The sequence below is a fragment of the Acidimicrobiia bacterium genome (assembly GCA_040289475.1).
Lineage (GTDB): Bacteria > Actinomycetota > Acidimicrobiia > ATN3 > PSLF01 > PSLF01.
On the sequence record PSLF01000001.1, the window covers coordinates 186,942 to 302,284 of the forward strand.

Sequence of the window (115,343 nt, forward strand, 5' to 3'; positions counted from 1 at the left end):
GAGGACTTCTTCAGTTCTAATCGGGCTTTTCGAATGTCGTTTTCTTGCAACAGAGTTGCTGCCCGCTGGGAAGCATCTCTTGCAGAAGTGAGGTGAATGCCAGCTTGTCCGAGTCGTATGAACACCACGATGCCGTAAACCGTGGCGGCAGCCAAAAGAATCCCGGCGGCTAGCGTGAGCTTTGTTAGAACCCGCTGTTTCTTGCGCCTCTTGCGCCTCTTGCGGCTGAGGCTGGCAAGGGCCGCGCCATGTGTCGAGACACTCTCCCCTGGAATAGTTGTGCTCGCATCCGTGTCGCTCGTGATTTTCATTGTCTCCCGAATCCTGTTTGACTGTGTAGTTGCAAATTACCTCGTTGCCCACGAAACCTCGGAGGTGGCGCCATGCGGGTTGCAGTCATAGGACAAGAATTTCCCGAATCCTTCTCCACATTTATATCCGCTGCCCTGAATAGGATGGGCTACGAGAGCAGAGTTTTTCGATCTCCGGCTAGTCTAATAGTGTTCAACAGATACATCGAGCTTGCTGCTCGAGCAGCTCTAAGCGTCTCGCCTAGGGCCGCTCGCTCCGCGGAGAGACTCTTGGCTCGCCGTATCCTGGCTTGGGAGCCCGACCTCGTAATCTCGAACGACATCAACTTGTGGCCGGATACGGTAGTGGAGCTCAAAAAGGGCGGGTGTGTAGTTGTAGTATGGTGTCCGGATGCCCTGGTCAACTTTGGCCGGCAATTCTTCTACATGGCCCCCTACGATGTGATTTTCCTCAAAGACCCTTACGTTGTGCGTCATGCCCGGGAGTTCGCAGCATTACCGGTTGAGTACTTGCCCGAAGCGTGCGAACCGAGCGTGCACCGGCCCGTCGACGGCGACGATTCCACCAGAAATCGCTTCGCTTGCGACATCATCCACTATGGAAACGCTTACCCCAGCAAGGTGCGCTTTCTCGAAAGGCTCTTCGCAAAGGGATATGACCTCAAGTTGTACGGTCGCTCGTTCCCATCCTGGCTACGATCCCCGTTGGAATCCGTGTGGTCGAAAGAGTACCTAGAAGGCAGCACCAAAGCAGTCGCAGTCAGGTCTGCCAAGATCTGCCTCAACATGCTCCATTACGGAGAAATCGAGGCTGCCAACGCCCGACTCTTCGAGGCTGCTGGGTGCGGTGCTTTCCAACTCGTCGAGTGGAGACGCTCGATGGACGACCTGTTCGAGCATGGCAAAGAGGTCGTCTATTACCAAAGCTTTTCCGAGCTCGAGAAGATGATCGAGTACTGGCTTCCAAGGGAAGAGGAGCGACGGCGAATAGGAGACGCGGCTTCCCGCAGAGCCCATGCTGAGCATACGTACGAACATCGACTCCGTTCGCTCATGGAACGTGCACTGTGAAAGCCTCACTAAGTACGGGATCCTAGATCGTCAAAATTCACTATGAGTCAAATTCTCGGAGGAGTGATGCGAGCTAATGTGTGCGTGACGGTGAGATTGCGTCCGGAGATCCCCGACCCTCAAGGAAAAACCATCGAGGAAAGTCTTCCTGCGCTTGGCTTCCATGGTGTCACGGGGGTCCGGGTAGGAAAGTCGATCACGTTCACGATCGAGGGACAGGACAAAGAGTACGTCGAAAATGCCGTGAAGAAGATGTGCGAGGAGTTTCTCGCCAATCCCGTTATCGAGGATTTCTCGTACGAGATTTCGAATATGGCAGAAAAACAGAGTTCGGGTAGCCACAGCGCGCCGTAACGGGACGGAAGGGATTGAGCGAAAAAGAAATTTCCGGAAACAAGTTGTCCGGGTTAACCGAGCCCGTCAGAGCAGCTGTTCTCGTCTTTCCAGGGACCAATTGCGAGCTAGACGTGGTTTGGGCTTTGGGCATAGTAGGAGTAGAAGCGGAGCCTGTCTTTCACTCTGACTCTCCCCCCGAAGTCTTCGATCTGTACGTAATCCCAGGGGGGTTCTCCTATGGAGATTACCTTCGTCCCGGTGCCATCGCCCGATTCTCGCCGGTAATGTCGGTGGTGAGATCGGCAGCTCGCTGTGGCAAGCCGGTTGTGGGTATCTGCAACGGATTCCAGATCCTTTGCGAGGCCGGGATGCTGCCCGGTGCCCTGCAGAAAAACCGCGGATCCAGTTTTCTCTGTCAGTCAGTGGATTTACTAGTCACCAACGAGACCTCGCCTTTGACCTGTGCTCTCCAGGTGGGCACGGTTCTGAGAAACATTCCAATAAATCACTTTGAGGGAAACTTCACCATACCGCCGAGGAAGCTGGCCCTGCTCGAGAGCTCGGGTCAGATCGCCCTTCGTTACTGCGGACCTTCCGGAGAGGTGCAGGAGCAGTTCAATCCCAATGGAAGTATGGCTTCGATAGCTGGAATCACGGATCAGCGCGGAAACGTCGCTGGGATCATGCCGCATCCCGAAAGAGCTGCAGAAGAGCTCATTGGCTCTTCGGACGGACTGGGAATCTTGCGCTCGATGGCTCTGTATGCGAAGCGTGTCAAGGCGTCCTCTAATACTAGGAATACCGAGGTCCAAACCTCTCATTTTTCTAAATGAGCACCGAGCACCTTTCCCAAGTACATCGCAGCCTCGGCCTTAGTGATAGAGAATTCGAGGAGATTCGAAAAATCCTCGGTCGGGAGCCAACCACCACAGAGTTGGCCATGTATTCGGTAATGTGGAGCGAACACTGTTCGTACAAGTCGTCAAGAGTTCACCTCGCTAAGCTTCCTAGCGACGCCCCATGGGTTGTCATAGGGCCGGGCGAGAACGCAGGCGTCGTTGAAGTAGGAGATGGGATAGTCGCGGCGCTCAGGATCGAGTCGCATAACCATCCCTCCGCTGTCGAACCTTTCCAGGGAGCGTCCACTGGTGTGGGAGGAATCATACGCGACGTCCTGTCAATGGGAGCCCGTCCTGTCTTGCTCGGAGACCCGCTAAGGTTCGGCCCCCTAAAAGCAGGTTCGACACCGGTCGGACCAGTAAAGCCCAGCGAGGCCAAGAAAAACCTGTTTCTCATGAAGCAGGTGGTAGCTGGCATTTCCCATTACGGAAACGCAGTTGGGGTACCGACGATAGGGGGGGAAATCAAATTCGCGCCTTGCTACTCCGGCAACCCCTTGGTGAACGTTTTCTGCCTTGGAATAGCCCACGAATCTCGCATTCAGCGGGCGAGAGCGACAAATCCGGGGGACTCGGTCATTCTTCTCGGGGCATCGACAGGTCGAGACGGAATAGGGGGGGTCAGCATACTCGCCTCTGCCGGATTCGACGAGGATTCGAAAGCGAAGCGACCCTCGGTCCAAGTTGGCGATCCTTTCGAAGAAAAGAAGCTCATCGAGGCTTGCCTTGAGATCTTTCGTCTCGGTCTCGCATCCGCTATTCAAGATCTCGGAGGCGCTGGGATTAGCTGCGCGGCTTCCGAGACAGCCGCTCGGGGAGGCACCGGCATAGAGATCGATGTCGCTGCGGTACACCGCCGGGAGCCAGGGATGACGCCAGAGGAGGTCGTTACCTCGGAGTCGCAGGAGAGAATGTTCGTAACGGCCCCGCTGCATAACGTCGAAAAAATCTTAGAGATAGCGGGCAAGTGGGGGCTGCAAGCCACCGTTATCGGAAAGGTGATCGACGGTTCTGACCTGGTAGTGCGAGATGGCGACGCTGTCGTAGCTCGCGTTCCGGCCTCTTCCCTGGCCGACGGTCCCAAGCTACGCAGGCCATCTAGAAAACCCGAGAGTATGGAGGCGCTTACTAAGAACGATGTCTCCAGACATGCTCCCGGCCCTTCGGAACTCGATGCACTCATGGCGATCTTGGGGGATCCCTCCTTGGCTGACCGGTCATGGATCTGGCGCCAGTACGACCATCAACTCTTCGTCAACACGGTACTAGGACCGGGCGAAGGAGAGGCAGCCGTGGTGAGGGTTCGCATACCCGACGATGCCCTCGAAGCCACTCTCGGCGCAGAAAAGGCGCGCGGCGAGAAATCGCCGACTTATCCGTCTACACCGTTCAAAGGTCTTGCTGTGGCTTTCGAAGGAGGTGGGCGATTTTGCCACCTCGACCCTAGAGAAGGCGCCAAGTTGGTCGTGGCAGAGGCGACTCGCAAAGTTGCCTGTGTCGGAGCAAAACCCGTTGCCGTCGTTGACTGCCTGAATTTTGGAAACCCAGAACACCCCGAGGTCATGTGGGAATTCGAGGAAACTATCGAGGGGATGGCCGAGGCCTGTTCTGTCCTTAAAGTTCCGGTCGTCGGAGGAAATGTTAGCTTTTACAACGAGACCGCTGCGCAAGATATCTGGCCAACACCTGTAGTGGCAGCAGTGGGCCGCATCGACGCGCTTGAGAGACGTCCTCCCGGCATTGTCTTTTTTACGGACGATCTTGTCATTTGTGTCATAGGAAGAGAAACCGAGTCCGACCTGAACGGTTCGGCTTACGCTTGGTCGGCTCTGGGTCACCACGGGGGTGCTCCGCCGAGAGTCGATCTCGGAAAAGAAGCCGCCTTACATGCCGCGCTCATCGAGATCATTGAACGGCTGAACTCCGAGTCACAGGGTAGAGGACAGCGTCCAAGTGAGCCTGTTGCAGTGGTTCACGACCTATCTACAGGGGGACTTGCTGCTGCGATTGCCGAATCGTGCCTCCTAGGTGAGATTGGGGCCCAGATCGATTTGGCACCCATAGCAGACGAGATACCTAAAGGTCCGTTTTCTTCGGCAACCGTGGCCCTATTCTCGGAGACGCCCTCCAGAGTTTTGATCGCGGTAGAAAAACATAATCTCGACGAAGTAAGGCTCATAGCAGCTAGACACGGGCTAGGCTTTTGGACCTTGGGAATGACCGGAGGAACCACTCTTTGCGTGAACTGCACCTCCCTTAGTAAGGATCCGGTCTTCGAAATCTCTCTCGAGCATGCTAGGGAGGTATGGCAGCGGTTTGTTCCTTGAGGATAAGCTCTCTCGTTGCGAGGAGCTTGGCCCACTGAAAAGTACAGATGGCCTTCCACCCTAAATGCACCGACACCGCTTTTTCGTAATACGATGGTGGACGGAGATATTTTGGGCCTTGCTCGCTTTGGCAGGGAACGACCGCTCTCAGAAGATTGTTTCTGTACTAGCGTGGTGCGAGCCTAGAGAGGATGTGTGTTGAAACCGCGTGAAGCGTGCGGAATATTCGGCGTCTATGCTCCGGGTAGTGCTGTCTCTCAGCTCGCCTACCTCGGCCTGTATGCGCTTCAACATAGGGGCCAGGAGTCGGCAGGAATCGCCGTCTCGGACGGGACGCGAATGCAAGTCATCAAGGACATGGGGCTTGTCACTCAAGTTTTCGACCAGCCCCGACTGGCAGGGCTCGAAGGTCATATAGCCATCGGTCACGTTCGATACTCCACTGCTGGCTCAAGCACATGGGAGAATGCTCAGCCTATATACCGGGATGTCGGCGACACTGGGATTGCTCTAGGTCACAACGGAAACCTCACCAATACCTCCGCTCTTCTCGAAGAACTAGGAACCATCGACAGCCCCATAGAGAGCGACTCCGAACTTATTGCTGCCTGCATTGAGAAGGCTTACCCAGACCAAGAGCGCTCGGACGGCAGATCCTTCGAGACTGCGCTTCTCCGGGTCCTTCCCAAGCTGGAGGGGGCCTTTAGCCTCGTGGCAATGGACGAGGCGCATCTCGTAGGCATAAGAGATCCCCTTGGATTCAGGCCCTTAGTCTTGGGAAGGCTGGGTCAGGGGTGGGTAATAGCCTCCGAGACGTGCGCACTGGACATAGTCGGCGCTCACTTCGTGAGGGAGATTGAACCGGGGGAGATGGTTGTTGTCGATGCCAGTGGTCTGAGGTCCCATATATTCGCGGCCGACAGGCGAGCTGCGCTCTGTCTCTTCGAGTTCGTATATTTTGCCCGACCCGACTCGGTTTTATTCGGTAAGAACGTCCACGCGGTGAGGCAGCGAATGGGAGAACTCCTCGCCAAGCAGGCTCCTGCCCATGCAGATCTTGTGATGCCTGTTCCGGAGTCCGGGATACCAGCTGCACAGGGCTTCAGTAGGGCTAGCGGGATTCCGTACGGCGACGGGCTCGTCAAGAATAGATACGTGGGTCGCACTTTCATTCAGCCCAACCAGATAATGCGAGACCTTGGTGTGAGGATCAAACTAAATCCTCTAACGGAGAATATCTCCGGTAAACGCCTGGTCGTGTGCGATGACTCTATCGTTAGAGGCTCCACGACCCGCCAGATAGTTTCTTTGCTGCGTCAGGCGGGCGCCGTGGAGATCCACCTGAGAATCAGTTCTCCTCCGTACCGATGGCCCTGCTATTTCGGCATGGATACCTACAACCGCTCCGAGCTGATAGCGGCGAGCTTGTCGAAGTTGGACATAGCCGAGTACTTAGGGGCCGACTCACTCGAGTATCTCGAGCTAGACAATCTAATCGCTGCGACCGGAGTTCCCCCCGACTCGTTTTGCATGGCCTGTTTCACTGGAAATTACCCCATTCCCGTAGATCCCGAGCTGAAAAAGCAAACCCTCCGAGAGGCGTCCGTGAATCGCGTTGCGGATGCCGCTAAGGCCGGGGTCGGGCACGCCACAGGACAGCGGACCGGCATTACCGAGTGATCTGGAAAAGGCGGAGCAGCCCACCCGGCTCCCAGCCGAGTGGCTCCAGAAGGCTTACATACCGAGATGCTGGAGTCAGTATCGAGGCTTCCGAGAAGGCCTTAGAGCTGATAAAAGACAAAATCCGCAACACATTCCGACGCGAGGTCGTCGGTGACATTGGTGGGTTCGCTGGCCTTTTCGAGATAGACGTCTCCCGATTCGAAAAGCCGGTCCTCGTTGCCTCGGCAGATGGCGTTGGGACTAAAGTACTCGTTGCTCAGGCGATGGGCCGTCACGACACCATAGGGAGAGACCTAGTTGCCATGTGCGTCGATGACGTGGTGTGTACGGGCGCCGAGCCCCTTTTCTTTCTCGACTACATATCCTGCTCACCTCTGGATCCCCAGCTCATCGAAGAGATCATCGAAGGAGTCGCTGCGGCGTGCCGAGAGGCGCATTGTGCATTGATTGGTGGCGAGATGGCCGAGCACCCCGGAGCGGCCGAAAAAGGGCGCTACGATTTGGCAGGCTTTGCAGTTGGCGTGGTCGAACGAGCCGAGATAATCGACGGGGCGAAGATCCGGGAAGGAAACGTAATCATAGGTTTGGAAAGCGGTGGACTGATGAGCAACGGCTACTCCCTCGCTCGCAAGGTCCTGTTGGAAATCGCTGGCTATGACTTGCAATCCAGAGTAGAAGGAATTCCCCATAGGCTGGGCGACGAGCTTTTGAAACCCACCCCCATATACGCTCCGGCCATCCTCGATCTCATCCGACACACCAGAGCGGTAAAAGGTATTGCTCACATCACAGGGGGTGGAATCCCGGCTAACCTTGTGCGAATCCTTCCACCAAGGACCGAGGCTATTGTCGACACCACAGCTTGGGACCCCGACCCCATCTTCAAAGTAATTGCGAGGGAAGGGGGAGTCGATGAAGAAGAGATGTACAGCGTTTTCAACATGGGTATTGGAATGGTCATAGTCATTGACGAATCGTGCACAGACACTGCTGTCGACTTGCTCCGTAGCCACGGCCACCACGCCCATAAAATAGGGAGAGTCACCAAAACTCGCTCCAAGCCTAAGGTGGTTTTGGAGGCGCTCACATAGAGAGGACAGCTTCACACCGTCTATCCATAAACGTGCAGCGGTTATCTGGGATTTTGATTCTTACAGCTCAAACAAATACCGGGGCCTACTGCTCCAAAGCGGGAACCACTAGCTCCCCCAGTGCCTCTATGGTCTCGAAATCCTCGTGTAGTAAATGTTGGAGCATTACCCGTTCGACCCCTGCCTCCTCCAGCTGAACGAGACTGTCAACTATCTGGTCCGGTGTTCCGATCAGCCAGGAATCTTTCACCGCTTCGCCAAATTCTTCCTCGTCGTCATACCCCTGTAGCTTGGCGACCTCTCGGCTCCTTCGTGCAACGTCCTGGGGTGACTCACCAAAGACTAAACCAGTCATTAGCGACATCGAAAGGGTGGCGGGGTCTCTGCCAATCCGTTCGCACACCCCGTTAAGTCGGGCCCTGCGGGCCCTACACTCTTTTGGACCGGCAAAGACGGTGTTGTACTCGTCTGCCCACTTAGCGGCCGCCTCCATCGTGCGCTCCCCACCTTTCCCTCCCACGATCAGGCGGGGGTGAGGGCTGGAGACGGGTTTAGGGTATGAGATGCATTCCGTGAGCGTGTAGAACTCTCCTTCGAAGGAGAAATTTTCGCTCGACCATATTCTCTTTACAATCTCGAGCTGCTCAGCGAGTAGCCGCAACCTCGTCGAGGCCGGCGGAAAAGGCAAACCAAAGCGCTCGTGCTCTAGTCGGTACCACCCAGCACCCATCCCGACTTCTACCCGGCCGCCGCTTATGTGATCGCAAGTCAGTACTGTTTTGGCAAGGAGTGCGGGGTGTCGAAAAGTCACCGGGGAAACCAAGACTCCGAGTTTCAACTTGTTCGTAGCTGCAGCGAGACCAGCAACAGTGGTCCATGCGTCCAGTACTGGTTCGAATGCGTCTCTTCTGATTGGAGCGTAGTGGTCCGACGAAAAAAGAGTCTCTATACCTGAAGCCTCGCATGTGACAGCGATTTCGAGCCAGCGCTCCCACTCGAGCCCTTCCTGACCTTCGATCATGAGAGAAACCCTCATGACTCGCAATCCCCGTCACTCGAGTGTGCTCGGTACCAGTCACCACCTCCACTCGGTGGGCAATGCTGGAAAAAAATCGCTGTCATCCTCTTAGTGTTCGACCGACAACTTGGACCTCGTTGCCTTGTAGTCCTCGTAGTAACGATAGACCAAAGCACCGAGTCGACTCGCTATTGCTAGCATCGAGTGGTACCGATCTCCACTCGGAATATCTGTGGTCCCGCACTAGCAAACTAGTTCAAGAAATGTCATCCCCGAGTCGATTTCGTCAATGCAGCTAGATCGCGCATTGAGTGAGCATGTAAACCGTGAGGAGGGCCTCTGCCTGGCACCAGTGAAATCCGACAAGCCATCGCCACACAGGCCCGCGTAGCGGGGATTTCCGACTTAGAGCTGCCATCGCTGGAGGCAGTGGACCGACGGCGAAGCCAGTTGTGGACGATTGCGATGATTACGGTTGTCGTCTTTGCCCTAGCCTTCGCGGGCTACTCGTACGTCGTCCACATGCTCGGAGACGGGAAGTCAAGCGAGGTGCTCTTCCCGTGGATGAGGTTGGCGCTCGTACTCTCGGCAGTACTGTTCTGTCTGTATTTGCTCGAGAAGGAGATTGCCCTTAGGAGGTTGACAAAGCTTCTGATCGACGAGCGAGTGATAACCACAGCCCTCTCAAATCGCCTTAGGGAGTTGACCGCTCTCACCGATGCTGCCAAGGCCATTAACTCGACCCTCGACTTGGACGATGTTCTTGGGATTATTCTTTCGTCTGCTTTGGGGCTTTTGGGCGGTACAGAAGGCTCGATCATGCTATTGGACGAGAACGAAGAATTTCTCGAAACGTACTGCTACAGGGGATCTGCGGATCGCTACGAGCCCGAGCCTCTGCTCAGAGTCGGCCAGGGCGTAGCAGGATATGTCGCCGCCAAGCGCCAGGCTGTGGTCGTAACCGGCAAACCTGATCCCGAGGTGTTTCGCGATGTGCCAGAAAAGCAGGTAAACATTCACTCCGCAATGTGCGTACCCTTGATTTCAAGGGGACGGTTGCTGGGCGTGCTGAGCATTAACGACACCGAGGGAGGCCGTGACTTTTCCGACTACGACTTGAGAACGCTCAAGTTGTTTGCCGACCACGCCGCCGTTGCGATCGCCAACGCAACCCTCTACGAGAAAGAACGGGAGAACGTCGCCAAGCTAATGGAGGTAGACCGACTCAAATCGGAGTTCGTCGCGACAGTGAGCCATGAACTCAAGACCCCCCTGACGTCGATCATAGGCGCTGCTCAGACCTTGAGACGGGCCTCAGAGCGCCTTGATCAAGAGTCCAAAGCCGAGTTTCTCACGATGATGGAGCGCCAAGGGCAGCGCCTCCTGCGCCTCATAGAGGACATTCTCTTTGCGTCTCGCATTGAAGCGGGCGAAAGTCCTCTCAAGCTAGAGCGAGTCGACGTCTTATGGATAGTGTCCGAAGCTGTCGCGACCCTCGCAACACGCCCCGGAGCTGACCGTATAGTTTTGGACTTCCCCGACACAGGACTCGAAGCTTTGGCAGATCCAGGGGCGCTTCAGCAGGTCATCATCAATCTGTTAGACAATGCTTTGAAGTACGGAGGGGTAGATGGGCCTGTAGTGGTCACGGGAAACATTCTCGACGACAGATTTGTCCAGGTATCCGTGATCGACAGAGGACCAGGCATTGCCCCTGAAGACCAAGAACTGATTTTTGACAGGTTCCGTCAGATCGACGGTTCGAGAAAGCGCCGCTCGGTGGGAGTTGGATTGGGACTGTACATCGTAAGAAACTTAGTCGAAGGGCACGGGGGCAAAATCTGGGTTGAAAGCGAAGTAGGTCAGGGAAGTCGTTTTTACTTCACCCTACCCAGGCCGGAGCCGGAAGGCCATTAGAAATGCCGAAAATTAGAACGCTAGGCGAGGATCGATGCCCAAGGGAAAGCACAGGGTACTAATCGTCGACGACGAGCCAGACATTTTGTTGATGCTGAGAGTCAACTTTGAGACCGAGGGATACGACACCCTCCTCGCGTCAGATGGTGCAACTGCTCTCCGTCGTATCCAGGAAGACAATCCCGACGTAGTGCTTCTCGACATCATGATGCCGATTCTCGACGGGTGGGCGGTGCTCCAAGAGTGCGCGAAGCTGGCTGACGCACCTCGAATCATTGTCCTCTCAGCAAAAGCCGGAAGCGACGACATCGCCAGAGCCCAAAAATTAGGTGCGGCGGAGTATGTTACCAAGCCTTTCGACCCCGACCAGCTGATACGTATAGTGAATGATGTTTTAGAAAGGGAGTAGGCCGCGGAGAGAGTTCGCCGAAGACAGCCAGCGTGATTTTGCGCTGTTTTTTGCCGATCCAACTCGGCTGATTGCCGATTCCATGCTGTAATCTTTGGTCGGACAATCCTTTCAAGCATGGAAGGTTCCGGGGAGACGGGCACATCGAGTAAGGCTATAGCGTCTCAAGCTGTGATCGCCCCCCGCCTTCGCAAGGTGGGTTACATAGGCGTTCCGGCTTATCTTGTCGCGGTGGGAGCGGGCGGTGCCATTATGCGACGGCTCGGTATTCCCGCTGCAGCTCCGCTGCTCCTTGGAGCAGCCGGACCGCTGATGTGTGCAGCTTGGTTTTTTTCTCGGCTAGTTTCGGAGAGCCTCCATGGGCCCATCAGCAGATTCTGGGCTCACATGGGCCGGGGAAATTTCGCATTGGGCGGCGGATTCGTGGCGTGGGCATTGACGCTGCTCTCCGGTTACAGGCCATTAGGTATAGCATCGGTGCTACTCGCATTGTCAAGCGCACTTTGGTACTTTTCTGCCGTTTCCAGCCGTATCAGAGCGATAGAAGGCTCTGGTCTCGCTCCTCTCAATATCGCCAATTTGGCTGCTGTTGTCGGTGTTGTCGCCAGTTACTACTTCTACGGGCCGTTTTTGCTTCTTGTCCACAAGCGAGGATTGTCGCCTGCCGTCTTCGTAGCTATCGTGATCTTCTCTACCAGCGGCCTTTTATACCTTCTTCAAGTTCTATTCGGGCGTTATAGAGATCATGCTCGCCCACCAGACCAGATTTTTGCAACGGGTGGCGTGTCAGCAATGCTGCTTGCGATTGCTGACACTGCTTACCTACTTACCGAACGGCCAATGGAAAACGTAGCACTGGCCTTTGCCGCTCTCGTGGTTGTCTCACCTCTGGCGATCGCGCCACTGTTTGAAACCGGCAGGTCGCTTCGGACTAAAACACATCCTGCGGTCCAGCCCCCAACCTGGTTTCCAATAGGCTTGTCTGGGGCACTTTTGATTCCGCTGGCACTACACCTTCTTACAACTGCGTCTTATACCCAGCCGGCACGGGTAGCTAGCGTTCTCCTTGGAGCCGCCGTCGTCACCGCAGCCTCTATCGCAGCTCAAAGAGTGTTGATGCGGCAAACCGAGGCGCTTGCCGCTCGCCAGAGAGCTATCGAGAGTCTTTACGAGAAAGAGGCTGCAAAAGAGGCTGCGCTGCTCGACATACTGCAGCGAGTATCAGAAGGCTGGAGTATTGCGGATGTCGTCGAGGGCTCGCTTCGTGCGGTCGTACAAACGACCTCCGCCACGCGGGCACTGTTTGTAGTTCTCGACTTGGCTCGTAACAGGTCTAGGCTGCTAGGAGTAGTGGGCCTTAACGAAGAGGAGATCGAGGAACTCAAAGAAAAACTCGGGGACCCGTATTCATTGCAGCGAGCGTTGCGGGGAGGACGAACTCTCACAATGACGAAGGCGCTCATCCCTGGACTTAGCGACACTTCCGCGCGGTTCGGAGCAATCTCATTAGCGTCCACCGCTATATCGGGGTGGGAAGAGGGGGGCACCGCCATTCTCTGCGCCGACTGTACGGTACCTGGATCCCGGTTCACCGACGACGATATACGAATGATAGAGGGGATTTCCGACTACGTAAGCCTAGCGCTATCGCGAATGCGCCTCTTTAGAGAGCTCGCCGCTTCCGAGGAGCGATACAGAGTTCTAGTAGAAGAGTCGACCGACGGTGTGGTCGAACTCGACAAAGAAGGAAGGGTCCTCTTTTCCAACAAGGCGTTCGCGAAAATGATCGGCAAAGAGCCTGTACAGCTATTAGGGGAGAGTTTTTTCGAGCTTTTGGGAGTAACACGCTCTAAACCTCCAACAAAGGGCGAGGTCACTCGTACGACCGCTGCCGTCAAGTTCAACGCCGAAGAGGTCATCCTAGAGATCTACCAATCGACGAGACGTGACGGGAAGATCCAGGCACTCGTCCGGAACGTAACGGAACGCCACAACTATGCGCAGCGGCTTCGAAAGCTATATGAGGAACTAGCTGAAAAGGAGAGACTCAGAACTCAAGCCCTATCAAAGTTGATCCGAGCCGAAGAAGAGACACGGTCGAGAATCGCGGCTGACCTTCACGACGGACCTGTCCAGGAATTTTCAAGGCTTGCCATTTCTCTCGATATCGCCAAGCGTCACCTAGAAAAGGGAAACCTTCAAGAAGGGTTCCAGGTGCTAGCCGATGTCAGAAAGAGTCTCAGCGCAGAACTTCTGAGGCTCCGCTCCCTGATGACAGAGCTCAGGCCCCCGGTACTCGCAGAGCGTAACCTTGCAGAAGCTATCGCCGCGTACTGTCGAGCCTTCGAAAACGACACGGGAATCTTGGTAAAACTGGCAACCGAGGACGTGGATATCGAAAAGAGCCAAGAGATCGTTTTGTATCGAATTTTCCAGGAAGCCATGACCAACGTGAAAAAACACTCCTTCGCGAGGCATCTGCAGATTAGGCTAGAGCAATCCCCAGAAGGCGGTGTCGCGTTGTCGATCTCCGATGACGGGGTCGGCTTTGACCCGTCGATACTAGAAAGTGTTGTGGAAGACGGCCACATAGGCGTAGTCTCTATGGCGGAGCGAGCCGAACTGGCTGGAGGGAGCTGTCTGATTGAGAGCCGGCCGGGACAGGGGACGACGGTCCGCGTGACCATTGGCGGCGAGGTGAGGGAAAATGCCGGCTAAAGTCCTCGTGGTCGACGACAACGACGGCATACGCCATGCCCTAGTCGAACTGTTATCAACCCATCCAGATCTTGAAGTAGTAGGGGAGGCCGCTGACGGCGCGTCCGCCGTAAAGCTCGCCCAAGAGCTTTCTCCCGATGTCGTACTTATGGACGTCAAGATGCCCGGGATGGATGGCATTGAGGCAACACGTCGCATCCGGCAGATAGACCCCAATGTTCAAGTGGTAGCGCACACAGCCTACGAGGACGCAACGCTCGTCTCCGACATGGTCAAGGCCGGGGCCAAGAGCTACTTGCTAAAAGGTGCCGAGGCCGAAGCAATCACCAATGCGCTTACTTCCGTCCTGGATGGAAGAAGTGTGCTTGACGAGGCAACCACTCGTCCGGTTCTTGATGAAATTGAAGTCCTTTATCAAAAAGAGCAAGAGCGAACAAGAGAGCTCGAGGCCTTGGTGCGTCAGCTCCAGGAGTTGACGGTCACCGACTACCTAACCGGTCTCTACTCGCATCGTTTCTTTCACGACAGACTCGAAGAGGAACTAGCCCGAGCCCAGAGATACCGCAGACCTGTTTCGCTCATGATCATTGACCTCGACGATTTCAAGCTCGTCAACGAAAGATACGGATACTCGGTTGGTGACCAAGTGTTGAAGGAGCTTTCCTCCAGGATCCGATCAGAGTGTCGCTCTATCGATATTCCATGTCGCATTGGGGGAGAAGAAATAGCGATAATCCTTCCCGAGACGTATTCGACAGCTGCTGGCCACCTCGCCGAAAGGCTGCGCCTCAGGGTTTCCACGGAGTCCTTCGACGAAGCGGGCAATTTAACATGCTCTATCGGGGTGGCCGGATATCCCACAGATGCGGCGACCCGAGATGACCTTCTTACTCGTGCCAACATCGCTCTTGCACGAGCAAAGTCGCTCGGCAAGGACATGGTCGTCGTGTACAAACCTGCGTGGACAGACGATTTGCGCGACGACTCCGAGCGGGTCCGTCGTGAGTTTTTGTTGCGCTCGGTATTCGCGTTGGCTGCCGCGGTGGACGCCAGGGATCGATACACCGCTCAGCACTCGCAACGCTTGGCGGAGTACAGCCACCTCATCGCAGCGGAAATCGGGTTTTCCAAGGCGGAATTAGAGTCACTACGCATTTCCGCCCTTCTCCACGATGTAGGCAAGATCGGGATACGAGATGCCGTACTCTTGAAACCAGGGAGGCTGACAGACGACGAATTTGCCGAGATGAAGCTTCACCCAGAAATCGGCCACCGCATTCTGCAGGGAGCAGTCGACCGGCAGATCCTCGCCGTGGTCCGCCACCATCACGAACACTTCGACGGTACCGGCTATCCCGACGGACTAAAGGGAGATGAGATTCCGCTGGGAGCCCGCTGTCTACTGGTCGCTGACGCGTTCGATGCGATGACCAGTCATCGGGTGTACAGAAAAGCGCTCCCGATGGAGAGAGTGATCGACGAGTTGAAGCGACACTCGGGCACCCAGTTCGATCCCGAAATAGTAAGGGTCTTTTTAGAAATCCTGGAGGCCGGTAAGCTAGCTCCCTTTTACAAAGGCAACACGGAACTCAGTATCGAGGAGATCGCTTGAAGCATCCCCTCCCAAGAGAGGTCTTGCGCGGTTTCGTTGGAAAGTTTTTCCTCATTTGAAGAATGACACTGATAACCATGTCATCTTCGAACACGACGGGCAGCGCATGAAGTGATCGTAACTCCTGAAGGGAACCCAAAAAGATACCGGCAATCTTGCAAGCACCAGCTCTAGCCAGGAAATCCTGGAGGATCGGCCGCAGGAGCTGCACTCAACAAGAACCGTCCCAATTCGACGCCGGTCGAGACAAAAGAGGGCTCCCCGGCCTGCTTCGATAGCATCGGCCACTGCTGCACCAGAGATTCTTCGGGCCGCACCCGCGTCGGCGACAGAGAAGAGAGCCTCCTTTCCAGACGGATTGAAAGGTCGCCTCTTTGACCTCCTAGCTCTCCACTCGGGAATTCTTGGGAAGGATCCTGTATCGGCGGTGGGGCTCGTTTCGGCAGCGACCTCCCGACCGGATCTTTTCGATTTATCCGCCTCCACCATGCCTCCCTGTCGCCCTGAGTTCTTTTGCAATCTCTATGTAGGCCTCTGCACCGGGAACCGAAGGCGCATACTCGAAAATAGAACTACCCATTGCGGGAGCTTCCGCAAATCGGATGCTTTTTCTCACAGGCTCCCCTATCAAGGGAAGGTTGTACTTAGTAGTGATCTCTTCTATGACGACCCTTCCCAGGTTGGGGCGGGGATCATACATCGTAGCGAGGAAACCCCTCACTCTGAGACTAGAGTTTGTGTACCGGCGGACGTCGTCAATGGTTTCGAGTAACTGCCCTACGCCTCTCATACCTAGGGTTTCGCACTGCACCGGAATTACCACTTCGTCCGAGGCCGTGAGGCCACAGATAGTGAGAATTCCTAGCGAAGGAGGGCAGTCGATGAGGATCCAATCGTACTCATCCAGAAGACCCGAAATGGCCCTCGACAGCGCGAACTCGCGTCCCGTCTTTCCAGTTAGAACGACCTCTGCACCGGCTAGGTCGATGTTGGAAGGTATTAGATCCAGAACGGTGCCACTTCGTCCCAGGTGCTGAAGGGCATCCTTGGCAACGGCGTTCTGCAAAATCACATCGTGCAATGACGGCTCGAGGGCGTCGGGTTCGAGACCGCAGCTGAACGTTAGGCACCCCTGCGGATCCAGATCCACAAGAAGGACTCGATCGCCGAAGCTCGCCAGTGCGGATCCGATAGCCTGAGCAGAAGTGGTCTTGCCGACCCCACCTTTTTGGTTTGCAAACGCAATCGTGGTAGCCATATCCACGATCTTACAGGCTCAAGCATGTCATGGTGGCTGGGGGCGGAATCGAACCGCCGACCCTCGGTTTTTCAGACCGATGCTCTTCCAACTGAGCTACCCAGCCGACCAGCGGGGACGACGGGATTTGAACCCGCGGCCTCCGGCTTGACAGGCCGGCGTGCACTCCAAGCTGCACCACGCCCCCGGGTGCCCCCAGGGGAATTCGAATCCCCGTTACCGCCTTGAAAGGGCGGCGTCCTAGGCCGCTAGACGATGGGGGCAGGAGAGATGGACAAGCGAGCATAGCACGGGCTTTGTCTTCGCTGTTCTGGCGTTATCGACGGTACACCTTGGTCGTTGCAACTGTATCGGTGAGATGCCCGGTTCTAACTCAAAACTCGGAAAGGACAGCGGTTCTCAACACGGGCACCTTATAACAGATCCTACGACCGAGCTCGTCTTCGTCGACAACCCTATTCTTCAGCTTGCACTCTCCTCCGGCGATACGGACCTTCTACCCAGAAGGTAAAACAGGATCATAAGCACGATCCAGATGGGCACTAGAATCAACCACCATGCTACGTAAGCTACAGGCTTGGCCCACACAGGGGGTGTCGCAGGGCATGGGCAAGTAGGTGACGGAGCGGGCGTCGTCGGCAGTCGGGGGGAAGTTGTCGGTGAGGGACCAGCTACCGTAGGGGAAGGTGACGGGGTAGGAGACTCCGACGGGGAAGGGCTCGGAGATGGGGTTTCCTGTGCCACAGCCGGGCCAGGAGTGGGCAGAGCGAAACTTGGAGCAGGCTTTGGGGGAGGCGGGGTTGGTGTGTAGGGGGCCTGTGCCGTGGCCATACTGCTACCGAGTGTCGATAAAACTGCCCCAAAAAAGAACGCTCCGAGCCAAGCACGCGCAAGCTTCTTGGCGAATGCCTGCTCGGAAGTTGCTTTTTTCACCTTTCCTCCCGATGCACATTCCGGATGGCGAAATCGAAAACCTATCAACACAGGGGATACGCAATTATATGTGCTTCAGTGTCGATCGGCGTTGGGTTGTGATGACAAAAGTGAAAAATTTACGAGCCCTCAAAATTCGAGTTTTCCACGTTCACGTAGGCCGGCCCTCGGAGCCGCTACCCCCGAGCTGAGCAGAGTCTCTTGATTGTCTGTCTTTTAGAAGTTGAGCCATCTTTTCAAAGTCAACCGAAATAAACAGGCCCTCTGCCTCAGCCGTCACCTCGTCTTTGGCCTTGCAATGTCCAACAGTGAAAATTTTTCTTCCCTCGATCTTTTCCACCCATCCCTCGAAAACCAGATCGGTGTTGAGCGGCGTCGGTCGTCGGTATCTGATCTGGAGCGTGCCGGTCATTCCAGGTTTTCCAGATAAGGACTGAGCAAAACCCAAAACCTCGTCGAAAGCGGCAGCCAGAATCCCGCCGTGTACGCATCCTGGGGGGCCCTCGTAGGCGTATCCATAGCGAACCCTGCCTACCACTTTGCTACGCAGGCCACCTGTTGCGAAATCAAACGGCCCAATTCCGTCTCCGCCTTCGCCTTCCCCATCCTTTCCAGAAAACTCTTCATCTCGATTCACTAGCTCAATGGCGATCGGGGGAGCAAGGGGGTTGGCTAACCCAATGATAGGGCTGTGATCAAAGAATGCGGATGGAGACCCCGCGTTGGCCGCCTCTGCGAACCCTTCGTACCAGCGTCGCTGACGCATGCCCTCCAATCGATCTGCGAACGCTGCTGCTGCATCCGCTGCTCTTTCTAGCTCATCTGCTGGAGCATCTACAATCACGAGCTTTTCAATAACTCTTCTCATCTCGGATGCGAGGCGGCGCGCTGCGTCGCGCCTCCGCTGAAACGAGTCAGCACCCACTTCCTCGCGCACAGCTCCCTCCTCAGCCGGTCAAGGTCCATCCTCTCCAGACTCCGGTTTCCACCGGCCTATACTTCGCGGACCCGATGCTTTTTGTAAGAGGACATCGATGAAATCTGTCCTAGGGTCAATAAAAGTCATCTGACATTCTGTACAATTCTTTCGTGCCGGGGAACTGCACCGACGATTTGTCAGTAAGCGTACAGATTTTCACCCGATCAATTCGATCGGGTGTGCGTCCGAAGGGTCGACAACTATAAGCAGGTCGAAAAGAAAGAATGAAGCTCGTTCCAACTCGTCGTACCGACTATGGCATACGGGCACTGCTTTACCTCGCTCATCGGTATCCCGAGTTAGGCAAGGCCGCTGAGATTGGTGCTGAGATGGATATCCCCGTAGGTTTCCTTCATCAAGTGCTCCAAGAACTGCAACGCTCTAGACTGGTGAGCTCTAGACCGGGAAGAGGCGGTGGCTACGCACTTTCCAAGCCCCCCGAAGCCATTACCATTAGAAGCATAATCGAAGCGCTAGAAGGCCCACTCGAGACACAGGAATGCGCTCTGAGAGGAGGTCCGTGCCATTGGATCAATGTCTGCGCTCTCCACTGGGTGTGGTCCGGCGCCCAGCACGCTTTCATCAAGGCACTGGACTCAGCCACCCTCGCACAGGTAGCAGACGATGACCGAGCATTACTGAACAGGAAAAAAACGGCGCCTCCGGACAGCCATCGGAAAGCCCAATCCCAGAAGAGACCCCATTCCAACAATCGTACACAAGCTGAGACGCCGCGGCGGGATCCTCGCTGACGCTATCCTCGGTCCACTTGTAAAGACTGCTACCGCTTTTCTCAGCTTGTCTCAGCTAGTGAAAGGGTGGTATGGCTCGAGTAGCTCTACCTCGACTGGTGACGCCTCTTCTTTGAACCTACGGCCGTCCTCGGCCTTACCTACGCCCTCCACAAACCCATAATGCATCGGCACCGCAATCTGGGGTTTTATAACTTTCACAAGCCCCGAAGCTTCGCTCACATCCATGCAGTAAGTTCCGCCGATCGGCACAAAAGCCACATGACACGAGAGCTTTTCGAGCTCCGGTAAGTGGTCTGTGTCACCAGCGTGGTAGTAAGTGTACCCGTCGAGCTCGAGGAGATATCCCACCCAGTTGTTGGCTTTCGGATGGTAGTCCAAACGTCCCTCCACAACGTTGTAAGCAGGGACCGCCTCGTAGGTTATTCCTGCAGCCTCCCCTTTATCCCCGGGAGCTATCGGAATTACCCTCCCCGACAACTCCCGGGCAACGTCCCGTGGGGCGACGATAACCGTACTCGACCGCTGCACCTTCTCGATGTCTTTTCTGGAAAAGTGGTCGAAGTGTGCATGCGTGATGAATATCGCGTCCGCTTCGGCATCGCCCTCCGGTATATCCCATGGATCGATATAGATGGTCTTTCCGGCGCCTTGCCACTTGTAGGAGGATTGTTTGTACCACCTGAACTTTTCGAGCATTCCCTCACCTCCTACTCTCGGTAATTTCTCCCATCTCGCCGATCGGGTCGTTTGGCCTTTGAACTTTGCGCGTTCCTCACTCGCCTGCAACTCTTCCGCCGGGCTAAGCGGCGTCAGTGTACCCAGCAACTGGATGTCGCGCACCCATCAGCACAGGCTAGGCGAATACGTCAATATCCTACAGAACCACAAAAGCACAAACATGACCCTGCGCATAGTCGACAGTTATGAGGTGGACTGGCTTATTTAGCCATACAAAGAGCATCCCCGCCGTTTGCCGATACCGAAACAAACTGGAAAGAGAGCACTAAGGAGAGAGCGATGGCGAACCTAGGCACCTTTGACGAAGGCAGCGTGCTCTACGAGCACAGGGGTCCGATCACGGTCATCACTATTTCTAGACCCGAGGTGCGAAACGCTGTCGATGAACCTACTGCTGCAGCGCTTTTCCGAGCCTTCGAGCTGTTTGAGGATGACGATGACGCTCGAGTGGCAGTACTCACAGGTGCCGGGGAGACGTTTTGTGCCGGTGCCGATCTTCGTGCACTGAGTCAGGGAAGGGAGAACCGAGTTCGAGACGATGGCCCTGGTCCAATGGGGCCTACCAGAATGGTCCTGGCCAAGCCAGTAATAGCGGCAGTCGAAGGCTACGCTGTTGCCGGAGGAATGGAGCTCGCTCTGTGGTGCGATCTACGAGTCGCGGCCCGCAACGCAGTGTTTGGGGTCTTCAATCGGCGTTGGGGCGTGCCCCTTGTCGATGGTGGGACTTTTAGGCTCCCTCGGATCGTAGGGATGGGAAGAGCTATGGAGCTGATATTGACCGGACGCCCGATGAGCGCCGAAGAGGCCTACCAAGCCGGGCTAGTGAACGCTGTCACTGAACCGGGACAGGCGCTCGACGCAGCAGTGCAATTGGCAACCCGGATCGCCCGCTTCCCTCAGACTACTCTCAACTGCGATCGCCTGGCAGCTTACGAAGCCAGCATGCTCCCAACTGAAGATGCCATAAGAGTCGAGTCCCGATGGGGAATGAAGGCGCTTGCCTCTGGTGAGGCCCTAGAGGGGGCCCGCCGATTCGCCCGAGGAGCCGGACGCCACGGCAATTTTGAAGATATCTAAGTTGTGACAAGTTGTGAGTCTTAGAGTATCCCCCCTCCCCCGATATCCAGACTCGCCTCCGAAGCTGAAAACGTCAACGCTTACTATGTATGGCCCGTCCTTGACTGATTTCTCCGGAATCTGTGGGCCGCGAAGGATTCGAACCTTCGACCACCGGATTAAAAGTCCGTTGCTCTACCAGGCTGAGCTAGCGGCCCTCGTCAACACGATACTCAAACCGATAGGCTCATCCAATCTCACTAATCTAAAGATCACTTTAGGTTTGTGCCCTGGCTAAAGGGCGCCGCGTAATAGTAGCGGGGGTATCTTTGTAATGAGCGTGACGGACAAAGAGCAAGCCATCTCCCCGGAGGAAGTGCGTCGGGTAGCCAGACTAGCGCGCCTTCGGCTAACCGACGAAGAGGTGGTCGCGTTCTCCGCCCAGCTTTCTCAAATCCTCAAGCACGCTTCGAAAATCAAAGAACTGGATACCTCCGGAATTCCCCCTACTTCACACCCCATCCGCCTGGCCAACGTGTGGAGGGAAGACGTCCCCCATACTTGTCTTTCGCCCGAGGTAGCCCTATCACAGGCACCCCACGTAGAAAACGGTATGTTCTCTGTGCCCCGAATCCTAGAGGCCGAGGAGTAAGTGAGATGGCCCCACCTCTCGAGATAAGCTCCCTCGGCGCACAAGGACTGGCGCGAGCAGTCTCTTCGGGTGAGATCTCGGCTGTGGAAATCGCTGAGGCGTATCTCGGCTGGATCGCGGAGAGTGATCATCGGATATCGGCTTTCTTGAAAGTTACCCCTGATTGGGCCTTAGAGAGGGCAAGACAAGTCGATGCTTCGAGGATTTCGGGCCAGAACCCGGGCACGCTCGCAGGAGTTCCGGTTTCAATCAAAGATGTTCTTTGCACCGAGGGAGTCGAGACCACCTGCGCATCAAAGATCCTAAAGGGCTGGATTCCTCCTTACACGGCAACCGCCGTCCAAAGGGTCATAGACAGCGGTGCGGTTCCGGTGGGAAAGACAAACATGGACGAGTTCGCGATGGGATCGTCCACAGAAAACTCTGCCTTTGGCCCAACCAAAAATCCCTGGGACACTTCCCGAGTTCCAGGGGGATCGTCGGGGGGTTCCGCGGCATCAGTGGCAGCATTGCAAGCCGCTGTTTCTTTGGGGTCGGACACCGGGGGCTCCATACGGCAGCCTGCTGCATTCTGTGGAATCGTAGGACTCAAGCCCACGTATGGGCGGGTCAGCCGGTATGGACTAGTTGCCTTTGCTAGCTCCCTAGACCAAGTAGGACCATTTGGAAGAAGCGTTCGCGACGCAGCCCTCGTCTACGACTGCATCGCTGGATACGATCCAAAGGACTCTACCTCTATTCCACCCGAAGCAGTAGGACCTGACGACGAGCCCGCGATCGCTGCAATTGAGAAGATGCGCTCTGCTGGGTCGAGGCCTTTGAGCGGATTGTCAATCGGATTGGTCAAGGAGCTGATGAATTCGGCAGTTGCAGCCGATGTCGAGGATGCGGCGCGTAGAGCGTGCGATCTTCTCTCCGAGCTTGGCGCGCACGTAGAAGAGGTGTCCCTTCCCTCATTCCAGTATGCCCTTTCGGCGTACTATCTGATCGCTCCCGCTGAAGCGTCCTCCAATCTCGCGCGCTACGACGGGGTACGCTACGGTCTCCGAGTGGACGCCGACGACGCGACATCCATGATGGCCCTCACTAGGAGTATGGGGTTCGGTCCGGAGGTGAAGCGACGGATCATGTTAGGCACGTATGCCTTGTCGGCGGGGTACTACGAAGCCTTTTACGGTACCGCGCTCAAGGTTCGGACCCTCGTGTCGCGAGATTTTCGCCATGCCTTCGACCGCTTTAATTTTCTGGCCTCTCCCACCTCTCCGACGACAGCCTTCCGCATGGGCGAGCGCCTCGAAGATCCCCTTTCTATGTACCTTTCGGATTTATGTACCATTCCGGCTAATTTAGCGGGAATTCCGGCGATTTCGCTTCCAGTAGGCCTAGACTCGACCAACCTTCCCATAGGTTTCCAGTTGATGGCTCCTATCCTTCATGAGTCTCGTCTTCTCGCTGTTGCTGATGCCCTGGAGGCCGCCTGCGATTTCGACCCAACCCCTCCCCTTGCAGCCCAGTCCGGCTCGCAGTAACTGGGTCACTGAGAAGGTGTCTGTGCGATGGGCAAGAGCGGACAGTATGGAGCGAAGGACTCACCGCCTATGAATCCTGAAAGTTTGCAAGGCGATGCGCAGTCTGGATCAGGCTCTGCAAAACTCGAAGAGCTGCTGGACTCTCATGGACTAGAGCTGACTATCGGCGTCGAGGTGCATGTCGAGCTGTCTACTGCCACCAAGATGTTCTGCGCTTGTCCCAATGTCTTTGGTGGCGAGCCAAACACCAGAATTTGCCCGGTCTGTCTCGGTTTGCCTGGGTCGCTACCCGTTCTCAACAGAAAAGCTGTAGAACTCGCCATACGAGTCGGGATCGCTCTTCATAGCGAGATTGCCGAGGTATGCCTGTTCCACCGAAAAAACTACTTCTATCCGGATATGCCCAAAAACTATCAGATCTCACAGTATGACGAACCCCTGTGTCGCGGAGGTTACCTCGATGTTCCCCTTCCGGATGGAACGTCAAAGAGAGTAGGTATCGTCCGAGCTCACCTCGAAGAAGACACTGGCAAATCGGTACATCTCGGGGAAACTGGTCGAATTCACGAAGCTGCGCGCTCTTTGGAGGATTACAACCGGGCTGGTGTACCTCTTCTCGAGATCGTGTCGGCGCCGGATATAGCAAGTCCTTTGCAGGCCCGCGCCTACGTTGCCGAGCTGAGACAGATCCTTCTGGCCACAGGGGTATCGGACGTCAAAATGGAGGAGGGATCGCTTCGATGTGACGCCAACATTTCGGTGACACGCAAGGGCTCCGGTCAGTTGGGAACCAAAATCGAGATCAAAAACATGAACTCCTTGCGGTCACTGCAGAAAGCCTTGGAATTCGAGGGAGTGCGTCAGGCCATAGCTGTCGCTTCTGGAGAATCTCTAGTCCAGGAGACACGGCACTGGAACGAGAGAGACGGTAAAACTCACCCAATGCGCTCCAAAGAGGAGGCAGAAGACTACCGGTATTTCCCCGAACCCGACCTGGTACCTTTATCTCCTGAAAAGCAATGGGTCGCCGACATCGAAGCCTCGATGCCAGAGTTACCCGAGCCCAAGCGCAAACGGCTAGTGGAGAGCTATGCAATAGAGCGCCGTCTGGCGGAGATCTTGGTGGCGAACCGAGGACTCGACGATCTATTCGAGGCAGCAGTTCATCACGGAGCTCCCCCAAAACAGGTGGCAAACTGGATCACCGGAGAAGTGCTCGCTCGTATAAACGAGTCGGGAGGAGACTCCAATCAACCTCCAGTGACAGGTCGCCAACTTGCAGGCCTCCTACGCCTTATTGAAGAGGGGAGGCTATCTACTCAACTCGCACGCCAGGCTTTGGACGCCGTAATCGACACCGGAAAGGACCCCGAAGACATCGTAGAGGATCTCGGTCTAGCCCAGGTTTCCGACGAAACGCACTTAGCGCAAATCGTCGCCAAGGTAATCGCTGCCAACCCAGAGCCAGTCGCTCGGTACAAAGCCGGCGAGGAAAAGCTTCTCGGCTACTTCGTGGGCCGGGTCATGCAAGAGACCAGGGGGAAAGCAAATCCTAGACTGGTCAACGAGCTTTTGAAAAAAGCGCTGTCTCAGCAGTCTTGAACCGCGTCTCCCTCACCCTCTGCGCCGTATCTGTTGCAATATCCCAAATAACATCGGGATGCATCCGCTCTAGCGAGCCTTTGGCCGCGAGGAACAGCCTCCCGGGCAGGATCGAGGTTCATGCGCTTCAAGTCGATGATCCGTATAACCCCAAAAATCCCTTCAATACTCCAGCAGCGGGCAGTCGCTTTGTCGCCGCGCACATAGTGGTGAGAAATGTCTCCGAACAGACGGTGACCATAGAGCCAACCGAGAGCTTTGAATTAGTGGGTCGCCTGGGGATCTCCTACCAGGTGGCAGTCTTGGTCGAAGAACCATCAGATCTCTCGTTCGGCGGTTCCAGCCTGGGTGTGATTCCCCCAGGAGCCTCGATAGAGGGATTCCTCCCGTTCCAAATGCCGCTGAGTGACGAGCCCGCACGCTTGCGCCTGATAAGTAGAGATTCTTATCGCGACATCGAACTTCCACCGCCAGCAGCGACCTCCACTCCCGCAGCCAGAGACAGGAGTCCTGCTCCGAATAACTAGGGGTAAGATAGGGTTCCGATTCCAGGCTGTAGATCCCGCCCTTTGGAGGGTACAGCGCGAATAGATCTGCTAATTGGACAATCCGTAAGCGGAGGATGCCAGAAGATGCCTGCACAGCAAAGAAAGAAGCACCCCAGTTTGGAGGTGACCCAAGGGCCTCACCGTGCTCCCCACCGCGCTATGCTCCGGGCGGTCGGGCTCAAAGACGACGACTTCGACAAGGTGATGATCGGGGTGGCCTCATCCTGGAACGAAGTCACCCCGTGCAACCTTGAACTAGACAAGCTGGAGCTAGCAGCAAAAGAGGGGGTGGCCGAGGCCGGTGGCATCGCTCTTCGCTTCAACACTATTGCGGTTAGCGATGCTATAGCGATGGGCCACTCGGGAATGCACGCCTCGCTCGTTTCCCGGGAGATAATCGCCGACTCGGTCGAGGTTGTATCTGTTGCTGAGAAGTTTGATGGTCTTGTAACGCTGGCTGGATGCGACAAAAGCCTTCCGGGAATGCTTATGGCGGCTGCCCGCTTGGACATTCCCTCGGTGTTCGTGTATGGCGGCACTATCATGCCAGGCAAGTACAAAGGCCAAACCGTCACTATCCAAGACGTGTTCGAGGCCGTGGGAAAACACTCGGCCGGAGAACTCTCCGACGAGGACCTTTACAAGCTAGAGTGCAGCGCTTGCCCTGGGGGTGGATCGTGCGGCGGCATGTTTACAGCTAACACCATGGCTGCGGCCTCGGAGGCGCTAGGAATGGCCCCACCAGGAAGCGCATCGCCGCCCGCGGTAGACCATCGGCGACTCGACTTTGGCCGACTAGCGGGAGAGCTGGCTGTGCGAGCGGTCGAATCCGAGTTATACCCCTCTAAAATCCTGACAAAGAGAGCTTTCGAGAACGCTATAGCCACAGTGCTGGCCTTGGGTGGGTCCACCAATGCAGTGCTGCATCTTTTGGCCATCGCCCGAGAGGCCAGAGTAGACCTTCGCATCGACGACTTCGATCGAATCGGGCGAAGGACCCCGGTAATTGCCGACCTCAAGCCCGCCGGTAGATATGTCATGTACGACTTGGACCTTGCAGGCGGGATTCCTGCGATCATGAGGCAATTGCTCGAGGCAGGCCTGCTACACGGGGATGCACTCACTATCACTGGAAAGACGCTCGAAGAGAACCTGGAGAAGATCACCGTAGATCGCAGCAGCGACGTCATCCGCGCGGTCTCGGATCCTATACAGAAGACAGGAGGAATGGCGATTCTACGAGGCAATCTCGCTCCGGAGGGATGCGTTGCCAAGGTTGTGGGACACGAGAACTTTATGTTCAAAGGCCCAGCACGGGTCTTCGACGGAGAAGAACTCGCATTCGACGCCGTGACCAAGGGAATCATTCGGCCAGGAGATGCCATTGTGATACGAAACGAGGGCCCAAGAGGCGGACCCGGCATGCGTGAGATGCTTGCGGTTACCGCTGCCATCCAGGGTGCGGGCCTGGGGGATCGCGTCGCACTGCTTACAGACGGAAGGTTCTCCGGCGCAACCCACGGGATGATGATCGCTCATATCGCGCCCGAGTCATCCGTGGGGGGACCGATAGCAGGTGTTAGAGACGGCGACACGATCGTGATCGATGTACCTCAGCGTCGCCTAGATATCGAGCTAGACGAAGAGACATTGGCCAAGCGGATAGCCGAGTACGAGCCTCCACCACCAAAGTTTCCAACTGGAGCAATGGCAAAATACGCATCAATGGTCTCGTCGGCCTCGGACGGAGCTGTGTGCCTGCCTAAGCTGACTTGAGGCGAGTACTCCCGGTTTCCTTCTCGATAGACCCATCCCCGCGGCGGGATTGGGTCACGTTAGCGACAATGGTACTTGCTATGAGCGCCTTAGTTCTCGCATACCCAGCCTGCAGCTCCAACCCCACCGCTGAAAACAAAACAGAGACGCCGCGCCCTACGACCACAGCGGTACTCACTACGGACGTGCTGCGCTTGGCAGAAAGCCCCCGACTCGGTACTGGTCCGGAGGTCACGATGACCGTTGACTCCGATATGGCGCTGGCCCTGGAGGAACCGCAGCCCACCCAGTCGAGATGGGTGCTGCTTTATACCCCGCCGTTTCTTTCCTCGGTTTCCGCCAACTTTCTTCCCCAAGGCGACGAATTCGACCCTCGCCCTCGCTCGGTATTTGTGTTCTCCCCGATCAAAAGTGGACGAGGTGAGGTGGAGTTCGCACGGCTTCCTCTGGAGTCAAACAAGGACCCTCTTCCAACGGTTAGGGTGACAATTTCCGCAAGCTGAGGGTTGGATATTACCAGTGCGTATTGCAGGTGTACTTTCCCTTGGGGCTAGGTCTGTCCTCAAAGGTAGAGCTTCGCCCTAGACCGGCACGAAGGGGGCCAAGGTATGACTACGAAGGAGCTGTATATTCCGACGAACGGGATCCGCTTGTACGCTGTCGAAGCGGGAGAGGGACCTCTAGTCTTGCTGCTTCACGGTTTCCCAGAATTCTGGTGGAGCTGGCACCACCAACTCGAGAAGATAGCCGAAGCGGGCTTTAAAGCAGTCGCAATAGACTTGCCAGGCTATGGTCGATCAGACAAGCCGGATACCAGGTACGACATTGTATTTCTCTCGGAGTGCATAGCTGGTATCCCTCGCCATTTCAGACGACGACAAATGGCCATAGCGGGCCACGATTGGGGTGGAATCATTGTGTGGACGTTCGCCAGATTTCATCCTGAGTCGGTGGCAGCGGTAATAGGCGTAAACACGCCGGACTTTCCCCGGCCTTCGGCCCCTCCCGTCCAGATCCTCCGAAGAATCAATCCTCATCAGCCTTCCTATATCGTCCAATTTCAGACACCTGGCGCCGCAGAGTACTTCATCGAGCAGGATATAGAGGCGTTCTTCCGCCTAATGTTCCTGGGTCCTGTGACCTGGCGTCGCGAGGTGTTTACGGACGAGGTGATAGAGATCTACTGTGAACAGTTCCGCCCCTACGGTTCTCTGTCCCCTCCGCTCGACTACTACCGCAATCTCGACCGAAACTGGGAGTTGACGCAAGCGCTAGCGGGGAGGAAAATTACCGCTCCCGCTCTAATGATCATGGCCCAGAACGATCCCGTACTCACTCCGGCTATGGCTGAGGGAATGGAAGAGCGCGTCCCCAATTTGAAAAAGGTCCTCATCGAAGAGTGCGGACACTGGACACAGCTGGAACAACCCGTAAAAACTGGACAGGCGATGGTCGAGTTTCTCCGCTCCATTCCTGGATGGGACTAGGACTACCTAGCTAAATCGGACCTACAAAACGCAGGTTGTACGGGCTTGGAACTCGCTTACTATATCGAGATCGTCGCTGTAGATAGCGTCTACGCCAAGATGGCAGACCCTTTCCAAATCTTTCCTATCGTTCACATCCCACGCGAAAACTTGTAGTCCGAGACCGTGAGCTTTGTCGACTAGGCGCTGTGTCCATGCAGAGTGGTGAGCGTTGAACGCATCGAGTCCTGCCGACGCCGCTTTGGTAATTCGTTTCTCCAGTAACCAGCCTGGCCTGTGAAACGGTGTCGAGTCAACCAGCTTGACAGCAGGATTTTTCTTACGCCATGCCATCAGATACGAGTAGACAAAAGAACACAGCCACAATCGAGAGACAGCCGTTTCCCCACTCGATGAAGCCGCGTCGATAGCGAGTTCCCCAGCCCTACGTGTAAGCGAATCTAGCGAAACCTCCACGCTGTCACCGATACGCTCGTAAAAATCGTCGATAGTAGGAATGTAGTCGGGAAGTTTCGAGTATCGGGTTGAACGTATCGGACGCGGAACGAAGCGACCTTTTATAGACATGTCATGGTGTATTACACACACGCCGTCTCTTGTCACCCGGATGTCGGCTTCGATTCCACGAGCTCCGCGATTGACGGCTCGCTCGAATGCATCTAGGGTGTTTTCGATCACCGTTCTGCCGTCGTTAGTCCAGTGAATCCCGCCCCTATGCGCAAAGGCCAAGCCTCGTTTCTCGGTCAGGCTGCTTTCGTCAGGAACCCCAGAGGCTGCGTCGTTCAAGCGGAAATGTTTCCCTGAATGTCGCCGTTATGCGTCTTAGGCTCGGTAAGCATTCTTCACACTGCATAACATGATAGGACTTCAACATGAGATGTCACGACACCCACAACGCTGAGGCGTCCGATTTGAACCCCAGCGCTGCTCACCGGGTTGTAGCAACAGTTAGCACTCCTGTTTCTAAACCATCCTCAGCGGCGACTGCTTACACCTGCCCCATGCACCCAGAGGTCATACGGGACGGGCCCGGAGATTGCCCGACCTGCGGCATGGCACTCGAGCCCCAAACTGTCACGACGTCCGAGCCTCAGTCCAATCCAGAGCTTCTCGATATGTCGAGGCGCTTCTTCGTGTCAGCGGCAATCAGCATTCCCCTGGTAGTCCTTACTATGGGTCGGCTCTTGGCCAAAGGACTGTTTTCCGATCTCCTCTCGCACAGGGCTCAGGCCTACCTCGAGCTTGTGCTGGCTACACCCGTATGCACTTGGGCTGCTTGGCCGTTTTATGTGCGAGCCATGGCTTCTATCAGAAACCGCAACCTCAATATGTTCACGCTCATAGGGCTGGGGGTTAGCGTTGCATTCGCCTACAGCGTTGTCGCCACCCTCATACCGGGCGTATTTCCGGCATCTTTCCGAATAAACGGAGAGGTGGCAACGTATTTCGAGGCTGCTGCGGTTATCACCACTCTTGTTCTGCTGGGCCAGGTCCTCGAACTCAGGGCTCGCCAAAGAACGGGACAGGCGATCAGGGAACTCCTCGGAATGCAAGCCAAGACCGCACGAAGAATTGAAGCGGAAGGGGCCGAAATCGACGTCCCAATAGAAGTTGTGCAAGCCGGGGACATACTGAGGGTCAGGCCCGGCGAGAAGATTCCCGTCGATGGAGTAGTCGTCGAGGGCGCCAGCTCTGTGGACGAGTCCATGGTCACAGGAGAGCCGATACCCGTAGAGAAGAACCCTGGAGACAGGGTAATCGGCTCTACGGTCAATGGAACCGGTACATTGCTGATCCGCGCAGAGAAGGTGGGATCGGAAACACTCCTGGCGAGGATAGTCGCCATGGTAGCGGACGCCCAGCGGAGCAAAGCCCCGATACAAAAGATGGCAGACGCTGTAAGCGGATACTTCGTGCCCACGGTAGTCGCAATTGCCGCGGTGACGTTCGTGGTGTGGGCACTCGTTGGACCGCAGCCTCGGATGGCCTATGCGCTCGTCAACGCGGTAGCGGTTCTCATCATCGCTTGCCCTTGTGCCCTGGGGTTGGCAACCCCTATGTCGATCATGGTGGCTATGGGGATTGGTGCAAGGATGGGAATCCTGTTCCGAAATGCCGAGGCAATCGAGGTTATGCGCCGAGTCGACACCGTTGTAGTGGACAAGACTGGAACCTTGACAGAGGGCAAACCCCGCCTGGTCGACGCGATTCCCCGCAGGGATGTAGATGATTCGCATCTCGTGGCAGTCGCTGCGTCCTTGGAGAAGGGGAGCGAGCACTCATTGGCAGAAGCGATCGTACTTTGGGCAAAGATGAAGGGCATTGACTTGCCCAAGGCAGAAAGGTTCGAGTCTAGACCTGGCAAAGGAGTGGTGGGAATCGTCGATGGAGAACGAGTCGCTCTCGGTAATCGGGCGCTAATGGACGAGCTCGGCGTAGACGTGCGAGATCTCGCAGAGCCAGCCGAGGCTTTGAGCAAAGAGGGGCACACGGTGGTTTTCGTAGCATCGGGTGCTGAAGCTATCGGGTTGCTCGGCGTCGAAGACCCCATCAAAACGTCTACGCCCGAGGCTTTGAGGGCGCTGCACAACAACGGAATTCGGGTCGTAATGCTTACAGGAGACAACCGCACCACTGCAGAAGCCGTGGCAGCAAAACTCGGCATAGACGAGGTTTTCGCCGAGGTCCTTCCAGATCAAAAAGCGGAAATCATCAGAAAACTACAAGCCGAGGGGAGAGTTGTCGCTATGGCAGGAGACGGCGTAAACGACGCACCTGCGCTCGCTCAGGCAGATGTCGGAATTGCTATGGGCACCGGCACCGACGTTGCAATGGAAACCGGAAGTGTTACCTTGGTCAAGGGTGACCTAAGAGGGATAGTGCGTGCTCGCCTCTTGAGCAAGCACACAATGCGAAACATAAAGCAGAATCTTTTCTGGGCCTTTCTCTACAACGTGCTTGGGGTTCCCGTAGCTGCCGGAGTCCTCTACCCCTTCACCGGAGTCTTACTGAGTCCCGTAATTGCCGCCGCGGCAATGAGTTTCAGCTCAGTGTCTGTAATCGCAAATTCGCTGAGGCTGCGGCGGGTGGCAATCTAGGGTTTGTAAATTCGCCACGCCGCGTCAGAAAAAATCTCAGTACTCTTATAGAGGCCTATAGAGGCCGCGGGCGTCTCAGTTGGAAGGCGCCTCATGACAGAGAGATGTCCGATGCTTCCTCAGGAGCCTAAATGAAGATCACCGGGGCCGAGGCACTCATCAAATCGCTCGAGCAAGTTGGTGTGGAAGTCATATTTGGACTGCCTGGCGGCGCGATCCTTCCCGTATACGACCCCCTGATCGAGTCGAGTATACGACACATACTGGTGCGTCACGAGCAGGGCGCTGGGCATGCAGCCGAAGGATATGCTTGGGCCACCGGAAAACCCGGTGTCGCAATGGTCACGAGCGGCCCCGGCGCTACGAACATCGTTACGCCTCTCGCCGACGCTTACATGGATTCGGTCCCAATAGTTGTTATCACCGGACAGGTGCCATCCAGAGTTATCGGATCCGATGCTTTCCAGGAGTGCGACACTACTGGCATCACGATGCCGATTACCAAACACAACTACTTGATTACACGCCCCGATGAAATTCCCGATGTCGTCGCAGAGGCGTTCTACATTGCAACTACAGGGAGGCCTGGCCCGGTCCTCATCGATGTCCCCAAAGACATCTCTCAGGCTGAAACCACTTGGCACTGGCCCAGTCAAATTGACTTGCCCGGCTACAAGCCCACAACCCGAGGTCATCCCCGCCAGATCAGAGAGGCGGCAAGGCTGATTTTGTCGTCCAAACGCCCTGTCATATATGCGGGTGGCGGGATTGTAAAAAGCCGAGCGGCCGAAGAGCTGAGAGAGCTAGTCGAGCTTTTGGATCTTCCTGTGGTTACCACGCTGATGGGAAGAGGCGTGATCCCAGACGACCATCCGCTGTGCCTGGGAATGCCCGGAATGCATGGCAATTACACCGCAGTGACCTCGATGCAAAAGGCCGACTTGCTAATCGCTCTTGGCGTTCGCTTCGACGACCGGGTGACCGGGAAGGTCGATGCGTTTGCTCCGCATGCGAAGGTCATACACGCCGACATCGACCCGGCAGAGCTAGGGAAGGTCAGGCGGCCTGACGTGCCGATCGTGGGAGAGGCAAAACAAGTCATCGCGGAACTCCTTAAAAGTATCCGTGTCGAGCTTGAGAAGCGATCCAAGCCCGATCTTAGCGAGTGGTGGGCACAGCTGCGTGAGTGGCAGAGAAAGTACCCCCTGCAGTATGACCAGAACTCGCGAGGGCCCCTCAAGGGCCAGTTTGTCGTAGAAAAGCTCTACGAGGTCACTGGCGGAGACTGCTTCTTGGTAGCCGGAGTGGGCCAGCACCAGATGTGGGCCAGCCAATACTGGCACTTCAACAAGCCCTACCACTGGATCAACTCCGGGGGCTTGGGAACGATGGGCTTTGCAATTCCCGCTGCTATAGGAGCCAAGGTTGGGTGCCCGGACGAAACCGTGTGGGCTATAGATGGCGACGGATGCTTCCAGATGACAGCCCAGGAACTGATAACGGCAACAGTTCACGGAGTTCCCATAAAAGTGGCTGTCTTGAACAACGCCTATCTCGGCATGGTACGCCAGTGGCAAGAGCTCTTCTACGACGAGCGATACTCAGAAGTAGAACTCGGGTACGAGATCCCCAACTACGTCAAGTGGGCAGAGGCCATGGGGTGCTACGGGTTCCGAGTAGAAAACCCCGACGATGTTCAGCCAACCCTTGAAAAAGCACACTCCATAACAGACCGCCCCGTCGTCATCGACTTCAGGATCGACTACACCGAGCATGTTTATCCTATGGTTCCAGCAGGAGCGAGCAACGACGAGATCATCCTTTCCAAAGAGGAGGATCCCGACGCTCGAGAAGATCACATCCCTGCCGAAGGAGACACCCGATAGGCAGGAGTCTCAGGCGAAAACGGTCGCTTAGGGAGAGTCTCGCTCGGATGTTTACGACCGGGGAGGGCACCGATGACACACCCTGAAAACCCAGAATCCAGGATGCGAATTATTTCGGTGTTGGTGGAAAACAAGCCCAGAGTTTTGGCTCGAGTAGCCGGGCTGTTTGCCAGACGGGGATTTAACATTCACTCGCTCGCAGTCGCCCCCACTGACAACCCAGCCCTATCCAGAATGACCATAGTGGCCTTCGGAGACGACAGAACTACAGAACAGATGACCAAGCAGCTCAACAAGCTCATCAATGTCATAAAGGTCGTCGAGCTATCGGAGAGCACGGCTGTTAGCCGAGAGCTGATGCTAATACAGGTGCAGGCAGCCCCTGAAACGCGGGCTCAGCTTATAGAAATTTCGGACGTATTCAGAGCCAAGGTCGTAGATGTCGGAGCAGACTCGCTGATAATCGAGTGCACTGGGACACCCGACAAAATCCACGCACTAGAGGATCTGCTTAGGCCCTACGGCATCATCGAGATGACGAAGACGGGGCGAATCGCTCTACAGCGCGGCCCGAAGGTAAAACCGGCTCGAGTGATTAGGGCGGCCAACAAGGCTACAGCCTGAAAGCTGTCCTATACCCGCCAGGAGAGGCAACCGCCTGGAGGTGGTTGTGTGAAAGCGCCATCTCATGCTTGGTGTCCCTCTGCTATTCCCCTCTGAGCCCATCCCATCAGATATCCCTTGGCCAACTCGGCCTTCTCGTACCTAGCCACAAGGTCCCAAAACCGCTTCCCGTGCGAGGGTTCGATGAGATGTGCTAGCTCGTGAACAAGAATGTAGTCCTGGACCCACTTCGGAAAAATCCGGATCTCAGTAGATACCCGGATTTCCTTTGTGTCGGGACTACAGGACCCGTACATTGTTTTCGAGGATCGAATCAACTTTAGTCCTTTCCAGCGAAGTTTCCCTTCAAAGTACCGCTGGTTTAGTCGCTCAGCTCTCCTCTGTAAGGCTCGCAGGAGTTCGTCTGCGTCGGCGGAGAACCTGTGGTCGAGACGAGCTTTCATCTTGGCGATCCAGTGATCTTCCGCTTTTTTCGGCAAGTCGGCGGGAAGATAAACGTGCAGTTCTTTCCCGACTAGCTTGGCCTCTACCGTGACCTTTCGTCTCGGGGACCTATGAACTACGACTCGATACTCGGTATGTGCTCGCTTGGTTCGGGTGGCGTCTCCCAATCCGCCTCCTCTCCTCTCCTTACTCACCTCTCTGGGAGCTGTCGAAAGATTGTGTGTTTGTTTTTCCACTCGCAGTGTCTCGAAAAATTAGTCCGGATGTACCAATTCCGAATATCGCAAATTGACCATCCCTCACAGACGAGGACTAGCTAGCACCCGTTTTCGCATCCAACGCGGACAAGGATAGCCACCCTCTATACGGCCCGGAGCCAAAGTGGAGATGGCTTGCAAATAGAGTTACCCTTTTCCATCTGGCATGGGGTCGTGTACCGGTCGGTAAACTTAATCGCTATTGCTCCTTGGAGTTACCCGCTGAGGAGTCGACAGCGAATAAGCTTGGTTGTTTCCGTCTAAGGAGGATCCCAGATGCCGCTGAACAGGGAGGCAGTAGGTCGAGAGACCGACGAGTTTACATACGAAGTTACCGCCGATAAGACCATCGCTTACGCAAAGGCTACTAACGAGCAGAATCCTATCTTCTTGGACGAAAACAGAGAGGGCGGCATTATTGCTCCCCCGATATTCAGCGTGGTTCCCGCTTGGCAAGCCTCCGGGGCAGCTATGTCGCAGGTCGTCCCATCGTCCGACTTCCCTCGCCTCGTACATGGTGAACAGGACATGTGGTTTTACAACCCGGTCAGGCCTGGGGACAAACTAACCTCCAAAGCCAAGGTCATTTCGGTGGAAGAGAAAGCCACTGGAGAGACTGCTACAGCCGAAGTAACTACAAAAAGGCAGGACGGCGAAGTAACAACTGTCTCGAGAATGACAATATTTATCCGAGGCACTGGATCCGGTCAGCGCCAGCCGAAACCGCCTGAACCCGATCGAGGCCAGCCAGTGGCCGAAGCTACTCAGAAGATCGACGAAGACCAAACCTTCCGATATGCCGAGGCCTCTGGAGATCGGAATCCGATACACCTTGACGAGAACTTTGCCAAGTCAGTCGGTCTCCCCGGCATCATCAATCATGGCTTGTGTACGATGGCTTTTGTTTCCCGGGCTGCGATAGAAGCGCTTGCAGACAACAACCCACTTAGGCTCCGACGCCTCAAGGTGCGCTTCTCCAGACCCGTGCTTCCGGGCCAAAAGATTACTACGCGCTTTTGGGAGGCAGGGGAAGCCGACGGGGACAAGGTCTACGAGTTCGAGACCGTGAACGAGGAGGGGGTCGCGGTCATAAAAGAGGGCATTGCTCACATCGCCCCAGGCTCATAGCTTCCGTATAACGCACCGAGGACGACCGGTAAGGTAAGGGCTTCCGGCGTGATTGACAGGCGAGGGAGTATTGGCAATCCACAGCAGCCAACGTCCAGTAAATGAACTGGCCGAGATTCCCCCCAGAGACCCCGGGCTCTTTCTCATTCCGGCACTTGGTCTCGCGTGCGTAATTTCGGTTTTTATTGGCCCGGCGTTAGTTGCCATACCGTTGGCAGTAGCCGCGGCGGCAGCTGCGGTTCCCTACAGGCAATGTATGGAGGCAAGGGCGGTGAAGGTCTCCACTGGCTTCGTTGCCGCCGGAAGCGCCCTCGTTACCGTGGTAGCCGGCGTTCGCCCGGCTCTTTTCCTGTTCGCGACGGTAATTTGTTTGTTTGCCGCAGCTGTCATCTCTATGACAAAGCTCGAAGGAGGGGGGGTTGCCGACTCGCTTTTCGCGTCTTTTCTGGGAATCGCTTTGCTGGGGATAGCTCCGTCACACCTTGCACTTATAGCCAACTCTCCTTTCGCAGGAGGCGAGACCACAGGACGGGCCTTAGCCGTGGTGGTGATAATCACCGGTGCCGCAGCTCTAGGTGCAGCGTCGTTTGCCAGCCACTCTCTCCAAGCACGCTCAACAGGTGGAGCGATTCTTGGAGGAGAGTTAGGCGCAGATTTGGCGGGGCTTCTCTCTGCCATCCTGGTCTCGCTAATCGCTTCGACGATAAAAAGGCCGCGCGGATCTGCTTTAGACTACCTACTGCTAGCTGTGGTCGTTGCCGCAGTAGTCGCTGCGGGCCGTCGTCTAACCTCTACGCTGACCTCTGGAGGTACAGACGTCCAAGAAATGGTCTGGCCGCAAAAAATCGGTGATGCATACTCCTTGAAAATCTTTGTTCCCATCTCTCTTTCATTTGCAGCAACGTACTATCTGGCAAAGATCGTATTCGTGTGAGACGACACTTGCCGCTGGCCTCCAGAAACGAGGATGGTACAACAGCCGTTTACGGCGATCTGGCCGAGCGTCTTTTGCTTGGCCTGGTTTTCGATCCCCGGGTACTTGATGCGAGGGCCGCTCCGTTGGGTTGTGGAATCTATGAACTCCCCTCCGGCGCGGTCACAGCAGTGGTAGCGGTGCCACCCAAGGCCGACTTGGCACATACGATCTGGGCGGCCCTGGATTCGCTGAAGGCTGCAGGATGTAGCTTGCCCTCTGGATCGTTTGCCACCCCTAACGATGTGCGCTTTCGCCTCGTCGCCAGAGTCTTGCTCGATACCCACTCCCTCCGGTCACAGCTGTATCGTCTTGCCGTAGCGGAAGAGGTCGCTATACCCGATACCTACGTGGCCATAAGTCCTAGATCAAAGTTGGACATCTTGGCCGAAGCGACGTCTGCTCCCATGCGAGCCGGACCCATCTGGGCAAGTCCATTGCCTGTTTCTAGTCCATCGTCAGTCTCTGTCTATGGGCACACAACCCCCGCCGAGTCTTACTTCAACTCCGCGTACAAGTCCGAATTGTTCGGCATGGCCTGCCGGAAGCTCGATCGCGAAAAGATAAGGGGAATGCGGAGAGTACAGTGGGCAATCATCCCTTTCGCACGGCGCCATTGTTCGTACGTCGGCGACTCTACCATCAAGCCCCACAAAGATGAGGTCGAGCGGGAAATACGTGTCCTTCATCCAAAAGGACGCTTCAGATGGCGTCGAATCGGGGAACAAAAATATCATTCCGTCGAAGGCACCGATGTTACTCCGTCCAGACAGCCCCTCGACGCGAGCCTCGGGCGTGTCAGCCACTTCGAGACACAAAAACGAGTGACCTCCCAAAAGCATGGCCGTCTCCGCAAACGGAGAGGTCGAAGTGGGCTTGGCCGTAGACTTAGAAGCCATCGACGCTGCTACCGCGGCAGCTACGCCCAAAACTATCAATCCCCCTCCTACTAGCCCCATAGCGATCACTCGGATCCAGTCTCGTCCGGCGGCCTCCTTGCCCTCAGTAGCTCCCAAGCCTTGAGGTATATCGACCCCACCGTGCTCCTCACTACTCCCAGCCATAACGGGCTTTTAGTGCTTGAGCAACATCTTCGGACAGATCATACGACTCTTCATCCGACGGAAACCGGCCCTCGATAACAGCTGATGCGTAATTTGAAACTGCTTCTACGGCAAGGGTCTCCAGATCCCCGAACGACCTAACGAACCTCGGGCGGCGTTGCGAGCTCATGCCCACAATGTCGTGGAAGACTAACACCTGACCGTCGCAGTGGGGGCCGGCACCTATCCCGATTGTCGGCACTGACACCTCGTTTGTGATAATGCGGGCTAGCTCCCTAGGTACACACTCCAGGACAATCGAAAATACGCCAGCTGCTTCCAAGGCTTTTGCATCTTCGATCAGTCGATATGCCGCGTCGGCAGCCTTGCCCTGCACCTTAAACCCCCCGAAACTGTGCACCGATTGGGGAGTGAGGCCGATGTGGCCCATAACAGGAATTTCTGCATCGAGTAAAGCCTCGATAGTTCGAATTCGCTTCGATCCTCCCTCGATCTTTACTGCTGCGGCACCGCCCTCTACTATCATCCGACCCGCGTTCTTAACCGTTTCTTCGGGAGATACGTGGAAACTGAGATAGGGCATGTCGGCCACTACGAGGGGGGTGCGCAAGGAACGGGTCACGGCGCCAGTGTGGCGTACGATATCGTCCACCGTGACCGCGAGAGTGGTGTCGTATCCGAGCACCACCATTCCCAACGAGTCGCCTACAAGCACGATATCAACGCCAGCAGCCTCGGCAACTCTGGCAGAGACGGCATCGTACGCCGTCACCATTACGATTGGTCGCCCCGATGGACCACTGTCGCCGCCGCCTTTCCCTTCGGCCCGCATCCTTGTATATTTCCGGGCCTGCACCTCGGGAACGGTAACTGGGGACCGAATTCGAGAGGGATTTTCCTCAGAAGGTACGGGTGGAAGCGTAGTCATCGTTCCTCCTCCGTCCAGTGCCCTCGTTAGCTGAATACAGACGGGCTACCGGCGGTCACTCGCTTGCTCAAGTCTAACTCAGCGCTATCTTCATCCAGGTCGATCAAATCCCTACCGGATACGGCATACCAAATGAGCAAGCCGGCAAGCACCAGTGCTCTGGCATAAACAGAGGCAATAAAAATCGTCCTCCACCCGCTCGGACCCAAGTTAGGAGAGTACGCGAACCACCAAAATCCGCTAGCCAAAAGTACGGCATCAGCTGCGAAATATGAAGCGATCAGTGGCCAAGGCGTCTCCACGACCACAAAAAACACAAGCATCCACAGGGCGTACTGTGGAGAGTGAACCTTCGAGACGAGTAAAAACAGGCAGACGACAGCGCCGAACGTCGCCCATGGGTCCCTCCCTTTCCGACTCTGGTGCAATAGCAGCCCGAAAAAGCCAGCTAAAAACAGAACAAGGGATGCGACATCCACAAATTCCTTGTAGCTCTGCGAGGTTGGACCTCCCATAATCACAGCCGAAAGGCCGAAGAGCGCTATGCCTACACACCCAACGAGCCACACGACCACCGCCGCGGCAGGGGCCGTTTTACATGCGCGACCACGGCGACGCAGTCCTACTACATAGCCCACTAGCAGACCACCGCCGGCCATCCATGAGATTGTTGGAACCCAACTTGCCGGTGCTGTCCTGTGGGAAGGGATGCTCATCCATTCTGCCCACCAATACCAGACGGTTCCGAAGTCCGGCGACCGTCTGGCATGAAAAGCGAATACTCCGAGCCATCCCTTGAGGGAGCCGTCTTTTAAAAGCTCCAGCACAACGAAGGGGGCGTTGACAACTGTCCAAGTGGCGACAGCAGCACCAACTAACGCAACTCCATGACGCACAGCACGCCCTTTTGCGATGGCAGCCACTGCAAGCGAAGGAACCCCATACGCGGGAAAAAGTTTGGCCGCGGCACCTAGACCCGTCAGAGCTCCGACCCGAAAGGTCTTGCCTCTGCTCCAGGCCCATGCCGCCCCAGCGAGTGGAGCCACTGCCAGTAGATCCCAGTTATGAAACGAGTAAAAAACCAGCGGTGGGCCAACAGCGAACAGCAATGCCCTTTTGTATTTCGGCTTGACGGCCTCGAACAGGGCCATCGTGGCAGCCAGCGCAGAGATTGCGAGGAATGGAACATTCGCGATGAAAAAGGAGACGTGAGACGTGGATAAATACGACGCTCCCCACATCTCTATGGCAATAAGAACCGGATACTCGAACGTCTTCTCCTCTACATAAGGCATGCGCCTTTGGTCTAAGCCCCTCAATCCGTAGAGCGGCTGAAGGTCGTTGTAGCAGAGAGTTGTGTACTGAATGTACCCAGGCGGTCCCCACGGTCTGTAAAGGCACGGGGCCTTCATTGCCAATCCGACTGAAAGCGAAACTAGTGTCGCCGAGATTACAATTGCTCGCCACTTTCGCTCGGATAAAGCTACCCGATCGCGACCGTCGTGATCACTTCCTCCAACAAGTCCCTGCAGAGCTCTCCCTCCATCAAGTGGAACTGGAACTCGGTGACGGCGAGGCAGATGGGCTTGGAGACCGTCTAGGAGAAGGCGTGGGTGACGGACTCGGCACCGCCTCAGCAGGGCTCGGCTGGGGCGAAGGGGTAGGAGTGGGACAAGCGGGAGTGTCTATTTCCGCAATAGGCGATGAACGCGGGTCTAGACACGGATCGGATGTGGCCCCAACGATTCTCCCCGTGAACTTAGGTGTCACGAATGATGTGGCCTTCTTTCCCTCCAAGGCCTTTTTCATGTACCGAGCCCAGATGCTCGCAGGAAACGTGCCCCCAGCAACGGCCCTTCCGTGAACATTGGTCATTTTGTGTTCGCGACCCTCGGGAAATCCCATCCAGATTGCGGTGGAGTACTGCTGGGGAGTGTATCCGACAAACCAGGCGTCCCCGTAGTCCTCCGTAGTTCCCGTCTTCCCAGCGGCAGGACGGCCAATGGCTGCGCCCTTTCCTGTACCTCTCGCAATCACAGCCTGTAGTGCAAAGTTCACCTGGTCAGCTTCGTTTTCCTCGAGAACACGGTGCTTCGGCGAAGACGCCTCCTCCAAGACGTTTCCCTCAGAGTCCAGCACTTTGTCGACAGCACGAGCGGAAGTAGCCAAACCCCGGTTTGCGAAAACCAAGTACGCTGTGGCCATGTCCAGAGGCGACACCTCCTCCGAACCAAGCACTATTGCGGGGGTAGGCTGCAATTTCGCCTCGATTCCGAGTCGTTTGGCCATCTCGACCGTTGCCTCAGCGCCCACCTCAAGCTGAAGCTGGGCATAGATAGTGTTGATTGAGTTAGCGGTCGCGACTACCAAGTCTTCGGTTCCGTAAGCTGCTCCTCCGTAGTTCTTGACCTCCCATGTTCCGCCTCCGGGTAGCTTGAGAGTAATAGAAGCAGGGCCGGGGAACCTCGACTTGAGAGATATGCCTTTGTCGATGGCGGCTGCGAGGGTTATTGGCTTGAATGCCGATCCCGGCTGCCGACCGCTACCCCCTCCAGCTGCACCCGTAGCGAGGTTTACCTCGCTGGCTTGATAGTCCCGTCCCCCAATCATGGCAACTATTCGGCCCTCGGAATCAAGCGTCACAATCGCCGCCTCAGGATCACCTGGCTTATCCAGTACCGAGTCGATCGCCTCCCTTGCGTATGACTGCAGCCCGGGATCGAGGGTCGTGTACACCTTCAGACCCCCTTTGAATACCCTCTCTGAGGTGTACTTAGAAATGAGGTACTGCCTTACATAGTCGACAAAGTACGCAGCTGACGGAGGGCCGCTCAACTGCGCTCTTGGGGGCGGCAGGACGCACTGCTTCCCTTGCGAGGGAGCCTGGCCTGCCTCGCAACGCTCGAACCCCAACGAAGACCACGACTCATAGTCACCTTTTGAGATATAGCCTAGCTCTGCCATTGCTGCCAACGAGGCGTTTCGCCGAGCCTTAGCTGCCTCGGGGGCTTTTAGCGGGTCGGCAAGCTCGGGTGCCCGTATCAGACCCGCAAGAACAGCTGCTTCAACTGGATTGATCTGAGATGCGTCCTTCCCGAAGTACACGCGAGCGGCGGCTTGTGCTCCGTAGGCGCCTCTACCGAAATAAATACGGTTCAAATAAAGCGAGAAAATTTCATCTTTAGTGTGTCTACGCTCAAGCTTGACAGCGAGAGCTGCCTCTTTGAGTTTTCGTGTTAGGGTGCGTTCGCCCCCTGTGTAAACGAGCTTTACATACTGCTGAGTTATCGTGCTCCCCCCCTGAGTGACCTCACGGTTTCGGATAGCCGCCCACAGTGCTCTTGCTGCCCCGCGTAAATCGACGCCTCTGTGGTGGAAAAAATTGCGGTCCTCGGTCGCTATAACAGCGTTTTTGAAGGACTCGGATATCCGGTCCAGCGGAACGATCACTCTGTTTTCGCCTGCATGAAGCTGGGCCAATTCAGCACCCGAGGAGTCGTAAATGAACGTCGTCTGCGGGGGGGCGTCGACGTCGGGTGGAAGCTCTACTCGAGACAGAATATAAGCCAAGCCCAGAACCCCAATAACCGCGAGTAGCAACGTTGCGAGGAGAATCCATCTCAGTCTAGGTAGAAACGGGATCCGCTTCTTTCGGTACCGAACCTTTGACGGTCGAGACGTGAGTCGAGACCGTTGTTTGTCCTTTACTTGTCGGGCGCTTCTTTTTTCTCTGGTGACTTCGTTTGAATTTCTCCGTTGGGCTGAATCGCTCCGCTCGTCCAAAAGAGCAGATGCCGCACGTTTCGAAGGTTGAGCAGTGCGCCTTCCCCCGCTGCCTTTACTCTCGGTACGAATCGGCTTCGTTTGCTCACTCTCTGCAGAAGATCCTCCGCCTTGTGAGGATCTCCTCGTTCGAGACCCCCCAAGAACACGTGGATCGGAACTTATATCGGCATCTGCTAAGGAACGCCGCTGTGCCGGGCGCTTTGCCATGTCAGCAGGGGACGCCGTCTAGTCGCACGCCGACAGCCTCCTAAGCCGAGCTACCGGGCTTCTTCTGCGGCACTGCGCCTGGAAGTGTAGGCACGGCCCGTAACAAAGCTCCGAACAAGATGGTTCCAGTAGCAGCCAATGCAAACTTCAACTTCGTAACAGACGAACTCGTCGTGCTTGCTGATAAGGAACTCCATCTTGTCGGGCGTGCAAATCCTTCCGTTGTACCTCCTCAGGCTGGGACCGAAGGCGTAAGAGACGCGCTTTAATTTTCGCTCCCTGCACACCGGGCATCGCTGAGAGGCATCGGAGCCTAAACTAGACGCCGCCCTGACGAGCTCCGGGTGTGCATCGCAGATGTCGGCTTTAGAGATGCGGCCTGTCCTGAAGCGCCTTATAACATCGTTCTTTGCGAATGTGTAATCGACGACTCGTCCGATCATATCGACACGTCCCAGATCCAGCATCACGAGGCTCTATCCGCCGAGCAGTCTGCACGACCTAGATGCCATCCCTTCCAAGATAACCCAGCTGGCCATGAGATTGGGCACTCTCGTTCGTTCATTTGCAAGGACGCGGAAACATAACTGTCTGCTATATTGTTGGTCTTGCTAGCCACGTGCTAGTTGGGTCGCGGCGCCTAGCTCTTAGCGCCGCCAGCAGTGGTTCGTTCTCCCGGCCTCACCGAGGCGGCGATCGGGTAGCGTCAGACCGACGTCTGCGAGTCAGTGGTTTGCAGCCCTTCTCCGATCCGGTCTCGCGCCGTAGCTTCTGGGATCCAGCAGGAGTATCGAAGGTGCTAGGCCGAACAGGGCTGTCTAAGCAAAGCCTGAGCGCACCGCCGGGCAATGGTGACGTCCTAGGACCGGGCGGCGACAGCCTGCAGGAGGTGAAAAAATGAGCAAAAAGGTAAAGGTTGCGATCGCCGGAGTCGGTAACTGCGCCTCGGCTCTGGTTCAAGGTATCGAGTACTACAAAGACGCGCGACCAGACGAATTTGTTCCTGGGCTAATGCACACAGTGCTCGGCGGATACCACGTAAGAGACGTTGAGTTCGTTGCCGCATTCGACGTGGACGCGGCAAAGGTAGGCGTAGACCTCGCCAAGGCCATCTTCGCCCCGCCCAATAACACTCTCCGCTTTGCTGAAGTTCCCGAGCTCGGCGTCGAGGTCATGCGCGGGCCAACCTTGGACGGCTTTGGCAAGTACTACAAACAGTCAGTGGAAGAATCACCAGCGGAAGCCATAGATGTTAGCTCTGTCTTGGTCAAGTCTGGCGCCGACGTGCTGGTGAGCTACCTACCGGTGGGCTCCGAAGAGGCAACCCGGTACTACGCTCAGGCTGCGTTGGAGGCGGGCGTTGCCTTTGTGAACTGCGTGCCTGTTTTTATCGCCAAGGATCCTTCATGGGCTAGAAAGTTTTACGAGGCCGGATTACCCATCGTCGGAGACGACATAAAAAGTCAAGTCGGCGCCACGATTACTCACCGGGTCTTGGCCAAGCTTTTCGAGGACCGCGGGGTGGTCCTTGACCGAACAATGCAACTTAACGTTGGCGGAAACATGGACTTCAAGAACATGCTCGAGCGAGAGCGACTCGAGTCGAAGAAAATTTCGAAGACCAATGCTGTCACCAGCCAGCTTCGTCAGGGTATCGAACCCGAGAATGTACACATCGGGCCCTCCGACTACGTGCCCTGGCTTCATGATCGAAAGTGGGCGTACATACGTTTAGAGGGCCGAGAGTTCGGAGACGCTCCCATAAGCCTCGAATTCAAGCTCGAGGTGTGGGACAGCCCTAACTCTGCCGGCGTCGTTATCGACGCGATCCGTTGCGCGAAGCTCGCCATGGACAGGGGAGTTGGCGGGCCTCTGATTGGTCCCTGTGCCTATTTCATGAAGAGCCCGCCGGTTCAATTCTCCGACGACGAGGCTCGCCAGATGGTCGAGGAGTTTATTGCTGGGGAAGTATCTGACGTAGCCCAAGCAGCCCTCACCGAATTCCTGGCACAGCAGTAATAAAACGGGGACTCAGTGTCGGCCGGCGCGCCGCGCACCGCAGGAAGGGCCTTGGTCGGAATAGCTACCGCTGGGGCTTTGCTGCTCGCGACAGCGCTTGTTTACAAGGGAAGGTTGGACTTTACACGATCCCCTGCAGGTGCGCCCTCCGGAGGGTGCGCGGCGCTTCCCTCCAATCCGTCATCCTTGCCGACCGACCAAGTTGCAGCCCGTGGATCGGCTGGTACAGTCGCCATAGCTGCTCCCGTTCAGCCTCCACAGAAAACAACCGTCGATAGCGTGTCCGTTGTCAGAGTCGGCATCAAAATAGAGCGGAGCCTGTTAGGATACGATCAGTATCGGTGCGAGGGCAATGTCGACCTCTACCTCCCCGCCCCCCCTGACCTCGCCGTTCAGCCGGAGCTACTTCCATCTCCAGGCAAACGAATCTTTGTTTACATAAGTGCAATCAAACTCGGGCGAGATGTCGTGCCCTCGCTTGCGGATGCAGCAATTCAAATACCTTCGACGGCCAAGCCTGTCGTGATCGAGGCCAAGAGCTCCCCGTCTCTAAAGGAAGGTGTCACTCAGCTTCCCAGCTATCTGATTGCTCCTGCATCTCCTAAAGCGCCCACGTTTCTTCCCGACCCCCAGGTGCCTTTGAGAGTCACTCTCGCCAACACGACCAGCTCAAAGCTTGATCGCCAGAAGCTCGAGGAGTTCGGGATCCAAAAATGGTCAGCTACAATCGCCACTCCGGCTGGACAATTTACCGCTAGCCAAGATTTCAATCTTTCATCGATTCCCACGCTGGAGCCCGGACAAAGTTACAGCTTTACCACGGTAGCGACATTCAAAGAGCTTGCGGACCGCCGCATCCAGCCAGGAAATGCGGTAATGTCCGGGGAGATACCGACAAAAAGCCGCCCCATACAAGCTCCTGGCGTGCAGATAACATTCACTGAGATTTGAACCTATTTAATGATTCAAATAAACCCCAGGTTAGCGACAGCTTCTTACAGTCCTTCTGCTCCGTCACATAATCGTGCATCGGGAGACTTCTTACCGCTACCCGGTCTGCGCGAGCCCTTCGATTTCCTCGATGGCCTCTCGGACCGCCTCCTCGACTTCTGTGGCTTTGTCGAAGTGCCCAGCCAACTTATGGAACTCCGCGAGCGCCATTCCTGCGTACCTCACAAGAAACACGTTTTCCGAGGCGCTCGCAGTGGAAAAACTCGCCTGAAGCGCGGCCTCTGCTTTTTCAGGTGCACCTCTGGCTGCCGCCAACTCCCCGCGTACTATCCCCTCTACTACCTCGCTGTATACATCTTGTGTCGGCAAGCTAGTTGCTTCCTCCAGTGCAGCCTCAGCCTCGTTGAGACGGCCCATTTTCACCAAGGCTCGTGCATACTCGAGCAGCAAGGGTTTTGCGACAGTAGCTCTCTCTTCAACCCCTCCAGCCACAGCATCCAGAGCTGACTCGCGGAGTTCCTGGGCCTCCGCTGTCTGTCCGGCTGCCTCTGCCAAATTAGCCGCGACCCTCAGCATCTCAAGCCTCCATGGGCTCCCCGGCGCTTGGGCATCTTCGAACGTAAGATATGCCTCTCGTAGGCGGAGGGCTGCGAAGTCGAGGCGACCCGTCTGGAGTGCCAAGTCCGACAAGTAGACCAGGGCTCCCCCTGCAAGCGGAGTGTTTCCCGAAAAACGGGCACACGTGTATGCATCCAACAAAATCGATTCCCCGGCTTCGACGTGGCCAAGGCTAGCCTTTGCACGCCCCAGATAGAGACTCGCTAGAGCCTGGGCTAGCCGGTCTTGTAGTTTCTCCGCAAGCTCCAGCGTGTGTTCGGAAAGCTGAGCGGCTTTTCTGACTTCGCCCAGTTCGAAGTAAGCAGCTCCCGCTACACCAGCAGCAAAAGCTTCTCCCCTTACCTCTCCCGCTTCGTGCGCAAGACGCATTAGGTTTTCCCCGCTCGCCGCTACCTCTTCAAAACAACCCTCCCAGTAATCCAGCAGTCCAAGAGCGACAATCGCACCGCCTACTGCTGGAATGCTTCCTGCCCCAGAGGCGAGCATCAGAGAGTCCTCGAGAAGCCGCCGCGCTTCTACCGGTTCCCCCAGTAAGTAGTGGCCCACGCCGGCCAGTTGTAGTGCGGTCGACTCTAGATATTCGCTCCCGATCTCTCTAGCCTTTGAAGCCGCCTCGAGTGCTCGCTGCACTCCCCGGCGAGGAGCACCGCCCATTACGAGCAACTCGGCCTGCGCTATCTCCGCCTTTACTACCCCTCCCGCTTCGCCCGCTCTCTCCCAAATTGCGCCAGCCTCCTCTGCGAGCTGTACCCCGCCTGCCAGATCGCCCTTTCTTTGCTGGATATGTGCGAGCGTGAGAAGGCAACGAGCCTCGCTAGCAAGATCTCCCTCGGCGCGCGCTAGCTCGGCCGCGGACTCGACAACCTCTTCGGCTTCGCTCAGCTTCCCTAGACCAAAAAGGACCCACGCCAACCCCTCCATTGAGGTAGCTGTTGGCGGCATAAGCCCGTGAGCGCGACGATAAAGCCTTTCTGCTTCTCTGTATAAAGTCATACCCGAAGCCCTGTGGGCCATCTTTACCAGGAAATCGAAGGCGCGCTTGCGTGCCCTCCTTTGCTCGCCCGGCCCGGCCAGTTTTGCGGCCTCTTCGTAGTGATAGGCAATCTCCTCGCCGGACAGGTTGTAAACCGCTTGCGCGGATAGTTCGGATCCTCCCTCGGTCAAGTCCCGAGTAGATATGGGCTGCCATGTATTTTCCATCCATTCGCCGACGCGCGAGTGCAACCTCGATCTTGCGCTCTTGGGAAGTAGTCTGTAAGCAGTCTCCCGAACCAAGCCGTGCTTGAACCGAAAACTCCCCCGTACCCCGACACCAGATTTCTCCTCGACAACGAGTCCCTCTGCCTCTAACTGGGCTAGCCCTACCATGACGGATTCTTTGTCGACACCCGACACAGCCGACAACGCTTCAGCCGAAAATCTGTCGCCTATTACCGATGCAACTTGGAGCAAGTCCCTCAGCTTAGGACTGAGGGCGTCCAGTCGAGCTCCGATGACCGATCTGAGCGTTAGGGGCAGCGCATCGGAGGAAGACTCCTCTAGCTCAAGAACTTTTTGCTCTCCTCGCCGAAGCCCTTGGCCGCGTAGGTATGCGACAAGCTCGGATATAAACAGAGGGTTACCTCCCGCCCTTCGCACTACAAGATCTACGACGTCTTGGCTGACCTGAGCGGGAGCAAACAGCTCTCGAGTCAGCTGGGCCGAAACCTGCTCGGGAAGAGAGCCGATTTCGGTAGTGTGCGACTGCCTTTTTCCTCCGCCCCAGGATGGCCTGCGGTCGAGCAGCTCCGGTCGCGCTATCGCGCACACGACGAGCGCCCCCGACGCTGAATCCCGACTGGCGCGGTCGATGACATCGAGGAGCTCATCCTCTGCCCAATGAACGTCGTCGAACACGAGAATCAACGGAAACCTCTGTGAGGCTGCTTGAAACAGAGCAACTAGGGGGGCCGCAACGTCGCGAGTAGCCTCTTCCTCTTCACCCTCTTCTAGCCCCATAGCCTCTAAGATCCGCCTCTGCAAACCCCTAGAGGGAGCCGGGGCAGAGTCGAAAATGGCCGCCGTCGTCTTTGTGACCTTCTCTTTTACAACTTCGGTTGGGTCGGCATCGTTAATCCCGCACAGCTGGCGAGCCATCTCCACGAGCGGATACAGCGTCGAGGTGGAGCCGTAGGGCAGCGTTCTCCCCCACACCGCGACAAAACCTTCCTTTTCCAGGCTGTCGACAGCCTCTTCTACCAAGCGAGTTTTTCCTATACCGGGCTCGCCTACGATTGTGATCAGGTACGGACGCTTGAGATCCGCGGCAACTCGTGCCAGAATTCTCACCGCCTGAAGCTCTTCGGAGCGGCCAAGAAAAGGGCTGTGAATACCTCGCGCTTTCTCAATTTCCCTACCGGAAATGCCCGGAGGGCCTAAAGCAGCTTCGAGGGAGTAGGCAACTACGGGCTTGGATTTCCCTTTCGCAGTTATTTTGCGCGGCTTGGAAAATTCCAAAAGGGGAGAGCACAGCTCCTTGGTCTCTGAGCCTACCAAGATCTCGCCTGGACGAGCTGCTTGCTGAAGCCGTGCTGCGACATTTACTGCATCGCCGATCACCGTATACTCAGCGGCCCCTTCGCCCCCGAGTCTGCCGGCAACAACTTCGCCAGTGTTGACGCCAATCCTGATGTCGAATCCTATACCCCCACCTTCCCGTTGCGCATTCTCTCGGTTGTACGTCGCGACCTGCTCTCGCATCGCAAGAGCAGCCCGCACTGCCCGCTCAGTGTCGTCCTCGTGCGCAAGAGGAGCCCCAAATACTGCCATGATGTTGTCGCCGATGAACTTGTCCACGGTACCTCCGTACGACTCGACGACATCAGCAAGGGTTCTGAGCAGGCGGTCCACCGACTCTTTTACCGACTCTGCGTCGTGCCGTTCTGCCAGCGAGGTAAAGCCGCTGATGTCTGCAAAGACCACGGTCACCAGACGCCGCTCGTCCCTAGATAGGGGGGAAGATGCCTCGCTCCCAACACGAGGATCCTCTCGGGTAGCCTCCTCCTCCGCCGATAAAACATGGCTGCTGCCTCTTCCCTCTTGGACAACTTCCTCGCTCGGGGCGACAGACGGATTCGAACCGCCGCGAACACGTTGTCCTAAGCGACGAGGCAGACGCCGTGATCCTGCCGACACCCGCGCGCCGCAGGAAGGGCAGAACCGGGCGCCCAAAGGGTATGGCGCGCCGCACATTCCGCAGCGGTTTCCTAGCGGAAGTCCGCACTCGGTACAAAAGCGTGCGTTGGGCGTAAGCCTAGCTCCACACGAAGGGCAGGCCACAATGACCTCCAAAAACTTGCTTGAAATCCTGTCTCGTACACGAGCTCCGCTCAGAGCGGGATCGACCGAGGAATAGCAGGGCATCCCTCACCATACAGAACCTCTGTGACACAATCCTAAAGGCGCGTGTAACACGAATTTCTAGGAGAGATCATGGCCGATCCAATCTCTTCCCCTTCTACAGATCCAGTTACTACCTGGGACTCGATAGCCCCGGACTTTTACCGTGCCTTCCCTCCCGCTCCTCAAAGATTGAGTTACGGTCCACTCGTAGCTGGTGAAAATGATCTGAAGCTCCTGGGATCTGTTACCGGGAAACGCATCCTCGACCTAGGCTGCGGGGCCGGCTTCGGATCTATCGCGCTTGCGAAATCAGGTGCACACGTCATAGCAGTCGACTTTTCCGCACAGCGTTTGCAGATTGCCAGGCGGCTGGCTGAGCGCGAAGAAGCACGAGTGGAGTTCCGCCAAGCCGGTCTGTCAGAACTGATTTTCATTCCCGCTGACTCCATAGACATTGTGGTGTCCGCATGGTCCCTCAACTTCACCCAGGAGTGGTCTCGGGTGTTCCGGGCAGTCTCGCGGGTCCTAGCCCCTAGCGGGATTTTCGTACTAAGCGTCGAGCATCCAATATGGTCGTGCCTGGATCAAACGACCGGAGCGCTGTCTCGTCCCTACAGAGACGGATACAGCGCGCCCAGGCAGTTGATACCTGGAGATCCCGCATCTACAACAGAGTTCTACAGCTACACGATTGGAGGGACCGTCTCATCGTTGATGAAGGAGGGGTTCACCGTCCATCATCTTTTCGAGCTCCCGGCGATCGCACCGCCAACGGATCCGTGGTACAAGGTGTACGCACCCGAGCTAGCTCGGAACCTCCCCCCAGTTCTTCTAGTCAAATGCGGGCTGTGAACTGGCGGGGGCAACAAGTTCTTCGGCTGACCCCTCCTATTGGCAAGCACCTTTCATTGCGGCTGCAAATCACTGTCGACCCGCCACTTCCAGCCCCTTGCTTTGGGCCCACTCGGCCAGCCTTTTGTAAGCCTCCTCTTCGGAGATGGGGCCGTGGTCCAGCCTCAGCTCGAGCAGGTACTCCAGCGCCTCTCCCACCTGGGGCCCGGGGGGAATTCCCAGGAATTCCATGACCCTGTTGCCATCTAGCGGCGGCTTGATTTTAGCCAGCTCCTCTTTCTCACGAAGCTCCGCTATCCGCTGCTCTAGTTGATCCATGCGCCTGGCCAGCTCCTCGGCCTTACGTGGATTGCGGGTTGTGCAGTCACACCGTACCAACTCGTTGAGATCCTCTAGAAGCGGGCCGGCATCTCGTACATACCGTCTTACCGCTCGATCGGTCCATCCCATCGCGTAGGTGTGGAAGCGCAGATGTAGATAGACAAGAGTCCGTACCTCTTCGACTAACGCTTGGGGATACCTCAACTCCCGAAGCCGAGTCTCGGTTATTCGTGCCCCCACCACTTCGTGATGGTGGAAGGTCACCTTACCCTTCTCGTACGACCGCGTCGCCGGCTTGCCTACATCGTGAAATAGAGCTGCGAGCCGAAGCCTCAAGCGGGGAGAAACTTTTGCTGTCACCGCCACTGTGTGCGAAAGAACGTCTTTGTGTCGGTGAATAGGATCCTGTTCTAGGCGGAGTGCTGGAATCTCGGGAATGAATTCCTCTGCCAGCTTGGTGTCGACCAACAGCCACAGGCCCTGCGTCACGTGATCACCCACCAGCAGCTTGGAGAACTCGTCCCGAATCCTTTCTTTCGATACTATGGCCAAGCGCCTGCGCATCTGAGCCATTGCCTCCACAACCCGCTTGTCGGGACGAAAACCAAGTTGGGAAACGAATCGCGCCACTCTCAGCATGCGTAACGGGTCTTCATCGAAGGCTTGCTCTGGTCGGGTCGGCGTCCGCAGCCTTTTGTTGTGCAGATCCGAAGCTCCGCCCCAGGGATCGACAAGTTTCAAGGAAGGCAAAGAAATGGCCATGGCATTTATGGTGAAATCCCGGCGCTTCAAATCTTCCTCAATGGATTTACCGAACGACACCTGTGGCTTGCGCGAGTCCCTCGGGTAAACGTCCGACCTAAAAGTCGTTATCTCCACCTTGGTCCCACCAAGGTCGAGGCCTATGGTGCCAAATTCTTTTCCCGCCAGCCACACCGGTCCGAAGTTTCGGCCAATCTTCTCAATCTCATCGGGAAGCGCATCCGTCGCAAAGTCAATATCGGTCTGAGCGCGCCCTAGAAACAGGTCTCGCACAGTGCCGCCCACGAGATATAGCTGATAGCCAGAGTCGACAAACGCCGACACGAGCGCTTTGATGCGCTCGTTCATCAAAGACTCGAGTCGGGCAAAGACGCTGTGGTTCATTCGATCTGCACCTTAGCGACTTCGCCTTAAGGAAACTGCTCGAGTTTACGACGGTCCTCGCTCGAGAGCGCTATGTCCCTATCCCTAATACAAGAAAGACGGTACGGGGCCGGGAAAAAAGCTTTCCGGCCCCGTAAACCAACATACGAACAGCTTGCCCTAGCCTTGTGGAGGTGGAACCTGGGGCGGTGGCGCTTGTGGAGGTGGAACCTGGGGCGGTGGCGCTTGTGGAGGTGGAACCTGGGGAAATTGGGAGGGCATAGCCGCTTGAGGCGCGGAAGGGGGGGCTTGGGGCATCGGAGGTTGCGGCTGTGGTGGCGCTGTGTACCCTGCCTGGACGTAGCCCATACCAGTCCCCACTACCCCGGACACATCGACTACCCGGGTCTTTGCTACCATGTCGCCCAATCGCAACCGATCTTGTTGTACCAATAGCACGATCAGCTCGATTACACCCAGTAGCGAAAATAAAAGCTGACGCAGTATCGCAGCCCCCCAGTCGCACGGCGACCCATCTTGCTTGATCACTTTGATTCCCTGAAACTTTTTTCCTATGGTCTGGCCGTCCTTCGTTGCCTCAAAGTACGGCTTGTACAAAAAGCCAGCGGCCAGGCCAATGAGCCACAGGAACGGTATCAGAGGTGAAAGACGCAGCACCGCCAAAGGAATCGCAACGATGACTCCTATAACCAGGTAGATACCGACTGAGATCGCCCAGTCAATCAGCCCTGCGACAATCCGCTTGCCGACGTCCGCATTAGGAAGCGCGACCATTGCGCCTCCGTACCCCCCTGGGCCACCATAGGCAGGGGGCGGGGCAGGATATCCTTGCGGCGGACCGCCATAGCCGGGGGGAGGAGTTCCGTATTGAGGAGCGCCCATCGTAATCTCCTTTTCGATCGAGGGAGCGTTACTGAGTCGTGCGAACAATCGACACCGAAGCGATGTCCCAGGCCCCTAAGAGGCAATGCCTCGGCGAGAGCGCGCGTGCGACATTTCTTCACTAGCAGGCTATACGAAAACTACTCCCCTTTCAACTACATCAAAAGATGCCGAAACCAACCTTCCGCCACCGATCCTTACGGCCCGCCCCCGTGTATCTAGCCGGTCGGAGCTAATAGCCCTGCCTGCTGGAGCATGATTCGGAAATCGTGCGGGTTAGTCGCGGAGGTCATTGCATCTCTCAGCGACACAAGTCCGTTCTTGTACAGGTTGAACAGAGACTGATCGAACGTTTGCATACCGTAGTATTCGCCCTCGGCGATGATCTCAGGTATCTGGTGGGTCTCCTCCGGTTTCACGATCTTGTCGAAGACGCGGCCCGTCATAACGAGCACCTCGACCGCTGGGATCCTACCCGAGCCATCGGCTCTCTCTAGAAGCCGTTGGCTTATTATTCCTTTCAACGCGCCTGCCAGCGAGTGCCGAATCTGCTTTTGCTGATGCGGCGGGAAAAAGTCGATTATCCGGTTTATGGTTTCTGTGGCGTCGGTAGTGTGAAGAGTCGACAGAACGAAGTGGCCCGTCTCGGCTGCCGCCAAAGCCGCCCATACCGTCTCGGGGTCGCGCATCTCGCCAACGAAGATCACATCCGGGTCCTGGCGGAGGACTCTCTTCATTGCTTGCCTAAAGTCCTCCGTGTCCGTGCCGACCTCGCGTTGGTTGACAATTGCCATCTTGTCAGGATGAAGAATCTCGATCGGGTCCTCGATGGTGACGATATTCACTCGCTTCGTCGAATTGATGTGATCGATCATCGCCGCGATCGTGGTGGTCTTTCCAGAGCCGGTGGGTCCAGTAACAAGCACTAGTCCCCTTGGCTCTTCGGCAAGCCTCCTCACCACTGGGGGCAGACCCAGGGTTTCAAAGGGCGGGGCACCTGGCAATACGCGTCGCAAGACCAACCCGACTGACCCTCGTTGGCGAAATACATTCACCCTGAACCTGCCGACCCCCGACAGGGCGTATGCAAAGTCGGCCTCATTGATCTTGGTGAATTCGTCAGCCCGGTTTGCGGGCATAATCCGGTAGGCGATCTCTTCTAGCTCTTGAGGGGTTAGCGGTGGCCTGTCGTCCAACACAGTGAGCTGTCCGTCTATGCGTACTATGGGAGGTGAACCTGCCTTGAGGTGCAAGTCCGAGGCTCGTACTTCCACTACGACACGTAGGAGGTCATCGAGGTCGAGCTGGGCCATTGCTCCGCCCCTTTCTCGGGTATCGTCTGCCGCTACCGGACCAATCTCGCTTATCGGCGCCCCGGGGCTAAAGGTTGATACCTTAGCTAGGGTCGCCGGTAAAAGATGTCTTCTTTTGCGAACTAACAGTTCGAAAAAGCTAGCTTTAGCCGGGCGGCTACTGCGAGAGTAAATCCTGGATTCATGGTATCACCGGAACAATCCACACCCCCCGAAGAGTCCAAACGGCAGCCAATGGTCCTCTTCCGCAAGGGAAAATCCGTGCTCGAACTTAGATTCTGGTACGGCCCGAGTGGCGCGCGCCCCGTTATCGCATCCAGATCCACGGCGCTTCCCAGCCCCTCTATGCTCGAGCAAGCGTTGGCTGTAGCAGCCCAGGCTGGAATCGATACCCTCTACACCGAGGCCTTACACCCGGCCATGGCAGCTCTGTTTCTAACAGCGGGTTTTACCGTTACAGAAGAGCTCGTCGTTTTGAGTCGTCGTCTAGGCCTGGTATCGCGATTACCGGCTGCAAAAAGGCCTAAGGTTCCAATAGAGATAGCTTTCGTAGATTCCAGCGCGGATCCCTCCTGCTACGAGGAGCTCGCCGTCCTCGACAGACGGGCCTTTGACGGGTTCTGGTCTCTAGATTCCCGCGGTCTATGGGAGGCTGTACGGTCCACCCATACAGCCTCCGTTCTCGTTGCTAGGTGTGTGGCCCAACGCGGCGAAACTTCGTCGCCCACAGATAAGTCAGCTGCTTTCTCTCAGAAAGATTTAGCTGACGGCACAATTTCCCTTTTCGATACCTCTTTTGCTGGAAACGTCGTCGCTTATGCGATAGTCGGGTATTACAAACGAACAGCCTATCTCCAGCGCCTAGCCGTGGATCCGGCGCTCGAGGGAAACGGCATCGGCACTAGCATCGCAGTGGCTGCCCTGGCTCGGGCCAAGCGCCGCCTGGCTGCGATAATGTGGGTAAACACGCCTGTTCGCAACGAGCGCGCCCTCTCGCTATACGAATCCCTCGGGTTCAGGAGACATCCCACGCCGCTTCTCGTACTAAAAAGACAGTTCACGACATCGTCGATCTCTCGAGAACCTCGATCTGCCCCCAAGCCGGCCACCATGCCCGGAGTTAACGATGACGATGACTCCTAGCTATCGAGTTTTCCCCGCGTCTAAGCGCTTCGGACTGCTTGTTCTAGTCATTTTTCTGGCTTTAGCTCACGCGGTAGGCAGGGGAGCTGTGCCCGCCGCGGCTGCGTCGAAGCTGGAGCACGAGAGAGTTCCGCGTGCTCACGCACCAGCGGTGCTGTACCGAGAAACGCCCGACTCTCCCGTGTTTACCGAAATTGTCCAAGGTAGTGCTTTTTCCGAGTCTGCACCCGCTGTACAGCTGGAAATAACTGCTCAATCGTTTTCGGTCTTTCCGGGATCGGATGTTTTTGTCGACGCACTTCTTAAAATTCGCGACCGTCGCTTCCTCTCCGATACTGCAACAGCTGATCTTCTTCTGAGTGCACCAATTCAGTCGCCCTCCGCTTTGCACGCGGTGTTAGAGGGCAAAGAGACTGTCACCTCTCACAGGGTCGCACGTCACTCCCTGGCTATTCCGTCCTCTATGAACGGGCAGGAGCACTCAGTAACTGTTCCTGTTTCTTTTCGAGCCAAAGCCAACGTAGCGTCTGCAGAAGAGAAGTCGATTACTTTTCCCAACACGGGGGTTTATCTACTCAAGATCGCCGTCTTCTCATCACCGCGAGACGACGTACCTGTCGCTACGGCTGAGACCTTCGTTGAATTCTCATACGGTAAGCCGTCCCCGAGGCTCTACGTCGGGCTGGTTGCCCCCCTAGCCGCTCCCCCGCTGGCGAGCTCGCTAGACAAGCGCTTCTCGGCATCCGATAGCTCATCGCCGGCCCTAGACCGCGGTACAGGCCGTGACGCGCCCTTCTCCCGTGAGGAAATGTCCCGACTGGCACGCCTGGCAAAGATCTACGGATCCGCTACCGATTTGCCCCTATCTCTCGCCTTTCAGCCATCCACCATTAGCGAGCTTGCAGGCTTGGCGTCGGCACGAGACGCCTCCTCCGTTGACTCCGCCCTATCTAAAGCGACTCTCGATTACGCGGTCGCTGCTGCTCGAGATTCAAAAAACGAAGTTCTCTCTTCCCCGTTCTGCTTCCTGACGGCTCCGTTCTACTCGAGTCAGGCGCTCCAAGCGGAACTCGCCAGGCAGTGGGAGCTCGGACGCCGCGTCCTCGAGGATGTCACCTCCAGGAGTGGAACTACCGAGGTTGCCCTTCCTCCCCTAGATGGATTCGACCTAGCTTCGCTCAGGCGCGTGCCGGACGCGGGATTCGGGGCGGCGCTTATGAGGTCTACCGACTTCGGCGAGAAAACCCGCCCCCCAAGAACTCAACCGGTGCTGGCCGATATCGGTGACGGTTCGGTTCTCCCGGTCTATGCGGCGCTAGACGAAATTTCTCCCGCCCTTGCAGCTTTGGACATGAAAACGCCGCGTCTTTCGCCTGCTGCAGTTGCCGCCACCCTAACCACGATAGCACTGGATTCCTCCACCCCAAAGGGTGTGCTCCTACTCCCTCCGTTTCGCTGGAATCCAGACCCCCTGGGCCTCGAGGCATTCGTCTCTATGCTCACCCAGTCTCCGTTTTTGACGGTCGTTCCCGTCAGCGACCTCTTCGAAAAAGTTCCGCTTGCAATTGGCCCGAAGAAAGGGCGGGCCATATCTCAGGTTCGCTCTCGCAGCAGCGACGGCCGGCAGTCGCTGGTTCCATCTGTCACCAATGCAACATTGGCAGTCGAAGGGCTCCGATCGATGGCGGGTGCGACCAGCCCATTGGTGATCGATGCAACCCGAGCACTAGATCTCGCACCCTCCGTCGCCCTCGCACGGGATCCGGACTCCTCGCCGGAGGCTGGAGAGCCGGCTTTCGACGCTGGTTATCTCGAAGTCGATCGTTTCGTTAGAGCGATAGCATCAAAGATCTCCATCCCCCCTACCGCGGGCATCACCCTCACAGCTCAATCGTCTCTCATTCCTTTGCGCATCGAAAACGCTCTGGATCAGCCCGTGGACGTCGCCATATCACTCAGCAGCGACAAGCTTGTTTTTCTCAAGGGGGAGACGATGTCGCCGGTCACCGTGCCTCCTGGAGGCTTCACAGTCAATATTCCTGTCGAAGCGGAGTCAACGGGAGCATTTCCGTTGCACGTTTCCGTTTCCTCTCCGGACGGCAAACTTGTCCTAGCCTCCCAACGACTGGGGGTGCGTTTCATGCGGGTCGGGCCCCTCGCCTTGGCTCTTGGGGCCGGCGCCCTATTCGTGCTCGCCTACTGGTGGGCTAGCGACACCATTCGTCGGCGACGCAAAGGGGATGTGGCATCTGATGCCCAGAGCCAAACATAATTTGACACGATAACCGCGCTATCGACGGCGGGAGATAAACCCTCTTCCTCTCTGCGCGGGTTAGTATTTACCGGGTCCGGTACTCCGCTGTCGAGATTCTGGAGGTTTCTGTTGGGCACAAGAGCGGCCCGTCACCGAGACGAATATGGTCAAACGAAGTTCTGGCAGCTATTTGTAATCCTTATAGTTCTCGTAGTCCTAGGCTATGATGCACTTTCCCCCCAGATAGTAAAACTTCAGCTTTCTGACAAGGCGAAGAGTGCTGCCTTGGATGCCTCGCAGACGGCCGTTCGCTCCGCGGCGGCTTCTTACGCAGAAAAGTACAATACGGTTTGCAGCATCGTGGTCAAGAACCTGCAGGAGTATGGGGCCAAGCTGATCCCTCCGAGGCCTGGAAGCGACTGTCCGGACCTAGACCTCGATGGCACAGTTACTTTCAGCGCGGAGAAACCAGCTCCCTCTTTGGTCTTGAAGCACTTAGGGCTCCGCAACTACTACACCGTAAGGGTGGACGTCAACGTCCGCTTCAGCGGTGGCATCTAAGCGCGAGCTTTCAGGCAGGTATGTCCTTAGGAGGCTTCTCGCCTCTGGTGGACAAGCATCGGTTTGGGAAGCTCGCGACATCCGCTTAGGTCGACAAGTGGCCGTAAAGCTCCTCTCCCCCGAGATGGCAGCCCGCCCCGGCGTTGTAGAACGATTCAGGCGAGAAGCGCTGGCTGCTGCTTCTCTTCTACACCCCAACATCGCCCAGGTCTACGACTCCGGGCGAGAGGATGGCAGCTATTTCATAGTCATGGAGCTGTTAGAGGGCGGTTCGCTCGCACAACTCCTCGCAATCAGGCCATTGGACCAAACCGAGGCTGCGGTCGTCGGAACTGCTGTTGCTAGGGCCCTCGCCTATGCCCACTCCAAAGGAATCCTCCACCGAGACGTAAAGCCCTCCAACGTCATATTCACCCACACTGGGTTTCCCAAACTCGCTGACTTTGGAATCGCTCGCAGCCTCGATACCCTGTCATCCGAACTCACCTCTGACGGCGCTGTGGTGGGGACGCTTTCTTACATGGCCCCGGAGCAGATTCTTGGCGGGTCGATAAGCGAGGCCACCGACATTTACTCGCTGGGGCTCGTTCTATACGAAGCCCTCTCAGGTCGGAATCCCCGCAAAGAAGCGAGTTTAGCCCGGGCGGCAGCGAGAGCATCGATGTCGCTTCCCTCCCTCGCGCAGATCGTAGACGGACTCGACCCAGAGATCGTCGGACTCGTGGATAGTTGCTTAGCCGTGGACCCAGCTTCGAGACCCCAGCGGGCAGACGCGGTTGCAGAGGTGCTATCGGGCTTTACGTTCGGAAAGACAGAGCTGGACCTTACGCTGTTTTCAGGGCCCGAAGACGAGGCGGCCACTGTAACGGCCAACACCCAGGGTCTAGCGGTCGCAAACCCCAAAGTCGTGTCCGGGCGGGGCGACACTGCATCGCTCTTAATCGCCCCCCCTAACGAAGTCGACCTCCCAGAAAGGGCGAGTGCCTTATCTGAAGAGGTTCATGTACCGTCTCTTTCGCGGGCGCTGAGGGTCGCCACCGTCCGAGGCTCTTTACGGTTCGCGGCTGCAGTATTCGTAGCCGCTGTATTCGGATGGATAGGGTGGAACACCGCCGGAGCGCTGTCTTTTCGCCTAGCGCACCTCATATCGAAAGTATTCACCTTTGCTGGTCAGTGAAAAAATTGCCTGGCGACACGGTTCCTCACTCGATGGTTAAAAAAGAAGAACAGGAGAGTCTAGAGGCCCGCATAAAAAAGCTGGCTGCAGCTTACTTACGATCTCCAAGCGCGGAGACGGCGGCAAAGCTCGCGGACGCCGTGTATCCGACTCTGTTCTGGGCGGCCTTCGAGATTGGCGGAACCTTCGAGGAGATATCGGCCTCGACGCTCGCTGCGCTTCGCGCCTACTTCCAAAAGTTGCAAGATCCTTCCGTTCTCGAGGATCAGTCGGTGGCGTCCCTCTATCGTCTGACTTTTTCCGTCGCTGCAAGCCGGGCCATTGACCACGAGCGACAGCCCAACAGGCCCTCATCCCCAGGCACCGAGGCGTCCCGGAGCAACGAGGATCTACTAGAAGTAGGCAAGACATCGCCTACACCTCTGAACGAGAGCGCGCGACGGGGCGTGGCGATTCTAAAAAAAGCAGCTGGTGATCCATCGAGATGTTTGTCCCTGGCTCCCGCTGTAAGAGAAGCTCTTGGATCGCTTCCCGCTCGCTATAGAGTGGCAGTAAGAATTTACTTGTTATCGCCCAGCCCGTTCTCAGAAGTCCCGCACGAGCTGCTCGATGCGAGCGGGGAGGCAATTAAAGGCCCTTCGACCGTTGCTGCCCTTGCCTCGGCTGCGGCAGTTGCACTTTTCGAACACATCGGAAGGGTCGTCGACGATGAGTAGCGCTTCTCACGTCCCTTTGAGCAAGGTGATTGAGGTCATATCTTCTGGCGCACCAAAGAGCGATCGCGCTGTGCTCGAGCATCTTCAAAAATGCGAAGAGTGCCGGCTCGTCGCTGAAGGCTATGCGGCCCTCCGCAAAGTTGTCCGCAATTTGCCTCGGCCGGATCCGCCCGAGGAACTTCGCAAGCAAGCGGTTTCGCTCGCTGCTACCCTGGCCCAAGACCAGATCCGGCGCCGCAGGGTCAACCGGATGCGCATCGCCCTGAGCGCCATCTTGGCCGGCGCAGTCCTGGCGGGCTTTGGGGTGTGGCAATGGACTAGGACTCGCACCCCCTCCGGAATCGAAGCTCCCACACCTGCTCCCCCTTCCCGCGACAGCGTAGTTACCCCTTCTCCAGACAGCCAGAGGGCCCCGAGTCCGCAGCCTACCTTTGTTTCTAAGGGGCGTATATTCGATGACGCGCAGCGCGTCCGAGATGCCCTCAGCTCCGACCCGACAGTGGAGGCGTTCCGCCGGTACTACAAGGCATCGGACGTCGGCTCTAACCAGCGGTCGATGCAAATGCAGCTCGGAGAGCTCGCCGGGAACGTCAAGGGTAGAACTCCGGCCGAGTGTATGAACGTCGTCTTGCGAGGAATACCCCGGCCAACCCTTCCCGCCTATGTGGAGCGGGCTCGCTACAACGGCCGAGATGCATGGCTAATGGTGTTTGTATATTCGCCAGATTCCCAGCCCGACTCCGCCCTATCGGGAGTAATCTTTTACGCTACGGCTGTCGAAGACTGCACCTTTCTCGCGACAGCGTTTTGGGCCTAGCTGAGTCGAGCGGCTCTGCTCTCTGTTATATTCGCTCGTACTCACAGCCTTTCTGGGAGGGCTTCGAAGGCTTCGCAGACGGCCACGGTTTTCTTTTCGATATCGAAGACTTGGAGGCGCAAACGAACATGGACGACGCCCCGCACCCCGGCGGAGTAAGCGAGCCTAGACCCAAAGAGGGTAGGCTCCGATCTATAGCTGAACGAGACAGTCGGGCGGATTTGGGGGTGCTCGGCGATCCCGCCCTTGCAGTCAAAGTCGTAGATCGCATAGATGGCGCTATAGACATCGTCCGTAAAAGAGTAGTGCGGCCGATAGAGCGGGCGGCAACCGCCGTAGCCCTTGGCCTGCTGGCGGTCATAGCTGGCTCTGCCGCGCTGATTCTAATCCTCATCGGGGTTTTCCGGTTGGCCTCCGAGCTTTTCTCTCCCTACGAATGGATTGCTCACGCGATCTTGGGGGTTTTACTCGTTACCGTAGGAATCTTCGTCTTTTGGAAAAAGGCCTTCAGGGAGAACTGATGCTCGACATCACCCCGCGTCGGTGGACACTAGCTTAAGCCTGTGGGGCTTTCAGGTCTGGAAGAGGTTCCGCTATGCCAGGTAGATCCGAGACCAAAGAGGGGGGGCTCAGCGAGGTCATAATCGTCGGCGGAGGCCCCGCCGGCCTCACCGCGGCGGTGTATACAGCCCGTGCCCTCCTTGATCCGGTAGTGCTGGAGGGAGAGTTGGGGCCGTTCGGTCAGCAGCCTGGGGGGCAGCTTATGCTCACGACCGAGGTGGAGAATTACCCCGGATTTCCAGAGGGGATTCTCGGCCCCGACCTAATAGGTCGCTTTCGCACGCAGGCGGAGCGATTTGGAGCCAAGCTTGTCGGAGCTGCTGCAACTGCGATCAACTTACAAAAACATCCATTCGAAGTCCAAACCGCTGACTCCATTTACTACGCTCGGGCTCTAATCCTAGCCATGGGCGCTTCGCCCAAGAGGCTCGGGGTGCCCGGGGAATCCGAGTACATGGGAATGGGAGTTTCGACGTGTGCTACGTGCGATGGCGCTTTCTTTAGAAACCGCAAAGTTGCGGTCATAGGAGGTGGCGATTCGGCTATGGAAGAGGCCCTGTTTCTAACCCGGTTTGCGGATAAAGTCACCGTGATTCACCGCCGGGACGCATTGCGGGCCAGCAAGATAATGCAGGAGCGCGCATTTGCCAACCCCAAGATCGAGTTCGTGTGGAACTCAAAGGTACTAGAGATCATGGGCGAGCAAGTTGCGACCGGTGTTCGACTAGAGAATGTAAAAACTGGCAAAGTCACAGAAATCCCGTTCGACGGAATTTTTGTAGCAATAGGCCACGCCCCCAACACCGATCTCGTCAAAGGGCAGCTCGAGTTGGACGAGCTCGGATACATAAAGACTCGGGACTTTACTAGGACATCGGTGGAGGGCGTATTCGCCGCTGGCGACGCAGCTGATCGCCGCTACAGGCAGGCCGTCACCGCAGCTGGATTGGGATGCATGGCTGCCATCGATGCATCGAGATGGCTCGACGAAAACCCTGTTATCGAACCAGAGGACAAAAACGCAGATACGTCTCGAGATAGAAAATGAGCCGAAACAATATCGTCACTCTCCAACAACCTGGCTTCGACGAGTTTGTGAAGTCATCAACTATTCCGGTTCTGGTCGACTTCTGGGCGGAGTGGTGCGGCCCCTGCAAGGCTATGGAGCCGGTTCTCGAAGAACTTGCAGCAGAGTACGAGGGTCGTTTGGTCATCGCAAAAGTAAATGTCGACTCCGAGCCCGACCTGGCCGCGCGATTCGGGATTATGGCCATACCAACTATGGTCCTTCTCAGTGAGGGCGAAGAGGTCGAGAGGATTCGAGGCGCCCTGCCACGCCATGCCCTCTCGGACCGGCTGGCCAAGCACCTGTCGACCGGACCATCTCCGGAGCCTCGGACCTAACGTCGTCGACGACCTGCAGGCCGGGGGTAAAGTGACCCGACCAGCTAGTCAAGGAAGTGCTTCTCCCTCCGACGAGGTACTGCTACTTTGAGTTTTGGAACTTTTGGGAAAGGAAGCGCTGGTTCGAAGATCAGCGAGCTCCAGACGCGACTGCGCTCGCTCGGATACGCGATCGACGATACCGAGGTTTCTACGGGCCAGTTCGGTCCCTCGACTGAAGCAGCGGTCCGCTCATTCCAACAGGATCACCGCTTGTTGGTAGACGGCTTGGTCGGTCCCGAAACCTGGGAGACGCTGATAAGCGCAGGCGTATCTCTTGGAGACCGGCTCTTGTACTATACCGAGCCGATGCTGGAAGGAAGCGACGTCGCCGAGTTGCAAGGTCGGCTCAACGCCTTAGGCTTCGACTGTGGTAGAGCCGACGGCGTGTTTGGCCCTCTCACCGAGCGAGCCCTCAAGGAGTTCCAGCGCCAGGCTGGCGTCGTAGCAGACGGCGTGTTTGGCCCTCTCACCCATGCGGCCCTAGAGACTCTAGGAGAGCGAGGGCGCCTCCTGAGTGGTGGCTCACCCACAGAGGCGTTTCCTCCAAACTTAGGCCTACGCGGCGCCAGAGTTTACATCGACACTCCATCTGGCTTCGAACGCCGGACGTCGCCTGCTATCGACGCAGAGATCGCACGTCTTTCCTCGTCTCTCGCAAACGCCCTGGCACGGCACCTCGATGACCGAGGGGCGATAGGACACCAGCGAAGACGCGTCGGTCAATATCTCACCGCCGAAGAGCGAGCCGCTCTCGCCAACGCGACCGATCCTCACGTTGTCGTCTCGCTTGGGATGAACTGGGCTCCCGATCCGGACGTAGCTGGCACCGCATCGTACTACTTCGCTGGCTCAAGCGGATTCTCAAAGGGAGGGCGCCGCCTTGCGGCCCTATGCCAGGAGTCACTAGTGCGAACGCTGGGTCGTCCGGATTGCAGAATTCATGGGCGGAGCTGGGCGATATTGCGGCGCACTCAAGCCCCATGCGTGGTAGTCGAGCCGCTCACGATATCCAACCCGGAAGAAGCCAGACTCGCTCGATCAAGGGATATCATCGAATCGATAGCTGCGGCACTGGTCTCTGCCCTGGAAAAGTACTTCTCCGGCGAGCAGGCTGGATAGAAATGTTTCTATGTCCTTGCCCCGATTATTCCTCGCGCTTGCAAACCGTTTCAACGATCCTCTCGAGGTCGGACACGTCTGCGAAGCGTATCGTGATCGTTCCGCCACCTCGTGCCCCAGGCATTACTGAAACCTCCGTCTGAAGAGCTCGTTCCAACAAGCGCTCCGCCTCCACAAGACCGGCCGCTGGCACCTTCGCCGAGCTTTTCCTTTTGACGCGCCCACGACCACACGCCTCCCGCTCTCGAAGCGCCCCGTCTGCGGCCTCCGCTAGGCGTCTCGCTTTTTCCTCGGCTTGCCTGACTGACAAGCCCGCATTCGCTATTTCCACCCCGAGCCGCTCCTGAGCGAGCCTGTCCTGAACCATGAGAATAGCTCGGGCGTGCCCGGCGGTTATCTTTCCCTCGGCAAGCAGCCTTTGGACTGCCGGTGGCAGCTGAAGCAGCCTCAAGGCGTTGGATATGGCGGGTCTAGACTTTCCGACCTTGGCGGAGATCTCGTCGTGTGTGAGGTTGAAGTCCTCAATAAGCTGCTGGTAGGCACTAGCCTCCTCCAGGGGTCCCAGCTGTTCCCTCTGCAAGTTCTCGGTCAAAGCGTGAACCACTGCATCCGTGTCGTCAACGTCGCGCACTATTGCGGGGATTTTCCTAAGGCCGGCCCTACGTGCCGCTCGCCATCGTCTCTCGCCAGCGATTAGCTCGAAGTCATCCTCCCTCCGCCGTACAATCACTGGTTGCAGGAGCCCCACTTCCCGGATGGACGCCGAAAGCTCATTTAGCGCCTCTTCGTCAAAGTTCTGTCTGGGCTGATAAGGACTCGGCTTAACCTTGTCTATTGCTATCTCTTCGAGGTATCCGCCCTCTTCGCTGGGGGGGATAAGTGCGGCAATCCCTTTCCCCAGCCCTCCTCTGCGCCTCATTTCAATAGACCTCCTCTGTGCTCAATGCAAGACGGCTTCCTGAGGAGTCTTTCCTCCTCGAGGACAGCCTCACGCTACCTCGCCCCCGTGTGACCCACCTCTCTCTGGGGTGAGGTTCCCCCTAGGTCGATACCCGCTGTTCCCCACACTCTTGCCACAAGCTCCTCGGCGGCCGCGCGATACGCTGCTGCGCCTCTGGAGGATGGATCGAAAATCGCGATAGGCTCTCCGTAACTGGAGGCCTCTGCAAGTCTCACCGACCGCGGGATCACCGTCTGGAAGACCAAATCCCCAAAATGCTCCCTCACTTCCCGAGCCACCTCCGCCGATAGACGCGTCCTTGCATCAGCCATCGTCAGAAGCATTCCGATTACGCTAAGGCTCTTGTTCAGGCTGCGCCGAACGAGAGAGACGTACTCTAGAAGCTGGCTCAATCCCTCCAACGCAAAGTACTCACACTGGATGGGGATCAGCACAGCATCTGCGGCCGTGAGCGCGTTCACTGTGAGTAGCCCTAGTGACGGAGGGCAGTCAATTAGGGTTATGTGGTGATCGTTTCGCACCCAATCGAGTGCCTGCCGGAGCTTGGTCTCGCGCGCTATCTCGGCGACAAGTTCGATCTGGGCGCCCGCCAGGTCGCCACAGGCTGCTATCAGTCGCATTCCCCCGACTCCGGGGACGTCGACCGCTATTGTTCGGGGATCTTTGGCTCCGGTTATAGCCTCGTAGCTGGTTGAGCCTGCCAAGTCCGAGGCCTTAACCCCGACTCCGGTGGTGAGGTTCGCTTGTGGATCCAGATCGACCGCTAGGACTCTATAACCCATCGACGCTACCCACGCGCCGATGTTGATCACGGTCGTTGTTTTCCCAACCCCACCCTTTTGATTAGCGACAGCGATCACCGTCCCCCCACGTGGAGGCGACGGGGGGCCTTCGGTGTATTCCTTGGTCGACGACGCCAATTCTGATTTATGCTCCATCTCCAGGACCAACGTGGGCTCGTCGTCTTCAGAATTCGGAGTATTAGGGTCATAACTCACTGTCGTAGAGGGGTTTCGAACTTCATCACCAGTAGCTCGCCTCGAGATGCTAAATGAGAAGGCCTCGTCCACTTTCCCACGAGTCCGGCCGCGCGGCAAGCACTCTCGCATGCCAACCTGGATTCCCGGTCCGGGCGTCCTGCCCACACTACAGCTGTTCCATCTTTTTCAAGGTGTGCCGCCGCTATCTGAGGCGTTCTTAGTAAGGGTGCCACCGCCCTTACCAGCACTACGGAAAACAACCTGTTTTCTTGCGCTGACACGGCCTCGGCTTCGTCTAACAAATGTGCGACCGGAATACTCTCACGCTGAACGAAATGTCGTTCCGAGGATGTCATGCGTATCATCTTCGGCCGATTCCAACACGCATCGCTGGGTGAGACGACGACTGCCGGCACCCCGAGCTCAAAGCAGATCCTCGCCATGAATGCCCGCCGCTTCCTTGACCTCTCTACGAGGAATACTCTTGGCAACGGTGCTCCCGCCGCTACCCGCCATCTTCGGTCCACCCCAACACTCGATTGTCCGTTCTCCCCGTCTTCGTCTCTTTCACCGCTATGTCCCACCCCATGCAAATCGGCTCCTTCGCTGGCGCTGCCATCGTTCTTTTCGGGTTTACCTTTCCGGACGCCATCGACTAAAAGAGCAACCACGACACCAGGAAGGCCATTTCCCGACCCAATGTCTGCAATCGTCTCCGCCGAGGCGAGGTCGGGCAACAACTCCAGGACCGCTGCACTGTCTTCAATGTGCTCTAATACTTTTGTAGGAGTTCGGTCTCCCCGAGATAGGGTCCCGGGGGCTTCCATCAGCCTAAGGGCGTACGATAGGAGGGCGCGAGTTACGTCGCCTTGCGGGCAGAAACCCAGGGTTCGTACCTTCTCTACCAGGTTGGATACGCCGGTCTCCAGATCTAGCAATTTCAACGTTCCATCCGAGTTTTCATCCCGGGCCCCATTAGAACATGACCGTGAAGCCCCCTCCACCTAACCAGCGGTAGCCGCCAGCAACGGCACAGATCGTGGGTTTCCGCTTTTGTCGACAGAACCCGGTTCTATGTGCCTCCAGGCTCGCTGTTGGCGGATATTGGCTAGGTCCGGGTGTTTTCCAGGAGCAAGACAATCTCTTTAGACATCAAACGCGGCAAATCCGAGAAGGGACGCTTGGGCGCCCACTTCCGGAGGGGCCATGTGAGAGTTTCACGTGAAACTACCCCAGGGTCTGTCGCAAATACTGAAAAGTCAGATGGGAGCGTCTCGTTTTACATGAGGCCTTCTAGCGCATAAATCGCCCAGGATTGTCCCATGAGCCCCTCGCTCTCGCTCAGGCTGCAAGTTTAAACCCCTACATATCTCAACTGCGTCGTGCGCCCCCGGGTTTTTAGCGAAAATTTCGAAAGCCACGCCGTGTGGCTCAAGCCGGCACTATGACCACGCTCCGCCTCGGCTCTTCCCCCTCCGAGTAGGTTCGCACACCTTCGACGGTCTTCACCGCATCGTGAACAATTTTTCTGTCAGCAGCCGACATTGGTTTCAGCGTGATTTGCTTGTTTTCTCGCACTGCCTTTTCTGCCAAGTTTCTCGCAAACTCCTCGAGCTCCCGGCGCCTCTTCTCTCTATAGCCAGCAACATCGACGACGATGCGCGCCTTGCTACGCAGTCGCCGAGCCACGACCGTCCTCGTCACTTCCTCTATTGCGTGTAGCGTCGCTCCGTGGTGCCCTATTAGGATTCCCAGTCCGTCCCCGTCGATAGTTGCCACCACAGTCCCTTCCTCTGCGGTCGCATCCACTTTGGCCCTGAGCCCGAAGACATCCACCAATCCCTCGAGAAATTCCCTTGTCAGGCGGGCTGCCGCTGGCGCTGTTGCCTCAGGAGGAAGACCTTCTTTTGGCCTCACCCTAACCTTGGCCTTTGCCCCGAAAAGCCGCCCAACCAGCGGCTTGGACAAAACTTCGATTTCTGCCTCCTCTTCGGACAGCTGCGCCTCTTCTAGAGCGGCTGCTATCGCCTCCTCGATGGTCTCTCCACTTGCCTCTATCCACTCCACCGACGTTCACCTTTCCTTCTTGGCTACGGAGTTATTTCTAAGTCCTATCATTCATGTGTCCACGCCCATGAGTCACACCGCCGTGTCCGGCCACGTATGGCTCCCTAGACCCTTGAATCTCGCACCCCTAAGGGGCGAGATGCTCGCATACGCCCAGATAGCGGAGTCCGCACAGCGCAATGATTATGCTGCCCATAGCTCTAACAACGAGCAGCGGCGGCCCCTCATTGCGAATACGACCCCAGCTGCCAGACGAAAAGTCACCGCTTCCTCCTCCGCTTCTTTGGCCGCCGACCAGCTCCTGCTGCTTCTGCCACCACTCGGCGCTCTTCCGAGTTCGCCTGTTGGCGCAGGGTAGATGAACCAGCCCTATATCCGGTTGCGTTGGATGTGCGGTTGCTGTCGCGTCCTTTAGCGCCGTTGCTAAGTCTTGCCTCGCTACTCTCCACATGCGACCCGTTCTTGGTTGACACCTGTTTTAGAGATTGATCGATTTTGGCCGCTGCTTCTTCCCTGTGCCTCAACAGCAAACGCTGCTGTCCAATCTGAATTAAATTCCCTACTAAGAAGTAGATGCCAAGCCCAGCGGCCAAGGTATACGTAATGAACCCGAACACGATAGGCAAGACCTGCTGCACCGCTTGAGCTTGCGGATTTATCTCGACATCGCTCGATTTTTGCATCTGTCGTTGCTGATACCACTGCGTGGCTGTGACCAGGCCGACCAAGAGTAAAAATAGGAAAAAGGCCACCCCTCTCTGGCCAGAGCCCGGCCTAGTAAGGTCAATTCCCAAAAGGCTCACTCGATGGTGCTGAATCGCCTCGAACAATGAGCTCCACGGCGGAAGAAAAGCCGTCCCGGGCGCGCACTGCGATGGCTGACCCACCTCATTGGTGCAAAAATCTGTCACCGCACCGGCGAATCTATGGGTAGGTGCAGCGCCCCATGCGACCCCAATTGCCGACCAAATTACGAACATGATGGGCGCCTGGACTAACAGTGGAAGGCATCCACCCAAAGGGTTGACGCCGTGGCGTTGGTAAAGTCCCATAACCTCTTCATTGAGGCGGACCCGATCATCTTTGTACTTTTGCCTCAGTCGCATTAGCTCCGGCTGAAGCTTTTGCATAGCTGCCATTGCTTTTACTTGTTTTGCGGTGAGCGGATATAGCGCTGCCCGCACAGCCACGGTGAGAAGCGCTATGGCGAGCGCATAACTCCGGCACACCGCATACAGCCCAGCCAGCGCTCCGCCGACGAGGCGCACGAGCACCCCGTAGACCGCCCCGAGTAGATTCCCTCCAGCAAGGTCTCGACTCAAAGCATCGTAAAGATACGCAAGATAGCGTGACATCACTCAACTTCTCGCTTTCGCACGGGATCGTAACCACCCGCTGCCCACGGATGGCACCGCAGTACCCGCCTCGCCGCCATAAGCCAACCGGCGAAGAAGCCATACTCGGTCAGTGCCTCGATGGCATACTCAGAACATGTCGGCAAATACCTGCAGTGTGAGCCAAGGAGTGGGCTGACCGTCCGTTGATAAATACGGATCATGCTCACACTCAACCTGGTGCGCCCGCTGCGCTGGCCCCATGCTTCTTCCTTTCGCTTGCTAAGTTTGCGGTTACCGCTGAGGTTTCCGTTAGACCTGGACTCTCCACGTAATTTCGGAGCGGGACTCTGCCTCGATCGCCCTGCCTGCACAAGTACCCGCTTCACGATCTTTCGCAACTCTTCTGCAGGGATCCGCTCGGCGCCGGGCCCTGCAATCACGACATATTCAAATCCCTCCCTCAGAGCCTGTCGGCTTTCCCACACGGCCGCCTTCACCCGTCGACGCGCCCGGTTGCGCCTCACGGCGCTTTTGAAGCCCCGGGTGGCAACGACGGCTATCTTGTAGCGCGGAGTGAACGCCGCCTCACCTTTCTTAGAGTAGCCCGTGCCACGGCTCTCCCGAGCCACAGCCCGTACAGGCCCACTACGAGCCCTCTCGCCTTCGCTCAACACGGCCGCGATCGATTTCGATCCTCGAAGCCGGTATCTCCTAGGAATCACTCCCACACCGTGGGTACCCAACACCGGGACCCGCGTCGCGCCTACGCGCTCAGCCGCTCTCGGCCCCTGGCCCTTCTGCGCGAGATGATGGTTCGTCCCGCCCTGGTGCGCATACGATGCCTAAAACCGTGACGGCGCTTGCGACGTCTATTCTTGGGTTGAAACGTCCGTTTCATCAATCCGTCCCAGATTCAGCCAGCCTCCTGGCACCTGACCCCTCACCAGACCATTTATTCTTCCTCGACAGTGTACACCGGCGGTATTCCGGGGTCCCCCGTAGGTGGCAACGTCCTTATGTCTTCCGCCATGCGGAATTACCAAGGTTACAACGCGCCCAATTAACACATCCAGCTGTATCTTCGCCTCCGTTGCCGGGGGTTGTACCCAAAATCTGCAGCACAACCTCAGCCTCTCAAGCAATACAGGCAAAAACTCCCATGTCAACTGCGTTTCCTATGGGCCAATTGACGTGTTTCGGCATACATGTATACTCATCACGCATTTCCCCGAGTAGGTAGGGCCATATCCTCTAGGGCTACCGCCTAAGCGGAGGTTTCCAAACAAGGCGAGCGCCGCTTCACAAGGGCAGTAACGTACGGCGGGCTCGCTAGCAGGGGATTAGGCGGTGGTTAGAACTACCAGTTATCAATGGTTTTCCACAATTTCTGTGGAAAACCTGGTGGTTTCTATGGCTAATTTCTGGCCAAGACGTGCGCTGGTTTTGGAGGGCTTCTGTGTCTAATATCTCCGGTGAGCTGACCATCGAGTTATGGGAGTCCTGTCTTCAAAACCTCTCCTCCCGGGTTTCCGCCGCCACCGTAAAGACTTGGCTGGCTCCTACCAAGCCTGTCTCTATACGCGGGGAGACTGTCGTTATAGCGGTGCCCAATCCCTTTATTGAGCAGCGGATCAGGGAGGGTCTCCTTCCCTGCCTCGAGACCGCTCTTTCCGAGTTGACTGGTATTGCCCAACCTCGAATCGAGTTCGTCGTCGACCCCGATATGCCTCTGGGGGAGGTTCCTGTCGCTCCCACGGTATCGACCGCGGCCTCTTCCTCTTCTTCGAGCCCAGCCCGACAGCACGCAACTTCACTTTCGGGTACGGCACACGGTGTTCGCCCTGACAGCCACTCCTCAAGATCCCAGCATCAACGTCCTTCAATGCAGAGACTTTCGCCGAAGTACACTTTTGACAACTTTGTGGTCGGCGACTCCAATCGTCTCGCACATCACGCTGCCCGCGCTGTCGCCGAGCAACCAGCCCAGGTTTACAACCCTTTGTTTATCTACGGGGGGGCTGGACTGGGTAAAACTCATCTCCTCCATGCAATAGGAATGGAGGTCAATAGGCTCTATCCCGAGCGCAAGGTGGAGTATGTCACGTCAGAGAGCTTCATTTCCGAGTTCATAATGGCTATCCAATACGACCGGACGAGCCAGTTCAAACAGCGCTACCGTTCAGTAGACGTGCTACTCGTGGACGATATCCAATTTCTGGCCAATTCAGAAAAGACCCAGGAGGAGTTTTTCCACACTTTCAATGCTCTATACAACGATGACAAACAGATGGTTATCTCCTCGGACCAGCCCCCTGGCCAGATTGGCTCCCTGGAGTCGCGACTGCGCAGCCGTTTTTCCCTCGGTCTTACCGCAGATATCCAGGCACCTGACTTTGAGACCCGCGTCGCTATCCTCAGAAAGTACGCTTCCAACCATAGGGTAAGGGTCCCGGACGAGGTACTTACCTACATAGCCAACCTCTTTACAAGTAATATCCGCGAGCTCCAAGGTGCTCTTACTCGGGTCGTAGCCTCCGCGACACTCGACGATGTCCCGATTAGCCTACACTTAGCGGAGCGGGAGCTGCACTCCCAGGCTCCCCGACACTCAACTGCTAAACCGATTCACCCAACCGACATTCTCGCAGAAGTTGCAGCTTACTTCGGAGTCACCCCCGCTGAGCTCGCATCTCCTGCTCGCCGCCGAGCTCTAGTCACAGCTCGTCAGGTCGCCATGTATCTATGTAGGAGCCTTACCGATCTGTCCTTACCTCAAATCGGGGACCTCTTCGGTGGTCGCGATCACACCACGGTCCTACACTCCTTACGAAAAGTCGAGTCTCTCCTCAAAGAGAAGAGGTCTGTATACGACCAGGTATCCGAGCTTACTAACCGTCTTCGGTCCAGCTCGTGAAAGTCCTGGTTCCCCCTGAATTAGCATGCTGTGTTTCAACTGTGGATTTTTCTACTACAAGTTGGGGATTACATTTCTGGTTACTGTACGTTTTCCTCTTTTCATACACCTATTTTCACATTTTTTCACATTCAAAAATCTCTTCTTTAGTCATTAAATCCCTTATAAATTCCGGTTACTTCCAAATATTCACAACTTTGTTTTTTCTATTAACACCACCAAGTTTTATTAAAACTGAAGGAGGTTAACTGTGGATATAACGATTCCCCGCGACCACCTAGCCGACGCTCTACAGGTATGTACTCGCATAATTGCTTCCAAAGCTTCTCGCCTATCCGGTGGTGTCCTTTTACAAACAAACGAATATGACGAAATCGAGATTATCGCCACCGACCTTCAAACCGTGTTCTCGACCCGTTTACAGAGCGTTGTGCGGAAACCAGGTTCTGTGGTCTTGTCGGCTAAATGGCTGCAGGACGTAGTTAAGGTGCTATCAAATTCAGAGGTCGATATTACGGAGAGATCCGGGGAAGATGCGGTGGCATTGCGATCCGGAAGTAGTAGATACATTTTACGAACTATTCCGCTGGATATTTTTCCACAGGTTACGACAGAGATTGAAAATAGTGTGTGCAGTGTCGTATTGGAAAAAGACGATTTTGAGCGGGCAGTAGGCCAAGTCGCAGTGGCTGCTGGCACGGACGAGGCGAGGCCTCTTTTTACGGGATGTTTGATCGACGCTGGAAAAGATCGATTGAAGTTTGTGGCTACAGATAGCTATCGGTTAGCGGAACGCCGGTTGGAAGCGAAGGTCACAGGAGAGGATGTAAAAGTAGTGATAGGCGCGCGTATTTTAGAAGAGGTTAGCCGTCTGAAGTTTGAGTCTAGAGGAAAAGTCACTTTGAATTTAGGAAAGGACTCAGCATCTTTTGAAATAGGTCAACATAGGCTCAAAACCAGGTATATAGAGGGGACATTTCCCGATTACGAGCGCTTGATTCCGCAGGAGAATCCTAATAAATGTGAGGCAGCGCGCCATGCGTTTATGGAGAGCGTTAAAAGAGTTAGTGTTCTTGCGAGAGATTTAACCCCGGTAAAAATATCCCTTTCAGAACAGGAAGTAGTTGTGGAGGTAAAAGATACGGAGATTGGTGAAGCTACGGACGTGGTGGAGGGCGCAATTTACAGGGGGGAAGATTTAGAGATAGCTTTCAATCCAAAGTACTTGATGGATGGAGTAGGGGGGTGTGAGGGGGAAAGGGTAGTTATAGAAATGAAAGATTCCTTGAGCGCGGTACTAGTAAGGGGAGAGGGCGACGATCGGTATCGACATTTAATTATGCCAATTCGGTTGTAGATGAAGGAATTATAAGAGTGTATCTTACGGATAGTTCTACACTTGGAGGATTAACCTAGAAAGTGTCGAGTCGGTATGTGGTTTTGGAGGAACTACGGCTGAAAAACTTCCGAAACTACGTCTCAGAGAGTGTTTATCTCGGAGAGGGACTGTTTTTTCTAGAGGGACCAAACGGGGCGGGAAAGACCAATTTTGTCGAGGCCATTTACGTTCTGGGAAGCGGGAGGTCGTGGAGGCCGGGTGGTTACTCTGCGATGATAGCGACGGGGGCGGAGGCGGCGGGTGTAGCGGGAACGGTGTCGAGGATGGGTCCGGGAACGGAGAGCTGTCGGCGCGAGTGGCGGCTGGCGGTCGAAATTCGACATGGGCTTTCGCTAGCGATAAATGGCCGAGCCGCCCGGTGGAGCCAGAATACGAAGATTTTTCCAGTAGTGGCATTTTCTCCTGAAGATCTTTTCCTAGTGAAAGGAAGCGCTGAGTCCAGGAGGGATTGGCTGGACTCGATTGGAAGGGGCGTATTTCCAGGCTACGCCGGTCGAAAGACGCGATTTGAGAGGGCACTCAAGCAGAGAAATAAGATGTTGCGAGAAGCGAGGGAGCGACTAAATAGCCTCGGTGGAGCCCAGAGCCTGGAAGTTTGGAATGAGGAATTCGCTAAATGCGCGGCGGAGCTCGTTTGCAAAAGGCTAAACGTCTACCAAAGGGTTAGGCCGCTGCTGGAGGAGGCACTAGATTTTCTGGGGATCGGCAGTACGGCACGGATAACCTATTTAGCGAGGTTGGAGAAGCTCTTGCCCGCAGACACCTGGGAGGCTGCTCTCGGAGGAGACACAAGCCTGGTTGAAGATGAATACAAGCAAGCTCTTTCTAAACGGCTCGGGGACGAGCTCCGGCGTGGCCTGTCGCTTGTCGGACCACAGCGCGATGATATCGAAATTCAGATTGATAAGCTTTCGGCTAGGGAGGAGATTTCTCAGGGGCAGCAGCGCTTGGTTGCCATTGCGATGCGCTTAGCCGAGGCCTCATTGCTAGAGACGTTGTCTACAACAAAGCCGGTACTAGTTCTGGATGATGTTTTCTCCGAGCTAGACCACCACAGGCAAAGAAGGGTGTGGCAGAGGATTGCGCCCCAACAAGGGTTCATTACTTCGACATCCGCTGAACGCCTCGATACAGGGTCTTTAGGGATTCCGATGCGAGTTCTCCGAGTCCGACGGGGAAGGGTCGAGCGAGAACGCGGTGCTCTGGAGGGAGAAGGCCCAGAGTCGAACATCGACGCGCCCGAGTAGCGCACGTCGATACTGCCTGCACCCACAGGGGCGGGCGACCCTCGAGGAACCGACGGCTTTCTAATCCTAAAAAGAAGCCACTCCACTGGCAGTGGCCTCATTGCCAGACAGCAATAGTCGGTGGGCTCCATATTGTGAGACGCAAGAAAAAAAACAGGCGGAAACCGGTAATCCGGGGCTCGTGGAGGGACGACCGACCCAGTACGGGCGAGCACATCGATCACGGCACCAGCCGGGGGAGCCCGGCGATTCGTGGAAGTTTAGAGCCCGTCGAGCGGCTGGTTGGCGAGGAAATTGCCCGCCTCGGTGGTATCATCGAAGGTGCACCCGGTTCAGTAGAGAACCGGCAGCTCAGGCGGAAGTTTGAGGATCTTCTCAGGGGCTGCGAGTACACGTTTCGGGGTGGTCAGTTGGTTATATACGCCCCCCACCCAGCACGAGCAGCGAGGATTAGGCTAGATGGGGATCGGATAGCGCAAGCCTGGCAAGAATTGAGGGGCGGCGCTGAAAAACCCGCAATCGTGGTCCGAGTCGAGCCGGCGGAACCGGAGTGACTGAGTCCGCTGGCAAATCGGGGGAACCTTTGCAGAATTGTATCGAACGCAGCAGAACGCGCCTGGTTGAGGCGGCTTATGCCGACCGAGCGCTCAAGCTACGACCAACAAGAACCGCGCTGCTCGCACGATGCCTCGGCAAACTCGTCGGAACAGCAAGGCTCTCAGTGGATGCCGGCCACGAGTTAGGGTCGGCAAGGGTGTGTTTTAGTAGATTGGACTCCTTTAGGGGAAGACACGGCTATTGCTAGCAGAGATGGCCGAGCTAGGCTTCGGAAAAAAGATTCTGGTTGAGCGCTGGCCGATCAAAGCGAAACCGGCAGTGGCGCGGAGAAACGCTTGTTCGACCAGGAATAAACCGCAGACACGAGGAGGAGAATGGCAACCCCACAAAGATCGGTAGGAAATAGCGTTCCACACGAAGAGATTTCCCCGCCAGATGGGGAGAGAGCAGCATCTAATGAGATCGCGCTTAGTGACAGCCCCCCTTCTTCCGGGTCCAGCCGAGTAGGAGAGACCGGTCGCTACGACGCCTCGGCAATCAGGAGGCTCGAAGGCGTCGAGGCTATTCGAAAAAATCCTGGCATGTACGTAGGGGGCACAAGTAGTGAAGGTTTACACCACCTTATTTGGGAGGTGCTCGACAACAGCGTCGACGAGGCCTTGGCGGGAGCGTGTTCCTCGGTGGAGGTTAGGCTTCTCGCAGATGGGGGCTGCAGTGTCGAAGACGACGGCCGGGGTATCCCGGTAGACCCGATGCCCGAGGAGGGTGGCAGGCCCGCCCTTGAAGTGGTGCTCACCGAAGCCCATTCGGGCGGGAAGTTCACGAAGCAAGGATACAAGGTGTCGGGGGGCCTGCACGGGGTCGGCCTCACCGCAGTCAACGCTCTAAGTCGATACCTCGAGGCTGTGGTATGGCGGGATGGGTACGAGTGGAGACAAAGATTCGAGCGGGGGAAGCCGGCTGGCCCGGTGGAGAGGCACGGGGCTAGTGACAGGCGGGGTACTAGGATCACTTTCTGGCCTGACCCGGAGATTTTCGCAGCGACGGAGTTTGATGCTCGCCAGATCGAACAGCGCCTCAAGGAAACCGCGTATCTCGTCAAGGGACTCAAGGTCACCCTTGTCGATGAGAGGCGCACCCCGGCTATCCGAAAAGAGTTCAGCTTCGACGGGGGCGTGCGCCAGCTCGTAGAGGAGCTGAACCACGCAAAGGATCCCGTGCATCCGCACGTGTGCTACTTCGAGCGGGAGCGGCCGCAAGACGGTACATCCGTGGAGGTCGCACTGCAGTGGAATAGAGGATACACCGAGGTTATAGCAAGTTATGCCAATACGATCAGCACGCCTCACGGGGGCTCACACGAGCAGGGATTCAAGAAGGCCCTCACCTCCGTGATCAATAGATACGCACGCCAGGCCGGGTTCCTGAAAGAAAAGGACGAAAACTTCTCGGGCGAGGACGTCCGCCAAGGGTTGACTGCCGTGATAGCGGTTAGGCTTACGAATCCCCAGTACGAAGGGCAGACCAAGTCCCGCCTTGTAAATCCGGAGGTCGAAGGCTATGTACAGCAGCTGACCAATCAGGAGGTGATGCGCTGGCTCGAGCTGTATCCCGACGATGCGGCCGCGGTGGTGCGCAAAGTGTCGGAGGCGGCCCGCGAGCGAATGGAGCTGGAGAGACGACGGAAACAAGACCGCCAGAAGTCGCTCCTGGAGGCAGGGTCTGCTTTGCCGGGGAAACTGGCCGACTGTTCCTCAAAAGACCCCGCTAAGCGGGAGCTTTTCATAGTCGAAGGAGACTCTGCTGGTGGGTCGGCGATCAAAGCGAGGGACCGAGAACACCAAGCAATCCTGCCTATCAGAGGAAAAGTCCTAAACGTTGAGAAGGCGCGCCTGAGCAAAGCATTAGAAAATCAGGAGATTCGAAATCTGGTTATGGCAATCGGGTGCGGTTTCGGAGAAAACACGGATCTTTCGAAACTAAAATTCCACAAGATATGCATTCTTTGCGATGCGGACGTCGATGGTGCGCACATAAGAACCCTACTGCTCACCTTCTTCTACCGATTCATGCCCGAGCTTATACGTCAAGGACACGTTTATGTTTGCCGGCCCCCGTTGTACAAGGCGTCCTATGGGAAGCAGTCGGTGTACTTGCTCGACGACCGCGAAAAAGAGGAGTTTCTCAGAAAACAAAAGAATCCAGAGAGGTGGAGTTTCTCGCGCCACAAGGGCCTGGGGGAAATGGACGCCGATGAGCTGTGGAAGACCACGATGGACCCAGAGCGTCGGTCCTTGAGTCAGATCACGATAGAGGACGCGGCTGTAGCCGAGAGGATAGTTTCGACGCTAATGGGAGAGGACTCAAAAGAACGCAAAGAGTTCATCGCAGAGAATGCCGAGGCCGTGGAGATGCTGGATATCTGAGAGCAGGGGAGGACGGGTGATCGGCCCGCTGGTCAAGCGGGGTCGGTCAGGCAGTGGATTTTGATAGCAATTTTTAGATGAGCTATAGCTATCCAGACCATTCGGACTGGAACGCGCTCAATTGGAGAGGATGTCAGCGGTGAGTGAAGACGGACGCACAGGAGCCCTCGGACAAAACGCGGGAGAGGGCTCACTATCAGGACCAGGGGCAGCGAAATCGGCAGCCGACGGACGAGGCGACACCGAAGAAGGTGGGACTAGCCCTGGCGGAAACGGCGGCGACGTAGAAGCTATATCCCCGATGGACCCAAGGCCGCGTGTTGAGCGTGTGCAACTCCAAGTAGAGATCGAAAAGTCCTTCCTTGAATACGCCATGTCGGTGATTGTCGGAAGGGCCCTTCCCGATGTTCGAGACGGGCTGAAGGTCGTTCAGCGCAGGATTTTATACGGAATGTACGAGCAGCGCTTGCTGCCGGACCGCACATTCAAAAAGTGCGCCCGCGTGGTAGGGGACGTCATGGGTAAGTACCATCCCCACGGTGACCAGGCCATCTATGAGGCGCTGGTAAGAATGGCTCAGGACTTCGCACTTAGGTATCCCCTGATCGATGGTCACGGAAACTTCGGGTCGCCAGATTTTGGGCCTGCTGCTATGCGCTATACCGAATGTCGGCTAGCTCGGCTTGCAGAGGCGATGCTGGACGGAATCGATGAAGACACCGTGGATTTCGTTCCCAACTACGACGAGGAGGAGCGGGAGCCGACTGTAATGCCTGCGAGGTTTCCGAACCTTTTGGTAAACGGCTCGGAGGGGATAGCGGTTGCAGTGGCGACGAATATTCCGCCGCACAACATGCGAGAGGTGTGCGATGCGGTTATCTACTACATAGATCACCCGGAGGCCAGTCCCGACGAGCTGGCGGAGATAGTGAAAGGGCCGGACTTTCCGACGGGAGGCGTGATCATGGGAACCGAAGGAATCCGGCAAGCCTATAGGACCGGAAGGGGATCGATAGTCTTGCGGGCAAAAACCGAGATCCAGGAACACAAGAAAGGACGCAAGCGCATTGTCGTTACCGAACTTCCTTACCAAGCCAGACCGGCGAAGATCCTCGACAGGATACAGGAATTGAGCGATAGCAAGACCGTGGAGGGCATAAGCGAGCTGAGAGACGAGACATCCCGAGAGGGGACGCGGCTTGTGATCGAGCTGAGACCCGAGGCAGACGATCTCGTCGTGAGAAATCTTTTGTTTAGGTACACAGATCTAGAGCGGACTCTGAATATCAACATGGTCGCCGTCGTTGGCCACACCCCGAAAACCCTCAATCTCGCTGAGCTGATCAAGCACTACGTAGACCATCAAGTCGTAGTCGTCGAGCGCAGGACACGTTTTAGGCTCAAGAAAGCTCGCGAGCGCAAGCATATCGTCGAAGGTCTTTTGATTGCGGTCAGGAACATAGACGCGGTGATCGCGCTGATCAGACAGAGTGAAGACACCGAGGCCGCTCGGGCCGGTCTGATGCAGCGGTTCGGGCTCTCCGAGATTCAAGCGCGGGAGGTCTTGGAGATGCCGCTGAGGCGACTAACGAAGCTGGACTCGAGGCGCCTGGAGGACGAAAACCGAGAGCTTGAGCAGACAATCGCGTGGCTGGAGCAAATACTCGGCGATCCCAAGGAGCTGAGAGAAGTCATCAAACAGGAGCTAGCGGCCGTCAAAGAAAAGTTTGGTGACCCTCGAAGGACCGAGATTAGCCAAGAAGAGTCACGCTTCGACGCCGAGAGCCTTATTGCTGACGAAGAAATAGTCATAACGGTGACCCGAAATGCCTATGTAAAAGCTGCTAGGGTGTCGAGCTACAAGCGACAGGCCCGAGGGGGCCGTGGTGTCTCGGGCGGGAAGGTAACCGAGGACGACGTCGCCGAGCACATAATTCGCACGACGAGACACTCATACCTCTTGTTCTTTACCAACCTCGGGCGGGTATACAGGCTGAGAGCCCTAGAGCTTCCGATAAGGGAGCGCACCGCCAAGGGCGATCACATACGCAAATACCTGCGGCTCGAGGAGGGAGACCCCGATTCGGGCAAGCCGGCAGAGCACGTGCAGGCCGTGATCGACACGTCTCAGTACGAGACAAAACGGTTCCTAGTGATCGTCACCAAAAAGGGGATTGTAAAGAAGACAAGGTTCAACGAGTATGACTCGGCTGGTCGAAGAGGCATTATCGCAGTAGACCTTCAAGAGGGGGACGAGGTCGTCTCGGTTCTGGCAACCGAACCAGGTGAGGAAATCCTCCTGCTGACGAGGAATGGTATGTCCCTCAGGTTTCGCGAGAAGCAGCTTCGAGCGCAGGGGCGAGCCACGAGGGGTGTGCGTGGAATCAGCCTCAGAGAGGGGGACTACGTAGTGGCCGCAGTCACTGCTTCCAACGACGAGGATCTGCTAATTGTTACGACGCGGGGGTTTGGAAAGCGGACTCCGCTAAGGCTTTTCCGTCCGCAGTCTAGAGGCGGACTGGGCGTGCGTGCGATACGTCTTGCCGAGGCAAAGGGAAAGGTCGCGGCCGCACTGGCAGTACGGGAAAGCGACGAGGTATTCGTTATCGCTACCGACGGTAACGTAATCAGAATCCCGCTGTCGGATGTGAGCAGGCAGAGCCGGGAAGCAACGGGTGTGCGTGTGATGAAGTTAGAACTTGCTCAGGAGGTGGCCGGAGTGGCCTTGGCAGACAGGGAAGAGCCCGAGGCTACGTGATTTTCCTGTCCGCGTATCTAACACCGCTCTAGGTTTCAGCGAACGACCGCAACAGCGAAAAGCCGCAAGACGAGATGAGGGGGGATTCATGGGTTCGACAACACCTCGCCCTTTGGTGTTTTTTCCCAAAAAACTTGGTCTGGAAGCCGATCGACAAAGCGCTTCCGAGACCGACGCAGGATCTATAGCGCTCTTTGTTGCATTGTCGATGCTCGGCTTGGCAACTGTTGCGTCGACGATGGCGCGCAGCGGGATCGCTTTAATCGATAGAGCCAAGGCGGATGCAGTGGCTGAGGCAGCTGCTCTCTCGGCGGTGGCTGGCGTCGACGCCGGAGTTGTTGCCCAGACCAACGGGGGAAGTCTAGTGGCTGCTGTGCGTCAGCAGGGCGGAGAGTGGGTAGTTCGAGTGCGAGTAGGTCGTATGGAAGCGGTTGCAGCAGCGACATACGGGGGATTACCGAGTGGGGCCTCGCCCAAGCATCTATCGGGCGGCTTCAAGGGTAAACGGACGGGCTTGTCTCCCGAAACGCTCGCTGCTTTAGAGAAGGCCGATGCATTGCTAGCCGCCCGGGGAATGCCCTCTCCTGTTCCTGTCGTGAGCGGCCTACGAAGCTTGGCCGAACAACAGGCCCTTTGGGCCCGTCGGTTTTTCAATCCTTATCCGGTCGCCCCTCCGGGTACCTCCGCACACGAACGAGGTTTAGCTGTGGATATCCCTCCGGACTGGGTGCCCTATGTGGTGGAAGTTTCCAGACAAGCTGGGCTATGCCAGCCTTACCCCAACAGGGATCCTATTCACTTCGGACCGATCGAGTCTCCTGAGTGCGGCGGCAACGCGACTGGCTCGAGAGGCGGGAGACCGATTTTGATCCCCTTGGGGGAGGCGTAGGGGGTGAACCTAGGCCCCGTATTTGCTGAGTCGGCCAGCTGCGGCTAGAGCGATTGGAAAAATTTCGACCGCACGACGCCTCCCGAGCCAACCTGTAGCAGCAGAGGCCTCGTCGAAGCGGGTTACGTCATCGACGGGGGCTGTGCCCCCGCTTAGAAGCACTGGTACGGGATGCCAGGAGTGCGAGGCCATCTGTGTTGGGGTCGAGTGGTCGCCCGTGACGACTATTACTCCGGTCCACGACCGCTCGATCCTGGGGATTACCTCCGCATCGACCATCTCGATAGCGGCACACTTTCTTTGAAAGTCCCCGTCTTCACCGGCCGCGTCGGTTGCTTTGAAGTGAAAATATACGAAGTCATACTCGCGGGCATGGCGCTCTACGACGGCCAGCTGCTCGTCGAGAGTTGGGGACAAGCCTTTGTCTTCCATACCGACCAGGCGTCCCAATCCCAAATACATCGGGTACTGTGCCAAGGCCAATGCTCGGAGCCTATACCTATCGGCAAACCGGGGAAGCGCAGGCCTTCTGGAGAACCCCCGCATCAATATGAAGTTACCCTGGGAGCGGCCTCGAAGAACCTCGCGGGCTTTATCCAGGAGGTGGCGCAACAGAGCAGCCGTCCGTTGGGCAGCGTGATCTTCTGCGGCTTCGGGGAGGGGACGAGGTTCCAAGGGCTTGACACCTGTGCGTTGCGGATCGGTGTCCACTATTGCGTCGGAAAGGTCGTCGCCCCGTAGCACCAGGAGGGCCCGGTGGTCTTTTTCCGGAAGGAAGAAAAGCTCGACCCCGGAGAGGTGGACATGTTGGGACAGCTCCTTGCAGATAACGGCGGTTTGCTCGGTTGGAAGCCGGCCAGCCCTGCGGTCGGAGATGGTGCCGTCAGCAGCAAGAGTGCACACGTTCAGGCGAGCCGCTAAATCGGTCGGCTGGAGGTCGAATCCTAGACCGGCCGCGGAAAGGGCGCCGCGGCCTATCTCGTAGGCGAGAGGATCGTAACCAAATAGACCGAGATGACCGGGACCGCTCCCTGGAGTGATACCTGGAGCCACTGGATCGTGTAGTCCCGCGCAGCCCTTTGCTACTAAGGTATCCAGGTTGGGGTGGTTAGCCGCCTCGAGTTCGCTGGGGCGCTCAGAGTCACGGTAGCCACCGAGCCCATCCATTACAAGCATGAAAATGGGAAGGCCGTCCGGTTGTACGAGCCTGTGGTAGATTCGGCTTAACGGATCGTCCATAAAGAGTTCTCCTCGTCAATATGGCCGGTTTTTCTCGGGGAGAAGCGACCGTTGCCCGACAATGATGTGCAGGGCCCAATAGACAGGCCCCGAGCCCTTTTTAGAGAACACCTCCAAGAAGACCTTAGGGCCGTAGAATTGTAAGACCCCCGAAGGCCGCTGGCGGAAAGTAGTTTGCGGCCCCAAGAAGCGATAGGCGCGTAGCCCACGAGTCGCTATGCGGTATGGCGAGGGTTACGGATCGAGAGGAGCTAGTGTGTACGCGAGGCGAGTCCGTCGCATGATCCGGAGATTCGATCCCTGGAGCGTCCTCAAGGTGTCGCTCGTCTTTAACTTGTGCCTAGCGGCAGTAACGTTGGTCGCGGGTACGATCGTTTACAACCTAGCGAGGGTAGGAGGATTCATGGCCCGGATCGAGCGGGCCATGCAGGAGGTTGGCTTCGAAAACTTTCGTTTCATCGGCACGAGAACTATCATGGCCGCGTTTTTGATCTTGACGGGGATGGCCATATTTATGACCGCAGCCACGGTGTTGTTGAGCTTCATCTACAACCTCATCTCGGAGGTAGTGGGAGGTCTAGAGATCAGCACCCTTGACGAACTTGTCGATGTTGTCGACAGTACTCAGTCAGAGATTTCAGAAGCGAAAGAAGAGGGGAAGAGTCGCTTACCCGTGGGGAAGCGGAACGTTCCAGACGAGACGGCCCAGGACGCGAAAAGCTTGGGGGTTTCCGAAGAGGAGCCGGCTTTGAACAAGCGGTCCTAGACGAGGAGTACCAGCCTGCGGCTAGTAGGGCCGCAGATTTGGGGCCGGTAAGTCAGAGCGCGAGAAGTACGGTGCCGTAGGCCTTCCGGATCGCGATAATGTGCGCGTATCGAGCGGGGCTATAGCTCAGTCGGTTAGAGCGCACCCCTGATAAGGGTGAGGTCGTTGGTTCGATTCCAACTAGCCCCACGGCAGCAGAGAGCTCCTGGCAGCTGCCGTTTGGTGTCTCGCCGGGGGACGTAGCTCAGTTGGCTAGAGCGCCTGCTTTGCAAGCAGGAGGTCGGCGGTTCGAGTCCGCTCGTCTCCACTGGGAGGCCCGCATCGAAGATCTTCGTCCATCGAGGCGCCCTGGGTCGACACTCGCCACGACCGCTCTATCCTGTAAGGGCTGCCGGTGCTCGAGTCACTTTTACTAAGCCGGCGTGAAGGTTGTCTCTATGGTGGGTGCAAAGCCGGTCTATTCGGGGGAGTCCGTGGGTCGGTGGCTCTCGCGGTGGGGCGGACAATCCCGCTTCTACATAGACAACGCCCTCGGGGCCTACGATAGCAGAGTGAGGGACGCCAGGGACGTTAGACCACTCCGTCGGCACGCCGCCGAGGGAGTGCAGGTATTCTATGGCCAGCTTGCGCCGAGCCGTGCTTGGTTCTTCGAAAGGAGCGCAACTTGAGCGAGGAGACAAAAATAGCCAGGCATTCTACGGACAATGTTCACGGCGAAGGCTTTCTGGCAGAAGATGGGGGCCGGCACTGGGATCTTGCAGCCGGCGATGTAGCGGTGTGTGCGCCGGGAATTCCGCACCGGCACGGGGCTCGGCCGGGATCGGACTGTGTTCACGTAGGCATTCAAAGTGGCGAGGCCGAGTGGCTGGAGTGAGTCAGCCTTCTAGGAAAGCGGAAGGCAAAACGGCAGAGGCCAACGCAAAACGATTTGCGCTGAAGACCCTGAGCGTTCTCGTGATGGTCGGACTCGTGGGGTACGGGGCTGTCAGGGTAGCTTCCCAGAAGCGAGCTCCAAGCGGCTCTCGGGAGGCTTCCCCTCTGGGTCCGCCTGCTGCCCCTGGACTCGGCGAGATTACTGCTACGTGCATCCCGAGGCTGGATGGGCCACGAGGCAATGTCTTTTCGGCAGCGCTTGACCTGGCCACTCCGAACCAGCCTTGGGACCCTCAGGCTTTAGCGGCAATATCCGAGCGCCTTACGTCCTACGCAGGCCTCACGAGCCCGGGATTCTATGTTCGCATTGGCTTCAATGCGGACTTCAGCGGAAGTCCAAGTTCTCCCAAGCCCAGGGGGCAGGGCCCGGATGTGCTCGATTGGAGATTTGGCCTAGAGTCTGGGTCGACCGCTCCTCGCTTGGACGATCTCGTAGAGTTCTTGAGACGGGTCGGAGCTGAACCTCAGATAGACGTTGGGTATTTCGCCCGCACGCCCGAGGAAGCCGGGGCGCTTGTGGCATTTCTGAACGGTGTCAATGGCTCAGATCCCGCTGTCCAAGCGAGAATTAGAGCCGGCCGTTCCGATCCGCCCAAGGTCAACTTGTTCGAGTTGACCTACCCACCCGTTCCTTCGATCTCGCCCCAACCCGTAGGAATTGCTTATGTTCGAGAGCACGCCTCTCGACTGAGAGACATTGCGAGATCGATGCGGAGTAGCAGCCCTACTCCGATACGTCTGCTCGTACCGGTTGGTAGGTGGCAAGACGTTTCGGAGGCAGCGGCGTTTTTTGGCCAACTCATCGGAGAGACCAAGGATTTTGCAGACGGTTATTCGGTCTCGTTTGCTCCTGATACAGCTTCCTCCTTGGCCGAAAGCGCAAAAGGCCTTGCGAAGAGCCTGGCGACACTCAGACGTCTGATGGACGAAGCGGGCGTGGGCAAAGACAGTATTGTGGCGGTTGCTCCATGGGATATGTCTTCGTTTGGCAAAGGAACGCCACCGACTTGGAGGGCGGCGATAGTAGCTGCTGCAGGAGCTATGGTATCCAGCGCCCAAGGAGCGTCGCTTGCTAACTATCCGGGTATTCCGGCGACGGTTCAGGATCCAGCCGGGTACACCTTCTGGCCAGGGGCCGATCCCAACCGCCCTTCCCCTACTTACGAAGCGATGGCAACGCTCGCCTCCAGTGTCCGCCGAGAGCGTTTACGAACAGAGCTTACCGAGGCAGCGCTACCAATGAGTGAGGAGACCCCTACTCCCAAGGTGCACCCGCCCGAGGCGTCCGCCTCTGAGCTCATTGCGCAGTGCTCTAGGGGCGAGGGAGTCAAGAACTTGGTGATCGTAAATCTCTCTTCGAATCCGGCCGTTATAAACGTAAAAGTCGGCTTCGATCCAGGCGAGCGCTTTACGAAGACGGTTCTTGTGGCCCCCCTCGATTCTCCTTTGGCGGAGCGATCGAGGACTGAGTTTTTGTCGAGGAACTGGTTCAGCGACACGCTGGCTCCTTACTCAATCACGGTGTGGAGCTTCTCCGGTTCCGCCACGTAGGGGGTCGGGGCTTGGGGTTTGGCATAGTAGTCTGCGTGGGATTGATGCCCTCGGGCTTTTAGATACAAGGGGCGTCGGGTTTACCGTGGGAAGGGTGTCGTGAGTGACCAGTGGCTGATTTGCAGAAAATATGAGCCGAACGACCGAGCCGCAGTGAGATTCATTTGTTGTGAGACCGGGCACTTGGGGGATCCAATAGATCCGTACTTCTCCGACAGAGAAGTATTTGCAGATTTTGTGACTAGATACTACACCGACGTAGATTCGGCGTGGTCGTGGGTACTCGAGGACCGAGGGGAAGTCGTTGGCTATCTCACAGGGTGCCCAGACTCGAAGGTCTACGCCGCGAAAGTCAAAAAAGTCTGGGCGCTTGTGGCTACGAAGGCGTTGGCCAGGGGCGTTCCCCTTCGGCCCTCCAGCGGACGACTCACCTGGCGACTCCTTTGGGACGTAGCCCGAGAGCGGCCGTCTTTTGGACATTACGGTCCGGAGTACCCCGCGCACCTACACATCAACTTGCTTCCCCAGGCCCGAGGAAGAGGCGGGGGCAGGATGCTTATCGATGCGTACCTCGCGGCGCTGCGGGCTGCCTCCATAAGGGGGGTGTTTTTGGAGACTTCCTGCGAGAATACTCGTGCCGTTGCGTTTTTTCGGAGTATGGGCTTCGCTCCCTTGCATGCCGCACCGTCCCCGGGTGGGCGGCTTGCGGACGGAGGCCGCATACACGTGCTGGCAATGGGCATGCGCCTTCGCTAGATCACAGGGCCGGCGCATCGGGGGGCGAGCTATCGATGAACGCTCTGGCCCAGAGCTCAAGGACGAGAAGTTGCCAGAGCCTCGGACCCATGTCCAGACCGGCGAGGTTTTGAGCCAGCAGCTTCTCGGCATAGGATCTCCGAATCCATCCTCTTTCCGAGGTGCTCCGATCTAGAAGTACTTCGGCAGTAAGCACCCCGAGCGCCCCTCGCATCCACTCCGAGAGCGGTACTGCGAACCCTCGCTTTGGTGAAGCGGCGATGGAGGCGGGCAGCACGAGGCGGGCCGCGTCCCGCAGCAAAGGCTTAGTCTCGCCTTGACGGCGCCGGACAGTGTCGGGCAAAGAAAATGCCCATTCGATAATTGAGCGGTCCAGCAGCGGGGAGCGAATTTCAAGGGAGTTGGCCATGGACATCCGGTCGATTTTGACGAGGATGTCTCCGGGCAGCCCTGTTAGAGCATCGACCAGACCCGCTCTCCACAAAATCCCTAGCCCAGCCGGAATTTGAGTTATTTCGGGAAGCAGCTCGGATATGGGCGCCCCGACAGCTTCGCTGCTCAAGCGAGACGGAAACGCGTCGCCGACCACGCTGGCTCTTTCGAACGACGGGATCGCTGCCAAAAAGTCCAAGTAAGCATCGACCTCTCGCATTCGATATAGATGAACCGCTCTGCGCAGGCGCTTGGTCGTGGTAGCGATCGGGTACGAACGGGTGTCGGCTGACCTTTCAAGACGAGCCTCGGTCATGGCTAGCACCCGAAAGGAGCTAGCGGGCACTAGTGACGCGGCTAAACGGAGCCCCTGGGCTCGCCAAAATCTCGAGAAATGGTGGTGCTTCAGATATCCGCCAAATAGCTCGTCCCCGCCGTCCCCGGATATGACCACCTTTAGCTTTTCGGCGGCTGCCGTGGAGATAAGAAACTGGGGGATGGCCGAGGAGTCGGCGAGGGGCTCGTCGAGGTACCAGATCAAATTGGAGATGTCAGACGGAGTGGGGGGCCGACCCTCCATCTCTGTGTGGCGGGAGCCGATGTGGCGCGCCACAAGGCGAGCCGCAGGGGTCTCGTCAAACCGAAGGTCGGCAAAGCCGACCGAAAAAGTTTCGAAGCGGTGACCTGCCCTGTGGAGGGCGGCAGCGACGAGAGAAGAGTCTACTCCCCCCGAGAGGAAGGTGCCGATAGGAACATCGGATATAGTGCGCGCGGCTGCGGCGGCTCCGATTCTTTCGAGAGCCTCACCGGGTGTGGGCTGGGAAAGTGGATAATGTGCCCGAGCGGCTGCGACTTCTACGAGGTTCCAGTATCTCTGGGTCTTAAAGGTGCTGCCTTCGAACACGAGAAGCTCCCCTCCTCGCAGCTGCGAGACTCCCTGCAATGGGGTCAAGGGGGGCGGAATGTGCTGGAGAGTGAGGCAGACCAAAAGGCCGCAATAGTCCGCATCAACGGTCAGGAGCCCGTCGGAAAGTAGCGCCTTTAGTTCCGATGCGAATCGCAGACCGCCCGCCAAAGTCGTGTAGTAGAAGGGCTTCTTTCCCACTCTGTCACGTGCCGCGAGCAAGCGTTTGCGACGCTCGTCCCAGACAGCGAAGGCGAACATCCCCTCAAGGTGCTGGGGAAGGCCAAGCCCCCATTGTTCATATCCGTGGACCAAAACCTCGGTGTCGGTGCGCGTAGAGAAACGGTGGCCCGACGCTTCGAGCGCGCGACGCAGCTCTAAGAAGTTGTAAATCTCTCCATTCAAAACCGCAACAATAGACCCGTCTTCGTTGGTTACGGGCTGGTCTCCTGAGTGGAGGTCGATGATGGCGAGCCTACGTGCACCCAGGGCACCTCGCGATAAAAAGGCCGATCCGTCCGAGTCCGGGCCGCGGTGCGCCATAGCGTTAAGGCTCGAGCTCATGTAGGCCCCGAGCGCACGAGCACGAGACCTCGCCTCCCCGTCGCTTTCGAAAATCCATCCTGAGATTCCACACATAGCAGGTCAGGGCAAGCTTAACGGGCAGTGATGTAAAGCCCGGATTTATGTTGTATCGAGTGCGCTGCGCTCGAGCACCTGGAGAAACCGCGAGATAAAGCGCTCACCTCACCCTACAGATTCTTGTGCCCGCCGAATCGCGGGTAGCTTGGTTTATTCATGCAAGACGGTGGTATCCAACAAACGCCAAGCGATGACCGAATCGGAGACAGGTACGGATTGAACTAGCCTTCGACCGAGCGCGACCCTGTAGGATAAGAACTTGACCAATCGGTCAGTTTTATCGGAACTTGCGAATAAGCGGTGCCAAAGAATCCTTTATTCTTTGTGGTACCCGAAAGGAGTGGAGCAATGCGCGAAGCGGTAATAGTAGAAGCTGTTCGTACGCCGATCGGACGACGGAACGGAAAGCTCAAGGATGTTCATCCCGTTGACCTATTGGCTCTAACTCTCCAAAAGCTAGTCGAGAGGGCGGGAATCGATCCGGAGCTCGTCGAGGACGTCATAACCGGTTGCGTGAGCCAGGTCGGAGAGCAGGGATTGAACGTATCCCGCAATGCTGCGCTGGCCGCGGGTTTTCCCGAGTCGGTGCCAGCCACTACTGTAGACCGCCAGTGTGGATCGTCTCAGCAAGCCGCTCACTTCGCCGCCCAGGGGGTGATGGCGGGAGCCTACGATGTGGTGATCGCCGCTGGAGTAGAGTCGATGACTCGGGTTCCCATGGGGGTGACCGCGACCAACCCAAAACCGGATGGGAGTACGGGTATGGCGTTCGGTCCGAAGATGAGCAAGAGATATCCCGGTCTGGTTCCCCAGGGAATATCCGCTGAGATTATCGCCGAGAAATGGGGCATCACAAGAGAAGAGCTCGATGAGTTTTCCCTCGGTTCCCATCAAAAAGCAGCCCGAGCAATCGGAGAAGGACGTTTCGAGCGCGAGATCATTCCGGTTCCCATACCCGGTGAGGACGGCGAGGAGCTGTTCACTAGGGACGAGGGGGTACGCTTTGACACGAGTCTGGAAAAGCTGGCTCAACTAAAGCCAAGCTTCAAGGCAGACGGCGTGGTGACAGCGGGCAATTCCTCCCAGATATCTGACGGAGCCGCTGCACTCCTTATAGCTGACTCCAAGCGGGCCGAAGAGCTTGGCTTGAAGCCCCGAGCTCGATTTCACGCGTTTGCGCTCGCCGGAGTCGATCCTGTGATCATGTTGACAGGACCCATTCCTGCCACAGACAAGGTGCTCAAGCGGGGAGGGCTCTGTCTCGAAGACATAGACCTAATTGAGATCAACGAGGCCTTCGCCAGCGTGGTCTTGGCCTGGGAGAGAGAGCTGCATCCGGATATGTCCAAGGTAAATGTGAACGGTGGGGCGATCGCTTTGGGCCACCCTCTTGGGTGCTCCGGCGCCAGGCTGATGACCACGCTCTTGCATGAACTGGAGCGAACGGGCGGCAGGTGGGGTCTGCAGACCATGTGCGAAGGCGGCGGTCTAGCCAACGCAACGATCATAGAGCGGCTCTGAGCCAGTCATTGGGAGATGCCTTAGAGCCCGTATAACCGGGCTGTGGGAGACTTCGGTGGATAAGCCGGGTGCCCGTGTGCCTTGGCGCTACCTGAGGCTAGGGCAGCGTTGTGGTAATTGCAGATTCGGGAAGGCGCGGTGAGGTTTGTTATTGCTTTTGTGGCAGCCAGTCTGATCTTGCTGGGAGCCGTGGTCATGCTGCGGGTGTTAGCGAACCCGCCACCTTCCGACAGGAATCGGTATCTTGAAGACGTCTCCAGCGCTGAGTTGACATACGCCTGCTCCGTCTGTGGGATGGAGGTGAAGGTGGTGAGGAAGCCCCACGGGGAAGTCAAACCGCCCAGGCATTGTGGCGAGGCTATGGAGCTGTCCTCTGCAGGATTGTAGGTATCGGCGCGGGGGCTATTTCAAGAAGACAATATGTATCCTAGTTCTACCCCAGTCTCGCTCGAGCGCCCGAAGTATGCCTGAGACCCGCGTTATCAGCGCCAGCGGGTCGCCAGGACAAATCCTACCAACATCAGGCCGATCCCCAACCACAACACCGAGTTCGAAGTCTCCCATGCGACCCCGATGTAGTTGAGTACGATAATCACGAACCCTGCGGCTATAGGGGTTAGGACAACATAGCCGTACCATGGCGGGCTAGGTTTGGGCTTGGGTCTCGGGGGCGGCTGATACCGCCGCCTTTTTGATCTGGGTTTAGGCAAGGCACCCCCTAAAGAGTAAGCCGTTGGAAACAGTCCATGTCCGTATCCGGCGCGCCCCGGTGTAGAAGGGCAGGTTGCAACTTTGGCACGCGGACTCGAATACGTAGACATCGGTCCTTCCAGCGATCCTAATCGCGAGGAAGGCGAGAGACATTATGCCACTACTTCTCGTGTGGCTCGGCCACCGAGCTTAGTCCGAAGGGCCGCTTATTTCGCCGGATGGATTCTGGTCATAGCAGGTGCGGTTACCCTGGAGTTCGCGGCTTATATGGTGTGGGGAACCGGCGCCCAGGCCGCCCGTGAGCAGCAGCGCCTTCGAAGCGCGTTTGAGTCCTCTTTGGAGGAGAAAAGCCCCGGACGGGCTGATATCAGCTCCGTCGCCTCGAGGGTTGTCATACGCCCCGAAGAGGGCAAGCCATTGGCAATACTTGAGATACCAGCTATAGGGCTCAATGTAGTGGTCATCGAAGGAGTAGGGCACGAAGATTTACAGCTGGGACCTGGACACATTCCCGAGACGGCGCTGCCGGGTAGAGCAGGATCGAGCGTGATATCTGGTCACAGGACGACATACGGCGCGCCCTTCGGGAATCTGGATCGCTTGGTAGCAGGAGACGAGATACGAGTTACTACACCGGAGGGCTCTACCCGCTACGTCGTTACCAGATCTTATGTAGTACTACCGGACGATACCTCGGTGACCGCACCCCTAAAGCCAGGGGAACGGCCACGCCTTCGACTGACAACGTGCCATCCCAAATTTTCGGCAGCAAAACGACTCATCGTCGAGGCAGATCTAGTGTCTGCTCCTACAGGATGAGCAAGACAACGGGGAAGAGAGAGGGGAGAAGAATGACCGACGAGGGTGCGGAGAAGCTTTTCAAATCTGGGCACCCCCCTGCTGTGGGTGGAAAACGGATGCTAGGACGGTATGGCATTGCTTTGGCGGTAGCTGTCGGGGTTGCAGCCATTCTGTGGCTCTTCGTTTTTCCATGGGTTATGAGGCTACTTCCCGAAAACTTCTAGTTATCTAGCGACTCAACTTCTGCAAGTGTGTTATGGAATCTTCTCTAAAAGGAGGCAGGAATGGCCAATCTAAGGGTTCTCGTAATTGACAACTATGACAGCTTCGTCTACAACCTCGTCCAATACCTAGGTGAGGCGGGTGCCGAACCCCTAGTCTTCCGCAACGACGACATTTCCCCCGGCGACGTCCGCGCACTGCGACCGGCTGGAATTCTCATTTCGCCGGGGCCGGGGAGGCCCTCCGATGCTGGAGTTTCTAACGCAATTATCGAGAAATACGCAGCCGAGATTCCGATTTTGGGGGTTTGTCTAGGGCATCAATGCATAGGTGAGGTGTTTGGAGGCAGGGTCGTTCGCGCCCCGGAGGTGTTGCACGGCAAAACGAGCAAAATATACCACCGAAACGAAGGAATTTTTGCCGGCTTGGACATCCCCTTCGAGGCGACCCGGTATCACTCTCTTGTCGTGGAAAGGGCTTCTCTTCCCCCTACCCTGAAAGTAATCGCCGAAACGGACGACGAACTGATTATGGGCTTGAGGCACCGCGAGTTAGAGGTGTGGGGCGTACAGTTTCATCCCGAGTCGATTCTGACGGGTGGAGGAAAAAAGATTATCGAGAACTTTCTTTCTAGGCTAGAGGGCGTCCCGACCAAACTCGCTCTTGTTTAAGGGTCGACGGTATAGGTGCCTAGCCTCGGCTATCAGTTTGCTATTCAACAGGTAGGCACCGAGGGATCGGAGTTCTGGGCGACCGATATTATGACAGAGGTTCCCTCGGGGGCTTCGGCACCCGGAGCCGGGGACTGAGATGTTACCTTTCCAGATCGTTCGGCATCTGTGCTGTAGCAAGATCGAGTCACGACCACAAATCCCTGCGAAGACAATTTGTCAGCGGCAGTCGCCGCTGTCTCGCCAATCACCGAGGGGATTTTCTTGGGCGATGGGCCTGAGGAGAGAACAAGGTCTACCGCCGTGCCTTTGGTAACCGAAGATCCAGCGGATGGGTTTTGGCGAATTACCACCCCTGGTGATTCTTCGGACCGCTCTTCGGAGACGCGCCCGACTTGTAGGCCTGCCGCTTGGAGCAGTTTTCCGGCCTGAGATTTCGAAGTACCTACCACGTCCGGAACGACGACTTTTTCGGGTCCAGCAGACACCACGAGATTGACTGGGGTGCCGCGGGTGACCGGAGACCCCGCTTTGGGATCCTGGGATAAAACGATTCCGACTGAGGCATTGGGGTCGGTGCGCTCCTCTACCGAACCCAGCTTAAATCCGGCAGCCTCCAACGCCTGGAGGGCCTCTTCTCTTGACTTTCCAACCACGTCGGGGACTGCAGCGACTCCCGGCCCTTGGCCTACGACAAGGCGGACCTCCGATCTCGGGGCGACCAGGCTGCCTCCGAGGGGGTCTTGAGCCAAGACCTTCCCGGTCTCTTCCAGGCTGGAGGGGCGGTAGCTGGCTACTACGGTGAAGCCCATTCCCTCTAGCTGCTGTTTGGCACCCGGATCGAAGTTTTTTCCTACCACATTTGGAACGGCAAGCTTCGATGGTGCTCCAAAAACACCGAGGGTCGTTCCCAAGAGATAAAGCCCATAGACGAGAAGGACGACAAGGGCGCCAACCACGATAACGAAGGGCCACACCCTTCTATTGGAGGCGGACACGAGCGGATCGCTATCGACAGTCCCCTCCCCTGTGTGCACATCCCCGAGCGGCTGTAAGGGTGCACGCACTCGCCGCCCGCTTAGTGCGCGGGCGAGATCCTCGTACATTTCGCGAGCCGATTGGTATCGGTTTTCGGGGCGCTTGGATAGTGCCTTTAACGTAATCGCTTCTAATGATGGGGGAATATCCTCGCACACCTCCGAAGGAGGTTTTGGAGTCTCAGTAATGTGCTTTAGAGCGAGTACCAGCGGAGAGTCTGCTTTGAAGGGCGGAGACCCAGTCAACATCTCGTACAGAACAACGCCGAGAGAGTAAAGGTCCGAGCGAGCGTCAACCGCACGGCCATCGGCCTGTTCGGGAGAAAGGTACGATGCAGTCCCGAGAATCGACCCTGCTTGAGTAAGAGCCTCCGAAGTACCAGCGGCACGGGCGATACCAAAGTCTGCAACTTTTACCTCGCCGCTTCGGGTGATCATGATGTTGCCAGGTTTGATGTCTCGGTGGACGACGCCTTTGCTGTGAGCGGCCTCGAGAGCCAGGGCGATCTCCGAGGCAACCTCGGCTGCCCGCCTATAGTGAAGTCGGCCATCAGCTCTGAGGATCTCCCTCAAGCTCTTTCCGTCGACGAACTCCATGACCAAAAAGTAAGTGTCGCCGTCTCGGTCGGAGTCGTACACCGCGACGATATTCGGGTGCGTGAGGGAAGCAGCCGCCCGAGCCTCTCTCCGAAACCGCTCAACGAAGCCGGGATCGGAGGCGAACTCCGGGTTCAATATTTTGAGCGCGACGGTGCGCCCTAAAAGGAGGTCTTTGGCCCTGTACACTCGGGCCATGCCTCCTCTAGCTATGAGGTTTTCGATCTCGTAGCGGTTCGATATGACTTTCTGATCGAGCATGCGACCGCTGTCTTTCAGGTGCGTGAGTCTTGTGTCATTGCTACTTTTACAGCACTCCTTGTAGACGGAGGGCTTCCTGCATAACCTGACGGGCTATGGGCGCCGCTACCTGTCCCCCGGTTGCCTCCCGGCCCTCGTTTTCGACGAGAACGGCCACTGCCACCCGAGGGTCCTGAGCCGGAGCGAATCCGATAAACCATGCCTGGTCGAAGTCAGTGGTTGTCCCCGTCTTTCCAGCTACCACGACCTTGGGGATCCGAGCAGCACGTCCTGTACCCCGCTCGACGACCCCGACCATCATCTCTCTCAAAACGGTGGCATTGGCGGCACTCATGGCTTGGCCGAGGGTCTTACCGTCCCCAGATCCGAAGTCTCTGAGTACTTGGCCACCCTGTGACTCGAGGGCGCGTACTACGAAAGGAGACTTGACAACGCCTGCGTTGGCGACAGCAGAAGCCACCACCGCCATCTGCAATGGGGTAGCTCTCACGTCAAACTGACCGATAGCTGCGTAGGCCTGAACGGGTTTATTGCTGGCGAAAGAAACGTCCGGCGGAAACTTGCTCACCGCTGCGTCGAGCGCGAGCTCGTCAAAGCGCTGGTCGAATCCGAACCGCTCCGCTTGCCTCCGCATGGCGTCATGACCCAGGGCCAAACCAAGTTGAGCAAAGGTAGTGTTGCACGAGACTACCAAAGCCTCTGAAAGAGTAATAGTGCGCCCCGACGAACATGGGCTCCCGCGCCTGAAGTTGTACAGCTTTTGGTCGGTGTCAGGAAGGTCGAGCGACGGGGGGTCGGGAAATTCAGAGCCAGGCGTGTAACCGCCTTCGAGGGCTGCAGCCGCTACTACAACCTTGAACGTCGAGCCCGGGGCTCTCAGTTCACCGAAGGCGCGCGAGAGCATCGGCTTGCCCGCTGCAGGATCAGTCGCCGCCGCATAAGCTCGGTCGGCTGCATTCTGATCGAGAGAGGCAATGGGATTTGGATCGAAAGATGGGTTCGAGTACATAGCGAGCACCGCCCCGGTTTTGGGATCCATCGCAACTACCGCGCCGGTGCGCCCTCCAAGAGCCTCGGCAGCGACTCTTTGGAGTACGGAAGAGATCGTCAAGACCACGGTGGCATTGGACTTCCCGCCTTTTATCCGATCCAGTATCGACCGAGGGTTAGTAGAAAGCGAAAGATCCTCACCGAGCAATGCCTTGGCAAAGGACCGCTCGAGCCCCGAGTCTCCCCGAGTCAGGGATGTAAAGCCCGTTATATGTGCGAATAGGGGGCCTTCGGGGTAGTGACGAGTGTAGCGAAGCTCGCCACCGACCTCTCGGGACTCGGCAACGACAACCCCGTCGGCAGTTACTATGGGCCCCCTCCACCGTCCGAAACTCGCGTAAATAGCCCGGGCATTCCTCGGATCCGAGGCGAGGTCTGGCCCTCGCACTACCTGGACGAAGGCGAGATTGACAGCAATGGCCCCAAGGGATACGAGAAGGACTATCAAGATACGGTAGGTTCGGGCGCTCACAGCTGTTCCGGTGCGGGTCGATCTCTTTGCTCAGATATGACCACTAGGACGGCGACTACGACAAAGTTGGCGAAAAGGCTCGAACCCCCGTATGACATCAACGGCGTTGTCAGTCCGGTTAGAGGAAGGAGGCGGGTGACCCCTGCTAAGACCAGCACAGTCTGGATCCCTACGGCACCGGTCAAGCCGGCGGCCAAGAGTTTTCCGAGGGGATTGCGGGCGACCAAAGAGACACGAGCGGCCGCCGTAAAAAATACGGCGTACGCGCCGAGGAGGCCGCACAAACCCAAGAATCCGAATTCCTCCCCAGCTGCAGGAAACACGAAATCTGTGTAGGCCAGAGGTATGAGACCGGGGCTGCCCCTACCGGGGCCCGTCCCAGCCAAGCTGCCGGTGCCCAAAGAAAACAGGGCCTGCGCGATCTGGAAGCCCGAGGTGTCGTAGGTAGCGAATGGATCGATCCACACGGCAATCCTCGTTCTCACGTGAGCGAAGAGAAAATAAGCGACTACTGCACCACTTACAAAGAGGGTGGCCCCTGCGATCTGGTAAAACGGGCGCCCGGTCGCCAAGTACAGCAGTGTCAAAAATATGGTTAGCAATAGGAGGGAGGAGCCGAGGTCGCGCTCTACAGCCAATACTGCGAAGGAGACAGCCCACACGGCCGCCACCGGCGCTAGATGCTTGGGGTGAGGGAGCGACAATGGTCCCAAGCGGAAAGTGGAAATTGTGAGGAGCTCTCTTCTCTCCAGGAGATAAGAGGCGAAGAAAAAGACCAGGGCAACTTTGGCGACTTCCCCCGGTTGAAAGCTGATCGGGCCGAGTGCTACCCATAGCCGGGAACCGTTTATCTCTTTTCCAATTCCGGGAACCATAGGGAGCATGACCGAACCGATCCCTAGGACCGCCCAGATGTAGCGATAGCGGTCGATAAGGCGGTAATCCCTGAGAGCGGCTAGGGTAGCAAGGTATCCCACCGATGCAGCCGCGGTCCACCACAGCTGCGCAGCAGCCTTGTCGGGCGCCAGTCTCGCAATCACGACGTATCCCATACCGTGGAGAAGCACGACGGGAGGCAGAATGCCCGCACTCGCCGTGGGTGCAAGAAGCCGGTTTGCTATGTGCAACGCCGCGAACGAAACCCCTGCAATTGCCAGATATCGAAAAGGATGAACGTTCTCCCTGAAGAATTGGTTGCCCGAATACCTGAGAAGAACAAGGGCTGCCTCTGTGGCGCCCAAAGAGATCGTCAGGTATAGCGCCTCACGGTTTCGGGGCGCTAGGGGTCTCATCGGGCTGGCTAACGCTGTCCCCCTGACTCTCTGCACTTTTCAGGCTTCGATCTTGTGCCTGGTCGGTGTCGGATCCATCGGCTACCACGTCAATTATCAAGACCGTTGTGTTGTCCTCTCCCCCCGCCGCGTTAGCAGCATCTACGAGTTCTCTGGTGGCAGCAGCCGTGTCGGGGACCTTTTCCAAAATCTCAGCTATTGCCTCGTCAGAAACCATCGAGTAGAGCCCGTCTGAGCACAACAGCACCCTGTCGCCCTCTTTAATTCCCAAAGTCACGGTGTCTATCACGATGTCCGGCTCGACTCCTAGGGCTCTTGTAATGATCGAGCGATTTGGATGAACCTTGGCTTCTTCTTCGCTCATCCGCCCATGGCGGACGTATTCGGCTACTAGGGTGTGGTCTTGAGTAAGTTGTTCAAGCCTCCCTTCCCGAAAAAGGTAGGCTCGCGAGTCGCCGACGTGTGCAATGGAAAGCTGGCCATCCCTCGCTACAGCGGCAGTTAGGGTAGTTCCCATTCGGAGGAGCGAAGGATCACCGGCTGCTTTCTCGTACACCGCCCTATTTGCTGCCTTTGCGCTCTCGACGAGAGCGGCGCTGGGATCTTCGTCGGACGCGATACCATCGGCGAGTTCTTTCAAGGTTGCGATGGTCGTACCCGAGGCCACCTCGCCAGCTTGATGCCCTCCCATCCCATCGGCCACGGCGAACAGGGGCTCGGCAACCAGGAAGGCGTCCTCGTTGCTCGTACGCACTAAGCCCGTATCGGTGAGGGCTGCTACTCTCAGCTTCAATCGTCTACTTCCTGAACTCCAGGATCGTGTTTCCCAATGAGATCCGGTCGCCTCTCTCTACGCGCGCGGACCCCTTCACTCTTGTACCGTTCAAGTATGTACCGTTCGTGGAGCCTAAGTCCTCGACAACGCACGTATTATTCTGCAACGAAATGCGGGCGTGGTACTGAGAGATGAATCGGTCGTCCGGAATCGAGATGTCACAGCTGAGAGAGCGCCCTATCGTCATTTCGTCTCGCAATGGTATAGATCTGGGTCGCTGATTGGGCGCCGATACCACGTACACCGACCCAGGTACCCCTCCTTTCGTCACTCCGATGGCTGCAGACGGATCGAACTCCGCTGAGCCTTGCCGGACGATCTCTCGAGTCTCGTGCGCGAGAGATTTGGCCATCCTGTAAAGGAAGAACAGGATCGCCACCGCCAAAGCGAGTCTTGCTGAAGTGAATACTATCTCGGGCATAGCATTGGGTCGACGAGTAGGATCGCCCAGACCTTGCCAGATCAGGGAGCGATCTTGGTCCGTCAGGGTGTCAGGGCCTCAGACCAGCACGAACCTGAAAGTGGTGCGCCCCAGACGCAAAGCATCCCCGCTCTTTAGAACCCGACGATCGATTTTTTCTTCGTTCACAAATGTTCCGTTGGTGGAGTTCAAATCGACGATCTCATACCCCTCTGCCGACTTCTTGATCTCTGCGTGGCGGCGGGAGCACCAGGTGTCCTGGAGTACGACGTCGCACTCGGTCGCCCTCCCGAACAGCATGTACTCTTCCAACTCGATGCGCTGACCGTCGGGCGCGATTAGGATTCCTTTTCCGCTCACCTTCCGCTCCTGAATCTCAGTGTGGACTTCGAGGGTTCCCTCCAAAAGCCCGCTTCCAATAGACAGCTCGATCTCGACCGGAGACAACAGTGCCCAGCCCTCACGAGCCGCTTGACGTGTCAGGGCCAGCGAAAGCTCTTCTCGAAGTCTAGCCCCAATGGGGGCCAAACGGTGGAAGTCTTGCTCTGAAAGGAACACTTTGAACACGTTCGGAGCCACGACCCTCCCAGAGAACACCGACTTGTTCAAGTCTTGTGCCCTGGCGAGCCTACGCAGAATCTCTACCGGCTGAAGGCCCGATCGAAAGAGCCGGGCGACCGTTCTATCGACGGCTCGCTCGAGCCTTTCCTCGAATTCCTGAACAATTCCCATCTTCAAAGAGGTTACCAAAAGCATGCGACAACACGGTTCTCTGTTGGATCGTTAGATCTACATCGCATGATTTGACCGAGCGCTCAATGTCACGGGGTTCGCCGGAAATGCGCACCGAAAGCTAGAGTGTTTCCTAGTTTTAGGCGTGTGGCGTTAGAGCATATTGGCTGAATGAGAGCGTGTTTAGCGTGCTAGTCTACCCGCGCCGGGCGGGAGGTGAGAGTTTTCTACGCAGGGGCAGTGTTCGCCTCTCGAAGCCTAGCGCGAGTGGCGGAATTGGCAGACGCGCAGGATTCAGGATCCTGTGGGAGGTGATCCCGTGGGGGTTCAAGTCCCCCCTCGCGCACGTTTGTTGGAGGCGATGCTGCTAGCTTCGATTCCCGTGCCTCGGCAATCAAGGCGTACACGACAGTTCAGACTTGTCGTGATCGTCGTCGCGGCTCTTGTCGCGGCAATCCTAGTGTGGAGGGTGTGTACCGCTGGACCTTCGGCTACCGCTGACTACGTCGACAGAGTACGTCCGGTTATACAAGACTCCAACAAGATCTCTCAGGCGATGAAGTCGATCTCCACGGAGCTCTCGACTTTCACTCGCGATGTTCTAGACGAGCGACTGGAACGCCTCGAAGCAGACTCCTCTTCCCTGGTGTCGGAGGCTTTGAAGATTCAGGCCAAGGAGGAAATCCGTGGGCTGCAGGCACTCTTCGTTGCTTCTGTAGAGCTGAGAGCTGCGGGGATAAGAAATTTCAGAAGGGGGGTGACAAACGCTCTGGAGGGAGTTCCAGCTCAGCAAGTCACCGCGGAGCTTCAGAATGCGATCGATCTCATCGACGCAGGCGATCGAAGCTACGGACTCTTTCAAGAAGAGGCCAAGGCGCGCCTTGCCCAATCCAAGGAGCAAAAAGTGGAAGTCCCCGACTCTCAGTACCTGAGGGACTCCCCATACTTGGGCGAAGGTCTAGCCAAGTTCGTGAAAGCGGTGCAGGGCCAGCCACGCCTAGCACCTATCCACGACATCGTTGTCGCTCAAATTACGACCAAACCCGGGCCTACCGGAAAGCTCGGGGATGTAGATCTCATCCCGGCGTCTTCCAGCTTTAGTTTAATCGTCACCGTCTCCAACGACGGGAACTTGCCCGAAAGGGACATCGTAGTCAAAGTGCGCCTAACTTCAGAGACTCGGCCAGATCCTCAGGAGAGAGAACAGCGGATTCCGTCGCTGGAGCCAGGCGGTAAACGCAGCCTTACATTTGGGGACCTGGAGCCCACTCGGAACCAGACGAAGAACACCGTCAGTGTTTTCGTGGACCCGGTGACAGACGAAAAGAACGTCGAAAACAACAGACGCGACTACAGCTTCGCAGTGAGGGGATGAGCGTGCCCAGCCTTTCGATCGCATTCCTCGGACCAAAGGGCACCTTTTCCGAAGAGGCTCTCACGAGCCAGGAAGATCTCGCCGAGGGTATCCACATCCCTATGAACGACGTGTACGAGGTCGTGAGGGCGGTCGAGGCGAGAGAGGCAGACCTCGGCATTGTGCCGCTAGAAAACTCTATAGAGGGATCGGTCAACGCGACGCTCGATGCACTTACTTTCGAGTCGAAGGATGTCCTCATAGAGCGGGAAGTGGTGATAGACGTTGATTTAAATCTTTTGGGCGTGGCGGGCTGCTCTCTCGACTCCATAGAGGTTGTATTTACCCACCCTCACGCTCTCGCCCAGTGTCGATCTTTTATAGCAAGCAACATTCCGGGAGCTAGGGTCGAAGCGGCGATTTCCACAGCAGATGCGGCAAGGAGGGTCGCAAACAGCGGAGATCCTGCCCAAGCAGCAGTTGCAACCAAGCTTGCGGCCGAAGTCTATGGCCTACACGTTATTGCCGACGGCATTGCCGACTACCCCGACAATGCCACTCGTTTTGTAGTCTTAGGCCGCTCTGTTCCCCCACCTAGTGGGCAGGACAAGACAACCGTCGTGTGCTTCCAGGCTGAGGACAGACCAGGTTCACTACTGGAGATTCTTCAGGAGTTCGCTGCGCGCTCGATCAACCTCACCAAGATTGAGAGTCGTCCCACCAAAAAGGGGCTCGGTCAATACTGCTTTTTCGTCGAGTTCGAGGGGCATTTATCGGATGCCATTGTCGCCGATGCTCTAAAACACCTTTACGTGAAGCTTGCCGACCTCAAGTACTTAGGGAGCTATCCCGCTGCCTCCTCCGGAGCATCCGAACATCGCAAAAAACTAGTGGGCGCTTGGGCCGAAGCCGACGCTTTTATAGAGCGCCTAAGATCGAAAATGGAGCGTTTGGATGCAAGACCCTAGCTGGCCTAATGATGAGATCAAGTCGTGTTGAGCTTTCCAACGTATACACACCGTGATAGATCTCAAAACTCTTAGAGAAAACTTCAACGAGGTATCGGAGGGAATACGGCGCAAAGCTCCGCTTATCAGCTTGGAAGAAATACTTGAGCTCGACGCGTCCAAGAGGCAGCTGCAGCAGAAAGTCGAGAGTTTGAGGGCTGCCCAGAAGAACTTGGGGCGAGAGATCGCTCGAAGCCAAGGGGAGGCCCGAAACGCCCTTCTCGCTCAAGCAAAGGCTCTTGCCTCCGAGGTGGCCGAGGTGGAGGCCGAGCTCGAGTCCAAGGCCGGCGAACTCGAGGCGCTCCTGGCTTCAGTTCCCAACCCCGCACACCCTAGTGTTCCCGATGGGAACAGCGAAGAAGAAAATGAAATTGTGAGAGTCGTTGGCGAGGTTCCTAGTTTTTCCTTTCCCCCGAGAGATCAAGAAACCTTAGGTGAACTACTCGATGTTTTCGACTTGAAGCGCGGGGCAAGGACCTCGGGATCGCGCTTTGTGTACCTGAAGCGAGACGCTGCTTTGATCGAGTTCGCTCTGGTTCGCTATGCCCTAAGCAAGGCTGTCTCCTACGGCTTTGTGCCTGTGGTACCCCCGGTGCTTGTGAGAGAAGCAGCAATGTACGGGACAGGATTCTTTCCAGCTGACAAATTCGAGTTTTACTCGGTCCCCGAGGATGGGCTGTACCTGGTGGGGACCGCGGAGGTGCCGCTCGCATCGTTGCACGCTGGAGAAATTCTCGAGGCGGAGTCGCTTCCACTCCGGTATGTCGGCTTTTCCACGTGCTTTAGGCGAGAGGCCGGCACCTACGGAAAAGACACAAGAGGCGCATTCAGGGTCCACCAGTTCGACAAGGTGGAGCTTTTCAGCTTTACCGATGCAAATAGTTCTTGGGAAGAGCACGAGTTTTTGCTGGCTATAGAGGAAGAGCTGGTGTCGGGGCTTGGACTTCCATATCAGGTCGTGAATGTTTGTGCAGGAGAGCTCGGTGCCTCGGCCGCAAAAAAATACGATATCGAGGTGTGGTTGCCTAGCGAGGGTAGGTATCGAGAAGCTACCTCGTGCTCGAATTGCACGGATTTCCAAGCGCGCAGGCTGGGCGTGCGCTATCGAACTCCCTCTGGGACAGCACTATGTCACACGCTGAATGGAACGGCCGTGGCTTGCACACGGTGGATCGTGTTTATCCTCGAGAACTTTCAAGAAGAGGACGGATCCGTGGTCATTCCAAAGCCTTTACAAGAATTTGTCGGTCGCGAGCGTATAGAGCCGATTTGAGAACATTTTGGGGCGTTAGAGCGATTGTTGCGCTATAACGCTCGACCCTGTATATACTCGCGCATGGCATGAGGCGTCAGGAGCCTAGTCAGAGCACAGATCCCTCCCGGGAGGGCCGACGCGTCGTAACCGCTTATCTGAAAGGGGGAATCCATTGAATCAACGGAGTGGTATGAGCGCGCGCGCACACCGTTTGCTTGTCGGCGTTGTGGCTTCAGTCGTTTTGATTGGCGCGTGTAGCGGCCAGCGGCATTCTGGCGGGCTGTCTGGCTCTGTCGTTGGAGATGGATCTAGTACGGTATTTCCGATATCGGAGGCAATTGCTGAGGCATTCGGGAAGGAAAATCCGGACGTTCGGGTGACCGTTGGGGTGTCCGGCACGGGCGGAGGATTCAAAAAGTTCTGCGAAGGAGAGCTCGACTTCAACGACGCTTCACGCCCGATCAAAAAAGAGGAAATGGAGCGGTGCGCTGCCAAGGGCATAGAGTTCATCGAGCTTCCGATTGCTTACGATGGCATTTCAGTGCTAGTAAACAAGGCTAACGACTGGGTGGATTACATAACAGTCGCAGAGCTAAAAAAAGCATGGGAGCCGGACGCCCAAGGGAAGGTAACTCGTTGGAACCAAATCAGGCCCAGTTGGCCTGATCGCCCTCTCCAGTTATACGGACCGGGAACCGACTCCGGCACATTCGACTATTTCACAGAAGCCGTCGTGGGGAAGCAAGATGCTAGTCGTGGTGACTATACCGCTAGCGAGGACGACAACGTTTTGGTCCAGGGAGTTTCCGGTGACCCGAACGCCTTGGGATACTTCGGATACGCGTACTACGTGGAGAACCAGGACAAACTTAAAGCGGTTCCCATTGTCAATCCCAAGACCTCCAAGCCAGTGCTTCCTTCTGAAGAAACCATAAAAAGCGGCGAGTACTCGCCGCTGTCCCGGCCGCTGTTTGTATATGTCACAAAGAATGCTTCTCTACGTCCCGAGGTGCGCGCATTCTTAGACTTCTACCTTTCTCACCCGGAGATCATTGCGGCTACAGGATATGTAAGCCTGTCATCAGAGCTTTATTCGAGGGCCTCTAAGCGATTGGCAGCGGGCACTACTGGCTCGGCTTTTGGTGGAGCCACAGAGCTCGGGCCTGGCGGGCTGGAACAGGCTTATAAGTGACGCCTACCGCTACCGCCGTCGAATCTCGGCAAATTGGTCGATGGACGGGGGTGACAAGACGGCGAAAAGAGGGCGCGGCTGTTTGGGTCCTGCGGCTCTTTGCGGCCATATCGGTGTTGACCACTTTGGGGATAGTGTGGGTGCTCGCATCCGAGAGCTACGAATTCTTTAGGCACGTTCCTCTTAGGGAGTTCCTTACAGACAAGGAGTGGACTCCCCTCTTTTCGAACAAACACTTCGGAATAGCCCCCCTGTTGGTCAGCACGCTTCTCGTGACGGCGATAGCATGCGCAGTAGCTGTCCCACTGGGGCTACTCGCGGCCGTGGGGCTCTATGCATACCTTCCAGGTAGGTTGGCTCGAAAAGTCAAGCCCATCCTAGAGCTTCTTGCTGGTATTCCAGCCGTGGTGTACGGGTACTTTGCGCTACTAGCTGTTACGCCAGTTATCCAAAAGCTAATCCCCAGAACGGCTGTGTTCAATGCGGCGTCTGCAGGCATCGTGATGGGGATGATGATCCTCCCAATGGTAGCTTCGCTTTCCGAGGACGCTCTATCGGCCGTACCCAAGAGCATCGTCGAGGGCGCTTACGCCTTGGGCGCAACGAGACCGGCGGCCATCTTTAGAGTGGTTTTCCCCGCGGCTCTTGGGGGAATCGTCGCTTCAGTGATCCTCGCGGTGTCGCGAGCGATAGGAGAGACGATGATCGTCGCGATAGCTATGGGTCAGCAACCCCGGCTCACCTTGGATCCGCTAGTGCCCTCGGAGACGATGACCGCCTACATAGTTCAAGTCAGTCTCGGCGACACGCCGAGAGGCACTCTCGAATACCAGACTATTTTTGCGGTCGGGGCAACGCTTTTCGTTATTTCCATGTTGCTGAACCTCGCGAGCGTCAGGTTTGTGCGGCGGTTCCGGGAGGCCTATGAATGAGCGATACGGCAGATTTAAGAATCTCTCGTAGGCTCGGGGATAAGAGCGGGAAAGGGCGTGTTGCGGAGACGCTTGCATTGGTTTCCACGATTACGGCTGTGCTTTCTGCGCTTTTGTTTTTGTCATTGCTTTTGGCAAAGGTCGCAGTAGACGGGCTGCCGGCGCTGAGTTGGAGGTTTCTTTGGAGCTACCCCTCGGCTGATCCTACGCGAGCCGGGATAAAGGCGGCGCTGTTTGGAAGCGTGTACATAATGGGACTGGTGGCGGCAATGGCTATTCCTGTGGGAGTTGGTGCCGCTCTCTACCTCGAAGAGTTCGGCGAGAAGACTCGCTTCGCGCGCTTGGTGGAGCTAAATATACAGAACCTGGCCGCAGTACCCTCGATCGTGTACGGGTTGCTAGGCGCCGGGGTGCTTGTCAAGACGTTCAGAATGGGCGAGAGCCTAATTACTGGAGCTACGATCCTTACGCTTCTAGTTCTTCCCCTAATGATCGTGGCGTCAAGGGAAGCGATTCGAAGCGTGCCGCCGTCGCTTCGCGAGGCGGCCTACGCCCTGGGGGCTACAAGATGGGAGGTGGCGTCTAGAGTGGTGTTGCCCGCGGCCTCCCGAGGCATCGTTACCGGCGTGGTCCTTGCGCTCTCTAGAGCAATTGGAGAAGCTGCTCCCTTGGTGACCATTGGGGCGCTCACTTATGTAACTTTCGAGCCCAGAAGCCTTTCCGATCGATTTACGGTACTGCCCATCCAGATTTTTAACTGGATATCAAGGCCGCAAGAGAGGTTCCATCAAAATGCCGCGGCTGCAATTCTTGTTCTTCTCGGCGTCTTGATACTCTTCAACGGCACTGCTGTGTGGCTTAGAGCGCGAGCACAGAGGGCAGAGGCGAGGTGGCGTACATGAGCTCTCGCGGATGGACAAGCAACCCGGGGGTCGAGGCGATTTTTGGGGCACCGCCGAGAGAGGAAGCATTCGAGCCGGCATCAAGATCGGAGAGACCACGACTGGAGATGCGCGATACCGTCTTCGACATAAATTCGCTGTCCGTTTACTACGGTAATGTTCAGGCGTTGGCAGACGTTACTTTGCAAGTGTTTCGAAACCAGATCACAGCAGTGATCGGCCCTTCGGGGTGCGGAAAGAGCACATTTATTAGGTGTTTGAACCGCATGAACGACCTCGTACCGGGTGCAGTTGTAAAAGGATCGGTCCTTTTTGAAGGAAAAGACATATATGCTCCCGATGTCGATCCGATCTGGCTGCGGCGCCTGGTAGGTATGGTCTTTCAAAAGCCCAACCCTTTCCCCAAGTCCATTTATGACAACGTTGCCTTCGGCCTGCGCATCAACGGGGTGGCACGGCGCAACGAACTAGACGACAGAGTTAGAACTGCACTCGAGAAAGCCGCCCTGTGGGAAGCTGTAAAGAACAAGCTCAAGGAGAACGCCCTCACTCTATCGGGGGGTGAGCAGCAGAGGCTGTGTATCGCGAGAGCCATTGCGGTCGAGCCCGAAGTGGTTCTCATGGACGAACCGTGTTCAGCCCTCGATCCGATCGCTACCGCTCGCATTGAGGAGCTGATGCACGAACTAAAGCGCGATTACACCATCGTTATCGTTACCCACAACATGCAGCAGGCCGCTCGGATCTCTGACAGAACGGCCTTCTTTCTCACCGAGACAAACGCTAGTGGAGCCCGGTACGGTCGACTTGTAGAAGTCGATGCAACAGAACGAATTTTCACCAATCCAAAAGATCCCCGCACAAACGGGTACATCACGGGTCGCTTCGGCTAAGTTGCCCCGGTGTCCGCATGCACCCCCTAGCCTGAAACCCCGCTCTCAAGCGATCAGCTCAAGATCGACGATGATTGGCAAGTGGTCAGATCCAACGTCCGGGCCTACGCGGCGGGATACGATCCGAAAGTGTGGTGACACCAAACAGTGATCGATAGGCGCCAGAGCGAAAGGGCCTGGATTCAACTTTGGCCAAGTTGGCTGAGTTCCGAAGCCTCGGCGAGTATCCAAGAGCCCCGCCCTCTCTGTGAGCTCTGAAAATATGGAGGACCACGAGGTGACATTGAGGTCGCCGATGACGATGAGTCGCTCGGAGTATCGCTTTCTTGTCTCGGCAATAGCGCGTAGCTGGCGGTTCCTTAGGCGGTAACCATAAGGCGTGGTGGGAGAGAGAGGGTGTGTCACAACCACTGTGATGTCGGCGCCGGAGATGTGAATTTTGCTGACTATTGAGGGGAGGCCTGGGTCAGCGAAGTAGACCAGTTGGGGGTCTAGGAGTGGATACTTAGAGAAAAGAGCAATTCCAGCACCAGTGTCGGCTAGGAACGTGAATAGGAAAGGGTACTGCTCGGACAATCGCTGCTCGAGGTATTTCCCTACGGACTTGGACACTTCCTCTACGGCAAACAGGTCGGCGTCGATGGACTTAGCATAGGCCAGAACCTTTTCTGCCTCCGAGTTTCGGATATGCGAGTTGAGCTGAAGAACTCTTAGTCTTTGCGAGGATGGATCGGAGCCAGCCACCGGCGTTTGTTTGGGGGAAAGATACAGCGGGAGAACCTGCTGTGCATTTGCCGCTATCAGTAATAGAGCGGCCGCAGCGCCCAACCATCTTCTTCGGACAAAGAGGAGGATGCCTGCGCCGGCTTGTGCGGCGAGGTACACGGGGCGGAAGGCTGCCATCACATCGAAAAGCCATCCTCGGTCAGATAAAAACCCCCCGAAGGTCGCAACGCCGGTTACGCCCAACACAAAGTACACAGCTCGCCAGGCAATTCTCCTTAGTATCGTCATGATCGGTAATCCGCCGGGTTCGGGGGTAGTAAATGGAAGAGTTCAGAGTGCATCTCGCAGTTTTCCTCTCCGTCAATGCTTTGGCCTGGGTAGTGTGGCTGCTCGTTACGCCCGGCACATTCTACTGGCCGCTTTTAGTACATCTTTTGTGGGGGATCGTTCTTTTCCTGCACTTTGCTCTCGCAAATCGCTCGCAGCGCAAAAGGCGAGTGCTGAGGGGATACAGGCCGTACACCCGTGCCTCTTGAGGATTTTTCGCCACCAATATCTGCGTGGTTCATAAAAACCTTCGGGTCTCCTACCCAAGCCCAGGCTCGGGCATGGCCTCTTATTAGGCGGGGAAGTCACGTTCTCCTCTCCGCTCCTACCGGATCAGGTAAGACGTTGGCAGCATTCTTGGTGGCGATCGAACGGATCGGCCGGAAGCGCATGGCTGGTGATCGACGGCGAAGAGAGGGGGCCAGCGTTTTGTATGTCTCACCTCTGCGCTCTTTGGTGTCCGATGTGGCGACCAACCTCGTAGAGCCGCTTTCGGCCATCGGGAGTCTCGACCCAGCGTTTGAAGGGATAGAAGTAGGGGTTCGAACCGGAGACACGGCTGCGTCGGCCCGCTCCCGTCAGGTGAAAAGACCCCCCGATATAGTGGCGACTACGCCCGAGTCATTGGCTCTGATGCTTCTTTCCGAGGGGGGACGAAAGATTCTTTCCACCGTCGAGTATGTAATCGTCGACGAGATCCATGCGGTGGTTGGATCGAAGCGCGGACCACAACTAGCTCTGAGCCTCGAACTTCTGGAGGATCTTGTCGCCCCTTCCGGGAGGCAATCGCCGGAGGAGTCGTTCTTTGCGACCAGCTGGCGACCCGGGTATCACCGCCGTGTTGGCCTACAGAGGGTGGGTCTTTCGGCCACGCAAGAACCAATCACATCCATGGCCAGGTTTTTGGGGGGTGTTGGGCGGGAAGTCGCCATTGTCGATTGCGGGCGCTTTAGGGCTATGGATGTCCAGATCGAGCTCGGCAGCAGCGAAGTGGGCGCGGTGTGTTCGGGAGAGGAGTGGTCGGCTATCTACGAAAAGGTAGCGGCTCTTGTGCAAGAGCACCGGTCTTCGCTGGTTTTCGTGGCCACAAGGAGGATGGCCGAACGCGTCGGTGCGCGCCTAGGGGAGCTGCTGGGAAATGACGTCGTAGCTTCGCACCATGGCTCTCTTTCGAAGGAGCGCCGACAGACCGTAGAGTCTCGTCTCAAGGCGGGAGAGCTAAAGGCCGTGGTGGCTACTTCCTCTCTCGAGTTGGGGATCGACATCGGCGATGTAGACCTCGTGATTCAGATCGGTTCTCCCAAGAGCGTCACCACGGCGACACAGAGGATAGGGCGCTCGGGTCACGCTGTCTCGGGACTTCCTAAAGGCAGGATTTTTCCGTTGACTGTATCTGAGTTGGAAGAGGTCAGCTCGATCGTGGGCATGATGAGAGACGGCCTACTGGACTCGGCCACCTTCGTGGAAAAGCCCCTTGATGTTTTGGCTCAGGAGTGCGTGGCGGCATGTGTAATGCGGCCTCGCCAGCGGGACGAGCTATTCAAGATCGTTAGACGGGCGTGGCCGTACCGAGATCTCACGGCCGGCGAGCTCGACTCTGTATTGCAGCTTCACTCGAAGGGGCGGTGGGCGCTTTTGCACTTGGACCCAGTCTCGGGCGTTGTAAGGGCGACCCGACGAGCTCGACTGCACTGTCTAACCAACTCCGGCACGATCCCGGACACCGGGGAATATGAAGTAGTACAGATCGAAGACGGTTCCTTCTTGGGCTCTCTGGACGAAGACTTCGCCATCGAATCCGCCATCGGAGACGTATTCCAATTAGGCAACTCTTCGTGGAGGGTGTCCAAGGTTCGCCAGGGCCAGGTTTTGGTGAGTGAAGCAGGTGACGTGCCGGCAACCTTTCCCTTCTGGTTTGGCGAAGGCCCTTTTCGCAGTAGGGAGGTGGGGGAAAGGATTGGCCGGTTCCGACAAGCTTGGCTAGAGCTGTACCAAAAAGGCGTGGATCGGAGCGAACGGATCGAGTGGATCGGTGAAAAAGTACGGCTCAACCTATCTGCTGCTTCACGCATAGACGACTACCTAGCCGAAACAGCCAATTTGCTGGGGACTTTACCAACTCACTCACGAGTAGTCGCGGAACGGTTCTTCGACCACAGCGGCGGCATGCAGCTTGTGGTGCACGCACCTTTTGGATCTCGCATAAACAGAGCTTGGGGACTAGCTCTAAGAAAAAAGTTTTGCCGAAGCTTCGGCTTCGAACTCCAGGCCGCTGCCGGCGATGACGGATTACTGATCTCCTTGTCTACTATGCACTCGTTTCCGGTGGAGGAGGTGTTCGAGTTTCTCTCTCCGGAGTCGGTTCGCCACGTTCTAGAGCAGGCTGTGATTGGCACCCCTCTTTTCGCCACGAGGTGGCGATGGGCCGCAGTGTGCTCGCTATTGGTGGAGCGCAACAGAGCCGGAGGTAAGATTCCAATCAACCTGCAGCGGACAATTGCTCAGGACCGCCTCGCCGAGGCGTTTCCGCAGTCACTGGCGTGTTTCGAAACGCTTCCACCTGGTGACATTCCTGTGCCTTTAGATCACCCCGTCGTAAGACAGACACTAAGAGACTGTCTTGAATATGCAATGGATACAGAAGAACTGGTGAGAGTCGTAGAACGGCTAAAAAGCGGACAGATCGAGCGAGTTGCTGTCGATGTGCCATTCCCCTCACCTATGGCCGAGGGGATACTTCAAGCCAAGCCGTACGAGTTTCTAGACGATGCTCCTCTGGAGGAGCGCCGTGCCCACGCAGTACCCGGCATTGGAAAAAGGCCAAGGACCCCGTATTCGGGCTCTATAGACGCGGAAGTAGCTAGGAGAGTGAGGCAGCGACGCTGGCCTCGACCCGATGGCGTAGAAGAGCTGCATCACACCCTTGTATGGATGGGCTTTGTAACGGAGGCGGAGGCAGCAAGCTCAGGATGGAACGGATGGCTAGAGCAGTTAGCCGAGCAAGGTCGGGTTGAATTCGAGGAAGGACGGTGGAAAGCAAAAGGAGTGAAATGGGACTGGACCTCTGTTGCCGAGGGTCGCTTGCAGGCGCTCGGCTTTGTTGCGATGGGAGAAGAGCCATTGGTGGGCTCTGGGGGTAGGCGGGCTCTGCTCGAACTAGAGGCAGCAGGTAAGGCATTGAGGGTGCGTGTCGGAGGCGAAACTGTTTGGGCCGAGCGTAGAGCTGCTTCCGAAGGGCTGAAACTTACTCGCAGAAAACTGCTCGAAAGTTTTTCACCCGTAACCATCGAGGCTTTTCAAAAGTTTTTGAATCACTGGAACCACTTGTGCGAGGAAACGCGGCTGGAGGGACCAGAAGGAGTGGTAGAGGCAGCGCTTTGTGCCGGTGGGCTTCCGGTGGAGGCTGGTCGCCTCGAGAGGGAGTTCTTATCCGAAAGAGTTAGGGGCTACAGGCCCGAGTGGCTTGACTCGGCCATCTCTTCTGGGAGGATTGTGTGGTTTAGAGCGGGCCCGTACCGCCGCGTTGCCTTCTCCAAGCTGCCGATCTGTCTAGTACCCTTTGCCGACGCCCACATCTGGTACAGCGTATGGGGCGGCGGAGCCGATCCCCAGAAGCTGTCGGGCAATGCCGCTGCGGTGTACGAGATTCTCTTGGAGCGGGGTCCGCGTTTTTTCTTTGATCTGGAGCGCGAGGCGGGTATTCCGTCAGCGTGGCTGGAGAGAGCTATCGAAGAGCTAATCACGCTTGGCCTTGTTACAGCAGATTCTTTTTCCTTGGCACGATGGATGCTGCGGGCCAAGCGACTGAGAGCACTTCCCATCCGCATAACGGGGAGAGTTTGGGCAATTCAACGAGAGCTGATATGCAGAGAGAAACCGGATGGCGAGCGCATAAGCGAGTGTGTAGCCAAAGGACTTCTCGCCCGCATGGGAATTGTATGGAGGGAGCGTTTCCTAGAGTGCAAAGTACCCCTTCCCTGGGGCGACATCCGGAGCGCTCTGCGGCGATTAGAACAACGGGGAGAGGCGCGCTGGGGGCGATTTGTTCGGTCAGGATCGGGAGAGCAATTCGCAGCGCCAACCGCACCGGAGTACTTGGCTAGGATAGCTGCGCTTGGGCAACACGCAGACTCTGGATAAGTAGGCAGATCTCACAGCCAGGGGGTTACGCGGTCCTCCAGCGAGCACCCGTGACGATCGGGCCAGACATCCCTCTGGAGCGGAGTTCGAGCTCGGCATCGAAGTTCGCCTTTGAACATTTCACTGTAACCTCGATTTGATACGTAGCACCGTCGGCGGTCGACTTGAAATTGTGGTTCTTGAACTCTTTGCTCAAAATCTGCCCACAATATTCATGGACGAACTCGACGAGCTGCTCCAACTCGGCTTTCGAAACATGATTCGGATCGGACAACTCGCGCATTCTGCCAAGTTGACCGCGCCCAGCCGCATCGATGAATTCGCTGGCCGTTCGCTGTGGTTCTAAGATCTGGCGCTCAACCAAGTTGCGGACGCGCTTTCCGAAAAGTAACAGCATACCGCCCCCTATTAACGCTAGAACCACGAGCGCGACCAGTCCTACGATCAGACACGTCCGCAAGCCGCTCTGCCTTGGTGGTTGATAGGGCTGGGTGGGGTAAGGAGCATATGTTGGTTGCTGCATCGTGGCAGGCGGGTACTGCCCGGGAGGCTGAGGTGGGATTACTCCTGGTGTAGGGATGTTCGGTGGGTAATGAGGTGGCTCTTGAGACACTGTGAGATCCCCTTGAATGCAAGAGATTTGAAGCGGTGTCATTGTAGCGATTGTTTCGAGTACGCGACTCTAGGGTATACAGATTTCCAGCTAACATCGGGGTGTGTGCGGAAGATTTGTTCAGGCCCTTCAACCTCAGAAAATCGTCGACTACTTCGGGGTAGATCCCTCTTCGATCGCAAAGGCTGTACTCGAGCCCAACTTCAATGTGTCCCCCTCTCAAAAGATTCTCCATGTACTTGCAAATATTGAACGTGCCCACGTCGAGGAAGGATATTCCCGAGAACAAGAATGGGTGGAGCGAGAGCGAGGGTCGCGATCCACAGAGGGCGACTATGAGGTCAGAATCGCTGAGCGCATTAGATGGGGGCTGGTGTTTCCCTGGGCCAAGTCAGAGAGATCCGGTCCGAATCCGATAAATGCGCGAGTGGAGTCGCTCACTACGAAACAGACATTTCGAAAAATTTTTCTTGGACAACGTTCCCTCGTGCCGGCCGACGGCTTCTACGAGTGGCGAAAAGTCGGATCGGGAAGGAAGATTCCGTACTTCATCAAGTCAGCTGCCGACGAGCCCCTCGCCATAGGTGCGATTTGGAGCATTTGGTGTCCTCCCGACGGCGGAATCCCGTTACGAAGTTGTGCTCTAATAACGGTTCCAGCCCCTTCGGAGCTAAGAGATATTCATGATCGGATGCCCGCTCTTGTCGACCCCTCCAACTTCGATCGCTGGCTGGATCCCGAATACTCCCAAGCAGAAGTGCTTTTGGAAATGCTTCGCCCAACCGAAGCTTGGATGCTCGAATGGTACCCGGTGAGCCCACGCGTGAATAATCCCTCGGTTAACGACCCTAGCCTGATCGTTCCCGAAAAAGGTCAGAGCATTGCTTCTCAGCGAACCACGAGGACGGGGCAGTGAGCGTGGTGGACCACGCGGTCGGAGATAGAACCGAGTAGAAACCTTTCGATGGCACCAGCTCCTCTCGATCCCACTACTAAAAGATCGGCGCCCTCCCTCTCGGCGTATTCAACGAGTGTGTCGGCAGGGTGGCCGTCTATAACCACAAAGTTCGCGTCGTAGCCGACAGCGGCGAGAGCCTCCTTGGCCCGGTGTTCGGCTTCTTGGCGAAGGGAGTCCATCTGGGCCTGCAGGTCTATGGGCGTCTCGAAAGCCGCCGCATAGAATGTCGCTGGCAGGTGGCTCACGTGGACCACATCTAGTTTCGCTCCCGCAGCCTTGGCTATTTCGGCAGCGAGCTTGACCGCCTCTATCGAGTAATCTGAACCGTCGTTTCCCACGACAATTTTTTGAAGTCCTTGCATTGCAACTCCAACTCGACTCGGGTCCGCCCCGCGGGGTTCTCAGGTTTGAGAGCGACGGGACAACCGTACTCATAATCGTAGTCGAGAAGCGTGTGTTTGATGAAGTCTCTCGAACGACAAAGCTCATGTGCGAGCGAGGGGGGGCGAGCAAAGGTGTGTGAGATCAGAGCAGCGAGACCTAGGCGGCGGACAAGCGAACTCCGAGCATACGTGCGCATGGGTTACAGGTCGGTCCGCGCCCTTGCTATGTTCGGTCGCATCCTTGTGATTTACGTGATCTTATTGGGACTCCGCCGAATTCTGGGGCGTGATCGGAGTGCCAGGGTCGAAGAAGGTATACACCTTTGGAGCGCGCGAACCCTCTACAAAGGCTTTCTTTCGCTCGAAGGCGTCTACATCAAGCTGGGACAGTTCATGTCGATGCTCACCGGACTTCTACCGGATCAATACCTGGATGAATTGGAGAAACTACAAGACGCCGTCCCACCTCGCCCATACGAGGCAATTGCGGCCCGGATAACAACGGAGTTGGAGAAGCCTATCGAAGCGGTCTTTGAAGAGTTGGAGGAGAAAGCGACAGCCTCGGCCTCACTTGGGCAGGTTCACCTGGGACGTCTGCGGGATGGCCGAGAGGTTGCCGTCAAGGTTCAGTACCCCGGCATCGAGCAAGTAGTCAGGACCGATTTGGCAGTAGTACGCCTAGCTGCTTCCGTGATCGACTTTTTCTTTCCCGAGCTCAACTACCGCAATGTCTACGAAGACCTGAAAAAGACCATTACTAGAGAGCTCGACTATTTGAACGAGGGCCGCAGCGCAGAGCGGATAGCCGCAAATTTTGCCGACAATGACCACGTCGAGTTTCCTTTGATTTACTGGGAATACACCACGTCAAAGGTGCTGTGCATGGAACGAAAGAGAGGGAT

General features: G+C 56.7%; 102 protein-coding genes and 7 tRNA genes (1 of these 109 only partly in view). 69 read left to right on the plus strand and 40 right to left on the minus strand.

What is annotated here, in order from left to right; genetic code table 11:
* On the minus strand, positions 1-311 hold a 311-nt coding region (locus C4318_00840; protein MER3453695.1), incomplete at its 3' end, for a hypothetical protein.
* 72 nt (positions 312-383) lie between these two features.
* Here C4318_00840 and C4318_00845 point away from each other — a divergent pair.
* From C4318_00845 to C4318_00870, 6 genes are all read left to right on the plus strand, one after another.
* Entirely contained in the window at positions 384-1,382 is a 999-nt protein-coding gene (locus tag C4318_00845; GenBank protein MER3453696.1) for a hypothetical protein, read from the plus strand.
* Positions 1,383-1,448: 66 nt separating this feature from the next.
* Positions 1,449-1,736 (plus strand): phosphoribosylformylglycinamidine synthase, encoded by a 288-nt coding sequence (locus C4318_00850; GenBank protein ID MER3453697.1) that lies wholly within the window; start codon positions 1,449-1,451, stop codon positions 1,734-1,736.
* Between the two features lie 44 nt (positions 1,737-1,780).
* On the plus strand, positions 1,781-2,551 hold the full coding sequence (locus C4318_00855; GenBank protein MER3453698.1) for a phosphoribosylformylglycinamidine synthase I: 771 nt from the start codon (positions 1,781-1,783) through the stop codon (positions 2,549-2,551).
* Positions 2,548-4,944: a phosphoribosylformylglycinamidine synthase subunit PurL gene (locus C4318_00860; GenBank protein MER3453699.1), complete on the plus strand. Its 2,397-nt coding sequence runs from the start codon at positions 2,548-2,550 to the stop codon at positions 4,942-4,944. Before C4318_00855 ends, C4318_00860 begins: the two co-directional genes overlap by 4 nt.
* A 195-nt stretch (positions 4,945-5,139) precedes the next feature.
* On the plus strand, positions 5,140-6,624 hold the full coding sequence (gene purF / locus C4318_00865; protein MER3453700.1) for an amidophosphoribosyltransferase: 1,485 nt from the start codon (positions 5,140-5,142) through the stop codon (positions 6,622-6,624).
* Positions 6,624-7,718 (plus strand): phosphoribosylformylglycinamidine cyclo-ligase, encoded by a 1,095-nt coding sequence (locus tag C4318_00870; GenBank protein MER3453701.1) that lies wholly within the window; start codon positions 6,624-6,626, stop codon positions 7,716-7,718. Before purF ends, C4318_00870 begins: the two co-directional genes overlap by 1 nt.
* Before the next feature lie 85 nt (positions 7,719-7,803).
* Here C4318_00870 and C4318_00875 read toward each other — a convergent pair whose 3' ends face one another.
* Complete coding sequence (locus C4318_00875) at positions 7,804-8,754, minus strand: LLM class F420-dependent oxidoreductase (GenBank protein ID MER3453702.1); 951 nt, start codon at positions 8,752-8,754, stop codon at positions 7,804-7,806.
* Positions 8,755-9,165: 411 nt separating this feature from the next.
* Here C4318_00875 and C4318_00880 point away from each other — a divergent pair, with 411 nt between their 5' ends.
* The 4 genes from C4318_00880 (at position 9,166) to C4318_00895 (ending at position 15,392) form a co-directional block, all read left to right on the plus strand.
* Positions 9,166-10,653 carry a hypothetical protein gene (locus C4318_00880; GenBank protein MER3453703.1) on the plus strand — a complete coding sequence of 496 codons (1,488 nt, stop codon included), beginning with the start codon at positions 9,166-9,168 and terminating at the stop codon, positions 10,651-10,653.
* A gap of 34 nt (positions 10,654-10,687) precedes the next feature.
* A complete protein-coding gene (locus tag C4318_00885) occupies positions 10,688-11,062 on the plus strand; it encodes a hypothetical protein (GenBank protein MER3453704.1) in 375 nt (124 codons plus the stop codon).
* 117 nt (positions 11,063-11,179) lie between these two features.
* Positions 11,180-13,780, plus strand: a complete 2,601-nt coding sequence (locus C4318_00890; GenBank protein ID MER3453705.1) for a hypothetical protein — start codon at positions 11,180-11,182, stop codon at positions 13,778-13,780.
* A complete protein-coding gene (locus tag C4318_00895) occupies positions 13,770-15,392 on the plus strand; it encodes a hypothetical protein (protein MER3453706.1) in 1,623 nt (540 codons plus the stop codon). The genes C4318_00890 and C4318_00895 overlap by 11 nt, the downstream gene beginning before the upstream one ends.
* Before the next feature lie 51 nt (positions 15,393-15,443).
* Here C4318_00895 and C4318_00900 read toward each other — a convergent pair whose 3' ends face one another.
* From C4318_00900 to C4318_00920, 5 genes are all read right to left on the minus strand, one after another.
* A complete protein-coding gene (locus tag C4318_00900; GenBank protein ID MER3453707.1) occupies positions 15,444-15,878 on the minus strand; it encodes a hypothetical protein in 435 nt (144 codons plus the stop codon).
* Entirely contained in the window at positions 15,865-16,650 is a 786-nt protein-coding gene (locus C4318_00905) for a chromosome partitioning protein (GenBank protein ID MER3453708.1), read from the minus strand. The genes C4318_00900 and C4318_00905 overlap by 14 nt, the downstream gene beginning before the upstream one ends.
* A gap of 30 nt (positions 16,651-16,680) precedes the next feature.
* Positions 16,681-16,756 (minus strand) — tRNA-Phe (locus C4318_00910).
* A 6-nt stretch (positions 16,757-16,762) separates the two neighbouring features.
* Positions 16,763-16,837, minus strand: a tRNA-Asp gene (locus C4318_00915).
* Positions 16,838-16,913: transfer RNA gene (locus C4318_00920), tRNA-Glu, on the minus strand.
* Between the two features lie 314 nt (positions 16,914-17,227).
* On the opposite strand from C4318_00920, the gene C4318_00925 reads away from it, so the two are divergent.
* Positions 17,228-17,461, plus strand: coding sequence for a hypothetical protein (locus C4318_00925; protein ID MER3453709.1), 234 nt, complete (start codon positions 17,228-17,230; stop codon positions 17,459-17,461).
* 273 nt (positions 17,462-17,734) lie between these two features.
* Here C4318_00925 and C4318_00930 read toward each other — a convergent pair whose 3' ends face one another.
* Entirely contained in the window at positions 17,735-18,520 is a 786-nt protein-coding gene (locus tag C4318_00930; GenBank protein MER3453710.1) for a hypothetical protein, read from the minus strand.
* Positions 18,521-18,786: 266 nt separating this feature from the next.
* On the opposite strand from C4318_00930, the gene C4318_00935 reads away from it, so the two are divergent.
* Entirely contained in the window at positions 18,787-19,314 is a 528-nt protein-coding gene (locus tag C4318_00935; GenBank protein MER3453711.1) for a hypothetical protein, read from the plus strand.
* 51 nt (positions 19,315-19,365) lie between these two features.
* Here C4318_00935 and C4318_00940 read toward each other — a convergent pair whose 3' ends face one another.
* Positions 19,366-20,157: a Zn-dependent hydrolase gene (locus C4318_00940; protein ID MER3453712.1), complete on the minus strand. Its 792-nt coding sequence runs from the start codon at positions 20,155-20,157 to the stop codon at positions 19,366-19,368.
* Positions 20,158-20,334: 177 nt separating this feature from the next.
* Between C4318_00940 and C4318_00945 the strand changes: the two genes are divergently transcribed.
* Positions 20,335-21,132, plus strand: coding sequence for a crotonase/enoyl-CoA hydratase family protein (locus C4318_00945; GenBank protein ID MER3453713.1), 798 nt, complete (start codon positions 20,335-20,337; stop codon positions 21,130-21,132).
* 123 nt (positions 21,133-21,255) lie between these two features.
* Here the strand turns inward: C4318_00945 and C4318_00950 are convergent.
* Positions 21,256-21,329: transfer RNA gene (locus tag C4318_00950), tRNA-Lys, on the minus strand.
* A gap of 116 nt (positions 21,330-21,445) precedes the next feature.
* Between C4318_00950 and C4318_00955 the strand changes: the two genes are divergently transcribed.
* The 7 genes from C4318_00955 (at position 21,446) to C4318_00985 (ending at position 28,705) form a co-directional block, all read left to right on the plus strand.
* Positions 21,446-21,763 carry an Asp-tRNA(Asn)/Glu-tRNA(Gln) amidotransferase subunit GatB gene (locus tag C4318_00955; GenBank protein ID MER3453714.1) on the plus strand — a complete coding sequence of 106 codons (318 nt, stop codon included), beginning with the start codon at positions 21,446-21,448 and terminating at the stop codon, positions 21,761-21,763.
* 5 nt (positions 21,764-21,768) lie between these two features.
* Entirely contained in the window at positions 21,769-23,292 is a 1,524-nt protein-coding gene (locus tag C4318_00960) for an Asp-tRNA(Asn)/Glu-tRNA(Gln) amidotransferase GatCAB subunit A (protein MER3453715.1), read from the plus strand.
* Between the two features lie 69 nt (positions 23,293-23,361).
* Entirely contained in the window at positions 23,362-24,894 is a 1,533-nt protein-coding gene (locus C4318_00965; protein ID MER3453716.1) for an Asp-tRNA(Asn)/Glu-tRNA(Gln) amidotransferase GatCAB subunit B, read from the plus strand.
* On the plus strand, positions 24,891-25,421 hold the full coding sequence (locus tag C4318_00970) for a hypothetical protein (GenBank protein MER3453717.1): 531 nt from the start codon (positions 24,891-24,893) through the stop codon (positions 25,419-25,421). Before C4318_00965 ends, C4318_00970 begins: the two co-directional genes overlap by 4 nt.
* 105 nt (positions 25,422-25,526) lie before the next feature.
* Positions 25,527-27,218: a dihydroxy-acid dehydratase gene (gene ilvD, locus C4318_00975; GenBank protein ID MER3453718.1), complete on the plus strand. Its 1,692-nt coding sequence runs from the start codon at positions 25,527-25,529 to the stop codon at positions 27,216-27,218.
* A gap of 236 nt (positions 27,219-27,454) precedes the next feature.
* Entirely contained in the window at positions 27,455-27,721 is a 267-nt protein-coding gene (locus C4318_00980) for a hypothetical protein (protein ID MER3453719.1), read from the plus strand.
* Between the two features lie 105 nt (positions 27,722-27,826).
* Entirely contained in the window at positions 27,827-28,705 is an 879-nt protein-coding gene (locus C4318_00985) for a hypothetical protein (GenBank protein ID MER3453720.1), read from the plus strand.
* A gap of 21 nt (positions 28,706-28,726) precedes the next feature.
* Here C4318_00985 and C4318_00990 read toward each other — a convergent pair whose 3' ends face one another.
* Positions 28,727-29,491, minus strand: a complete 765-nt coding sequence (locus C4318_00990) for a hypothetical protein (protein MER3453721.1) — start codon at positions 29,489-29,491, stop codon at positions 28,727-28,729.
* 215 nt (positions 29,492-29,706) lie between these two features.
* Between C4318_00990 and C4318_00995 the strand changes: the two genes are divergently transcribed.
* The 3 genes from C4318_00995 (at position 29,707) to C4318_01005 (ending at position 34,313) form a co-directional block, all read left to right on the plus strand.
* A complete protein-coding gene (locus tag C4318_00995) occupies positions 29,707-31,803 on the plus strand; it encodes a copper-translocating P-type ATPase (GenBank protein MER3453722.1) in 2,097 nt (698 codons plus the stop codon).
* Positions 31,804-31,934: 131 nt separating this feature from the next.
* The gene (locus tag C4318_01000) at positions 31,935-33,689 is read left to right on the plus strand and encodes an acetolactate synthase large subunit (protein ID MER3453723.1); all 1,755 of its coding nucleotides are present in this window, start codon (positions 31,935-31,937) and stop codon (positions 33,687-33,689) included.
* Between the two features lie 102 nt (positions 33,690-33,791).
* Positions 33,792-34,313 carry an acetolactate synthase small subunit gene (locus C4318_01005; protein MER3453724.1) on the plus strand — a complete coding sequence of 174 codons (522 nt, stop codon included), beginning with the start codon at positions 33,792-33,794 and terminating at the stop codon, positions 34,311-34,313.
* Positions 34,314-34,375: 62 nt separating this feature from the next.
* Here the strand turns inward: C4318_01005 and C4318_01010 are convergent, their stop codons facing one another.
* The gene (locus C4318_01010; protein ID MER3453725.1) at positions 34,376-34,993 is read right to left on the minus strand and encodes a hypothetical protein; all 618 of its coding nucleotides are present in this window, start codon (positions 34,991-34,993) and stop codon (positions 34,376-34,378) included.
* Between the two features lie 297 nt (positions 34,994-35,290).
* On the opposite strand from C4318_01010, the gene C4318_01015 reads away from it, so the two are divergent.
* Positions 35,291-36,142: a dehydratase gene (locus C4318_01015; protein ID MER3453726.1), complete on the plus strand. Its 852-nt coding sequence runs from the start codon at positions 35,291-35,293 to the stop codon at positions 36,140-36,142.
* Positions 36,143-36,194: 52 nt separating this feature from the next.
* Complete coding sequence (locus C4318_01020; protein ID MER3453727.1) at positions 36,195-37,076, plus strand: hypothetical protein; 882 nt, start codon at positions 36,195-36,197, stop codon at positions 37,074-37,076.
* A gap of 497 nt (positions 37,077-37,573) precedes the next feature.
* Here C4318_01020 and C4318_01025 read toward each other — a convergent pair whose 3' ends face one another.
* The 5 genes from C4318_01025 to C4318_01045 form a co-directional block, all read right to left on the minus strand.
* On the minus strand, positions 37,574-38,179 hold the full coding sequence (locus C4318_01025) for a hypothetical protein (protein MER3453728.1): 606 nt from the start codon (positions 38,177-38,179) through the stop codon (positions 37,574-37,576).
* Positions 38,166-39,011, minus strand: coding sequence for a 3-methyl-2-oxobutanoate hydroxymethyltransferase (gene panB, locus C4318_01030; protein MER3453729.1), 846 nt, complete (start codon positions 39,009-39,011; stop codon positions 38,166-38,168). The genes C4318_01025 and panB overlap by 14 nt, the downstream gene beginning before the upstream one ends.
* 122 nt (positions 39,012-39,133) lie before the next feature.
* Positions 39,134-40,402 carry a hypothetical protein gene (locus tag C4318_01035; GenBank protein MER3453730.1) on the minus strand — a complete coding sequence of 423 codons (1,269 nt, stop codon included), beginning with the start codon at positions 40,400-40,402 and terminating at the stop codon, positions 39,134-39,136.
* Between the two features lie 250 nt (positions 40,403-40,652).
* Entirely contained in the window at positions 40,653-43,100 is a 2,448-nt protein-coding gene (locus tag C4318_01040) for a penicillin-binding protein (protein ID MER3453731.1), read from the minus strand.
* A gap of 50 nt (positions 43,101-43,150) precedes the next feature.
* Positions 43,151-43,567 (minus strand): hypothetical protein, encoded by a 417-nt coding sequence (locus C4318_01045; GenBank protein ID MER3453732.1) that lies wholly within the window; start codon positions 43,565-43,567, stop codon positions 43,151-43,153.
* 430 nt (positions 43,568-43,997) lie between these two features.
* On the opposite strand from C4318_01045, the gene C4318_01050 reads away from it, so the two are divergent.
* Positions 43,998-45,119 (plus strand): inositol-3-phosphate synthase, encoded by a 1,122-nt coding sequence (locus tag C4318_01050; protein ID MER3453733.1) that lies wholly within the window; start codon positions 43,998-44,000, stop codon positions 45,117-45,119.
* A 51-nt stretch (positions 45,120-45,170) separates the two neighbouring features.
* Positions 45,171-46,070, plus strand: a complete 900-nt coding sequence (locus C4318_01055; protein MER3453734.1) for a hypothetical protein — start codon at positions 45,171-45,173, stop codon at positions 46,068-46,070.
* A 96-nt stretch (positions 46,071-46,166) separates the two neighbouring features.
* Here the strand turns inward: C4318_01055 and C4318_01060 are convergent, their stop codons facing one another.
* Entirely contained in the window at positions 46,167-50,090 is a 3,924-nt protein-coding gene (locus C4318_01060) for a hypothetical protein (protein MER3453735.1), read from the minus strand.
* Positions 50,091-50,159: 69 nt separating this feature from the next.
* Here C4318_01060 and C4318_01065 point away from each other — a divergent pair, with 69 nt between their 5' ends.
* Entirely contained in the window at positions 50,160-50,921 is a 762-nt protein-coding gene (locus tag C4318_01065) for a hypothetical protein (protein MER3453736.1), read from the plus strand.
* A gap of 69 nt (positions 50,922-50,990) precedes the next feature.
* On the opposite strand, the gene C4318_01070 is transcribed toward C4318_01065, so the two are convergent.
* From C4318_01070 to C4318_01080, 3 genes are all read right to left on the minus strand, one after another.
* Positions 50,991-52,388, minus strand: coding sequence for a CCA tRNA nucleotidyltransferase (locus tag C4318_01070; protein MER3453737.1), 1,398 nt, complete (start codon positions 52,386-52,388; stop codon positions 50,991-50,993).
* A 159-nt stretch (positions 52,389-52,547) separates the two neighbouring features.
* Positions 52,548-53,270 carry a hypothetical protein gene (locus C4318_01075; protein MER3453738.1) on the minus strand — a complete coding sequence of 241 codons (723 nt, stop codon included), beginning with the start codon at positions 53,268-53,270 and terminating at the stop codon, positions 52,548-52,550.
* A gap of 218 nt (positions 53,271-53,488) precedes the next feature.
* A complete protein-coding gene (locus C4318_01080) occupies positions 53,489-54,583 on the minus strand; it encodes a type IV pili twitching motility protein PilT (protein MER3453739.1) in 1,095 nt (364 codons plus the stop codon).
* Between the two features lie 183 nt (positions 54,584-54,766).
* Between C4318_01080 and C4318_01085 the strand changes: the two genes are divergently transcribed.
* From C4318_01085 to C4318_01130, 10 genes are all read left to right on the plus strand, one after another.
* Entirely contained in the window at positions 54,767-55,726 is a 960-nt protein-coding gene (locus C4318_01085; protein MER3453740.1) for a hypothetical protein, read from the plus strand.
* Positions 55,716-57,998 carry a hypothetical protein gene (locus C4318_01090; protein MER3453741.1) on the plus strand — a complete coding sequence of 761 codons (2,283 nt, stop codon included), beginning with the start codon at positions 55,716-55,718 and terminating at the stop codon, positions 57,996-57,998. The genes C4318_01085 and C4318_01090 overlap by 11 nt, the downstream gene beginning before the upstream one ends.
* A 111-nt stretch (positions 57,999-58,109) precedes the next feature.
* On the plus strand, positions 58,110-58,541 hold the full coding sequence (locus C4318_01095) for a hypothetical protein (protein ID MER3453742.1): 432 nt from the start codon (positions 58,110-58,112) through the stop codon (positions 58,539-58,541).
* Positions 58,531-59,718, plus strand: coding sequence for a hypothetical protein (locus C4318_01100; protein ID MER3453743.1), 1,188 nt, complete (start codon positions 58,531-58,533; stop codon positions 59,716-59,718). The genes C4318_01095 and C4318_01100 overlap by 11 nt, the downstream gene beginning before the upstream one ends.
* Positions 59,715-60,434 (plus strand): hypothetical protein, encoded by a 720-nt coding sequence (locus C4318_01105; GenBank protein ID MER3453744.1) that lies wholly within the window; start codon positions 59,715-59,717, stop codon positions 60,432-60,434. The genes C4318_01100 and C4318_01105 overlap by 4 nt, the downstream gene beginning before the upstream one ends.
* Entirely contained in the window at positions 60,427-61,251 is an 825-nt protein-coding gene (locus tag C4318_01110) for a hypothetical protein (GenBank protein ID MER3453745.1), read from the plus strand. The genes C4318_01105 and C4318_01110 overlap by 8 nt, the downstream gene beginning before the upstream one ends.
* Positions 61,242-61,772: a hypothetical protein gene (locus tag C4318_01115; GenBank protein ID MER3453746.1), complete on the plus strand. Its 531-nt coding sequence runs from the start codon at positions 61,242-61,244 to the stop codon at positions 61,770-61,772. The genes C4318_01110 and C4318_01115 overlap by 10 nt, the downstream gene beginning before the upstream one ends.
* 74 nt (positions 61,773-61,846) lie before the next feature.
* The gene (trxB, locus tag C4318_01120; protein MER3453747.1) at positions 61,847-62,860 is read left to right on the plus strand and encodes a thioredoxin-disulfide reductase; all 1,014 of its coding nucleotides are present in this window, start codon (positions 61,847-61,849) and stop codon (positions 62,858-62,860) included.
* Positions 62,857-63,216 carry a thioredoxin gene (gene trxA / locus C4318_01125; protein ID MER3453748.1) on the plus strand — a complete coding sequence of 120 codons (360 nt, stop codon included), beginning with the start codon at positions 62,857-62,859 and terminating at the stop codon, positions 63,214-63,216. The genes trxB and trxA overlap by 4 nt, the downstream gene beginning before the upstream one ends.
* Before the next feature lie 87 nt (positions 63,217-63,303).
* Positions 63,304-64,377, plus strand: a complete 1,074-nt coding sequence (locus C4318_01130) for a hypothetical protein (protein MER3453749.1) — start codon at positions 63,304-63,306, stop codon at positions 64,375-64,377.
* A gap of 25 nt (positions 64,378-64,402) precedes the next feature.
* Here C4318_01130 and C4318_01135 read toward each other — a convergent pair whose 3' ends face one another.
* From C4318_01135 to C4318_01165, 7 genes are all read right to left on the minus strand, one after another.
* Complete coding sequence (locus C4318_01135) at positions 64,403-65,296, minus strand: chromosome partitioning protein ParB (protein ID MER3453750.1); 894 nt, start codon at positions 65,294-65,296, stop codon at positions 64,403-64,405.
* A 74-nt stretch (positions 65,297-65,370) separates the two neighbouring features.
* A complete protein-coding gene (locus C4318_01140; GenBank protein ID MER3453751.1) occupies positions 65,371-66,276 on the minus strand; it encodes a hypothetical protein in 906 nt (301 codons plus the stop codon).
* A gap of 56 nt (positions 66,277-66,332) precedes the next feature.
* A complete protein-coding gene (locus C4318_01145) occupies positions 66,333-67,145 on the minus strand; it encodes a hypothetical protein (protein MER3453752.1) in 813 nt (270 codons plus the stop codon).
* Positions 67,146-67,749: 604 nt separating this feature from the next.
* Entirely contained in the window at positions 67,750-68,385 is a 636-nt protein-coding gene (locus tag C4318_01150) for a hypothetical protein (protein ID MER3453753.1), read from the minus strand.
* 260 nt (positions 68,386-68,645) lie between these two features.
* A complete protein-coding gene (locus C4318_01155; GenBank protein MER3453754.1) occupies positions 68,646-69,740 on the minus strand; it encodes a hypothetical protein in 1,095 nt (364 codons plus the stop codon).
* The gene (locus C4318_01160; protein MER3453755.1) at positions 69,740-70,093 is read right to left on the minus strand and encodes a membrane protein insertion efficiency factor YidD; all 354 of its coding nucleotides are present in this window, start codon (positions 70,091-70,093) and stop codon (positions 69,740-69,742) included. The genes C4318_01155 and C4318_01160 overlap by 1 nt, the downstream gene beginning before the upstream one ends.
* A 392-nt stretch (positions 70,094-70,485) precedes the next feature.
* On the minus strand, positions 70,486-70,620 hold the full coding sequence (locus C4318_01165; GenBank protein MER3453756.1) for a 50S ribosomal protein L34: 135 nt from the start codon (positions 70,618-70,620) through the stop codon (positions 70,486-70,488).
* Positions 70,621-71,205: 585 nt separating this feature from the next.
* Between C4318_01165 and C4318_01170 the strand changes: the two genes are divergently transcribed.
* The 7 genes from C4318_01170 to C4318_01200 all read left to right on the plus strand — a co-directional run bounded on the left by C4318_01170 (position 71,206) and on the right by C4318_01200 (position 81,913).
* Complete coding sequence (locus C4318_01170; GenBank protein ID MER3453757.1) at positions 71,206-72,636, plus strand: chromosomal replication initiator protein DnaA; 1,431 nt, start codon at positions 71,206-71,208, stop codon at positions 72,634-72,636.
* 250 nt (positions 72,637-72,886) lie between these two features.
* Entirely contained in the window at positions 72,887-73,993 is a 1,107-nt protein-coding gene (gene dnaN, locus C4318_01175; protein ID MER3453758.1) for a DNA polymerase III subunit beta, read from the plus strand.
* Between the two features lie 62 nt (positions 73,994-74,055).
* Positions 74,056-75,282, plus strand: a complete 1,227-nt coding sequence (locus tag C4318_01180) for a hypothetical protein (GenBank protein ID MER3453759.1) — start codon at positions 74,056-74,058, stop codon at positions 75,280-75,282.
* 134 nt (positions 75,283-75,416) lie between these two features.
* Positions 75,417-75,836 carry a hypothetical protein gene (locus tag C4318_01185; GenBank protein ID MER3453760.1) on the plus strand — a complete coding sequence of 140 codons (420 nt, stop codon included), beginning with the start codon at positions 75,417-75,419 and terminating at the stop codon, positions 75,834-75,836.
* 378 nt (positions 75,837-76,214) lie between these two features.
* Positions 76,215-78,266 (plus strand): DNA topoisomerase IV subunit B, encoded by a 2,052-nt coding sequence (locus C4318_01190; protein ID MER3453761.1) that lies wholly within the window; start codon positions 76,215-76,217, stop codon positions 78,264-78,266.
* Positions 78,267-78,567: 301 nt separating this feature from the next.
* Positions 78,568-81,024, plus strand: a complete 2,457-nt coding sequence (locus C4318_01195) for a DNA gyrase subunit A (protein ID MER3453762.1) — start codon at positions 78,568-78,570, stop codon at positions 81,022-81,024.
* A gap of 88 nt (positions 81,025-81,112) precedes the next feature.
* On the plus strand, positions 81,113-81,913 hold the full coding sequence (locus C4318_01200) for a hypothetical protein (GenBank protein MER3453763.1): 801 nt from the start codon (positions 81,113-81,115) through the stop codon (positions 81,911-81,913).
* Between the two features lie 9 nt (positions 81,914-81,922).
* Here C4318_01200 and C4318_01205 read toward each other — a convergent pair whose 3' ends face one another.
* The gene (locus tag C4318_01205; protein MER3453764.1) at positions 81,923-83,152 is read right to left on the minus strand and encodes a phosphoglycerate mutase; all 1,230 of its coding nucleotides are present in this window, start codon (positions 83,150-83,152) and stop codon (positions 81,923-81,925) included.
* 217 nt (positions 83,153-83,369) lie between these two features.
* On the opposite strand from C4318_01205, the gene C4318_01210 reads away from it, so the two are divergent.
* The 7 genes from C4318_01210 to C4318_01240 all read left to right on the plus strand — a co-directional run bounded on the left by C4318_01210 (position 83,370) and on the right by C4318_01240 (position 87,158).
* A complete protein-coding gene (locus C4318_01210; protein MER3453765.1) occupies positions 83,370-83,918 on the plus strand; it encodes a hypothetical protein in 549 nt (182 codons plus the stop codon).
* A 115-nt stretch (positions 83,919-84,033) separates the two neighbouring features.
* A tRNA-Ile gene (locus C4318_01215) sits at positions 84,034-84,107 on the plus strand.
* Positions 84,108-84,151: 44 nt separating this feature from the next.
* Positions 84,152-84,225 (plus strand) — tRNA-Ala (locus tag C4318_01220).
* A 130-nt stretch (positions 84,226-84,355) separates the two neighbouring features.
* Positions 84,356-84,586, plus strand: a complete 231-nt coding sequence (locus C4318_01225; protein MER3453766.1) for a hypothetical protein — start codon at positions 84,356-84,358, stop codon at positions 84,584-84,586.
* On the plus strand, positions 84,583-84,792 hold the full coding sequence (locus C4318_01230; protein ID MER3453767.1) for a hypothetical protein: 210 nt from the start codon (positions 84,583-84,585) through the stop codon (positions 84,790-84,792). Before C4318_01225 ends, C4318_01230 begins: the two co-directional genes overlap by 4 nt.
* Positions 84,780-86,402, plus strand: coding sequence for a hypothetical protein (locus C4318_01235; GenBank protein MER3453768.1), 1,623 nt, complete (start codon positions 84,780-84,782; stop codon positions 86,400-86,402). Before C4318_01230 ends, C4318_01235 begins: the two co-directional genes overlap by 13 nt.
* A gap of 99 nt (positions 86,403-86,501) precedes the next feature.
* On the plus strand, positions 86,502-87,158 hold the full coding sequence (locus C4318_01240; protein ID MER3453769.1) for a hypothetical protein: 657 nt from the start codon (positions 86,502-86,504) through the stop codon (positions 87,156-87,158).
* A 1-nt stretch (position 87,159) separates the two neighbouring features.
* Here the strand turns inward: C4318_01240 and asnB are convergent, their stop codons facing one another.
* The gene (gene asnB, locus C4318_01245; GenBank protein ID MER3453770.1) at positions 87,160-89,133 is read right to left on the minus strand and encodes an asparagine synthase (glutamine-hydrolyzing); all 1,974 of its coding nucleotides are present in this window, start codon (positions 89,131-89,133) and stop codon (positions 87,160-87,162) included.
* Positions 89,134-89,484: 351 nt separating this feature from the next.
* Here asnB and C4318_01250 point away from each other — a divergent pair, with 351 nt between their 5' ends.
* Positions 89,485-90,657, plus strand: coding sequence for a steroid 3-ketoacyl-CoA thiolase (locus tag C4318_01250; protein ID MER3453771.1), 1,173 nt, complete (start codon positions 89,485-89,487; stop codon positions 90,655-90,657).
* 138 nt (positions 90,658-90,795) lie between these two features.
* A complete protein-coding gene (locus C4318_01255) occupies positions 90,796-91,044 on the plus strand; it encodes a hypothetical protein (protein ID MER3453772.1) in 249 nt (82 codons plus the stop codon).
* 95 nt (positions 91,045-91,139) lie between these two features.
* On the opposite strand, the gene C4318_01260 is transcribed toward C4318_01255, so the two are convergent.
* Entirely contained in the window at positions 91,140-91,478 is a 339-nt protein-coding gene (locus tag C4318_01260) for a hypothetical protein (GenBank protein MER3453773.1), read from the minus strand.
* 61 nt (positions 91,479-91,539) lie between these two features.
* Between C4318_01260 and C4318_01265 the strand changes: the two genes are divergently transcribed.
* The 3 genes from C4318_01265 to C4318_01275 are packed head-to-tail and all read left to right on the plus strand — an operon-like array spanning position 91,540 to position 93,062.
* Positions 91,540-92,187, plus strand: a complete 648-nt coding sequence (locus C4318_01265; protein ID MER3453774.1) for a class E sortase — start codon at positions 91,540-91,542, stop codon at positions 92,185-92,187.
* The gene (locus tag C4318_01270) at positions 92,184-92,393 is read left to right on the plus strand and encodes a hypothetical protein (protein ID MER3453775.1); all 210 of its coding nucleotides are present in this window, start codon (positions 92,184-92,186) and stop codon (positions 92,391-92,393) included. The genes C4318_01265 and C4318_01270 overlap by 4 nt, the downstream gene beginning before the upstream one ends.
* 60 nt (positions 92,394-92,453) lie before the next feature.
* Positions 92,454-93,062, plus strand: coding sequence for an anthranilate/aminodeoxychorismate synthase component II (locus tag C4318_01275; GenBank protein MER3453776.1), 609 nt, complete (start codon positions 92,454-92,456; stop codon positions 93,060-93,062).
* 44 nt (positions 93,063-93,106) lie between these two features.
* Here C4318_01275 and C4318_01280 read toward each other — a convergent pair whose 3' ends face one another.
* From C4318_01280 to C4318_01305, 6 genes are all read right to left on the minus strand, one after another.
* The gene (locus C4318_01280) at positions 93,107-94,957 is read right to left on the minus strand and encodes a serine/threonine protein kinase (GenBank protein ID MER3453777.1); all 1,851 of its coding nucleotides are present in this window, start codon (positions 94,955-94,957) and stop codon (positions 93,107-93,109) included.
* A gap of 46 nt (positions 94,958-95,003) precedes the next feature.
* Positions 95,004-96,479, minus strand: coding sequence for a cell division protein FtsI (locus C4318_01285; protein MER3453778.1), 1,476 nt, complete (start codon positions 96,477-96,479; stop codon positions 95,004-95,006).
* Complete coding sequence (locus C4318_01290) at positions 96,476-97,771, minus strand: hypothetical protein (protein ID MER3453779.1); 1,296 nt, start codon at positions 97,769-97,771, stop codon at positions 96,476-96,478. The genes C4318_01285 and C4318_01290 overlap by 4 nt, the downstream gene beginning before the upstream one ends.
* On the minus strand, positions 97,743-98,564 hold the full coding sequence (locus C4318_01295; GenBank protein ID MER3453780.1) for a Stp1/IreP family PP2C-type Ser/Thr phosphatase: 822 nt from the start codon (positions 98,562-98,564) through the stop codon (positions 97,743-97,745). The genes C4318_01290 and C4318_01295 overlap by 29 nt, the downstream gene beginning before the upstream one ends.
* A 4-nt stretch (positions 98,565-98,568) precedes the next feature.
* Positions 98,569-99,027, minus strand: coding sequence for a hypothetical protein (locus tag C4318_01300; GenBank protein MER3453781.1), 459 nt, complete (start codon positions 99,025-99,027; stop codon positions 98,569-98,571).
* Between the two features lie 78 nt (positions 99,028-99,105).
* Positions 99,106-99,783 carry a hypothetical protein gene (locus tag C4318_01305; GenBank protein ID MER3453782.1) on the minus strand — a complete coding sequence of 226 codons (678 nt, stop codon included), beginning with the start codon at positions 99,781-99,783 and terminating at the stop codon, positions 99,106-99,108.
* A gap of 237 nt (positions 99,784-100,020) precedes the next feature.
* Here C4318_01305 and C4318_01310 point away from each other — a divergent pair.
* The 8 genes from C4318_01310 to pstB all read left to right on the plus strand — a co-directional run bounded on the left by C4318_01310 (position 100,021) and on the right by pstB (position 107,294).
* Positions 100,021-100,105: transfer RNA gene (locus tag C4318_01310), tRNA-Leu, on the plus strand.
* Positions 100,064-101,134 carry a hypothetical protein gene (locus tag C4318_01315; GenBank protein ID MER3453783.1) on the plus strand — a complete coding sequence of 357 codons (1,071 nt, stop codon included), beginning with the start codon at positions 100,064-100,066 and terminating at the stop codon, positions 101,132-101,134. Before C4318_01310 ends, C4318_01315 begins: the two co-directional genes overlap by 42 nt.
* A complete protein-coding gene (locus C4318_01320; GenBank protein ID MER3453784.1) occupies positions 101,131-102,081 on the plus strand; it encodes a prephenate dehydratase in 951 nt (316 codons plus the stop codon). The genes C4318_01315 and C4318_01320 overlap by 4 nt, the downstream gene beginning before the upstream one ends.
* Before the next feature lie 52 nt (positions 102,082-102,133).
* The gene (locus tag C4318_01325) at positions 102,134-103,393 is read left to right on the plus strand and encodes a serine--tRNA ligase (protein MER3453785.1); all 1,260 of its coding nucleotides are present in this window, start codon (positions 102,134-102,136) and stop codon (positions 103,391-103,393) included.
* A 172-nt stretch (positions 103,394-103,565) separates the two neighbouring features.
* Entirely contained in the window at positions 103,566-104,567 is a 1,002-nt protein-coding gene (locus C4318_01330; protein ID MER3453786.1) for a hypothetical protein, read from the plus strand.
* A 50-nt stretch (positions 104,568-104,617) separates the two neighbouring features.
* The gene (gene pstC, locus C4318_01335; protein ID MER3453787.1) at positions 104,618-105,499 is read left to right on the plus strand and encodes a phosphate ABC transporter permease subunit PstC; all 882 of its coding nucleotides are present in this window, start codon (positions 104,618-104,620) and stop codon (positions 105,497-105,499) included.
* Positions 105,496-106,401, plus strand: coding sequence for a phosphate ABC transporter permease PtsA (gene pstA, locus C4318_01340; protein ID MER3453788.1), 906 nt, complete (start codon positions 105,496-105,498; stop codon positions 106,399-106,401). The genes pstC and pstA overlap by 4 nt, the downstream gene beginning before the upstream one ends.
* A complete protein-coding gene (gene pstB, locus C4318_01345) occupies positions 106,398-107,294 on the plus strand; it encodes a phosphate ABC transporter ATP-binding protein (protein ID MER3453789.1) in 897 nt (298 codons plus the stop codon). Before pstA ends, pstB begins: the two co-directional genes overlap by 4 nt.
* 45 nt (positions 107,295-107,339) lie before the next feature.
* Here the strand turns inward: pstB and C4318_01350 are convergent, their stop codons facing one another.
* A complete protein-coding gene (locus C4318_01350; GenBank protein MER3453790.1) occupies positions 107,340-108,308 on the minus strand; it encodes a hypothetical protein in 969 nt (322 codons plus the stop codon).
* A gap of 32 nt (positions 108,309-108,340) precedes the next feature.
* Here C4318_01350 and C4318_01355 point away from each other — a divergent pair, with 32 nt between their 5' ends.
* Both C4318_01355 and C4318_01360 read left to right on the plus strand, forming a co-directional pair.
* Positions 108,341-108,556 carry a hypothetical protein gene (locus C4318_01355; GenBank protein ID MER3453791.1) on the plus strand — a complete coding sequence of 72 codons (216 nt, stop codon included), beginning with the start codon at positions 108,341-108,343 and terminating at the stop codon, positions 108,554-108,556.
* Entirely contained in the window at positions 108,546-112,487 is a 3,942-nt protein-coding gene (locus C4318_01360; protein MER3453792.1) for an ATP-dependent DNA helicase, read from the plus strand. Before C4318_01355 ends, C4318_01360 begins: the two co-directional genes overlap by 11 nt.
* A gap of 25 nt (positions 112,488-112,512) precedes the next feature.
* On the opposite strand, the gene C4318_01365 is transcribed toward C4318_01360, so the two are convergent.
* Positions 112,513-112,947: a hypothetical protein gene (locus C4318_01365; GenBank protein MER3453793.1), complete on the minus strand. Its 435-nt coding sequence runs from the start codon at positions 112,945-112,947 to the stop codon at positions 112,513-112,515.
* A gap of 256 nt (positions 112,948-113,203) precedes the next feature.
* On the opposite strand from C4318_01365, the gene C4318_01370 reads away from it, so the two are divergent.
* Entirely contained in the window at positions 113,204-114,016 is an 813-nt protein-coding gene (locus C4318_01370) for a hypothetical protein (GenBank protein ID MER3453794.1), read from the plus strand.
* On the opposite strand, the gene C4318_01375 is transcribed toward C4318_01370, so the two are convergent.
* Positions 113,989-114,420: a universal stress protein UspA gene (locus C4318_01375; GenBank protein MER3453795.1), complete on the minus strand. Its 432-nt coding sequence runs from the start codon at positions 114,418-114,420 to the stop codon at positions 113,989-113,991. The two genes, C4318_01370 and C4318_01375, sit on opposite strands and share 28 nt — an antisense overlap.
* A 99-nt stretch (positions 114,421-114,519) precedes the next feature.
* Here C4318_01375 and C4318_01380 point away from each other — a divergent pair, with 99 nt between their 5' ends.
* Positions 114,520-115,343, plus strand: partial view of an ABC transporter gene (locus C4318_01380; protein ID MER3453796.1) — the 5' portion only. The gene runs 685 nt beyond the window's last position; only the first 824 of its 1,509 coding nucleotides appear in the window; the start codon lies at positions 114,520-114,522; the stop codon falls past the right edge of the window.

Bases quoted from the DNA above. Each gene is read 5' to 3' on its own strand.
- C4318_00845 (MER3453696.1), top strand. From the start codon at position 384: ATGCGGGTTGCAGTCATAGGACAAGAATTTCCCGAATCCTTCTCCACA.
- C4318_00850 (MER3453697.1), top strand. From the start codon at position 1,449: ATGCGAGCTAATGTGTGCGTGACGGTGAGATTGCGTCCGGAGATCCCC.
- C4318_00860 (MER3453699.1), top strand. From the start codon at position 2,548: ATGAGCACCGAGCACCTTTCCCAAGTACATCGCAGCCTCGGCCTTAGT.
- C4318_00875 (MER3453702.1), bottom strand. From the start codon at position 8,754: ATGAGGGTTTCTCTCATGATCGAAGGTCAGGAAGGGCTCGAGTGGGAG.
- C4318_00885 (MER3453704.1), top strand. From the start codon at position 10,688: ATGCCCAAGGGAAAGCACAGGGTACTAATCGTCGACGACGAGCCAGAC.
- C4318_00890 (MER3453705.1), top strand. From the start codon at position 11,180: ATGGAAGGTTCCGGGGAGACGGGCACATCGAGTAAGGCTATAGCGTCT.
- C4318_00895 (MER3453706.1), top strand. From the start codon at position 13,770: ATGCCGGCTAAAGTCCTCGTGGTCGACGACAACGACGGCATACGCCAT.
- C4318_00905 (MER3453708.1), bottom strand. From the start codon at position 16,650: ATGGCTACCACGATTGCGTTTGCAAACCAAAAAGGTGGGGTCGGCAAG.
- C4318_00935 (MER3453711.1), top strand. From the start codon at position 18,787: ATGAAGCTCGTTCCAACTCGTCGTACCGACTATGGCATACGGGCACTG.
- C4318_00945 (MER3453713.1), top strand. From the start codon at position 20,335: ATGGCGAACCTAGGCACCTTTGACGAAGGCAGCGTGCTCTACGAGCAC.
- C4318_00955 (MER3453714.1), top strand. From the start codon at position 21,446: ATGAGCGTGACGGACAAAGAGCAAGCCATCTCCCCGGAGGAAGTGCGT.
- C4318_00960 (MER3453715.1), top strand. From the start codon at position 21,769: ATGGCCCCACCTCTCGAGATAAGCTCCCTCGGCGCACAAGGACTGGCG.
- C4318_00965 (MER3453716.1), top strand. From the start codon at position 23,362: ATGAATCCTGAAAGTTTGCAAGGCGATGCGCAGTCTGGATCAGGCTCT.
- ilvD (MER3453718.1), top strand. From the start codon at position 25,527: ATGCCTGCACAGCAAAGAAAGAAGCACCCCAGTTTGGAGGTGACCCAA.
- C4318_00980 (MER3453719.1), top strand. From the start codon at position 27,455: ATGACCGTTGACTCCGATATGGCGCTGGCCCTGGAGGAACCGCAGCCC.
- C4318_00985 (MER3453720.1), top strand. From the start codon at position 27,827: ATGACTACGAAGGAGCTGTATATTCCGACGAACGGGATCCGCTTGTAC.
- C4318_00995 (MER3453722.1), top strand. From the start codon at position 29,707: ATGCACCCAGAGGTCATACGGGACGGGCCCGGAGATTGCCCGACCTGC.
- C4318_01000 (MER3453723.1), top strand. From the start codon at position 31,935: ATGAAGATCACCGGGGCCGAGGCACTCATCAAATCGCTCGAGCAAGTT.
- C4318_01005 (MER3453724.1), top strand. From the start codon at position 33,792: ATGCGAATTATTTCGGTGTTGGTGGAAAACAAGCCCAGAGTTTTGGCT.
- C4318_01015 (MER3453726.1), top strand. From the start codon at position 35,291: ATGCCGCTGAACAGGGAGGCAGTAGGTCGAGAGACCGACGAGTTTACA.
- C4318_01025 (MER3453728.1), bottom strand. From the start codon at position 38,179: ATGGCTGGGAGTAGTGAGGAGCACGGTGGGGTCGATATACCTCAAGGC.
- panB (MER3453729.1), bottom strand. From the start codon at position 39,011: ATGCGGGCCGAAGGGAAAGGCGGCGGCGACAGTGGTCCATCGGGGCGA.
- C4318_01035 (MER3453730.1), bottom strand. From the start codon at position 40,402: ATGCCTTATGTAGAGGAGAAGACGTTCGAGTATCCGGTTCTTATTGCC.
- C4318_01040 (MER3453731.1), bottom strand. From the start codon at position 43,100: ATGGCAAAGCGCCCGGCACAGCGGCGTTCCTTAGCAGATGCCGATATA.
- C4318_01045 (MER3453732.1), bottom strand. From the start codon at position 43,567: ATGCTGGATCTGGGACGTGTCGATATGATCGGACGAGTCGTCGATTAC.
- C4318_01050 (MER3453733.1), top strand. From the start codon at position 43,998: ATGAGCAAAAAGGTAAAGGTTGCGATCGCCGGAGTCGGTAACTGCGCC.
- C4318_01060 (MER3453735.1), bottom strand. From the start codon at position 50,090: ATGCCCTGCTATTCCTCGGTCGATCCCGCTCTGAGCGGAGCTCGTGTA.
- C4318_01065 (MER3453736.1), top strand. From the start codon at position 50,160: ATGGCCGATCCAATCTCTTCCCCTTCTACAGATCCAGTTACTACCTGG.
- C4318_01070 (MER3453737.1), bottom strand. From the start codon at position 52,388: ATGAACCACAGCGTCTTTGCCCGACTCGAGTCTTTGATGAACGAGCGC.
- C4318_01075 (MER3453738.1), bottom strand. From the start codon at position 53,270: ATGGGCGCTCCTCAATACGGAACTCCTCCCCCCGGCTATGGCGGTCCG.
- C4318_01080 (MER3453739.1), bottom strand. From the start codon at position 54,583: ATGGCCCAGCTCGACCTCGATGACCTCCTACGTGTCGTAGTGGAAGTA.
- C4318_01085 (MER3453740.1), top strand. From the start codon at position 54,767: ATGGTATCACCGGAACAATCCACACCCCCCGAAGAGTCCAAACGGCAG.
- C4318_01090 (MER3453741.1), top strand. From the start codon at position 55,716: ATGACTCCTAGCTATCGAGTTTTCCCCGCGTCTAAGCGCTTCGGACTG.
- C4318_01110 (MER3453745.1), top strand. From the start codon at position 60,427: ATGAGTAGCGCTTCTCACGTCCCTTTGAGCAAGGTGATTGAGGTCATA.
- trxB (MER3453747.1), top strand. From the start codon at position 61,847: ATGCCAGGTAGATCCGAGACCAAAGAGGGGGGGCTCAGCGAGGTCATA.
- trxA (MER3453748.1), top strand. From the start codon at position 62,857: ATGAGCCGAAACAATATCGTCACTCTCCAACAACCTGGCTTCGACGAG.
- C4318_01135 (MER3453750.1), bottom strand. From the start codon at position 65,296: ATGAGGCGCAGAGGAGGGCTGGGGAAAGGGATTGCCGCACTTATCCCC.
- C4318_01140 (MER3453751.1), bottom strand. From the start codon at position 66,276: ATGGAGCATAAATCAGAATTGGCGTCGTCGACCAAGGAATACACCGAA.
- C4318_01145 (MER3453752.1), bottom strand. From the start codon at position 67,145: ATGGAAGCCCCCGGGACCCTATCTCGGGGAGACCGAACTCCTACAAAA.
- C4318_01155 (MER3453754.1), bottom strand. From the start codon at position 69,740: ATGTCACGCTATCTTGCGTATCTTTACGATGCTTTGAGTCGAGACCTT.
- C4318_01165 (MER3453756.1), bottom strand. From the start codon at position 70,620: ATGAAACGGACGTTTCAACCCAAGAATAGACGTCGCAAGCGCCGTCAC.
- C4318_01190 (MER3453761.1), top strand. From the start codon at position 76,215: ATGGCAACCCCACAAAGATCGGTAGGAAATAGCGTTCCACACGAAGAG.
- C4318_01195 (MER3453762.1), top strand. From the start codon at position 78,568: ATGGACCCAAGGCCGCGTGTTGAGCGTGTGCAACTCCAAGTAGAGATC.
- C4318_01200 (MER3453763.1), top strand. From the start codon at position 81,113: ATGGGTTCGACAACACCTCGCCCTTTGGTGTTTTTTCCCAAAAAACTT.
- C4318_01205 (MER3453764.1), bottom strand. From the start codon at position 83,152: ATGGACGATCCGTTAAGCCGAATCTACCACAGGCTCGTACAACCGGAC.
- C4318_01210 (MER3453765.1), top strand. From the start codon at position 83,370: ATGCGGTATGGCGAGGGTTACGGATCGAGAGGAGCTAGTGTGTACGCG.
- C4318_01225 (MER3453766.1), top strand. From the start codon at position 84,356: ATGGTGGGTGCAAAGCCGGTCTATTCGGGGGAGTCCGTGGGTCGGTGG.
- asnB (MER3453770.1), bottom strand. From the start codon at position 89,133: ATGTGTGGAATCTCAGGATGGATTTTCGAAAGCGACGGGGAGGCGAGG.
- C4318_01250 (MER3453771.1), top strand. From the start codon at position 89,485: ATGCGCGAAGCGGTAATAGTAGAAGCTGTTCGTACGCCGATCGGACGA.
- C4318_01260 (MER3453773.1), bottom strand. From the start codon at position 91,478: ATGTCTACGTATTCGAGTCCGCGTGCCAAAGTTGCAACCTGCCCTTCT.
- C4318_01270 (MER3453775.1), top strand. From the start codon at position 92,184: ATGAGCAAGACAACGGGGAAGAGAGAGGGGAGAAGAATGACCGACGAG.
- C4318_01275 (MER3453776.1), top strand. From the start codon at position 92,454: ATGGCCAATCTAAGGGTTCTCGTAATTGACAACTATGACAGCTTCGTC.
- C4318_01280 (MER3453777.1), bottom strand. From the start codon at position 94,957: ATGCTCGATCAGAAAGTCATATCGAACCGCTACGAGATCGAAAACCTC.
- C4318_01290 (MER3453779.1), bottom strand. From the start codon at position 97,771: ATGAGACCCCTAGCGCCCCGAAACCGTGAGGCGCTATACCTGACGATC.
- C4318_01300 (MER3453781.1), bottom strand. From the start codon at position 99,027: ATGCCCGAGATAGTATTCACTTCAGCAAGACTCGCTTTGGCGGTGGCG.
- C4318_01305 (MER3453782.1), bottom strand. From the start codon at position 99,783: ATGCTTTTGGTAACCTCTTTGAAGATGGGAATTGTTCAGGAATTCGAG.
- C4318_01320 (MER3453784.1), top strand. From the start codon at position 101,131: ATGAGCGTGCCCAGCCTTTCGATCGCATTCCTCGGACCAAAGGGCACC.
- C4318_01330 (MER3453786.1), top strand. From the start codon at position 103,566: ATGAGCGCGCGCGCACACCGTTTGCTTGTCGGCGTTGTGGCTTCAGTC.
- pstA (MER3453788.1), top strand. From the start codon at position 105,496: ATGAGCGATACGGCAGATTTAAGAATCTCTCGTAGGCTCGGGGATAAG.
- pstB (MER3453789.1), top strand. From the start codon at position 106,398: ATGAGCTCTCGCGGATGGACAAGCAACCCGGGGGTCGAGGCGATTTTT.
- C4318_01350 (MER3453790.1), bottom strand. From the start codon at position 108,308: ATGACGATACTAAGGAGAATTGCCTGGCGAGCTGTGTACTTTGTGTTG.
- C4318_01355 (MER3453791.1), top strand. From the start codon at position 108,341: ATGGAAGAGTTCAGAGTGCATCTCGCAGTTTTCCTCTCCGTCAATGCT.
- C4318_01375 (MER3453795.1), bottom strand. From the start codon at position 114,420: ATGCAAGGACTTCAAAAAATTGTCGTGGGAAACGACGGTTCAGATTAC.